This window comes from Roseburia sp. AF12-17LB (assembly GCF_003479605.1).
Lineage (GTDB): Bacteria > Bacillota > Clostridia > Lachnospirales > Lachnospiraceae > Roseburia_C > Roseburia_C amylophila.
Genome location: NZ_QUHR01000004.1, coordinates 115,343 through 210,247, shown reverse-complemented (window position 1 = coordinate 210,247; position 94,905 = coordinate 115,343). Strand labels below are relative to the sequence as shown.

The following is a 94,905-nucleotide window of genomic DNA, read 5'->3' as shown; positions in this document are numbered from 1 at the left end:
TCTTCATGAAGCATATTTTGGAGTAAATCCTGCTGATCCTTTTTCATCACTTACTGATGAAGGCAGGGAAAAAGCTATGGATTATATTAATCTGCTCCACGCATCCGGAATGTATGAAAAGCAGACTGCTAAGATAATTCCATTCCGAAGCATTGATATTTTTGAAAATGCTGTATCAGCCGGAACCGGTAACTTCCTTGTAGACGGACCGAAAGAGACTGTATGTATAGATGAATCTATCTTACCGGAAGATACTACTTTCGGTGTCCGTATTAGTGGTGACAGTATGGAACCTGAATTCCACGATGGTCAGATTGCATGGGTATTACAGCAGGAATCTGTTGCTAATGGAGAAATCGGCATCTTCGCTCTAAACGGAGAAGCCTATATTAAAAAATTGCAAAACGATATAGACGGAATCTTCCTTATCTCGCTTAATGAAAAGTATGCACCTATCAAGGTTAGTGAAAATGACCGCTTAGACATATTTGGAAAAGTTCTTGGAAAATCTGATGCTTCTGCTATTACAGGACATTACCGATAAAATTGCAAGTCCTTTTTATCGGACACATCATTTTGCATAATTGACAATAAGAAAATTCTATAGAACTGAAAGAAGGGATTTTTATGGCGGTTACCAATAATATCCGAGAAATCCGAGAACAGCGTGGCATTTACCAGGATGACCTTGCCGCTGCTATCGGATTCAGCACCAAAACTGTCGGCAGGATAGAACGTGGGGACAGCACCCCATCTGCCGAGTTTATGCTACGGATTTCTAAATACTTTAATTTATTGGTGGAAGATGTCTTCCATGTAGAAGATTGAGCTGGGTAGATGCCACCCAGCTCTTTTTATGTTTGAATCGTCAACCTTCAATTCGATTATGTTTTCATCTCCAAACACATTTTTTCATCCAATGCAATGTTATATTAAATGAAAAAATCATTTGATATCATAACAAAAGTTATATTATTCTCTTCTTATATGTGCATATAATCCCAACTATAATGATAGTTATGTAATAAAGAATAGTACGAGCATTTTTAATTTTATCAGCTATCATAATTCTGTATGCCTCCTTCTTCCATGAGATTACAGCAAACGTAGTAGTAATGTCTATCAAAAGGCTTTTACATATTAGATAAAAGCATGTAAAATTTCTTTTACATAGCTTAATTGCGGTCTATTTAGCTTGTTTCTTGACTACTCAGGAAAAATATTTCTACCCTCGCCCCACCTGTATTTTCAGAATTTGAAAGTTTAATCCCTCCGCCATATTTTTCAGCCACAGTTTTTGCAAAAAATAGCCCCATCCCATAATGGGCTTCGCCATTTCTACTTGTGTCATCCATAAAAAACTGCTCTGTGCCATGCAATAATGCTTCTTTTGTAAATCCTGATCCGCTATCCTCCACAATGAATGTCAGCCGGCCATCCTGCTCCTTTGCGTCAATATAAATGATTCCATTTTCTTTTGTATGCTCCACTGCATTCTGAATCACATTCATTACGGCTCGGAACATTGGATCATAAACAATCGTTACCTTTTTATCACTTTGTTCCGCCTTCCAATCTATCTTCTGGTGATAGATTTCTACCAGTCCGAGTGCCTGTTCCTTTATATCTGTGAAAAAATCTTCTAACCTCACCGTTGTATAGGTAACATCACTGCAATTCCATGATTTTGTGACATCTATCAACTGTTTTACATAACTTTGTATCTGTGTTGTGCCGTTCAAAACATAAGTGATATTATTCTTCTGTTCTGTGGTCAGTTCAGTCTCTGAAAGTAGTTCTGCATTTCCCCGTACAATCGTAAGAGGTGTTTTAATATCATGCGCCAAAGCAGACATCTGCTGTTTCTTTTCCTGCTCTGTTTTCCACTGCTTTTCTAAAGATTCTCGCAATGCATCTCGCATATCATCGATTGCCGATAAACAGTCATCAAACTCTTTGATACCGGAACAGGATGTCTCATATTCCAGATTTTGATCCTTTATTTGTCCGATTGCGTCTAATACAGGCTGCATCTGCTTTTTGATTCTTTTTCCAAAACGTATGGACGGAATGATGATAATCGCTACCGCTCCAATCACAGACATAATACTCATCACATTCTGTGGTCCTATAAAATGCTCCCTCAAAAAAGCTGAATGATATTGAGGTGTCAGGCGATATTGCAATACAACATATTCATTTTCCCTTACAATTACTTTATAAAAATATTTCCCGGATGCGTTTCCGTACTTTGCAACATTCCATGCTATCTGTTCGTATTGTTCTGACAGATCTCCACCTATTTTCTCTCCATTCTCTGAAAAGATTACATAATCACAAAGTGCGGGAATCATCTCAGCAGTTACTTTATCCGCATGTAAAATCGTATCATATGCTTCATTAATCTTTTGCTCTGCATAATTCGCCGGATAGATACAGCCCACACTAATCAAAAGGTACAGCAGCAGCCAAGCAACAATCACCAAACCTACTAATGATCCAAGCATGACTAGTACATATCTCATAAAAATCCAGCTGAGTGCATTGCTTCTCTTTACTCTTCCCATTTATATCCAATCCCCCAGACTGTTTTTATCGGTGTATAATCATAATCCGCAAATTTTGCTCTTATATTTTTGATATGCGTGATAATGGTACTGTCATTACTCTCACTGTCAAAACCAAAGACCTCTTCTAAAATCTGTTCTTTCGAGAAAACCTGTCCCCTGTTTTTAGCCAGGAATTCACAAATTTCGTACTCCGCTTTCGTAAGAGGAAGTTCCTTATCATCAACCAATAGTTTCTTTTGAGACATCTGAATGCAGACTCTCCCTAAAACCATCCGGACAGAATGTTCCCTGTGCTCTCTTCTAAGATGTGCATGAATCCTTGCCCGAAGTTCCATCACTCCAAATGGCTTTGAAATATAATCATCTGCTCCTAAAGAAAGTCCGTTTACCAGACTGTTTTCCTCCGTTTTTGCCGTAAGAAACAAAATCGGACAATCCACAAGTGCCCTGATTCTTTTGCATAATTCGAAGCCATCAATTCCAGGCATCATAATGTCCAGTAAAATCAGGTCATAACGATGTAATTCTTCCATATTAATTTTTAGTGGATCACTTACTTTGGTAACCAGATGTCCATCCTTATTCAAAATGCTTTCTATCATTTCCAGAATTGCCGGTTCATCATCAACTGCCAGTATTTTTGCCATAGTTTCCCTCGATTCTATTCCGATATTCTGTTTCCTTCCCAGTGGTTTACCCACCAAAAATAGTATACCATACTAATCCCTGTAAATATTAAGCAACCTGGTATGAATGACAACCATTCACCTACACTAGTTTCTCCCAATACAGATTGCAGATAAGTATATGGTACTCTACCCGTCCAGCAGACAAATACATATTTCCACACATAATCTCCAAGTCCGGTAAGCATCAATGCACTAATTAGTCCTGATATAATCCCTGCTCCAATGGATACCCCTTTTCCAAACTGAAAAGCCAGAATCAGCTGCCACAGATAAAGTGGAACACTGCTTCCCCACAGCAGCAATGCTGCAAATATACATCCTTTCATGATTTCGATATCGCTTGATGCGATTCTTCCAAATCCAATTCCGAATATGATTGCTGTCAATAGGATAGAGCACAGACACAAAACCAGTAGCATCAACAGTTTCGATAAAAATGCTGCAGGTTTATCCGGTAAAGACAACAGATTTTGAAAATCACCTGCATTTTGTTCCTGTTCCATCACACTTGCTGTAAAAATTCCAATAAGTACCGGAAGTCCTGCTCCTATTGCCTGATAAAATGCAATCACTTTCATATTTTCATTCCATGGTGAAAAAAAGTAATATATTAAAAATATAACGCTGGTTATAATCGGAATCAGTAAGTGTGCCAGAATCACAGATGTTCCTTTCATCTTTCGCAAGTCTGCATTAAGAGATCTTCCAATCATCTTATTTCACCTCTCTTCTCTCAAACCATTTCAAAAACAGAACCGTTACAAAAACAAACCAGATGATTGAGAGACACATTCCCGGAACAATGACTCCCGTATCCAAAAGAGGATTCCCTGCTTCTGCGGCAAGTCCATTTGGTAAAACATGAAGCAACGGGCACATCATTCGCATAGGGATTGCAGAAACAAGTACATACCAGATTCTGGTTTGTGATATTACCACACCGCTGACGGTAATAAATAGGCAGACGAACAGGTTTACAATCATTCCAAATCGTTCACTTAAAAATAAAGCTACCGGAATCTCCCATAACTCAGAAAACGTCAGAAACAATACTGCAATCAACGCTCCTTTCACCGGAACATGTGTCGTTAGAAGAAAGCCTCCAAGCGTTGCTCCTGCAAACACAATCACATTGGAAAACAGAATCATGCACCCAATATAAATAATTTTCCCCAGCAACAATTTTCTTCTGTCTGTTGGAATAGTCGTTAAATGATAGTATTTTATCTTTTTCTCCTGCGCCACAGAAAGATAACAAAATAGGGCAATCATCCCCGGCAGCAAAAGTGTATACCACCAGTTCCAAACACTTTCTGCATAAGCATTTGTCATCCCAAGAGTAAATATAAATGCCATGACAAATGTAAGAAGAGGAAATCCCCAGATAAACTTTTTTCGCATGGTTCTTTTGGCTTTTTGATGTTCTGCTTTTATAATATTAACCATGGATTTCACCTGCTTTCTGGTTTTTTCTTACCACATTCATAAACAAATCTTCAAGATTATCTCCCTGCTTTAATGCTCCTTCGTATCCTAAGATTCCACCTGAAATAATCCCAACTTTATCTGCAAGTAACTGTACCTCCGAGAGAATATGACTGGAGAGAATTACAGTGATTCCCTGTTCCGGAAAAGACCGAATCAGCTCTCGTAATTCCTCGATTCCTATTGGATCTAATCCATTCGTAGGTTCATCCAATATCAAAAGTTCCGGTTCTCCAAGCAATGCCATTGCAATGCCTAGTCTTTGCTTCATTCCCAAAGAAAACTGTCCTGCTTTCTTCTTTCCGGTGTTTGTAAGTGATACAATCTGCAAAACCTCATCAATTCTGTTTTCATCTGTACCAAGCAATAATTGTCTTACCTTCAAATTCTCTCTGGCGGAAAGATTTTCATAAATAGGCGGATTCTCAATTAACGCTCCTATTTTTGATAAATCTTTCCTATCCCAAAGTTTTCCATCAAAGTAAATCTTTCCTGCAGTAGGTTTCATCATACCGGTCAACATTTTCAACGTGGTAGATTTACCAGCGCCATTCGGTCCAAGCAGTCCATAAATCTGTCCTTTTTCTATATTGAGTGAAACATTATTTACCGCTTTCTGCTTTTTAAAATATTTACATAGATTTTGTGTCTGCAACATCATTTCCATCTTTTCTATCCTTCCTTCTATATTTTATTTCTTACTGAAATATAATCTATCAGGGAAAAATAAAGATTTGATGAAGTTTGCTACATTTTAGAAAATCTGTCCCAGAAGTTTTTTCTTATTTTACACTCGTGCTGCATTCTGTATCACCTCGAAATTCCGATTTGTTTACTTTTTGTTCCACTAATAAAACCCTTTCATGAATTACAAATAAGGCTTTAAAGACTTAAAAACATTCAAATATCCATTTGCATACATATGTACACCATCAATGGCATACTCCGATTTCTGTTCACCATGTTCATCAACAAGTGCTTCATTACAATCAAGGTAACGACAACCGTATTTTTCTGCTATTTCTTTTAATCGATGATTACATAATATAAGATTTTCAGGAGTACGGAGTTTCATCCATTGGATTGATTGTTCTGTCTGCCATGGCAGGTGAAGATTTGCAGGATAAAACGCCATGATAAAAATTTCCACATCTGGAATACGGAATTTGATAATTTCCATGATTCTACAGATATTATCCATTAAATGTAACATCCACTGATCTCCAAATCGTTCTTTTGTAATATCATTAGTAACCTCATTGCGAAACACCTCCAAGATTTAATTAATTGGAAATGTATTCAAGGATATTGTGATACTCAAATAGTCCCATATCTCTCAATCTGATAACCAAGGCTGTATAAGATACTCCGATATAAGCTGCCATTCTACGAATAATTGCTTTTTCCTTTGAAGCAATGGTATTATCACCATAAACTTTTATCGGATTTGACTGATTATATTTCGCCAAGGCATTTTCAATAATCCTTCTCGGCATAAGAAGCGAAGCTCCCATTGTATCTGCCTGCCACTCAACAGACGCAAACATCTGAGCCAGTTCCTCTTTGGAATAACTACGCTCACTGTCATACTCTGCATGAAAGCGTCCTTCACTCGGCATTGCATACATCTTACTCAAGATATGATGTGACGCTTCGTGTGCCATTGTAAACCTGCGACGTCCTTGCTCCTTTTCGGCAAGAAGAAATTTATCAAGTATGATGGTATCTTTCGGGAAAACAAAGGGAATAATTTTTCCGTCCTGATGTATCAGCAGTGGTGTTGCTCCATCTGCCAGAAAACCAATCCTGCCTGCATCATCTTCTGCGAAAGAAGCGTATTCAATTCGTAACATAAGAAATTCTGTAATGAAATGTTCTATGTCGATGGATTGAATCACTCGATTGCTAAACTTATTAGCATAAGCTGTTATCAAGCCTTCGCTGATTTCTTCCAACTCGGCTCTTGACATATAAATACTCAAGTTGTGTCCACCTCCGACTCCACCTTGTCCGGCGGTGCAACTCCTCCGGCAAAGTTCTGTTGTATTTCCGCACTATCCAAATTGATTAGATAGCGAATTCCTTCAAGTGTTCTCATTCGTCTGTCCTCTGTTATAGTTCTTTGATGATGTGACAAGCCACACCCTGAATGCAGCACTCATCTACAATGATGTCTTTCATCTTCTTATTTTCCGGATGGAGAATGATTTTCTTATTCTCATCATCTCGGAAGTACCGTTTCAATGTATTCTGATTATCCACAAGGGCAACTACTATATCGCCCTCTTTGGCTTCTACCTGCTTTTTAACAACCACAAGGTCGCCGTCATCAATCCCTGCTTCAATCATAGACTGACCGCTTGCTCTTAATATGAAGAAATCTCCTTTGCCGAAAATAGCAGTAGGAAGTGATACATATTCTTCAATATTTTCTTCCTCATACTGAGGACTGCCACAAGGAATAGAACCTACAATCGGTGTCTGTGTTTGTTCGCCACTGTACTTACGGGTCACATTGGTGCGAATCTCCTGTCCGTCGTACTCAATCATATTCTTCTCAGCCATCTCTACTAAGTATTTATATGCTGTACCTCTGGCAATGCCAACAGCTTCAGCAATTTTTGTAGTCGATGGGGATTGTCTGTTTTGCAGGTAATAATCCTCGATATACTTTTTTATTTCACTCATAAGTTCAGGACTCTTGCTTCTCATACCTGCACCTCACTTTCTTTTCTATCAGAAGCAGTTTGCTTTCGATAGTTTTATTATACCTGATACGAAAAATTTTTCAAGTAGGTTTTTCGTAAAAGAAAAGAGGTGTCGCAATTTGCTAACACCTCAAAATTCCTTTGCTTGCACTGAAATCATTAACTCCAATGGCTTACTATTTTTCTCTATTTTCATCTTTTCTTATACAATACAAGTTCCGGATTCTTACCGAGAAGTTTCTTCTTCATTTTCATTCCTCCAAAATAATTCTATCCGCTATTTTCTTTCTCCGACAAAAGCGCCGTATTGCTACGACGCTTTTGTTTTGCTCGGAAGCTGGAGCAAGGGAACGCTATTCAATTATTTGTTGTACTTTTTCTTTCTGCTGACAACCGTTGTACCAATGGCAGCACCGCTGCTGACAAACAGCAGGGCAATCCACAAAGCAAGGTTGCTTGTATCGCCGGTCTGCGGAGATTTGGAATCGTCCTTCAGCTTCGCCGTTACGGTGTCGGCTTTTTTGATTTCCTTTGTACCGTCCTTGTCGCTGTAATATTTACCGCAGCCTTCGCAGTACCAGTACTCGATATTGCCCTCGGTGGTCTTGGTCGCCGCAGTTGCCGGGAAGTGCTTTAAGTCGGTGTGGTTCTTCGCATCAAGCTCACCGTATTCCGCACCGCAGACTTCGCACTTTGCCTTGTCCTTGCAGGTCGCTTTCCCGCCGGTGTGCTCAATCAGCTTCTTGCCGCAATAATCACACTTGTGGTCTTTGTTATCGTCTGCACACTCGCTGATTATATAATCGCAGATATCACATTTGTGGTCTTTGTTTGCATCGATGCAATTCTCGGTTTCCGTATGGCTGGTGTCACGCTTACAGATTCGGGTGTGTGTCTTTTCATCGCTGTTCTGCGTCCAAGCGCCCCAGTTGTGGTCCAGCGCATTGCCGGAGAAGAAGGTCGCCTCATCCGCCGTGCCCTCGGAGCTCAGACCGCAGACTGCGCAGGACTTGTAGTAGACCGCCTTTTCCGTGCAGGTGGCGGCGGATTTCAGGTACTTTGCATCCACGGTCTCCGCCGTGAAGTCGTGGGGCAGCTTTTCGCCATACTCAGCCTTGCAAAACTCACAGACGGCATTTTGGGTGCAGGTTGCCGTGCCACCGGAGCAGTTTTGTGTTTCCACGACATTGCAGGTGCAGCGGCGGCTGTGGGTGCCGTTGTCGTTCGATGTCCAGTTCCCATTGTGGGTATGTTCATCGCCCTGTCCCTTGAACACGGGCAGGGTTATTTTTGCCGCAGCCACATACTGGCAGCTGTCCCATGGAGAATTGTCGCGGTCAGCCTTGAGCAGCGCCAGCACCGTGTCGTTGGCGAAGTTTGCGGCGGTTTTGGACTCTGTTTTTGTAATGTTGCCATTACTATTGTTTTGGCCAACTGCGTTCAGGTTCGTACCGGCAAGATAGTAGCAGTTTTCTACAGTGCCATGATTACGGCCAACGATTTCGCCAACAGCATCACTATTATAGGGTGTTTTAATCGTTCCAACATTGTAGCAATTGGAGATCGTGCCCATGTTAAGCCACGTAACACCGCCAGTTCCATTAATTGTGCCGGTAATTGTGCCAACATTATAGCAGTCGATGATTCTCGCATTGTCAATATTACTGCCAGCAATACCGCCAATATAATCGCCACTGCCGCCAGTAACGCTGCAATTGTTGCTGCAATTTTCAATCGTCGCAGCATCCAAAGCGCCGCCCACAATGCCGCCGACGTGACAGGCTAGACCCGTCAAATTATAATTATGGGATACGTTACCTGCCACTGTCAGGTTTTTAATCGTGCCGCCTTTTACAGCACCGAACAGACTGGCATACCTGAAGTTGTCCGTAACGTTCAGGCCGGAAATGGTGTGGCCGCCGCCGTCAAATGTGCCCTCGTAGTAAATCTTATTTCCTTCGGTATAGTTTCCGATTGGCGTCCACGGTTCGTTATTCAAATCAATGGCTGCTGTCAGCACGGCGCAGATTTTGGTTTCTTCTTCGGTTTTTGCATCGTTCACCTTATCCCGGAACCATTTCAGCCCCGCGGCGGTGCTGATTTGATAGGGATCTGTCTCCGTGCCGCTGCCGGTGATGTGATCGGGGGTGCCGTTAAATGTGCCGCCGTTGATGATACCGCTGCCGGAAACTGTGCTGTTAAAAACGCCGCCGGTGATGGTTCCGTTGTTGATGACCTCGCCGTTGAATTTACCGTTTTCGATGGTGCTGCCGGGGGTAACGGTCACTTTGCCCTTGAACACAGTCTCGCCGGAGCCTGTAATGGTACAGGGACCCTCTGTTGTATCTCCCAGCACGACGTCGCCGTTAACCGAGCCGCCGTTGGCGAAAAGTTTCCCATTGCCAGGTGTCGTAGAGCCGGTGATGTATAGTCCGCTTCCGTTTGCCGCAGTACAGCCGACAATGCACGCATTGTCCGCCAAGGTGATCTCCCTCACATAAAAGGCGCGCACACCGCCGCCATAGGCTTCGCCGGAGTTGACGGAATTCGTTGCCGTGCAATTTTGAATCACGGCGTTGCCCGACAGGGTGAGCGACGTACCGTTTGCGAGAAAGACACCCCCGCCGTTGGAAGATTTGGAAGAGTTGGAGATTGCCTTACAGTCTTCGATTTTTGCCTCACCAGACATCACAAAGCTGCTGCTGCTGCTGACATATACGCCTCCGCCGTTGGAAGAATGGGAAGAGTTGGAGATTGCCTGACAGCCTTTGATTTTTGCCTCACCAGACATTTCAAAGCTGCTGCTGCCGTTGACATATACGCCTCCGCCGAAAACAAATTGGGTCGCGCTTTCGGCGGTGCAGCTGCGAATGACCGCCTGACCTGACATTTTGAACGTGCCGGAAGCACGAACACCGCCGCCGATGATGGAGGCGACGCATCCGGCGATGCTGCCGCCGGACATAGAGAACTGACCCGATTCACCATCAATATGTACACCGCCGCCGTACGTCGCGGAGCAGCCGATAATATTGCCGCCGGTCATGGTCAACTGCCCGCCGGATGCGATATACACACCGCCGCCATAATAGTAGTAGGAGCCATATAGCAGAATCGGATAGCCCGTGCCGCCGGTGATGACGCCGCCGGTGACGGTCTCTGTGCCGCTTGCCTCGTCCAGCACCCACAGTTTGCCATTCGGATTGAATCTGTGCGAGAGATTACTCGTATTGCTGTCCTCGATCGTCAGCTGCCCGCCGCCCTCGACCACAATCACGCTGCCCTTGTTTGCGCTCTCGTATTTGAGCACATGACCGTTCAGGTCCAGCGTCACGGTGCGGTTGACGGTCAGGGAGTTGCTGATGCTAATGTCCCCTGTCAGCTTGACGGTGCTGACAGCAGAATTTGCAATCGCCGCAGTCAAGGCAGACTCGTTGCCGACTTCTGTTACCGCTCCGCTCGCGGCGGGCGTCTCGCCCGCGCCGCTCAACGCTGTCAAGGCCGTCTCCGGCTGTTCTTCGTTCTCTTCGCCTTCCGGCTCTGCGTTCTCAATGGGCTCGCTGCATTCGCAGTTTTCCGGCAAAGCGCCCTCTGCGCCGCAGATGGGACAATCTGCGTTCATTGCTTCTGCTGTGCAGGCCGTTTCGCAGGTGCATACAGGCGATTCTTCCGTCTCGCTCTCGGCAAATGCCGTGGTCGACACAAGGCAGAGCACCATGCACAGAGCAAGCAGGATACTGAATAATCGTTTCTTCATCTTGTTTCCTCCATTTCGCCGTTCTTTGACAGCTTAAAATCGTATTTCATTTCCAACATGGCAAACAGTTTATACATAACCTCTGTGGCAATTGCTTTAATATCTAATGATTGAATAAAAGCAAGCACCTTTGCCTGCTCTGCCTCCGGTACACGATACACCCGCATCGCCGCCGTCAGAAAACGGCTGAGCTTGCGTTCCAACGGAAAATGAATATCACATTTTCTCGCCATATAGCTGCGCATCAGTCCCGCCGTGCCGATTTCCATCTCGTAAAAGTCGCTCTCGGTATCATCGGGGAAATTTTCACCAAAAATCTGCTTCAGCTCTGCCGTGGTATGCAGGTAGATATACTCCGATGTTTCGGGCAGGGAATAGGCTTCAATGTAGATTTCCCGCAGGTTCTCGTTCAGCTCGGTCAGTGTCAGTTGGATCGCCGTTTCCACCGCATAGGCGTAAACCGGCGGCAGCTTGCTGTCTGCAATGCTTCTTGCCACGCCGAACTGTCCGCCGAACATCGTTTCGGTCAAGTCCAGCAAAATTTTATCCTTGGTGGGAAACAGATTCAAATAGCTTCCTCTTGCAACACCTGCTTCGTCCACAATCTGACTGACAGTGGTGTTTTTATACCCCTGTTCCAGAAAGAGACGGACGCACACAGTCAGTATTTTCCTCTTTGTTTCACTGCTGTCTCTCCGCAAATATATCACCTCTCTTCAAATATTTTAGTATATATACTAATAATATCATCTCGAGAGTGAAAAAGCAACTGGCATTTGATATTTTTCCGCTTAACTCAATTTATTTCTTTTTAACTCAACCAATGTTAAAAGTAAAGTTTTTGTTTTCATTGAAAATTACAGCCTATAAAGGCTTTTTTGTTCAATGAACTTTTATCCTGCAATTTGTGCAGACGGTCTGCACAAATTACTTTTTCATATCAATTCTACTTCTAATATCTTCTACGGCAGGTAATGCATTTTTCAAATCTAACGGTAAATCCGTGCATAAGTGATATTCACTGACACCAATCGGTTTTGACATATCTCTCAATGCATACTCTGCAATTGTTCTATTTTCATCTCTGCACAAAATAAGTCCCACTGATGGATTATCCTCTGGAGCTTTCACTAAATCGTCTAAAGCAGATAAATAAAAATTCATCTTTCCTGCCTGTTCTGGCTTAAACTCGCCAGTTTTAAGGTCTATTGCTACATAACATCTAAGCTTTGTGTTATAGAACAGAAGGTCTATATAGAAATCTTTTCCTCCAACTTCAAGATGATACTGCTGTCCCATAAAAGCAAAACCAGTGCCTAATTCCATCAGTAGAGAAGTAACATTTTTTACAAGTTCATTTTCTATATCTGTTTCCAACATTTCTTGCCTGCCATTCATGACCGCAAGCACCTCTCCACCATACTTTTTTATTTGAACCGAAAGTAATGTCATCAGGCGTAAGCGTTAAATTCTTTTCCGACCACTCCGAAACAAGCTCCGGGTGTACTTCTGCTAAACTGTTATTCATAGCCAAACCTCAACCTCCTTGTGCTTAGAGTATATGAAGTTTTGGCTTTATCTTGTAGTTTGCGAATATCCGTATAAATAGAAAAAGCCCTATGGGAAAGGGATTTCTCCTCTCTCAAAGGGCAAGTTGGCAAACTGGAAGTTATAGTGCAATCTTTTTCCATTTTCTAATCTTGGTTCTAAAGGTTCCGAACGGAGCAACTGTATTAACATGTATGAATTTGTATACTTCCCAGACAGCTGTTTTAGTTGCTTCGTCAGCCCATTTTCTCATATGTGGTTTAAATAATTCTTCCTCACTCAGAGAATCAATCATTACATAAATAGAGTTGATATTCTCATTCAATCTGTCTTTCAATTCTTGCAGTGACAGCTGAGCATATGTATCTGCGAACCATTGATATAATTCGCCAAGCTGATTCCACTTAAAATTATCCGAAGGAGTTTTGACAGGAATACCCTTTCTTTCGTCTGATTCCCATTTAATAACAAGAGTTGTCCAGCCAACCTGATAAGCAAGATTTTCTGCCGGAGTTCGATCGACCTCATCAATTCTCTTATCTTTTAAATGCTCCGGAATATCATTAAATTCTGAAATATACTTTGCAAAGCTTTTATTTATCTCGTTTTTAAGCTCGTCTTTATTCTCATATGTTCTCAATAGTCTATCTCCTCAGCTTCCGATTTTCCAGTTTCAAAAAAAGGATTTTTCAAATTAGTCTTTGCAAATAACCTTTGAACCTTCACCATCAATTACAATTCCCTGATGGTTGTTAATAGGGCATAGATTCAAATCCGAAAATTCAGTCATTATTTTCTCGGTAACTTTCTTAAATGGTGCTGTAAGATAATGCGGAAGAACATAGAAATCAATCAAATCAATCCCTGCATCATCTTCTTGTGAGTAGTCCTCCGGCTTTTCATCCATTTGCTCGATATATTGGATGCTTGGAGCGCATATAATCGCACCTGCCGATTCACCAATCATCAGTTTTCCCTTTGCCAATTCTTTTTTCAACAGCTCATCCGTTCCCGTTTTACGGAGCTGGTCTATAAGGAAAAAAGAATTTCCGCCGGTAAAATATATCACATCCGCATCTTCAAAAACAGACTGTATCGTTGAATAAGCCTCCGTTGAAATATCAATTTCAGTTATGATCGCTCCCAACTTTTTGAATAATTTTCGAGCCGAGCCGACATAACCGGTGTAGCCTTCACGCAGTGAAGCTGTTGGAATAAATGCGACTTTCTTATTTTCAATTTCTTCCTTTATCAGACTTCCTACACTTGAAAAGTGCGAACATAAAAACAGTTTCATCAATATTCTCCTTTATATATAAATTCTAATTTTCCAATTTAACAAACTTGAATTTGTAAATATCATTTTACATTTTTATATGAAATCACAATATGACTTGGTGCAAATAATACTGATGCAATAATCAATAGCACTGACCTACTCATAATCCCACTAAATAAGAACAACATTGAAGGAATAGTAGAAAGTGCTAATGCTCTGAAAACGCTGTTTTTCTTAAAACATATAATCCAAATAGCACAATAAAGCATTACCAATATGGTATCTACAATCAGATATAGTGCAAATGCTTCGTCAGACCACCACCCGAACCAAGTTCCCGGAATATTGATTATCATGAATCCGAAACAACCCAATCTCCCTACTTGTTCTGTGACCTCAACATATTTATTGTTCCACTTATTATCAAATCCATCTTTACACTTAATCGCAAATACAACATTGGGTATCATAATGACTGCAATAAAAATCAGCCCAAAAACATTAAACCATTCCATATTATCTACCATCACAAACTCTGATTTGTATTTCTGTTTGTTTTAAAAATGGGCAACTCCGATTGGAATTGCCCACTCATTGCACTAATTATGCGATTTTTTCTTGCTTGCACCGATTTCTACATCAATTGATGTAAGTTTGATGTAAATCGCTGTTTTTTTAGTTTTTTATCAAATGAAGTACGTCCCGTCTATTTGGTAAAACGGTACATCTTTACATCACGTCGACTGGCGTCTCCGTGCGTTTTTCGCCTTATGTCGGTGTTCGCAAGCGCACACCGCCGCAAGGCTCAGTTTCTCATCTTAATAGAGCTTTGCACCTGCCGGAATGTGGTCATCTACCATCAGAAGATGAAGCTTTTCTTCGCCTTCTTCTTCATGAATAGCACTGAGGAGCATACCGCAAGAGTCAATGCCCATCATCGCTCTCGGTGGAAGATTTGTGATAGCGATAAGAGTCTTTCCAACCAGTTCCTCCGGCTCATAAAAGCTATGAATACCGCTTAAAATGGTTCTGTCTGTGCCTGTTCCGTCATCAAGAGTAAACTGTAACAGTTTCTTTGACTTCGGTACTGCAACACACTCTTTAACCTTTACTGCACGGAAATCTGACTTGCTGAATGTATCAAAGTCTACCATTTCCTCAAACAAAGGCTCAATCTTTACTTTAGAAAAATCAATCTTTTCAGACTCAGTTTTTACATTTTTTTCAGGTGCTTCAGAAGCTATATTATTTACATCATTTTTCTTATTTACACCATCTAAGGACTTCATCGTCGGGAGAACATTTGTTTGCACTTTATATTTCTCCAAACTGATTTGCATCCATTTATAATTCATTTTTTAATAAGTTCATTTTTGTTCGGATTTATGCAACTTTTTACGTCTTTTTGTTGTCAGATTGTTGTCATCCATCCTATTTTGTTGTCCTACCTGAAAGTCCCATTTAATATGGACTCTCTTCTAAAAAACATCTAAATTTTTTGCCAGATTTTCAATAGATTCTCTGGTACTTTCTGCATTTACTTCTGCGTAGATATTCATGGTTGTCGATACATCTGCGTGTCCCATTAACTGCTGAATAATTTTTACATTCGTTTCATTCTCACATATTCTTGAAGCAAAAGTATGTCTAAATATATGACACGAAAATCTTGGTAACATAATAGGCTTACGCTTTTCCTTCTTTGCTTCTACTTCCTCTTCAGCATTATGAGCATCCACGATTCTCTTAATAGCTCTATTGATTGATGCCGGATTATGTGGATTACCAAATCGGTTAGTAAAGATGAAGTTTGTCATGCCATCAACTACTGTATCGCAGAAGCCTTCTTCTTGCTGTCTTTCGTATTCCGATTTTAAAACATTATATATAGGTTCCATCATCGGAATGACTCTTTTTCCTGCCTCGGTTTTGGGCAATGATACTCGAAACTCACATACATAAGTTTTTTCTCGCCTTGGATAATATGTCAAACTATGATTAATATCAATCATTCGATTCTCAAGATTTACATCATCCCATCTCAAGCCAATTGCTTCTCCAATTCGACATCCAGTTCCTAATAGAAATGCAAATAACGGATACCATGTGTAAAAGATAGGACTATCAGCAACATAATTCATAAATGACCTCTGCTGCTCTACGCTTAAAGCGTGCCTTGTTTTTTTAGTTCCGCCATTTCGCTTCTTTATTTCAGCATACGCTCCATCGGTAGGATTTTTTCTTATTATATCATCCCTAACAGCCAACTGAAACGTAGGATGTAACACCGTATTTATACTTTCTATCGAACTAATCTGCAATTTCTTCTCAGTTATAAGATAGTTGTAGAAATACAAAACATCTGAATATTTTATATCTCCAATTTTCTTCTTACCGAATCCATCTCTAATGAAATGATTCCATGTGTAAAGATAGTTTGAACGAGTAGTGCTTCTCAGCTCAGATTTAGTTGAAATATAGCGGTCAAATACAAAATTCAAATCTGCACTTCCTGCTACATATACATCTAATCCATCCAGCTGATCCCTTACTAACTGTTCTTCACGTTCTCTTAATTTTGCAAGATTATTTGAGTATATGAATTTTCGATTTCCAAACACATCGTTATATGAATAGGAATATCTCCCATCACTTTTTCGATAGTGTTCGCCTTTTCTCAAGGCTCTTCCTTTTCCATCCTTTCTTGTTGCCAATGTACTCCTCCTTTCTAATACGAAGGAGTCCTTTGCACCTAACACCTATTCAGGATTTTCTCCTGAATACATGACTTAACAGCTTGCGTTACTGTAATATCATGATTCTGCGCATACTCGACTAAAATAGTAAATTCCTCTTCGTTAAGCCTTATAGTAACTCTTTTATCTAACGGCTTTTCACTCTTAGGTCTTCCCATCTTTGCCATCCTATGCACCTCCTCATATAGATATTATACTTTTTGTCTGCCAATAAGTCAAGTGTATTCGTGCAAGTTTCTCCATATATCTTTGAATTTACTTATAGAAATCTTCATCTGTTATACGGAATGTCTCCAGATAAGCGTCCAAAATGTCTAAATTCACCAGTACCAACTGATTGACCTTATAACAGGCTTTCGCATCCTTAGCTAATTCCTGAAATTTTGTCTTTCCCATTGAATACATCTCAGCACCTTCTGAATAACGGACAAATCTTTTATTATTAGTTTTCCTCGTTTTCGCATCCATTTTCTACTTCCTCCATAATCATTTTTCTTGCTGCAGATAAAAGATCCAACTGTAATATCAAACTTCTGTCTATATCATCACGCACCGGTGAATTCTTCGGAATATAACCTGTTTTTCCTCTGATCTTCCCTTTAGAAACAGTCTGCATGTCTTCTGGTATAAAATCCGACTTCGCTTTCAGTTTATATCCCTTTACATCTTCTGGATTAAGTTTCACATGCACAGGATTGTCTTTGAGTTTCGTGCTTAATGGGACAATGCATACCTGTGGTGCATACTCATGGTTACTTCTATCACACGAAACTATTACTCCCGGTCTGATACCGCTTTGAACTCCATGCGGATTATTTCCAAAATCGACATATACAACATCATATTTTCTATATTTCTCATATCTTCTTTTCATCAGAACGCCTCCTTAATATTCAGTCCAAGTCTACCCTCATCCACTGTGACGATTATGCCTCCAGCCTCTACAACTTCACAAACCTTCACATACGCATCCAGAAGATTGACTGATACTGCTGCCATATTGGCAATTACTACACCATCAACCTTTTTTCTTCGGATTTTATCCACAATATCGCTCCATTGCCTGTCAACATCTCTTTGAGAAAATCCATGTCTTCTCATTGTTCCAACAATGCAATACTCCTTGTTTTTCACATACTCATGGATATATTTGCTCTGCTTATCTTCCAGATAATCTACTTTCCTAAGTGGTGCTTCGACTGATAAATACTCTATGCATTCTATTGTCTTACGAATTACTTTGTTTTTATTTGCCATACATTCATCTCCTAAACTATCGCTTCCGCATTTTCCAGCATAAAGAGAAAGGAAGCTGTAAAATACGCTCGCTTCTCTTTTTCCATTTTGGCAAGCCTTGTATCGATGGATTTACAATCCTCCCGTTTATTTATCCCAAGAATTGTATTTGCATCAACTTTATAAAGTTCCATTAACACATAAAGACTTTTCATACTGAGATTTCTTCCACCCTGTTCCATCTGAATCAATGTGGAAACGCTTAATCCTGTTACTTCTGATAACCGTGTCAAGGAATACCCTCTATCTTCACGCAGCTTACGGAGTATCGGTCCAACTACATAACCATCATATTTCATCGCTATATCCTCCATCGACCTTTGCCATTTCTCTTAACATCTCTACAGCTGCATCTTCTGTCTCATACTGACCAAGCCACTTCCCACTTGAATCATGTACAACTGTTCCGAATGCAGTCTGTGTAAATCTGCAATCCTTCACAGCCGGGACTTGTTTGTCCCGACCGGAATGATTTTCTGTTGTCGCTCTACCAAAGAACTCCGTTAGCATCCAAAGTCCTCTGCATGAGATACAATAATTGGCACCGGACCGACTTCAAGAGAATAGAGCCATATGCCCATATCTGTGATGGTCTTAACAAATTCTTCCAAATCATAAATGTCATCGGTGATCTCATTCAGGCTTCTGACTACTACAACCTCAAAATCTTCCTCTTTAAGTGTTGCAAAGAAAGCATTCAGTGCTTCTCTGTCATAGTCTCTTGTTATCGAGCGGTCACAATATGCATCGTTAATTATTACTCCGTTAGGCATTGCCTGATCACGCATATTCTCGACCATCTGGACTACATTGAGTTCTGCTCTGCGGGACTTTATAAATGCAATTCCCTTAGCAAGCTCCTGATTATCTGTACCTTCGTTTCCCACTACGTTAAAATCTCTTTTATTCATTTTGTTATCTCCTTTACGATTTCGTATTGGAGAGTTTTGGCGCCTCCACTCTCGTGGTGTGCTGTTCCTTAGCACATGTTTATGGTACTCTATTAAGAAAACCTATGCGCCCACTCTAAAGACTATCTTTTCTGATTTGTAGTCTTTAAAAGACTATTTTTAATTTCTCCCTCTATTCTTCCAGTCACCATTTTTAAATTGTTTACTAATTCCACCATCTCCGGCGAATAATTCATGTGTTCTTCTCCAAACAACAAAAAATCAGCAGAGCAATCCAAGATTTGTGCAATACAATACAATTGTGGTATTGTACAATTTGCTTTTCCACTTTCAATTCGAGACATTTGGTTCTTACCAATACCAAGATAGCTTGCCAACTCTATAGCTTTCATATGTCTTGATTCTCGTATATCTTGAATTCGTATACCAATTTTCGAACAAGTATCAGAATCATATTCTTTTATCTCTTGGATCACTCTGCTCACCTCCCTTACAAAAAAATAAGGAGCCTCTATCATTCAAATATTGAACGATATCGGCTCCCTTTTGCCCTTATCAACTGCCAATTCAGCTGATGTATTATTTAACTTGTATTTTATCTGCCCGCTGTTTTTTTACGGAATAAACCACAAAATTTCCATCTTTATCTCTGCGCACTTCTGCATCATGACCATTTTTAGTTGCTGCCTGTATCTGACGAAATAATAAAACTGTTTTATCTTCTTCCATAAGCACCTCCTATAGACTAATCCATAAATTGATTACGACCATTTATATCTTCAAACAAATCGTCTGTATAATCATCGCATTCTTCATTCATAGAAATTTTCATATTACTATCACGAACACTTCCATCAGGCGATAAAAAAGTGAATTCTTCTATAAATTGTGCTTGCTCCATATCAAATAGCATAATTGTAATCCATGGTTTTACACAAATCCCCTCCAAGGTATCTTTAAGTAATTTATAGAATTTTCTATTAAAAACCACAAACGATAATTTATCTGCTTTGACTTCATCCATATAATATAGTCCTAAAACCATCAATAATTTCTGTCTTAGTTTTATTGTCTGTTTACGAATGGCTTGCTGTTCCGTACCGAGCATTGTCCAAAACTCAAATAGCCATTGTCCCATAGTGTTATCAGAAGTAACGGCATCAGTAGCAATTTCCCAATCAGGTCTATAATGATAATTTAAAGCATTGTAAACCTGAGGTGTCATTGGGACCTGAACTTTATACCCCCTCTTCATAATCTCCGACAGTACTAAGTCAGCTGCATTTTTTTCAAATGCTCTGTATTCTTCTGTATCCACTTTTCCATTTAAATTACGCTTTTTCATGCCATGAGCAGACATAAGCATTTCAAAGGTAACTCCACTATTTGGATCTGCATTCTCCGCAATATTAAATATTAAAGCATCTGAATTTTTGCCCGTTGTTTTTTTGTTTACAATTCTTGAAAGCGTAGACGGATTAACCTCACACTTTTTTGCGAACTGTGACATACTAAGCTCTGGACCTTTTGCTCTCACAACTAATTCTGCCAATCTATCCTTATCCGGAGTACTTATTCTTACATATTCTGATAGAATTGATAAATCTCTTTTCATTAATTTGCTTCCTCCTTTCACAAAGGATACCATAGATTTTGCGTGTAGTCAAATCTTTGCACAACATTTGCATATCAAAGCAAAAACTTTCTATTTTTTGCATGAAAAGATATTTATGCAAAGTACTGTTTATTTATCAAATGCCCTCAACATTTTATCAATTGCCTCTCTCTGGGCAAATGTTATCTTATTTTCCTGTCTGCCCCTTTTGCCCGATATGATATAATCCATACTGTGCTCAAATATCTGTGACATTATATATAACTGCTGTATAGTGCAATTTGCTCTACCATTTTCAATCCGTGACATTTGGTTCCTTGTTATTCCCAATTCCGTTGCCAACTCAATGCTTTTCATATTTTTGTCTAGTCGCATTTCCTGTATTCTCTGCCCTATTTCAAATTGTACATTCTTATCATATTCTCTTATTTCCTTGTTCATATTGTCCATCCTTTAAAACTTGTTACCGTTAACTCGTTTGAGGACGGACAATAACTCCCTAGATATGTAATTTTCAGCAAATAAAAAAGGACACATGAAAAACAGTCCCAGTCCTCAAACTGGTTTCTAATTTTTCATGCGTCCTTAGGATGGCACCTTTGCGTATCATCAGCTTACGCTTATTGCAAGTGTCTCCCATATCATGATGACCACTAATTTAATTGTCTTGTCCTGTTGCGACCAAATATCTGCCGCACCATCTGATGTCTGACTGTATGTATCAGATATAATACTTATCCTGCTCTACTTTATCTAACAGTTCACCTTCCTTGAAATTCTTCAAGGTCATTACTCTGCCACAATGGTGACATTTCATCATTACTCTCGGCAGTACCGGATAATTTCTGTTACCTGTAACCATGTATGAAACTTTCATACTCTTTTTGCACTTCTTACAATAAAAATCTATAACTTTTAACTCTTTGTTCAATTCAGTTCGCTCCTTATTCATACAAAATCATCAATCTACAATTCTGTACTCGTAAAGGAAAGGGAAATCACCTTTGCAAGCCTGTTGCCGGGAGTTCCGATGAATGTCTGCACATTCCCCGGCTTTGCTGATCTAAAGCCAACTGATATGAATTGTGCTGTCAGCACACAATCACATCAGGCTCCGGCTCTTTCCATAAACCACATATTGTTATCTTCATAGAAAAGGAATATTTCCTTTCCATCTACCACACAGGTATAACGCTCTCCAACGCCGCCAGCCCTTGTACTGGCTGCTCTGCGCTTGTCTTTTACTCGTGTAATCTCATACTTTCTGCCATCTTCCCATGTTATCTCTTTGGGAATGAGCAGTCCGTCCTTTGAAAACTCTGCAAGTACATCAACATATACCTTATTGCTCAATGTAATCACCTTCCTTACAAGATTGCTATTGCTCTGGAAGCATCCATCTTCCTTGCTATATAGCCTTTTTCTTCTAATATTTTCAGATGTGCATAAACACTTGAAGTCGATGCCACCCCTACCATCTTGCATATCTCCCTGATAGTAGGAGCATAACCATTCACACGCTGATATTGCATAATGCTTTCATACACATTCTGCTGCTTCTCCGTCAATGGTGCTCTGTCTACCAGATCAATTCTTGCTGCTTCGCTCATGTTCCGCCTCCCTCTTTATCCAAAATACCCATGTGGATGTACTGTGTGTTCTTCTTTTGCATTGACTGCCGACAGAATCCTGTCCCGGTACATGAGTCCCCTCTGGATACTGTAAAATCCAAATCTTCTGCGTATCTCATCCACCGCTGAATCCATCTTCATCTGCTTTTCACGCTTCTCCACACTTGAGAACAAATCAATCTGTTCCCAATAATTATCTGTTACTAAGTCTGCACCTCGGACACCAACACTGCGGATCGGCTTGCTCCAGTTATAGTTTTCCTTAAATATCTGATAAGCATATGCAGCTATCTCTCCGGTGATATTCGTTGCATGGTCAATCTTTTTCTGACGAATAAAAGAGAATAACTCATTATCCCTGACACTTATCTCAACCACTCTGCACCGGAATCCATTCTCACGAAGTCTTGCTGCAACACTCTCAGCCAGAATATAAAGAACAATCTTTACATCCTCATCACATACTAAATCCTTTGGAGTCGTTGTGCTGTTTCCCACCGATTTGATTGGAGCGTGGGTATTCTCTAGCTTGACAGGTGAATCATCATAGCCATTCGCAAATGACCATAAGATACTGCCCATCTTTCCAAGGTGACTGTTAAGCACATCTTCATCTGCTCTTGCAAGATCACCTATGGTTTTAATACCAAATAATGCAAGCTTTCTGTTCGTACTTTTGCCAACGTATAGAAGATCTGCCACCGGAAGTGACCATGCCTTCTGCTTAAACTCACTCTTATACATAGTTGTGATTGCATCAGGTTTCTTATAGTCTGAACCAAGCTTTGCAAATATCTTATTGAAAGAAACACCAACACTTACTGTGATGCCAAGCTCTGACTTCATTCTCCTGCTGATTTCCTGTGCAATGAGCAATCCATCCCCTTTAAGGGAGCTGCTCCCTGTCACATCAAGCCAGCACTCATCAATTCCATATGGCTCCTGCCTGTCCGTATATTCTGCATATATCTCATGTGCCATTCTTGAGAATCGAAGATATAAGTCCATTCTTGGTGAAACAAACGTTATGTCAGGACAGACCTGCTTTGCCTGCCAGAGTGCCATTCCTGTTTTCACACCGTACTTCTTGGCAATATAGTCGGCTGTTAAGACAATCCCATGTCTTGCCTCCGGGTCACCGCCTACTGCCAGTGGCTTTCCTGCAAGCTCCGGATGATGCAGATGCTCAATCGAAGCATAGCAACAGTTGATATCTGAATGAAGTATTACCCTGTCTCCCATCTGCATAACCTCCTGCTGCATTTAATCTGTCACTACCATAACCTTTAGTCCAAGTATATGAGTAATGTTCCTTACAGGGCATAGTATAACCCCAAGAATAATCGACTGTCAACGGACACATGTGTCCTTTTTCTCATTATATTGGATTTTTAACTTGAATAATTGGCACTATTGCTATATACTATGGAGTGAAAAGAGACATTTGAAATCAACAAAATGAAAGAAAAGAGGCGTATGTATGTACTCAATCGGAGAAATCATTTCAACATATAGAAAAAAGAAAGGCTTGCTCCAACAGGATCTCGCTGATGAACTGGCAAAGGAAGGCATTACCATTTCCTATAAAGCCATATCCAACTGGGAGAGAAATCTTGCTGAACCAAGCGTTACCATATTTTACAAAGTGTGTAGAATCCTTGGTATTACTAACATGTATGAGGCATATTTTGGAGTAAATCCTGCCGATCCTTTCTCATCACTAACTGATGAAGGCAGGGAAAAAGCTATGGATTATATCAATCTGCTCCACGCATCCGGAATGTATGAAAAGCAGACTGCTAAGATAATTCCATTCCGAAGCATTGATATTTTTGAAAATGCTGTATCAGCCGGAACCGGTAACTTCCTTGTAGATGGACCGAAAGAGACTGTACGCATAGATGAATCTATCCTGCCAGAAGATACTACTTTCGGTGTCCGTATTAGTGGTGACAGTATGGAACCAGAATTCCACGATGGTCAGATTGCATGGATATTACAGCAGGAATCTGTTGCTAATGGAGAAATCGGCATCTTCGCTCTAAACGGAGAAGCCTATATTAAGAAATTACAAAACGATAAAGAAGGAATTTTCCTTATCTCACTCAATGAAAAGTATGCACCTATCAAGGTTAGTGAAAATGACCGCTTAGACATATTTGGAAAAGTTCTTGGAAAATCTGATGCTTGTGCTATTACAGGACATTGCCGATAAAATTGCAAGTCATTTTTATCGGACACATTATTTTGCATAATTGACAATAAGAAAATATCTATAGAACTGAAAGAAGGGATTTTTATGGCGGTTACCAATAATATAAGAGAAATACGTGAACAGCGAGGCATTTACCAGGATGACCTTGCCGCTGCTATTGGATACAGCACCAAAACTGTCGGCAGGATAGAGCGTGGGGACAGCACCCCATCTGCCGAATTTATGCTGCGGATATCAAAGTACTTTAATATGCTGGTGGAAGATGTATTCCATGTGGAAGATTGAGTCGGAGCAGCAATCCGGTTCACCTTCTATTTTGGACAGCTTTTCATGTCCTTATCAACAACTATAGTTTTTTTGATAAATGCTTGACTGTAAACCTTGTTTATAGCTTATTATTAAGTAAAATAGAGTTGCTCGAAAGGAGGGCATAATATGACTATAAAAGACGTAGAAGAGCGAACAGGTTTATCCCGTTCTAATATCCGTTTTTATGAAAAGGAAAAACTTATTGAGCCTTCGAGAAATGAAAGTAATGGTTATAGAGATTATTCTAAAAATGATGTGGAAAATATAAAGAAGATTGCATATCTACGTACATTGGGAATTTCTATTGAAGATATACGAAATATTATATCCGAAAAAGTAACATTGCAGGAAATGCTTGAGAAGCAAAAGGAAGTATTAAAAAATCAGATTACTGATTTGAATAAGGCGAAACTCATGTGCGAAAAAATGCTGGATGAAGGAAGTATTAGTTATGAAAAATTACAGGTAGAACAGTATGTAACAGATTTTCATGACTATTGGAAAGATAATCGAACTGTTTTCAAACTGGATTCAGTCAGCTTTTTGTATATATGGGGAAGTATGCTTACCTGGACTATGATTACCGCACTATGCTTGATTATTGGGGCTTTGTCTTATTCTAAGTTGCCGACAGAAATTCCAGTACAATGGAGTAAAGGAGTGGCAACATCCCTAGTTAATAAAAACTGGATTTTTATTTGTCCTGTTATATGTATCATAATCCGTTATTTATTAAAACCTTTTATCTATGCGAAATTGCAGATGAACAATTATTATGGAGAAATTATAACAGAGTATTTGACAAATTATATGTGTCTATATGAATAAAAAAGCCCCGCCGCAGCGGGGTTTTTTTATAGGAATTTATCAAGTTCAGTCTCGACACGCTTATTTATTTTAACTTTAGGATTTTCCATAATCGTTCCTCTTGCGACAACCATTTTTACATGTCGTAATGCTCTGAGGTCATCGAGTGGGTTTTCCTCGGTTACAATCATATCTGCACATTTATCTTTTTCGAGCGTACCGGTAATATCACCGATTCCCGCCATTTCGGCAGCTCTTGCGGTTGCCGTATACAGTGCAAACGCATTGGAAACGCCCGTATATTTGTGGAAATAATACAATTCTCTCCAGAAATCATACTGTGTAATCCACGGACATCCGACATCATTGCCAAGAACGACAGGTATATCATTTTCAAGTGCCGCTTTCGCACATGCAATTATTCCCTCAAACACAACATTTCCGTTAAACTGTTCAACTTCAGTTGCGTTGGTAATCGAACGATCAAACAATGCATACGGAAGTGCAGGCGAAATTGTTGTGCAAAGAAATGCTTTTCTTTCCTTGAATAACTTAATTGTATCATCATCAATTTTTGCACCGTGTTCAATTGAGTCAACACCATTTTCAAGAGCAACACGCACCCCCTGCGGAGATTCGACATGTGCAGCAACTAAATAGCCATTTTCATGTGCCTTGTCACAGACTACCTTTACCATTTCCGGAGACATTTTCAGTTCACCCGGAACACCTTTTTCTTTTGCGTCCATTACGCCGCCAGTAATCATAAGCTTTATCAAATCAACCTTTTCTTTTTCCGATTGCTCCAGATGTTTTAAGGCTGTATCTATACTGTCCGCCGCAACAGCAACAGAGCCAGCCATATGTCCGCCAGGCACGGAAATCCCTTCATTAGCGGCAAGTATTCTAGGTCCCATCTTTGTTCCTGCATTAATCTCATCTCTTAATTTTGTATCAAAACTTCCAAGTCCGCCAACCGTTCTTATTGTTGTCACACCGCTCATAAGCTCTGTTTTTGCAAATCCGGCAACCATACCGTATGCAATTGAACGCATAAGTGCATTTCCCATAAGTATTTTTACAAGTTTCTCATTATCACGCTGTTTTTTCTGCGGCTTGCCATTACCTGCAAGGTGAACATGCATATTTATAAGACCGGGCATAATATATCTGCGTTTTAAATCAACTTTTTCATATCCATTCAAATCCGTGCCTGCCTTGACAATATCCTCAATTTTATCATTGTCCGTAAGTATGACGAAGCCCTCTTTTACCTGCATATCTTTGGTTCCGTCAAGTATTTTTCCGTTAATATAAGCATATTTCATATTTTTATACCCCGTGTTTTTGAAATGTTTATTTAATACCAATTAATCAAAATCTTACGCACTGATTGACTTTCCTGTGTAAAGCTGATAGTATCTGCCTTTTTCTTCCATAAGCTGGTCATGTGTACCACGCTCAATAATTCTTCCCTGTTCCATAACCATAATACAGTCTGCATTCCGTACCGTAGAAAGACGATGAGCGATAACAAATGAAGTTCTTCCTGTCATAAGTGCATCCATACCACGCTGTACAAGTTTTTCTGTACGTGTATCAATAGAAGAAGTCGCCTCATCAAGAATAAGAACAGGAGGATCTGCAACTGCCGCCCTCGCTATTGCAAGAAGCTGACGCTGTCCCTGACTAAGGTTCGCACCACCGCCGGTAAGCACTGTGTTATAACCATCAGGAAGTCTTTTTATAAATCCATCAGCATTAGCAAGCTTTGCGGCAGCTATACATTCTTCATCAGCTGCATTGAGTCTTCCATATCTGATATTGTCCATAATCGTGCCTGTAAAAAGGTTGGTATCCTGTAAAACAATGCCCAGGCTTCGGCGTAAATCGTCTTTTTTAATATGATTAATATTAATTCCATCATAACGGATTTTACCATCCTGTATATCATAAAACCTGTTAATAAGGTTGGTAATTGTTGTCTTTCCGGCACCGGTAGAACCTACAAACGCAAGCTTCTGACCAGGTTTTGCGAACATTTTTATATCGTGAAGCACGATTTTGTCAGGATTATATCCAAAATCAACTCCATCAAATGTAACATCACCCTGAAGTCTTGTATACATTTCATCTTTGTTTGCAGCATTTGGTTTTTTCCATGCCCACATCTCTGTCAGTTCTTCAGTTTCATGGATTTCACCATTTGAATCATAACATATATTTACAAGTTCAACATCACCTTCATCTGTCTCTGGTACTTCATCACAAAGGTCAAATACCCTGCCGGCACCTGCCATAGCCATTACAATACTGCTTACCTGCTGGCTTATCTGTGTTACAGGCTGTGTGAAACTCTTGTTTAATGAAAGAAATGCTACAAGTGTACCAATTGTAAGTCCTGAAAAGCCGCTTAATGCAAGCACACCACCTACAAGTGCACACAAAACATAACTTATATTTCCTATATTTTCATTGATAGGCATTGTAATATTTGCAATTTTATTAGCATTGTTGGCACTTTCTCTTAACTTGTTATTAATCTGCTTAAACTGTTCAAGACTTTCCTGCTCATGACAGAATACCTTAACAACCTTCTGCCCTTCCATCATTTCCTCAATATAAGCATTTACTTTACCGATATCTTTCTGCTGTTCAATGAAATATCTGCCAGATGCAGCGGAAAGCTTTGATGTCACAAAAAGCATAATTGCAACCATAATAACAGATACAATTGTAAGTGGTATATCAAGAACTATCATACTTACAAATGTTGATACAAGTGTTATAAGTGAATTAAGAACCTGTGGAATACTCTGGCTTATAAGCTGTCTTAATGTATCAATATCATTTGTATATACCGACATTATATCTCCATGTGCATGTGTATCAAAATATCTGATTGGAAGTGATTCCATGTTAGTAAACATCTCTGTACGGAGCTTTTTCATAGTACCCTGACCAACATTTACCATAATTCTGTTATATCCGTAGGAACATAAAACACCCACTGCAAATATTGCTACAAGTTTTAAAAGAGCCTGTGCAAGCGGTGAATAATCAGGAACTGCCATCTGGGTAAGAGGCACAATGTAATTATCAATAAGTTTCTGTATAAATAAAGTTCCACATAATGTCGTAAGTGCCGAAACCAATATGCAAACGACCACCATGAAACATGCCAATTTATAATTTTTTACTATATAAGAAAGAAGTCTTTTTAATAATAAAAGCGGATTCTTCTCTTTGTTCTCATTTTTATTTTTCATGTCTTCCTCCTATTCTCACTATTCTGCCGATTCGTCGAAATCGCCGCCGCCCTGCATCTGAACTTCACAGATTTCGCGGTAAACTTTGTTATTTTCCATAAGATTCTCATGTGTATCAAAGCCACTGACTTTTCCATCTTCAAGAACAATAATTCTGTCGGCATCCTGAATACTTGAAATTCTCTGCGAAACTATAAGCTTTGTTGTTCCCGGAATTTTCTGGGCAAATGCCTGTTTGATTTTTGCGTCTGTTGCAGTATCTACAGCACTTGTCGAATCATCAAGAATAAGAACCTTTGGTTTTTTAAGCAATGCTCTCGCAATACAGAGTCTCTGTCTCTGACCACCTGAAACATTAGTACCGCCCTGTTCTATCCATGTATCATACTTCTTAGGCATTCTCTCGATAAATTCATCAGCACATGCCTGTTTACATGCCTCAACACAATCTTCATATGAAGCATTGTCATCACCCCATCTGAGATTGTCAAGTATTGTTCCTGAAAACAGGACATTTTTCTGTAATACTACAGCCACCTGATTACGGAGTGCATCCATATCATAAGTTCTTACATCTTTTCCGCCAACACATACAGAACCTTCAGTAACATCATAAAGACGGCTTATAAGGCTCACAAAACTTGATTTTCCGCATCCTGTACCACCAATAATACCAATTGTCTCACCTGCATTAATATGAATATCAATATCATGTAAAGTATCCTCTGTACTGTTTTTTCTGTATGAAAAATTAACATGATTAAAATCGATTCTTCCGTCTTCCACTTCTTCATAAGGTTTTTCCGGATTGGCAAGGTCCGCTTTTTCATTAAGAACTTCTGAAATACGCCTTGCACTTGCCGCACTCATTGAAACCATTACAAATATCATTGAAAGTATCATAAGTGCCATAAGCATGCTCATTACGTAACTGAACATTGATGTAAGATTACCAGTTGTAATTGAACCCGACACAATAAAATGTGAAGCAAACCATGACAATGCAACAATACATCCATATACAACAAGCATCATAGTCGGATTGTTAAATGCAAGAAATGACTCGGCTTTAACAAATGTTTTATAAAGATTATCTGCCGCTTTATTAAACTTTTTATTTTCATGCTCCTCACGTACAAATGCCTTAACAACACGGATTCCTGAAATATTCTCCTGAACGCTCGCATTGAGTTCATCATATTTTTCAAAACCTGATGTAAAAACCGGTGTTACTTTATATATAATAAAGAAAAGTACAAATCCTAAAAATATAAGTGCAACAAGAAATATAATACTTAATCTCGGACTTATTATTACACACATTGTAATACTGCAAATCATCATGAGAGGTGCTCTCACAACACTCCTTATTATCATCTGATAAGCATTCTGTACATTAGTTACATCAGTTGTCATACGTGTTACAAGACCTGCTGTACTGAATTTATCAATATTAGAAAATGAAAATGTCTGTATATTTTCATACATTTTCTCTCTCAGATTACACGCAAATCCTGTTGATGCTGCCGCCCCATACTTTCCTGCCTGTATACCACAAAAAAGGCTCAAAAATGCTATAATAAGCATTATTCCACCATAAATACCAACCTTTCTCATATCTCCGGCCTGTATTCCTTTATCAATTATTGAGGCTGTTATAAATGGAATAAGAATTTCCAAAAAAACTTCAACTGCAGTAAATATTGGCGTTATAATTGATTCTTTTTTATATTTGCCAATACATTTTGCTAATGTTTTTATCATATTTTTATCATTCTCCCTTCGATTAAATTCACCTTATAAGTCTACAGTCAGCATGACTTGATACTGTCATATACTTTCTGCAAAAGATTTCTAAGCTGTCCTTTTTCATCATCATTAAGTGCCTTTAAAAGTTCCCTCTCATTTTCATCCATTGAAGCTCTTGCCGTCTTGCATATCTCCTCACCTTTTGCCGTGAGCTTTACATGTTTGATTCTTTTATCATTTGAATCATAAAACCCCTCTATCATCCCATTTTTTTCCAGACGTGCAGCAATTCCTGCCATCGTTGCCTGTTTAACTTCAAAATGCTTTTCAAGTTCTTTTAGCGTTATCGTCTCATCGGCTGCCTCGCTGATAGTTGCGAGGACCTTAATCTGCGAAAGGGTGACATCATTGCACATCAACGTATTATTAGCCTTTCTTCCAAGTGCATCGTTAAGTCTCTTTATAAGTTCACCGCAATGCAATGTTTCTCCAAACATATGCTCATTCCTTTTCATAAAATTTGATAAATAGTTTCTTCTAGATGCTCTAATATATTACAAAAATAATCGGCTCTGCGTCTTAAGCGTCTGGCTCTTTGATGACAGTTATCTTCAAGTTGTCAACTTTAATCAATCTTTCTTGTCTGCATTTTGGACAATAAAGGGGATAATTCTCCAAAACAGTGTCCTTCCTAATTTTATTACGGGTTTTGCTCCCACAAACAGGACACAATATCCATTCGCATTTCATCATAATTAGTCTCTAATCCTTTCAAATCTCATTTTATATGACTTTTGCAAGCTGTTAAGCTAACTTGTGGAACATATGCCGAACCTTATCTATACGGCTATTCGGGCGGCGGGGTTGGCAAATAAATTTACCAATAGCTGGCTGGTATCCTTTTAACTCTGTCAAGCAGACTCCCTGCCCATTTGTGAAATAAGTTAAATCGTTCCTGTATTCTTGAATACATCTAGCAGGGATTTCTCCTTTCAGAATGACCTCGTCATTCTTTATCTGAGTACTTACAATATCTGCACAATACCTTGGAGCATCATGATACGCCCGTGAGAGATATTCCTGCGGTGCATAAATTTCAAAGTGGAGATATGGCTCTAATAGTTCTGTCCCTGCTTTTTTTAAAGCCTGCTCCAATACGATAGGGGAAAGCAGCCGAAAGTCTGCGGGGGTACTTACAGGACTATAATACAATCCATATTCAAAACAGATTTTACAGTCTGTCACTTTCCATCCATACAGCCCCTGCTCGCAGCCATAAAGAACCCCCTCCATAACCGCATTTTGGAACGATTGATTTAAATATCCAAGTGAAACTCTGCTTTCATACTGCACTCCGCTTCCAATAGGGAGCGGCTCTATGGACAACCCGACAGAAGCCCAGAAAGGATTTGGCGGGACTTCTATGTGGATGGTATATTCTGCTTTTCTAAGCGGTCTTTCCATATATATAACAGTAGGCTCTTTTATTTCTGCCTCCACATGATATTTTTCCTCAAGGATGGCACAAATGACTTCCATCTGCACATTCCCCAAAAAAGAAAGTATAATCTCATGCGTTGTAGTATCCACATAATATTTTAAAAGAGGGTCGCCATCTGAAATTTCTGTAAGTGCCCCAAGCAATATTTCCCGCTGTTCAGGTTTCTTTACTGCAATCGTTGTTTGGAGCATAGGGAGAGGATTTTCAATAAATTTTCTCTGCGGCAACAGCATTTCGTTCCCCAAAATACTGTTTAGCTGCAAAACATCATTTGGTAAAATTACAATATCACCAGAGCAGGCTGTATCGGATGGATATAATTCACCGTTTGTCGGAACACACATCTCTGTGATTTTTATTTTCTCTTTTTCAGATATTCTAATAACATCCCTCAAATGCAATGTTCCGCTATATATACGCACATAAACAAAACGCCGCCTTTTCTCTGAATATTCAATCTTAAAAACCTGCCCGCATAATTCAGATTGACCTTCAGGCGTTGATGAATAAAATTTACTGGCAATCACTTCTATAAGCTGCCGAATCCCCAGATTGTTTTTAGCGCTTCCGTGATAAACGGGAAATAACGTTCCGTTTTGGAATCTCCTGTTTTCTTCCTGTTCCAGTTCTGACATTTTAAACGGTTTCCCTGACATATATTTCTCTAATAGTTCATCGTTTCCCATAATTACCGCATCCCACTGTTCCATATCGTCATTGTCCGTTACATTTATATGGGGATGCTGCCCAACCTTTTGCTTCACTATAATTTCCGAAGAAAGCTTTGCTTTCATTTCCCGATATACCATTGGCAAATCAATCCCCTCTTGGTCAATTTTATTGATGAAAAAGATTGTCGGAATCTTCATTGTCTGTAGTGCATGAAACAGTATACGGGTCTGTGCCTGTATGCCATCCTTTGCAGAAACTAATAATACTGCTCCGTCTAAAACGGATAAAGAACGGTATACTTCCGCCAAAAAATCCATATGGCCTGGCGTATCTATAATGTTGACTTTTACATCCTCCCACTGAAAAGATGTCACTGCTGTCTGGATAGTGATTCCCCTTTGACGCTCCAAATTCATTGTATCTGTCCTTGTTGTGCCTTCATCTACGCTCCCTAGTTCTGCAATTGCACCACTGGTATATAATAAACTTTCCGTTAATGTTGTCTTTCCTGCGTCAACGTGAGCCAGAATGCCTAAGTTAATTATTTTCATGTGATTTTCCTCCTATCAACACCCAAAAAAGGGCATAAAAATACCCAGTGATAAATACTCCTATCACTGGGTAAATAACTCCAATAGCCCCAAAACACTTATATGTTTTCGGGCATATAAAATTACATGATAAAAGTATTCTTAAACTGGGTACAAAAAACTAAGCCCCATATTAAAAGTGAAACGGGACTGCTACTTTTTGTTCCCACTATCAAATTGACAGTTTATTTAAGAATACCTTGCCGCATATTTATTAACTCCTTGTATAAAACTGAATCTAATTATATTCCTTAACCCTTTATTTGTCAAGCCCTTTTTAGCATTATTGACAAGAGTATCTTCCTGCATTTCTTTGATCTGGTTCTGCATATTGGTGAGTTCTTCCGTCATGGAATCAATCTTTTTCTCCAGTCCATCCACATAGCTGCATATCTCAAATACATCGTTTGCCTGCTCTTTCATGGCATTTTTCTTTAATAAGTCGAGAAGTTCTCTTATGACCTCCTCATTGGTAAGTGTTTTTCCTGCTTCCATATCCATTCTGTTTCCTCCATTCTGTAAATGGGGCAGCCTTGGCCGCCCCTGTACTCTGATTACTGATTATCGAAAGGGCGGCGCCTCTTTGTCCTTCTCTTTATCGGGATTGCCATGATGTTTCTCTGCACTCTCTCTTGCATTTTCGTTGCTCTTATCCTTTGCTTTCTCATATTCAGAGATAATCTCATTATAGAGTTTTTCCCTGAAATCCTTTGTGACCGGATAGCAGACATCCTGGTAGATTGGCTTGCCCTGCTCGTCCACCTGCTTTGTCTTATAAGAAGGCATTGATACAAAGATTTTCTCTTTGCCCTGCACGATATTGATGTTATTTACGATGAAACTGTTTTCAAAATAAATGCGTGCAAGTCCCTTGATGTTACTACCTTCCCTCTCATAAGGTGTTACAGTTACGGAAAACTCCGGCATTTCCTGTGTACGCTCCTGCTTCTGTGTCTCCTCTTTCTCCGGTTCCTTAATTCTTGCATAGGCATCAAGGATATTGGTATAGAGTTCCTCTCGAAACTCTGCTGTGATAGGATTGCACACATCCTTATAGATCACACCGTTGCTTTCATCACGCTCATTGGAGCGGTATCTTGGCATTGATACAAAAAGCTCTCCCTTATCCTTATTCTCAAGGATTGCAATATTGGTAATCTTAAATGAATCACCAAATACTACTGTTGCAAATCCTTTGATGTTGCTGCCCTCTTTTGCTCTTACTTCGTTTACTTTAATTGAATACTTCATATGCTATTCCTCGCTTTCTTTTTGTTCTTTGTTTTGCTCCGGTATGATAAGCTCACACCAAAGCTGTTCTATCTGTTCACAAGACAATCTGCCATTAAGCCAGTTGCCAAGTGTAACGACCATTCCATCCTGCTCGTAATAGAGCCACTCCTGTGTTTCAATGTTCCCCTCATACACGATAGTCACATCAAAATCAGGCATAAATAATCCTTCCTCTGCATCCCATACACAGGCTATTCCCTGTCTGAGTGTCAGATTCAGGCTTTCGACATACACAGACCAGCCGCTTACGACTATCTGAAAGTCATCATCAATCTCAGCAATATCATCCTCGATGTCAATTAGCTCTTCCATTTCTGCTACTGCCTCTTCTATCTCACCTAATCGGTATCTCTTATTCATCCATCACCGCCTCCTTATAAATGCACCTGACCACAAAACGCATGGTTCCTTTCTGGGAACAGGTAAAAAGAGTTAATTCTTTTTCTGTACCCTGTGTCTTGATGCTGTTATCATACGGATTTACTACCTCTGTCTCTATTACCTCATAGATATGCTTCAGCCCATTTTTGTCGGTTATCATTACTTCATCACCTATGGATATCTGACTTAGTGGTGTAAAAAATGTGCCATATCTGCTGCCATTATGACCGCACAATACACAGTTGCCACTTTCTCCGATTCCTGCAGTCTCTTCTATATGACCAATCCCTGCATTAAGCACTTTACTTGTGGTTCCTTCCATTACCGGATACCTGATATCTAAGCCCGGTATCTCAATGATGCCGATAACACCGCCTTCTTTAAGAATGGCTTCATCCTCTTTACTAATGGAGGTTTGCTCTTCCTCCACATCTGTTTCTTCATCGTAATCATCCTCCAATGTCTGCTCAAATTCACTTATGAGCTGTTCTGTCTGTTTTTCTCCGGTTGTCCGCCAGAAAAAAGGGACTGCCATAATGGCAATCCCTGCTGCAATCAGTAGTCCTGCGACCACTTTTCTTATGCTCATATTATTCACTCTCCTATCGTGTTCTGCCCTCTCTGTCGGCTGGATAAGCACCTTTATCCTCTGCTACAATTGCTGCAGATTCCATTCTGTCATCAGCTTCTCTTTCTTCCTCCGGTCCGCTCAGGTCTGCATCCACAGCCTTTGCGTTCTCAAGGTCAAGCTGGGCATTCAGTTTACACTGCCTAGCCAGCTTTTCTTCCAGTTCCTTGCTGTACGCAAATGGCTTGTCATACTCTGCCTTTGATGCTTCAAGGTCATTCTGGTACTGCTCAATCTTCTTTTCAAAGAAATCAATGTTCTCATGGAGTCCATTGAACAGGTTTTCCAGCTTCACCATGCTGCCGACAGGACTTGTGGAAAGCTCTGCTTTATACTCTGTCTTTCCACGAAGCACCATATAATTGATGCCAAGGAAGTTCTTTTCCACAAGCAGCTCAAATCCGTGGAATTTACCGATTACAGTTGTCTCTCCGGTCTTACATTTACTGATTGCTTCAAGCATCATCGTTCCGCCATCCACACGCTCTGTGTAAGTTACTTTGCCTATGGTAATGGCAAATTCCGGATTATCAATCAGCTCTTTATCCCTTGCCTTTACATCCTCTCTTACATTGGCAAGCTTTTCTGTTGCTGTCTTAATCAGCTTCGGATACTTAATCATAAAGTTATCCTGCAAGCCATATCTCTGATTGTCATAGGATGCCTTTAAGAGCTTTAATCTCTGGACATCATTGTCAATCTCCATCTTTTCCTTGATTAAAGGATTGCCTGTGGCAACCGCTTTAATCTCTGCATAGGAAAGTGTTGCCTCGTCGATATCCTCACAGCTTCGGCTTACAGCCTTGCTTGTCATGACCTGACTGATGAATCGCTGCTTATTTTCAACAAGCGACCAGTTGTATGCATCAAATGTCCCTTTGGTGACATATCTGTAGATTGCCACCTCTTCATTTTCATTACCCTGTCGTATGCCTCGTCCTTCCCTCTGTTCAATAGAAGAAGGCTTCCAAGGGCAATCCACATGATGCATTGCAACAAGGTGTGTCTGCACATTGACACCTGTTCCACACTTGTCCGTTGAACCGATAAGAACCTTCTTTTTACCTGTCCTCATCTCCTTAAAAAGTGCGTCCCTTTGTGCATCCGTCTTGGCATCATGAATAAAAGCTATCTCATCTGCCGGAATACCATACTGGATCAGTGTTTCTTTCAGATAATCGTAGATGGTAAAGTCCTTATCTGGTCCCGGTGTGCCGATGTCCGAAAAAATAAGCTGGCAGCCTATATGACCATCAGCATTTCCTTTCTCATATTCTTTCCATACATTCTCCGCTACCTTATTGAGTTTTCCATCCGGATTGTTCGGCGCATCCTTATCAATCAGTCTGGCATCCGTTCCAAGAAGTCTTGCCTCATGGGTAATCTTTAGAAAGTTATCCACGCTTGGATCAACTCCACCGCCTCTGATACGCTCTGCCCTCACAACAAAGTCTTCCATGACCTGCTTCACATACCAGTCAGGCTCCGACTCCACTATAATAGGCTTGCCGCCACGGAGAGCTGGCACATCAAGGTCAAGCATGTCTGCGGTCTGCACATCTGCTACCTCACGGAAGATATTCATAAGCTCCGGCAGATTCGTAAACTTATTAAATCTGCTCTTAAAACGAAATCCGCTTCCCTCTACAGTAAGCTCAAGTGCTGTTGTCACTTCACCAAAGTTTGCTGCCCAAGAATCAAAGTGATAAATCCCCATCTCTTCAAGTGCCGCTTTCTGTAAGTAAAGCTGCATGACATACATCTCACACATGGTATTGGATATTGGTGTACCTGTTGCAAACACAATACCCCTGCCATCATTTATCTCAGACAAATACTGGCATTTAAGCTGCATATCCGTTGACTTCTTAGCTCCGCTACTGCTGATACCTGACACATTATTCATCTTGGAAAAAATCGCAAGGTTCTTAAAATTATGTGCTTCGTCTACCATAATAGAATCTACACCCAGTTCCTCAAAGGTAATAAGGTCATCCTTCCTGCTCTCATCTGACAAGGATTTCAGCTGTTCCTCCAGTTTTTTCTTCTGGCTTTCCATCTGCTTTACAGTCCATCGCTCTCCGTTACGCTCCTTCATCTCATCAATCGCATAGCTGATTTCATCAATCTGCTCGTTAAGCATTCGCTCCTTTCTCTCTGCGGAGATTGGGATTTTCTCAAACTGTGAGTGTGACATGATGATACAGTCATAGTCACCAGTTGCAATCCTTGATACGAACTGCTTTCTGCGGCTTTTTTCAAAATCACGCTCCGTGGCAACTAAGATATTTGCTGACGGATAAAGCCTTAAAAACTCTGATGCCGTCTGACCGATAAGCGGCTTTGGTACAACCATGATTGTCTTATTGGCAAGTCCAAGTCTCTTCTGCTCCATGCAGGCAGCCATCATCTCAAATGACTTTCCGGCACCGACACAGTGTGCCAGCAGAGTATTTCCCCCAAGAAGAATTCTTGCCACCGCATTTTTCTGGTGTGGCTTTAACTCAATCGCCGGATTCATTCCCGGAAACTGTAAGTGACTTCCGTCATACTCACGCAGGCGGATGTTATTAAATGTCTCGTTGTAATACTCCACATATTTCTGTCTTCGCTCCGGCTCTGCAAACAGCCACTCCTTGAACTTCTCCTTGATCATGTTCTGCTTTTCCCTTGCAAGCATTGTCTCATTCTTATTGACTTCGTAATGATACCTGCCATCACCGTCATCAATCCTGTCCCTGACTGTTACTGTCTTTAGATTCAGCGTATCCTCAAAAATAGAATAAGCATCCATGCGGCTTGTACCATAGGTCTTAGTAGCCGCCACTGAATGCTTATCCATGCTTTTATTCTCGATGAACCATTCCATGCTCATCTTATTTAAGTGTACCTGAATGCCTGTATTGTAAAACTGGCTTCTGACTGCCCTTGCCCGTCTTGGTGTATTGAGAAGCTCATAGATAAACTGCTCATAATCAAGCGGCTCAATCCATGTCGTGCCAATCTTTACATCAATATCCGAGGCTTCAATCCACTCCGGCTGTACCTTTTCAAGTGCTGCCACATTGCCTGCAAATTTTTCTGCCTGCGGATTGCCTGTATCCGCTGCCATAGCCTTTGCTACACGAAGCTTGTCTCTCACATTGCCGGAAAGATACTCGTCTGCCGTCTCCCAGCCGATGTCGGGATTGTTCTCGTTGTAGCGGTCGGGATTTAGGAAAATCAATCCATCCAGCTCTTCCACAAGAACTGCCCTTCTAAGCTCTGCCAAAGCATCATCACTAAATGTTATCTCATCAGCTGTCTGCCCGGACTTTTCTGCAAGTTCTTCCTTTACATTAGTAATATCCGGCTCATAGATAGAGAGCATATAGGCAAGATTTACATATCCAAATTCATTGACGGATACATTCAATGCTTCCACAGCAGTCTCAACCCTGTCTATGACAGTCTTTGCCTTAATCGTCTGCTTATAAAACATATCCGCTTTTTTCACCTCCCCGTCTTCATTTACTTCTTCAAGACTGCAAAGAAGTGGGTAATCGCTGTCATCTCTGAAAGCTATTCTGTTTGCTTTTGAAGTAATGGCTCCATACTGCTTTACGAAGGCATCATATTTTACATTAAGAAGTCTCTGCTTATCAGAAAGCTCCTCCTCGCTGCAGCCATCCATCTGGATATCAATCAGATCTCTTGTTATCTGTCTGATTTCATCAAGGCTTCTGATTCGCTCCTCGGCAGTCTGTGATACTTCTTTTCTTACCATCTCGGAATTTTCCCTGTAATAGAGTTTTCCTTCAAAAAATGTGTAAGTGTAGTTTCTCACATCCGGATCAGCCGGGATAACTTCCTCCGTCTGCTCCGCCTCATCTGCCACTCTCTCAAAATCTGTCATCTGGGCTTTGATATTACCGATAGCTTTGTTTAATGCTTCATAAATATTGAAGTTCTCATCATCATTCACGCAGACTGTGTATCTGCTGTCCTGTCCGTAAATCCTTGTGTCATATTCCATAGATCCAAGCATCATTTCCGGATGCTCTGCAAAATAAGAGTTGACTGCAATGCCATTCTCAGTTACACCAAGGTGTACCCAGTCCGGCTCAATATCAATCTTTCTCTCCCTTTTCTGCAAAAACAGGATATCTGCTGTCACTTCGGTTCCTGCATTATCTTTAAATGCAGTATTCGGAAGTCTTATCGCTCCCACAAGCTCTGCTCTTTCAGCCAGATACTTTCGGATAGTAGGATTTGCCTTATCAAGTGTTCCCTTTGTGGTAATCACCGCAACCATGCCTCCCGGTCTTACCTGATCAAGTGCTTTTGCCAGAAAATAATCGTGGATACGGAAGTTATACTTGTTGTACTTCGGATCAAAAACCTTATAATCACCAAATGGCACATTTCCGACAACTACATCAAAGAAGTTATCCGGATATGTGGTATTCTCAAATCCTGTGATACTGATATTGGCATTCTGATAAAGCTGCTTTGCAATTCTTCCCGAAATGCTGTCAAGCTCCACCCCATACAGCTTACTTCTCTGCATAGGTGCCGGCATACTCCCAAAGAAGTTACCGATACCCATAGATGGTTCTAATACATTGCCGCCTCTGAAACCAAACTGGACAAGTGCCGAGTTCATGCACATGGCAATCTCCGGTGAAGTATAAAAGGCATTGTTTACTGTTGCCCTAGCTGCAGCATACTCTTCATCCGATAACATCTCTTTGAGTTCTTTGTACTCTTTGCTCCAGCCTGCGTTTTCCTCGTCAAATGCCTGTGACAGTCCGCCCCATCCGACAAACTTCGACAAGGTTTTCTGTTCCTCCGGTGTTGCAAGCCTGTTTTCTGATTCAATCTGCTTTAAAGTACGAATTGCATCCATATTCCACTGATATCTGGTCTTGGCACCGCCTTTTTCCATTTCCCAGAGATTGTAATGGAAGTTGTGCTTCGTCTGCCCGGCAACATTCTTCTCATTTTCAAGACTTTCTACTTGCTGTACTGGTTCCTGCTTTGGTGTAAAATCTACAGTTTCCTGTGATTCTGTATCAGCCTGAATATCATCCACAGATACTGATACCACATCATCTGAAACTACATGTCCATTCTCATCAATCTTGGTTTCCCATCCATTCGCTATTGCTCTTTCCCTGGTTTCAAGACGATTAGCTTTTACACTATCCTCGATGTCAAAGAATCTCTTATAGACCGGATTCATCTTATCCCTGTCAGCCTTCTGCTTTATCTCTTGATAATACTTTTTCTGGTCTTCTCCGCAGTAAAATGGCTGTTTTACCATATAGGATAAAATCTCATATAACTCACGCCAGTCGAGAGCACCTTCCTTACGCACACCATTCCTGTTCTTATAGCTGATCTTCACATATCCACTTCTGATTGAGTACTCCACAAGACCATACTTATTGTTGGAATATGCCTTTCTTTCTGCATTATCTGTCCCTAATGCAATATCCCTGATAAGGTCAAGTTTATTGGGCATAAATGCAAAATCAGACTGCACCACATCCATAAGGAATGCCCTAAACGGAGTGTAGCAGCTGCAATCTGTTACAAGAATCTCCGCCGCATCACGCAGGTCTTCATCAAGCTCTGCAATACGCTTGGCATAATCAATCGGTGTAATATACTGAAGCTCTGATGGATCTTTTTCAGTTGTTTCAGCTTCTATCTCTGCACCATATTCTGCCTGTGTTACCATGCGGTCTTCATCGGCAGTTTCCTGTGGTGTCATGCCTTTTGCACTTACATAATCTCTGTTAGAAGCATAGCTCTCCGGCTCATCCGGTATTGCATAATCATCAATCTCTGATTCTGCCTCCTCCGGTTCCACTTCCCGGTATTCGGCATCAATGACCTCATCATCCTCACGGAGTCCGTCCATCGCAAGCTCATCAATACGAGGTGTCTCAGGCTGGTATTCCCCTGTAAGAATAAGGACACCAAGCTCTTTTTCGATATCTTTCCACGAAACATATCCTTCAACCTCTCCATCCTCATCTCGCCACTGAAAACGCAGTCCATTCCCATGAAATGTGTCATATCCGTGCAGTCCCAGTCCGTCAACCGGCCAGCCTGCACCTCCCTGACCATATTCTGCTTTGATACGCTTTGCCCTGGTTCCTGCATCAATCTCAGTTTCAAAAATCTTGCATACCCTGCCCTTGCCACCGATAAAACCTGTACCTCTCATAAGCACCTGTTTGATATACTCACTTGGTACTGTTGCAGACTTTTTGGGATTCAGGTAATTGTATTTACCTGCTAATGCAGCTTTTCTGTCCTGCTCGAACTGACGCATAAACTGATTATTGTTTTCGTCCTCAGTATGAATAGTGCCAATGCTTGCCTGCCCATTCTGGTCGAAAAAAAAGGAAGCCTGTGTATATTCGGCTTCCTTACTAACACCCAATGAATTGATTTCATCAAGTTCCCTATTCAGTTCTGTATCATCTGATTCTAGTGGAATCGCATCACTATCTGATTCAGTACCACTTCCTCTGCCTGCATCTTCGCCTGCTCTCTTATCTTCCACATCTCCATTGTCGATGACGGATTCTGTGGCTTGTGCTTCGCCAGATACTGCATCTCCAGCTGGTCGTACAGCTGGTTCGCTTCCTCCTCTACCGCTGACATCTTCTCGTACATCTTCCCGAATCTCATCAGCGTCTTGTATCTTGCCGGCTCGTTCTCCTTTAGATAGTTCATCGCCATCCTTCCGTATTTGCCCAGCTTCGTGAGATCCTCCGTCTCGTCCGGCATCTCTATCTGCGGATAAAGCAGTCCGTCCACTTCCTTGTAAGTCATTTCTTCTAACATATCCAATTCTCCTTTCGCTCTCGATTGCCTTTAAGTTACGACTAAATTCTCTAAGAACACTACAGGAGACATCGCATACAATGGAACCAAGACGGTAAATGATCTCTTCGTCTTTGATATTTACGATCTGACTAAAATCCTGTTCTTGCACAGATAAGTCAAATCCGCATCTCGTCCCTACAGCATACATGACACTTGCATATACAAGCTGCTCCATGTCCATTTCCTGCTGTAAGCCATTGCGTTTCTTACTTTCTTCCTTTATCACACTACCTGATAGCTGCATAAGTTCGGTCATTCGGTCTCCGAACTCTTCTTTTATTATAAGCCAAACATCTGTTCCTGTAAACTGTTTTAATATATTTTTTAGAGACTCCCTGTCGCTGTTATCGTACTGCTCAATCTGACCTTCTGACACAAGAAAATCCACATAATCCTTAAGATTTTCTCCCTCAAGGTCCCATGTCAGCTTAACATTCTTCCCTCCGGTATCACTGATATCAAAGATATATCTCATACGGGGATTCAGTGCCCTTGACGGGAAAATGGCACAGCCTTTCGCACCACGCTTTACATATCTTCCCACCTTTTTCCAGGTATCATAATCTGCCATAAGTGTGCTTCTCTCCGGAGATCTCTGAGCTGTTACCATAACGATATTGTCAAATTCATAGCGGTACAACTGACCTGCAACCTTTAAAACATCTTTCCAGTTCTTATCTGTTCTGGTGATGTTACCAATTTCAGAATCGTATATCGCTTTGACCTTCATATCAACGCCCATACCTTTGTCCTCCTCTACTTAAACATCTCTGCAAACAATCCCTTAAAGAGCTTTAACTCATCCTTATCCAGCTCGATTGCAAATTCATTGTCGATTGCCTGTTTTTCGCATTTATCCTTTTCCTTTGCAATCTTACGCACCACACGAAGAAGCACATAGCACTCCTTGGACTTTGCAATGCTCTGTTTAAAGGTCAGCTCATCCTCATCGACTGACTTCTGTGTCTGATAGATAATCTCTTTTAACTTATCATTGATACCATCTACTTCCTCAAGGGAAATAATAACGGATGCCTTAGAAGCACCCGATCTGTCCCACTCCTTATGAAGTTCCTTTACTAAAAACTCCATGTTCTTAATTACTGTTGTTGAATCACTTTTCATCTTGCTCTTCCTCCGTTTTCTTTTAATGAAGAAGGGAGCTGACTTTCGCTGATAGGTGCAAAATCAACTCCCTTCATGTCCTCTGCTCCAAGGACTATCTGCTCTGCATAATACATATCCATTGCCTTATTGATGGCATCGTCAAGCGACTCTGCCTTTACTTTCTGTACTCGTGAAAGCACTTCTTTTATCTCAACATCAAATTCCTGTTCCATATGATATCGCCTCCTGTAAAAATCTCATCACCGGCTCTTTTCTTCCTTTACCTGTCTTTCCTTAAAGCCTTCATCGTACTTTCCATCTTCCAGCCTGTCGTAAAAACAGTCCTCTTCAATCGTTCCAAAATCCTCATACATCTGGTGAAGGAAGTCATTCTGCAGCTTCTTTGGTACATCATCATCCTTTGACATATCCTGATAAAAATAGAACTTCTGCTTTAGCTTTGCCCTGTAATCATAGATATCCTCTATCTTTTCCGGTGTGCCATACTCCCTCTTGTATGCCTTGAAATTTGTAGTTGAAAGTGTGGAACCTAGATAAATGCCATGCTCCCACGATACCCCGATTGTGGTATTGTCCTTTGTAGGCTTCTCATCCTTCGGATAACGCTTATACTCTGTCGCACCAAGGGCGATTGTAAGGGAACCTGACTTCATATCCATCACCACAAGATTCCTTGGTGATAATGCTTCAAGCACCATGTAATCATGGTCATTGAAGTTATGAAATGTCTGTCCCCTTTCAAATGAGCGGTTCTCCATTTCATAATGCAGGTTAAAATCATCCACCCAGCCCTTATCGGTCATTCCAATCTCCTTAAGCTTTGCAACACATTCAGAAGAACTGGCTTCTTTATCAAACCGGAATTCTTTGGAATCGTTATAAAATCCCTGAAGAAAATGTCCGAGCTGAATATCATCCAGACAGAATCTCGCAGATACAGTTACATTTGCTGCCCTGTAATACTCTGTGAAGTTATCTGCTTCACCAAGTGTCCTTCCAAGCTGCAACAAATTTTCTGCAAGCTCTGACATATCATCAATTGCTATAAAACTCTTATAATCATCCAGAGTCATCAGCATATTTGTCTCTGTTCCCCTGTCGTTTTCTGTTACCAGTATCATATCTTTTAAATCCATTCTTACCTCCAGTCTCAGAGAGGGACTATGCCCTCTCTGCAAATTTCCTGTTATGGTCTTCCTATCACAACAATCTTTCCTGTGCTTGCCACATCCCTGTAGACCACACCAAGACTTTCATTAAGTGCCTCTACCACCTTGCCATTTCCGACATATACTGCCACATGGCTGATGTTCTTATATCTTCCATTGCTTGTAAAACTGTAAAAGATAAGGTCTCCCGGCTGTAACTCATCAAAGGAGACAGTCTTTCCGGCTTCATCAAGTCCCTGTGCCTCCGCTGCCGCTGTGGTTGCACCGCCATAACTAATATCCACGCCTGCATCTTTCCATGAATAATAGGCTAAGGAACTGCAGTCATAATAGTTACCGCTGTCTCTTAAATCCTGACTATAAGGAAAACCAACTCTGTGTAGTGCATAGGAGCAGACTGTTTTCTGCCTGCTGTCTGTAATTTCGTTTAGGATGGCATTGATTTCATCCTCAGTCATGGAGCTTACTCCCGGACTGCCGCCTCCACCTCCACTTCCGCTTCCGGCATATCCAAGCTGTCCCATAAACTCAGGACTCATGATCTGCTCAAGCATTTCCACCTGATCAGAATTAAATCCATAGACCGAAATCATATCCCTGTACGATTTTAGTGTGACATTCACATACAGAACCGACTTCGTGACAGTAGTTACATTACCGTCTGCATCTGTTTCTTCCACATCTTTTGTTCCTGTGCTTGTGGTGTATGAACACATATCATTTACAACTGCCTGCAGCCAGCCTTTTGAAGTATCATTCATGACTGTTGCAGTATCTCCGACACCATGCTTGACCATATAGACAGCCATGATGTCATAGTAATTGCTTGGGTTTTCTTCCATACCTTCATAGTCCACATATACAAGCTCTCCAAGGTCATATCCGGTATGCTCATTCACTTTCGTATTCACATCCCGGTTAAATTCCTGCACATAAGCACTCGTTACTGTCTGCACGGTATCTCCTGATTCAAGTGGTGGCAGAAATAAAGCAAATGGAGAATTGTAAAGGATTGCTATCGCCGCAATAACCGGAACCGCAATCATGGCAACTACAAGAACAAGTAATAAAAGCACCAGTCCGACAATCGGTGCCGCTGCCTTTACCCAGGTAATCGCTTTTCGCACAATCAGATCCTTTACCAGCTTTGCCACGCTGTCTGTCTGATTCTCCTGTGCTTTCATCTTATCCAGAAAGAATTTTATCTTCCTGCTCCGGTTGGTCATCTTTTCATCCTTGACCTCTATGGACACACCTGCTGCATATCCAGCTGCTATGCCAATTGCAGTACCAACTCCCGGTGCAACCGCTGTTCCTGCCGCTGTAGCAGCTGTCTTTGAAGCAGTTTTCGCTGCAACCTTGGCAGTAGTCTTGGCTGTTTCTTTTGCCGTCTCTTTAGCTACGGTTTTGGCAGTATCTTTGGCAGCTTTCTTTGCTGTCTTTTTTGCCAGCTTCTTTCCTGCATCTACCTTCTTGATTCGCTTCTTTGCCTCGGCTGCCGCCTTTTTCCTGAAAAGTGCTGCACCCTTGGAAGCAGTTCCGGTAACAGGTCGGCTTGCTTCATATGCAAGATATGCTGCCTGCGATACCTCCTGACCACCTTCCACATGCTCCGTTACTGCCCCGGCTGCAAGTGCACCTGTTCTTCCTGCAATGTGAAGATTCGTGTTCTTGGTCTTGATGGAAGTGTTAGATTCTCTATAGTTTCGCTTAAATCTTGATAATCCTTTATTCTTCGACTCTGACTGATGAATGGTACTCTTGCGATATGACTTCTTTCTATCCGTATTAGTTACCTTTGCACCAGCTGTCTTAGGACCTCTCTCTACTGTATAGATGTTACTCCCCTTAATCTTGGCTCCCTTCGGTTCGTGGGCATGAATCTTGGCTTTCTCCTTGGTGTGAATGACCATCGGTTTGTCATCAACCTTTCTAATTTTCAATTTTCTCACCTCCTACTTTGAAAAATAAAATAAGCCGCTAGGGAGCAAAAATTACTCCTTAACGGCTATGTAAAATCATTCAATATTCAATTATTAAAAGCAACATGAAACTGAAATTTCGGGTACATCTACAAATTATAACTCTTTGATTTCTCCATTTTCAAAATAGTAAATATTCTCTCTTTTATATCCATATTTTGAACCTTGAACACTTATATGTGGCTCAAAAGTAAAATAATGAACCTCGCCAAGGCAAATTTGATTGCCCTTTTCTATATAGATTCTATCATTTTTCTGCCGAACAATTGAATGCCCCAAGTTTCCCATGAAATCAAGATTTATATACCCTTTTTCTTCTATGATACCATTTATATGATAATATAGCTCCTCGAAGGTAGTTTCCGGTGCAACAAATTTGCACATCTCCTCATGCAAATATTCTTCCATCAACAATCCTTTTTTCCATTCATCATTAGTCACATTATCAGTTTCGACAACCTTTCCATTTTCAATAATAATGGTTCTTGCATAATCGCCCCATGTATCCTCATTTTGTGGACTCAAGTCGATTGTAATAATGTCATTTTCTGCAATAACTCTTTCACTTGTAGTATATTCTTTCCCTGAAACGGATAATGTGGTTTCATCCCCAGCAAAAACAAAAGCCCCCACATCCCAATACCAAAAAGAATCAGCTCCCAATTCCATCATTTTTGTTTCACACAAATGTCTTACCTCAAGCAATGTCATGCCGGGCTGTATATTATCTTTAATGAACTCGATTGTCTTTTTCGCTATATTCTGTACCTCGGTATATTGCATAACACCCTCCACAAAATTCAAATTTTCTTTTCCCTAATAATTACAAATATTCCTTGGAAATTGCTTCCACACCATACATTTCCATAAATGCATCCAGGTCCGCTGCATCCCCAATCAACATATTCTCGTCAAAGTGTACGATAAGCATATCTTAAAATCCAGCCACATGTTCTCCGGTACAAATGATACATTTTAGAACTGCTTCCTTATTTATTTTTCATATCGAATCTTATATGCTTTCTTCTTAAAAATAGGGAATATCTAATTTATTATCATCAAGGTCGGACATTCATCCGACCTCTTGATTATACTATAGATTCTATAAAAATTCATCTGTTATCACTGCAGCATTGCTTCTTTTTTCTTCTGTTCCGCAATCTTCTCATGAATGTTGGTATTATACAGCCTGTACAAATCCGTATCCTTGCTGATCTGATTATCAAAGGGAATTACTACCGAACCACACTTAATAAGTCCCATTCCAGAGGCGGTATTAGTTACGAACCGAAGCTGTGCCTCTGATACCCCGATAACCTCCGCCATCTTTGAACTATCTGTATTTGCCTGCTTCAAGAGTGCCACAAACTCAGAGTTTGCAAGCATTGTGGTTGCTGTGTAATTCTGCAACAGATCGACAACATTCTGCGTGATACCGGTACAAAGACCTCCCTGCTTTCTTACCTTCTTCCAGAGCTGCTGCAAGTATTTTGCAGAATACTCGGAATTAAGCAGAACATGGAACTCATCAATATAGAGCCATGTTGCCTTGCCTCTCTTGCCATTCTCAACAATCCTGTTCTGAATGGATTCCATCATAACAAGCATTGTGATAGGACTAAGTTCTGTACCCAAGTCCCTGATGCCATATACTGTAAATCTGTTATCCACATCCACATTTGTCTGGTGATTGAAGATGTTAAGCGAACCATTTACGAAAAGCTCTAGTGACAGTGCAATGTCCTTTGCTTCCTCCTCCGGCTGCGCCATAAGGATATCGTAAAAATCACTCATCACCGGGATATACTTCTCTTTGCTTCTTGCAATGTCGATATACAGCTTTCTCACGCAGCGGTCAATGATTGACTTCTGTCTTGAATTTAAGCTGTCTCCGATACACTGCTCACAAAGACCAAGCATAAACTCGCCTTTTTCTCTTACCATTCCCTTGGAATCATTCGGATCAAGGCTCCATACATCCATCTCCAGCGGATTCACATAGTTATCCGTGTAAGTGGACATATTTACCACTGTTCCACCATAAGTCTCAGCAATATCAAAGTATTCGTTCATTGGATCTATGACGATTATCTCATCATCTCCCGACAAGAATACGCTGCCCATTTCCATCTTACAGAAGAAGGATTTACCGGAACCCGGCACTCCGAAAACGAAGCCATTTCCGTTTATCAGCTTCTTTCTGTTACCGATATTCACATTCTTGCTGATCTGATTGATACCATAATAGTTCCCTGTGCTGTCATTTAATTCCTGCACATTGAATGGCATAAGCACCGCAAGTGACTGGGTAAGAAGGGTACGCATTGTCTCCACCTGTCTTACACCAATCGGAAGCGCTGTGTTGAGTGCCTCCCTCTGCTTTAAGTAGTGTGTATCAATCGTACAGCTGTTACGCTTTCCGATAGTCTCCACTGTCTCACAGACGCTATCAAGCTCTTTTTTGCTCTCTGCCATAAGAATAATAGTAACTCCCACGAAGAAAAGGCACTGGTCATTCTCACGAACATCATCCATGATTTCCTCAATCTCCTTTTTCTCCGTTCTCTTGGCATATGAAATTTCCGTAGAAAAGTCGTTATTCTTATTACGGACTCTCTGCTGCTTAATGATATCCGACTCAATACCAAGGTATTTCTTCTGAAGCACCTTTGTAGTCAAATCCTTAGGAACAGGCACCACATCAATGCTCGTGATGGAATGAACCGGAAGGGAAGTAATCTCATTGATAAATCTGTCTGACAAACTGCTCGGATACTTTTTGATAAAAAGTGCCTTGCAGAATTTACTCTCATCCTCAAAATGGTCCGGGAAATATTTCACCATCCCATTGCACAGATCATTTCTAAAATCTGCTCCGACCTTCTTTGCCTTTTTGATATCAAAATCAAAGCTGCCCTCATCTCCAAGATGATAATAATCATAGAGCACTTTCAGTCTCTCATTGCCATTAAGCGGAACAATCTCTGCCCCAAGCTCAATGAAAGCCTTGTGTATCGTTGCCTCAAGGGTAGCAAACTGTGCCTTTGCCTCCTCGAAGTTCTTTCTCTCAATCGTGATTGTCAGGTATCTCTCCTGCTCAATCCCCTGTCTGCCCTCAATAATCTTCTCCTCAATGATGTCATTGTAGATTCTTCTATAATTATTGAAGCCATCGTTTTTCTCAGCAATCAGAACCTTGTCACGGAGTTCATCCATGTTTTTGTTCTTATTGTTGATCGTAATCTTATAATTACAGTCCAGCGAATTTAGGAACTTGCAATACCTCTCGAAAATACCGATCTGCTCATCCTCCGTTGCTGTCGTGTAATTGATGTCCTGAAAGCGGTAGCATTTGGAATACTTATTTTTGCTCACTTCAAAAATGCCGTTTTCAGCCACCGCCATAATCTCTATGGTTTCCTGAATGGATTTAGGTGTCTTATACAAAGGCTCACTCGCCTTCTTTAATAACTTAAATCCGTCTGTAAATAAACCCATGTCTCTAACCTCGCTTTCTTATAATGAAAGCCCGCCGGGAACTTCACCCTGCGGGCTGTGTTCCCGACCTTGCGGTCAGATACTTTTTATCTAATGCATCGCCTTATATGCTGCAATACCAGCTGTTATCGCAACAATGACTGCGACAAGTCCAAGCAGCATGTTTCTCGTCTTTTTCTTCATCGCTTCAAACTCCTCCTGCTTCTTTACAACCGAATCAGCTGTTACAGTCTCCGGTTCAGCCTTTCTGCCTTTCTTCTTTATCTGTTCATTCTGCTCTGCTTCTAACTGCTTTATTGCAGGCTCTCCCTCTGTTGATACATAGGTAAATGCCCTGTTTCCAAACATAAAATGCAGTTTCTTTCCCATATACTCGTAGAAATTCATCCCATTAAAGGAATAGAAACCACCAAGTGCAATCGGTGCCACACAGGGAATTGCCACATAAGCAGAACCCGTAAGACCGATATACTTGTAAAGAAGAAGGACGATACCGCCACCGACCACTACGCTTGCAATGGAAAATATAAGCTGCCTTGCAGTAAGTCCCATCGCAACCGATTCCTGATAGCGGTCTATATCCTTGTTTACTTCGATTACCATTGTCGCTGCCTCCTATCTTGATAAATCCTTTGTTTCCGGCTTTCTTGTCATTCCAATATTCGCCTCATACTTATCCATTCCATCCGGACACAGTTCCCTAAGCTTATCTACATTGAACAGATAAAGTGGATATTCGCAGAAACCGCTCCTCTGCGTGAATCCTGTAAACTCTCCAATGTCATTGTCTGTAATAAACTTTTCAATATCCGGCATGTCATTCACATTCAGATATCCGCAGTAATTTGGTGCTGCAACAGATAAATTCACTGTCACATCCCCAAAAGGCTCCTCATATCCATCTTCATTACACATAAGACCAATAAACATTGCCCTGTTATTCATATACTGCTGGATATCAAATGTCACCTGCGTTTCTCCGGTTATACTTGAATTATAAGTAACCTGTTTCTTTTCATTATCCATTTCTGCCTCCTTCTATAATCCAAATGCCTTGCTTGTAAGTGTCTGTGCACCCTTCACGCTTCCAACAGTCATTGCTATCGTAAATGTCATTTCACACAGATATATAAGTGTCTGTGCCCAGTCAGCATAACTTCCTGTAAATGCCGGAAGTCCTGCATTGATAAATGCATTACATACCACAATCGCAAGTGCCATCGTTACTGCCTCAAACACACATGACAAGAAATATTTACAGTAGGTAGCCATTGTATGACTGACCATTCTGTTTCCTGCCATCGTGGAGCAGGCAATCGCACCAAGCGGCACAATAATCAGAATCTTTAAGAACCTGAAATACACTGTGTAGATGATAAAAAATCCACAGATAATAATGATGATTGCAAGCAAAGCTGTAAGTATCAGCATTACCAGACTTTCACCAAATCCGAGTCCCTTAATGATGTCTGCCTGTGTACTGTCAATGGCAAGCTGCATCGTTGTCCCGGCAGATATAAGTCCCACCAGATTTCCTATGGAAGTAAAAAATGCTTTCATAATCGTGACATTATTTGCAACAAACCATTCTGCAAGTCCCAGTCGGATAAGCATACGCAGGATTGATTCAAACCTCATCTCATCTTTTACGTCTATGCTTTCCGAGCAGAAACCGATAACAAAGAACAGCACAACAAGGGAAGAGCCGACCGCTACAAAGACCGGCTCAATACCCTCAATGACTGCCCAGGGACCTCCGCCCTTGAAACTGACCGGTGACTGTCCAAGCATTGCAAAGACCAGGGATATCTGATTGTTCCAAAACCCAAACACCGCCTCAAGAAGTGCAAGGATCTTGTCTCCAAGCTTAAAAATATCCATACTTGTTATTCACCTCTTTCCTTTTACTAAAAGGGGAAATACATTTCCCCAATCTTAGAAGCCTAAGAATGTCAGAACTGTTGAAATACCAGCCATCATGACACCTGCCACAATCCCTTTCAGAGCGGAGTTCATGGTAGATGAATCCTGCTGCTGATATGCTTGTGCGAACTCCATGACATTCTTTGCAAGAATAATGACACCAACAGCACCAATGACTGCAATAATAAGTGTCTTTAAGTTCTCAAGTGGCTGTGTTACTGCGGAAGTACCTGTACCTGCTGCAAAACAAGTAGTGCTCATAAGCATTACTCCCATAAGTGCTCCGGATACTGCCGGAACGAATCTCTTTTTTAAGTGAATGAATCTACTCTTCATGCCTTTCTCCTCCATCTGATTGTTGTTTGTTGTTGAAATAACCTGTTCTTTTCTCATGTTGTTTAATCTCCTTTTTTGAAGTGACAGAAGCGGAAAAAGCCAGAAAGGAATACACATATTCCAATCCGGCTAGCTTTCCGAACGGAATATATGCATTCCTTTCTGTCCTGTTGATAGTTACTCTATGATAATCAGGCAATGCCTGTTGTACTGGTTAATCGGGCTTTCCCCGATGCGTTTTTGCTGTGACCATCTCCTTTCAAGGTATGAAAAAAAGCACCTTAACCATATGGCTAAAGTGCTAATTTACTCTCAAATTTGCTTTATTCTAAAAGCATTCCATCAATTATTGCAAACTTTGTCTTAAATATAGATCTATTCTGGCAATATCGTAATATGACATCCTGTACATAAGGTCTTGTACAATAACTGTCTACCACAATCTGTTTATCTTCCTCTTTCTCTATCCTCTTAAATATGCCTTTTTCATTCCAATCCGTCTTTACAGCATCTACTAAATCATTACTCATCTCAAGATGTGATAAAATCGTGGAATTCAACTCGGTTTCTTTAATTTCAGATATTTGTCCATAGTCATTAAGTTGCTTCAATTCTCTCTTAATTGCCTCCGTGTAACTTGTCATATTATTATCTCCTATCAATAAGTATTCAGGTGTTACATCTAGTGCCTTTGCTAGTTGTAAAAGATTATACGCACTTGGCTCTTCATTGAGTCTACCTTGTTCATAACGTCGTATACTCTGAACAGATATATTTGTTATCTTACCCAGCTCTTCCTGTGTATAGTTTCGTATATTACGCAACTCTTTTAATCTATCTGCAAAAGTCTTTTCCGTATTCATCCTGTACCTCCAATATAAAATAATTTCTGTCTTTTGTAACTGCTCACATGTTAGTAGTCCAATAAGCTGAAGCATACCATGTGAGCAAATTATATCATATACTCTGTAATATATCTAAAAACATTACTGCTTCTTTCGATATGAACTCATCTTCTCCACAGTAACCTCCGGATAAAAGTAAGTAAGAATCGTTGCCTTCGGAACTCCTGCCGCAAGTGCCTTCTTCACTTCCTCTTTCTGCTCCGGTGTATATGACCAGTGCAGCATTCGGTTTGTGATTGTATCCTCCCACTTAGGCTTTTCCCTCTCAGGATTCCTTACAGGCTTAGTACCAGCACTTCCATTAGAAGAGTTAGCACATTCTGTAGTATCAGACTTCTGTGACTCATCGACATACTCAAGCTCATTTGCCTGCTCCCTGTCAATCTTTGCTTTCTGCTCTGCCTCATCCTGCATGGAGAATCTTCTGCTTAACTCCGCATCACCAAGCATCATAAACTGCTCATAGGTAAGAGAATCTATATACACATTCTCGCCCTTATCCCTCAGCTTTTCATAATACTTAACTGCCTTGTCTGAAAGAATCTCAAATGGCGGACCGATAAGATTATCTGCTCCTCTTATCTGATGAACATAAGGCTCTCCCTTGCCATCTGCTGTCTGGTTAAACATCGAATGATTGAACGGTATGAACTTATTGTCCATGATAGGATCAAAACCACGGATAAAGATAATACATTTCTTATTATCCAGCTTTCTGACTTCATCGGGTGTAAACAATTCTCTGCCTAATACATCATAGTTTCTTGAAGAGCTTCCCTGTCTGCCCTTTGTTTCTCCACTTGACTTCTTATCAATCGTACCTTTTCCAAGCAGCTCTGACACATACTTATGCGTACTCTGCTCGTTTCCACCGAGATAGATGAACGTATCGCAGTTGCCGGGAATTGTCTCCCAGGTATCTTTAAAAAGTGCTTTTAACTGGGCAAAGTTCTGAATAATGATAATACTTGAAATCTCACGGCTTCGCATTGTCGATAACAGTGAACAGAAGTCATCTGGCAATGCGACATTCGCAAATTCATCTAACATAAATGTCACATGGATTGGCAGCCTTCCACCACAATTAAAGTCTGCCTGATAGTACAATTCCTGAAATATCTGCGTGTATAACATACCGATAATAAAGTTATAGGATTTGTCACTATCCGGGATTACACAAAAGAGTGCTGTCTTTGTCTCCCCATCTCCGTTTACACCAATACCGATATCGGACAGATTAAGCTCATCTTTGGAGAGTAATCGTAAAACCTGCTTATTTTCAAGAAATGCAAGTCTTGAGTTGGCACTGATGATAATGGAACGGACGGTATCTCCTGCACCTCTCATACATTTGTTGTACTGCTTGACTGCCGGATGATTGGCTCCGAGTGGGGAACTTTCCTCTAAAAACTTCATACGCACATCCAGCTTTGATGCCTTCCCCTGCTCTGTAACCTCTGCCTCTCCAAGAAGTTTAAGTACTGTCTCAAAGTTTCTCTTTGCCGGCTGTACCTCCAGCCACACATAATAAAAGATAGCCTGTAAGAACAATCCTTCCGCTTTTTCCCAGAACGGATCACTTGGTGTCGCTCCCTTTGGTGTCGTATTGCTGATAAGGTTTGTAATCAGCTTGACCACATCTGTTTCCTCTCTGATATAGGAAAATGGATTGTAACAGTCTGATTTATCCATCTCTAACAGATTAATGACTTTCAGGTTATATCCGTTATTTTTTAACATCTGCCCGCAGCTTCTAAGGATTTCTCCCTTTGGATCGGTACAGATAAAGGAACAGTTATGCGGCATCTGCATCAGATTCGGCTTTACTTCATAAAATGTTTTTCCTGCTCCGGAACCACCACAGATAAGGATATTTCCATTGAGCTTGAGTCTCCTGAAATCCAGCGACATCTTCACATTCTGGCTGAGTATCCGGTTGAAATTTTCATCCTTATCTGCAAGTATCTTGTTGACCTGCTTCGGATTTTCAAATCTTGCCGTACCAAATTCTTTGCCAGGCATATAGTTTCTCTGACTGGTGTAATACATGACAATAGCCATCGCATAGATACCTAATGCAATGGCTACTGCTTTTACTGTATTGGAATTGTAATAATTGGCAAAAGGAACAGCACATACCTCATTGAATCTGTCCATAAATTCATTAAAGGCAATCCCTTCCGTCCACGCACCATTTATCAGATAACCAAGATACCCTGCTAACACTGCACCCACAAGGATGAATATCAGTGACGGCATTTTCTTTGTTGTCTGCATAGGCTGCTACCTCGCTTTCTTTGTGGTAACAGTTTTCTTCTGTGTGGTCTTTTTCTGCTGCTTCTGCACTTTCTCGTAACGCTCCCTGACAGATGACTCCACCTTGTCGTAGTGAGTATAAAGCTCGGTTCCTTTCTGGGTTGTCACCACACGATTCTGCTCATCGTAGAGCTTATAATCCTTGGTTGAATCAAGGAAGGTAAGCATTGTCTTTCCACCATGAATCTCCATGATGTTTTCCTTACGGAGCCATACATATCTTGCCTCTTCTCCCCATGTGCCGGGAACTCTGGTCTTAACAGCATGGTCATTTTCTTCGATAATCAGCTTCTTGCTGATTGTCACATCTGACAGGTTCGCATTTTTTGATGCTGCAACTGCCCTCATTCTCTCAGCAAGGTCCTGATAGCCTCTGACACGGTTGATAAATGCATCCTTGTCCATCATGACTGTATGGGTGCCATCCTCATTCTTGCTGCCAAGCACACCGATTGTCTCAAGCTGTTTGATAACACTTTCAGCCTGCTCACCATTGATACTGAAATTCTCCTTGACCTGATCCACACTGATAGCTTTCTTTTCCATTGCAAACATTCCGACCTTTTCGATCAGTCCGTCAATAGCGGTATTAACCCTATCCCCTTCTATCGTGTGGCTTTTCTCGTTTCCCTGCTGTTTCTTCAAAAAATCCATCAGCTTGCCAAGGGATTTTTCATCTCCATTCTTCAGATAATCGTCAAATGTGGCAATCTTACCAAACTTGAGCTTCTGTATCATCATATTCACACGGGGAACTGCCTCAGTATGGAAGATAACCTCACTCAGTCCATCTTTCCTGTTACAGTCTGGAAGTACCGAATACAGGATTCCATACTTCTTTGCCATCTTTTCAACCTTTTTCATATCTTCGGTATTAAACTGCAACACCTGTAAATCGCCACCTTTTAAGATCAGCTTTCTCATGGATGTCTTGCCAAGTGACTTTTCATAATCAAGCATCCCTTTTAAGAAATCTATTGCCTTCTGCATGGCAGCAATGCCGCCGCTTCCTACCTTCATGGCAATCTCAATGCCATCATAAGCTACACGGATGATCTGCACCGCTTCCTGAATCTCTTCTGCCATTATCGCACCTCCACTTTCTCTCTGACTGTTGTTTTAAGTGTTTCTGTCTCTGTAGTACGGATTTCCTCGGCTGATACATCAATACCATAAGCAGTCAAAATATCTGCCAGATGATTGATTGCTTTCTCCTCCTCGATACGATACATTTCAAGTGCCACAAGCAGGTTTTCCACCTGTTCCACCCATGCAGGCTTCATATCATATTTAGACCTGTATGTGACCATAATCTCGTCCGACTCAGCCTTATCCGCTGAATGTGCCAAAGCTTCAATAAGAGAAATCGTGTCTTCCTTGCTGCCACTTCTGAATGCGAACTGGACAACAAAGTTTTTCTCTTCCTCTGTAAACTGATGCTCCACACCATTCATTTCTGTTACTGCTTCATTTACTACTGCTAAATTCATAAGTTCCTCCTAATCTGCCATGCTGTTTTCAAGCACAGCAATCTCAATGATCTCCTTCATCTTTTCCGCTGAAATGTTGTTGTTTATAAGCTCTACAAGCTGTGACTCAGTAAGTCCCTTTTCTATTGCACTCTTAATCTGCACAAGCTGCGCCGGAACAAGGTCTCCCGATGCAACCAGCTTTACAATGTCTGCTCTTGACTTTTTCTTAAATGACAGTCTTGCAAAAAGACTTGCCACTCCGCTGTTGCTGCTCTTTCTCACACTTCGCTCAATCGGAAGTCTCTGCACCACATTTCCAGTACCATCAACTACCGGAATCTGATAATAGACCGGAATCCCGTTTGCCACAGCCTGCATATTCTGAGGAACTGCAACTGTATCAACCATCTTTTTATCTGCCTGTGATACGGACTGGCTTTCCTGCGGCTCTGCCTTACTTTCTGCCTCTTTCTTATTCTCTGTGGCAACACTTATGATCTTATCTTCCAATGACTCTATTCTGTCTCCCATACGCTTCATCTCCTTATCCTTTTTCTCAATATCATCCCTGAGTCTTGCAATCGTACTGCTTGCCTTATTCAGTTCATTCTGCTGACTGTTGATAAGAGCGTCCTTATCCTGGTTCTCCTTGACCAGACGCTCCCTGACTTCCTCGTCATCTTTGGAAGTTTCTATTTCAGAAAGCTTCTTATTCAGGGCATCATACCTTTCATTCTGATGATTGATCTTTGCAACCACTTCATCCATCTGAGCTACAAGACTTTTCACATACTCTAAATCCTGTGGCATCTGCTCTTTGGCTTTATTAAGCTTTTCTAATACCACATCAAACATCCTGCGCATGTTTACTGCTGTATCATCTTTTTGGACTACCTCTCTGATTGCATCAATCGGCACACCTTTTTCATAGTAATCCAATACTGTCTGCATCTTAGGTGCTGCCATCCTGCTATCTTTCAGCAGCGTTAACAACTCTTCTGATACACCCTTATGCAGGCATTTTGATAACACCTTCATCTGTTCAATGTCATAACTTTTGTTAAGATACAGACCGATTTCATCATCAGTCAGTCCATATTCATAATCGCTTTTGACAAGAGCAATGACCTCACTGTCCATATGCTTATTACGAAGAATCTGTATCTTTCTCTCAATCGCCATTTCACTTAATGGCGCTCTTTTTTCTTCCATATATGCCTCCTAACCACTAAAAAAACAGCCTAACGTACCGGCTGTTCTTTTCTGTCTCTTATTGTTTCTTTGTCATACTGCTTCTCTTCTGCCGAAGCTGATACAGTAAGTTCCTTCCATATTGATCTTCCAAGGCTAAGTTCCTTTGATACCGCCCGTTCTGCCTTACAGTCCTGTGCATACTTGCTCTCATATTTCTTTCTAAGACTCTCGACCTCTTCCACACTGTATCCCTGTGCTAAAAGTTCAGTGTTAAGCCTTTCCCATGCATTGTGCTCATCTTCAAAGAAGGTATCCCCACTCTGATAACACGATTCCGCATCATCAAGCTCCCGAATCTGTTCAGCCTTGTCAAAAATATCTTTAAATCTTTCCTTTGCCTTATAGGTCTTACTCTTTTCCTTTGATGCTTCTTTTTTCTTATCCGTCAGATTATCAAGTACCGATACAAGTTCTTCCGCACTCTCAATCTTATGCCTTACCAGAAATAGATACTGCTCCTGCAGCTTATGCATCTTTCGGATATCATCCCTATACTTCCATACCTGACTATATGGCTTCTTTTTCAGCTTCCCAATCCGGTAAAGCTTTGCATAATATCTTTTCTGCAAGCCTGACATCTTCGCCCTGCGGTATCTTTTGACATAGCACTTTACTATCGCTGCCTGTTTTTCCTCATTCTGTGACTGGTAAAAAGATAAATCTTCCTTAGCAATACGCTCCACAATAGCTTCCTGTGAATAATTCTCGCCAAGAGTCTTACATCTTCTGAATCTTGTCATCCCCTGTGGTCTGACTGCCAGATACTTTCCCTGCTTGACCTCATATCCTTTTTCCGACAGCAGTTCCAGAAATCCTCTGAAATCATTTGCCTGTAAAATGCAGGCATCCAAATCTCTTTTTATCATATCTGCCCACACAAAGCTGCCTTCACGATATTCGCTCCAATCCTTATAATTCTCGTGCTGTTTCTCTTTGCTGCCATCCTCCACATCTATAATGGAAAGACCATACTCCTGACACAGCTTATTGGTAATCGGCTGGATATACTTTGCCCAGTCACCTTTCTCGTAGCGATACTTTTTCCCATCCACAAAGCTTACACTGTTAAATACAATGTGTGAATGAACATGGTCTGTATTATCATGAACCACAAATACCGCTTCATAGGCATCGCCAAGATATTCTGCTACAAACTTCTGTGTTATCTCAAAAGCCCTGTCCGGTTCCACCTCATCCTCTTTGAAGGAAAGAATGATGTGATACCCCTGTCGCTTGTCTGTTTTTCCAAACTGCTTCTTTGTATCCATCATCTGTTCAAAAGCCATATCTGCCTGACAGTTAACAGCTCCCACAAGTCTTCCTCTCTGCGTTTTCTCAGGATTCATCACATAATCCAGTGCCCGTTTCAAATGCCTTGCATGAAAAGAATTCCCGCTGTCCTTCATGTGAAGTATCTTACTGATTGCCAATCTTTACCACCGCCTCGCTGACAGACTGATTCAGCTTTTTCATATATGCCACAAGCTGTTCCTTATCTTTCTTGGAATACAGCTGTGCATTGCTGTTAAATACAATCTGATTGATGTTAATGCCGATTCGGTTTATCTCATTGATAAGCTCTTTAAAAAGTTTCCTTACTTCCGGATAATCATTTGGTTTCTGACTGATTAGAAGCCTGATATATTCGGCTTCATTCATTCCATTTGCCTTTGCCTTATCAGAAAGTACCTTCGCTTCCTGTGGCATAAGTCTTAGTGTTTTCCTTATACAATGAACTTTATCCGCCATAGAATCACCTTCCTCTCTTACCCGTACTGTATTCTCTTACTCCTTCTGCTACTGTTACAGCAACTTTTTCCAGTTCTTTATTACCCAGCTGGGCAATAACCCTGTCTGCAAGCTCTGTGGCAACTTCTATAAGTTCCTTACCATAACAGGTTTTATCAAACAATCTGTCCAGTCTCTTTTCATCTGCTTTCAGACTTTCATACTTGCTCTGATACTCGTTATAGTCGTTAAAATCCTTTGGATCACTCCTGTGTGCTTCCGCATCAAGTATCAGTTCATAGTTCCATTCACAGACAATATCTATAACATCATCTATCGGGTATGGTTCAATTTCACCATTCTCCTCAGCTACATCCTGCCTGTACATCTTCCCATCTGAATCTATGCCAATGGCATAATCATGTCCTTCCATATAGTTAAGCAGAATTGCAGCATCTTCTATCGAAGGGTTTAGTAAGATATCAAATGTGTCTGCCCAGGCAATAAGTTCCTCTGGTTCTGCGATTATTGTAAGTTCTTTATCCATTGCTTTCCTGCACCTCCCTTATCCGTGTTTTGTATATCTCTTCCACCCACACGCCTGTCTGAATCTCTTAGGTTTACGGCTAGATACGCATTAGAGACATCTCTGTCCTAATGCCATCTAGTTAGGGAGAAAATCTCCCTAAAACCCTCTGTTTATGAAAGTGGGGGCGCTTTTTGCCCCCACTTTGCTACTTTGGGGGCGCTTTCTGCCCCCATTTTGTTATTTTGGGGGCGCTTTCTGCCCCCACTTTTATTTTTACTTCAGTCCGGATTTTGTCGTGTCCAAATTGTGGGGGCACTTTTTGCCCCCACTTTGACATTTTGGGGGCGCTTTCTGCCCCCACTTTGCTGTTTTGGGGGCACTTTCTGCCCCCACACATCAAAATCCGGTTTCTCATGCCCTGACTGGTTCATCTGCTCGCTTATTCATCCTGTTCAGATTAAGCTTTGCCGCTACAAGCCACTCGTTGTAATCCTTATATCCGGCTGGAGGCGGGCAGTCTTCTACCTCATATCCAAGCTCATAATACTTTCTCATAAGTTCAGCTGCCGCCTTCCGTCCCGGCTCATCTCCATCAAGGCAGAACCGGATGGAAGTAATCTGCGGATGTTCCCGAAGAAATGTCTCAAGCGGGGCATCTGCAAGCATTCCAAGTGCCAGCTTATTTGATTCATAATCCGTGAAGATATCAACATAACTCATAAGGTCGATTGCTGCCTCAAATACTACAAGCTCTGTACTGTTAACATTTACTACATTAAATCCATAGTTTTTATCATTGCCTGTGACATCACACTTGAATGGCTTGCCCTGCTTATCAAACACGCCCCTCATACTTGCAAATCTTGTCACTCCATTTTTATCATTTCCCTTGAAAACAACATTGTGGTAATGCCTGCTCTCATAAATCAGTCCGTCTTTTAAAAAAAGATCTATGACTGCTCTGCTGATTCCTCTCTCCTGATTCAGATATGAAATAAGATAGGAATTATCTCCTGCCGGTTCCGGTAGGACAAACGGCTTTCTCTCCTCTGCCTGCTTCTGTGATACCTGATGAACAAGTGGTTGCTTTACAGGATTCTCGATTCTTCTGTATCCTGCAAAGTCCAGAAGCCAGAACACAGCCTCTTTTACACTCATTCCACAAAATACCCGTAAGAAATCTATCTGTGAGCCGCCATTGTTGCCTTTGTCAAACTGCCTTGACCATCTGTACCAATGGCTTCTGTTATAGATACGGATGGAATCCATCTCCTTTAAAGTGTGGTATTTGCCAATCCTCTTTACTGTATACCCAAGGCTTTCTGCAACTGCACACAGGTCAACACTCTTTGCTATGACAAGCTCTTCATCCGTAAATCTTCCATCCATGCTTTCACCTTGCCTTTCCCTGCTCTGCTACAAGCGGTGACTTGATATCAAGTGTCCGGTAATCTGTGCTCAAGGTAATCTTAGGATTATCAATCATGCCTTTTTCCCTGAAACTGAAAAATTCACGATTGTCTCCACCGACTATGATATGATCAATGAGCGGTATTCCCATCAGTTCACACAGCTTGTTCATGCGGTCTGTCATCATCGTGTCTGCCTTGCTTGGGAATACATTTCCGGATGGATGACAATGGATTAACATCATGCTTGCAGCATTGCTTAAGATACTTGATTTAAACAGCTCTCTCGGATGTGCCATTGCCTCATTTAAAGAACCAACACTTGCAAAATGCACATTGATAGGTTTTAAATCTGACCTTAGATTGACCACACACACTACTTCCCTGTCAAACTGGCACATACAGTCTCCCATGACAGCAGCTATATCCGCCGGATTATTAAAGGTGTGCTCCGAATAAATCGGAGCATCCTTTACAAGTCTTACCGAAACCACATCAAGCTTGAAGTCATTCTTCTTTGGCATCAGACACCGCCTCCTCTCCAAACTCGACACGGATAACAAAGTCACCTTTCTGGCTGTTTATGAGAGCAATGAGTTCTTCCATTGTAAGTTCCTGCTCCATAACTGCCTCCTATTTGGACTTTTCCTTAGAGTCATATACAAGCGGTGGTTCTGCCACAATGCCATCGAGTCTCTTATTCGGAGTGTCTGTAGCAAGTGTGAGCTTTCTTAAATCCTTATCATAGTGATATACCTGATTGGAAAGTCTCTCATCGAGGTCTACAGCTTCCATGTTGACCTGTACAACCATTTCTGCAAGTTCCTCCGGGCTTCCCATTTCTGAGGATACGGCAAGCACCTCATGCACACTTGAAGGTAAGATATAAAGATCACTGCCAAGGTTTTCTGCCAAATCATGCAGTTCATTCTCATAGAGCATATTTACCGCACCATTAATACCTTTACTGTTGGAAATCACCCACAATGTCTGCTCCGGTGGAATCTCTCCAATCATCATCTCTGCAATCTCTTCCGGCATGCCATCCTTTAAAAACATATCCTTCATCACATCATTCATGCTTCTTACCGTAGGCGGGAAAAGTCTTCTGGTATTCTCCGCAGCACACTTAAACAGCTGTTCCTCATTCATTCCGAGTCTGCCAGCAAGTTCATCGGTAACTTTTGTACTCTGAATACCATTCTTATCTTCATTAATCACTACTCTGTACACAATAGAGAGATCCTGGAACTCCCTGTGCGGAACCTTCTCCAAAAACGACTTATTCTGCTGTGTATTGATAATCTGAAACACAACCCTTTCACTGGCATCTTTTAAGATGCTATCCACACTAACCGGTGGAATCTCTTCAAATGCTTTCACCATAACATCACAGGCTCCCATAATTGTCTGTTCCAAGTCCTCACAGTTCTGATATCTCTTATACATATCGTTGATATAAATGGTAGGTGAGATATGCTTGCCCTCTTCTCTGAGGCTTAACCCATCAAGAGTCATATTTACCTTTTCAACAGGTGCAGTCACAACCTCCATCCCTTTGTACTTCTCCGGCATATAATCCAGAAACTTTTCCTTTACTACTTCCTTAAAAATCTCATAATTCATCATATTACGGTTCCTCCTTAATCTAAATTGTCGTATAAAATCCCTTCATCATCGGGATCTGCATGTTTCCTGTAGCTGTAGTCTTCATCTATCCCCTCATCCGGAATTAAATGACCTCTTTTCTTTCTGTAATAATTCTTCAAAAACATACATTTTCTGCAATCTTCACAGAACAATTCTTCCGGTTCTACTCCCAGAGCTGCAGCAATTCTTTTCAGTGTTCCTGTCTTAGGGGTTCTCGAACCATTCTCGTACTGGGCAATCCTTACATCCCCACGATTCATAAAGCCACATTTTTCTCCTAATTCCCTGAGCGTCAGCTTCTGCTGTTTTCTGTAATATCTGATTCTTTCTCCAACCACTTTCGTTTCCTCCGTAAAACTAAAATGACAGGGAACATAAGTCTTAGGCTTACATTCCCTGCCGGGTTAATAGTTCTTTAATTGTTACTGATTCTTCTTTTTCTTTCTTCCACGAAGTCCTACTCCAACACCTGTAATAAGTGCAAGTGCACCGATTCCAAGGTAAAGAAGTGGATTTGCATTGTCGCCTGTCTGTGGAAGCTTAGGCTCTGTCGGTACATTGGCAAGCTTAAGAGTTGCTACAACAACATCCGGTGCATTGTCATCATATCGAAGAGTTACATCGTGAGCTGTTTCATCAAGGATATATCCGTCAGCTGTTTTTGTCTCAACTACTGTATAATGGATATCTTCCTTAAATGAACCATCCTCATTGTAAGTACAGATAGGAAGCTCCTTGCTCTCTGCATGACCATTCTTGTCAGTAGTGAGTGTATCAAGCACCTTTCCGTCCTTATCCCTTACTTCAAATACAACACCCTCGATCGGCTTTCCGGTTACTTTGTCAGTTTTCTCAATGACAATCTTACCGACTGCCTGCTCATCCTTCATGGATACCTTCTGGATTTCTGCTGTCTCCTTTACTTCAAAGGTTACATCACTTGCCACCTTATATCCATATGGTGCAGATTCCTCTCTGAGTGTGTACTTTCCGACAGGAAGTCTCTCAATCATATGAGTCTTTCCTGCCTCTGATGTCCAGCTCTCAATAAGCTTTCCATCAGCATCAATAACTGAAAGCTTTGCTCCAGGCAATTCTTTCTTGCCTGTGATATCAGTCTTTGAAATTTCTACCTTGATCGGTGCATTTTCAAATGCTGCCTCAAACTCGATAACCTTTACCTTATCTCCCTGATATGAAGCATCCACATCAAAAATCTTATCAGACTTCACATAGCCCTTTGGTGCCTCAATCTCCTTGACATAATACTGTCCAAGTGGAAGGTCAGAGGTAAATGCAGCCTTTCCATCCTTGCCTGTTACTGTTCTCTCAATCTGCGTATCAGCTTTTACGATTACCGTGCCATCTTTGTTTACGATATCTTCTTTCGCAAATAAACCAAATACTGCTCCTTCAAGTGCTTTCTTAGTCTCTGAATCCGTCTTGGTTACAGTAATCTGCACTTTCTGACGCTCATTTGTCACATCCATTCCTGCGAAAACAACCTTTGTATTCTGGTCGATATAGGAAAGGTCTGCCTCAATCGGTGTATCATCTAATACAAATCCATCAATGGTCTTTGTCTCAACAAGATAATACTTGCCAATCGGAAGGTCATCAATTCTTGCGATACCCTTATCATTTGTCACGATGGTTGCCACCTTGTCTCCTGCCTTATGATATACAGTGTCAAGTCCGTCAGCACTTACGATATTCTCTTTTGCATATACATCAAAAGTTACTCCTGCAAGGCTGTCCTTGAAGAAATTGAAGATAAAGTCGTACCAGTAACCCTTCATAAGAGTAGTATCTGTTACAAATTCGCCGTCCTTATTGATAACGATGGAACCTGTAGGAACTTCATCCTTCATCTCTACATGCTGCACTTTGCCAGTGTCCTCTACTGTAAACTGAATATCTGTTGCTTTAAGATATCCGTAAGGAGCAAATTCTTCACGAAGTGTATAAGTCTCGCCTACGACAAGTCTCTTGATCACATGTGCTTCCTTAGCATCAGATGTCCATGTGTCTACCACATTTCCATCCTTATCAAGTACAGTAAGTGTTGCACCTGTAAGCTCTGCACCGCTTGTGATATCTGTCTTTGTAAACTCAAAGGTTGTAGGTGTGTTTTTATACTCGCTGTTATATACAGCAGTCTTAACATCCTGTCCCTGATATTTTGTATCAAAGTTTACTGCTTCCTCATTTGTCACATATCCGGCAGGCTTTACAAGCTCCCTTGCAACATATTTTGCAAATGGATAATCCTTAACAAAAGCAATCTTTCCATTCTCATCAGATGTTGCCTTCTCAAGAAGAGTACCTTTATCGATAATAACCTTGCCATCAGCATTCTTGATATCCTCATCTGCATAAAGACCAAATACTGCACCTGCAATCGGTGTCTTATCTTCTGCATCAAGCTTAGTCACTGACATATCAAGCTTCTGTCTGTCATCTGAGAAAGTAAGACTTTCCTTGATAACAGGTGTCTTATCATCCACATATGTGAATGTCACTTTCTGCTCATTCGGATTTAATACATATCCGTATGGAGCTTCCACTTCCACAACTCTGTACTGTCCAAGAGGAAGCTTCTTAGCTGTTGCCTTTCCATCCTTGCCAGTTGTAAGAGTTGTCACAAGGTCTCCCTTGCTGTAATACTTAATGCGGTTTCCGTCTGCATCCTTCTGGTTGTCTGCTGTGTAAATATCCTCGGCAGCATAAACTTTGAATTTTGCTCCGGCAAGTGAGCCTTCCTTATAGACAAACTCTTTCTCATATGAGCTTGCAAGGAGTCCACCCTTAAATCCGTCAAGTACCTCGCCCTTCTTTTCTACAGTCATCTCTCCGACTGCAGGGGCATCGGAATATTCCACAGTAATGATTGCATCATTTGTATCACCATCTGTCTCAAATGCTGTGTCAGTATCAACAGAGATGTTGACATACTTATCATTTACAACATATCCGTATGGTGCAGATACTTCCTCAATACGGTAGTTACCGATTTTAAGTGCTTCAGGTAAGATTAAATCTCCATCATCGTCAGTAAAGAATGAAGTATGCTCGACCTTTGACGGATAAGTTGTGTACTGCTTCACATATTCGTTCTTATCAATATTGAAGATCTTAAACTCTGCGTTTGGTACAAGTACTGTCTGCTTTGTATCGGAATCCTTCTTGATTACACGAAGCTTTGCAGTAAACTCCCTGTCAAGAAATACTCTCCATGTCTGAGGCTTGTCAGGATGATTCTCGCTGATTTTTACCTCAAATGGCTTGATTGTCTTCATGTTATGCGGAGTCTTTGACTCAACTACCACATAGGTTCCATAAGGAATTGCAATGGAAACTGCATGTCCCTTGTCATCTGATGTGATTGTTGTTGCTCCGTTTTCCCCGATTACTACCGGAGTAGCCTTATTATAGTCATAACTTCCATCTGCCTTTACGGATAAAGAAGATTTTAAGTATGCTGTGAACTCTGCACCTGCCAACAAGCCTGCTTCAGTATCATCGCCATTGTCAGATACCTTGATAAGCTGGAATGGCTGCTTGATGACCTGCTCTGCTGATGTTGTACTTCTTGATACCTCTGCTACAAGGTCTCCCTCATAGTCGCATACTACATCATGCTCCTCTTTGTCTAAGAGATACCCCTCTGATGGAGTGATTTCTTTCACATAATAGTTTCCAAGGTAAAGGTTATTGACCTCTGCTTCGCCATTCTTATCTGTTGTAAGTGTTGCTACAAGGTCTCCTGCCTTGAATACGACTCCTGTTGCTCCGTCCGGATGCACGATATCGTTTCTTGCATAAAGACCATAAACTGCACCTTCAAGGCTTGCATCTCCCTGGGCTGCTGCCTTACCTGATTCCTTGTCTACCTTGTAGATATGAATCTTTGCTGTAGTTCTGTCATTTACAAATGTGTGACTGAATGATGCCTTTGCCTGTGTTTCAGGTAATACATTGAAATTGAAGCTGTAAACATCTTTACTGTTTCTGATATACGCATATGGTGCCTGTGTCTCTTGGATATAATATCCGTTAGAGATTGGCAGATCCACGCTGTAGCTTGCCTTTCCGTCCTCACCTGTAGTTACTGTCTCAAGAGCTGTACCCTTTGTCACAATAACCTGTCCGGCATAGTTTTTGATGTCATTTCCGGCATAAAGTGTGTACTTGCCGCCATCAAGAGGGTTCTCTGTGTCAGAGTCCTTCTTTACGACAAATACATCCGCTTTCTGTCTTGTATTCTCAATCGTAGTTGATTCATACTGTACTGTCACAGTCTGGTCCTTATACTCAACTGCTACTGTCTGAGGTGTGGTATTGATTGTATACCCGTCAATGCTCTTAATCTCAGTTACCACATAAGTTCCAAGATGAAGGTCAGATAATACCACCTGTCCGTCAGTTCCTGTTGTAAGGCTTTCCGCCACTACATCGCCAGCATTGTAAACCTTAGTACCATCTGCCTTGTAGATATCTGCTCCGGCAGTTACCTTGAATGCTGCTCCGGAAAGCTTCTTTTTCTCATAAGTGAAATTGCTTCCATTCCATGAACTAAGCACCTCACCCTCTTTATAGATTGTGATTGCTCCAAGCTGCTCTTTATCTGTTGCAGAGATTCCCGTTGTCTGTCCTGCTTTTACAGTAAGTGTATGAACCTTACCGGAAAGGACATATCCCTTTGGTGCGGTAATCTCTTTTACATAATAAGTGCCTGCAACAAGTGCAGCTGACTTTGCATATCCGTTTCCATCTGTTGTCATGGTCTGTACTCTGTTTGTACATCCGCTGTCAGAATAGATTCCATAGACTGCACCGGAAAGCTTCACTCCGCTTGACTCGTCTGTCTTTGTAAGCTCACCATATCCGATGTTCTCTGTCTTGACCTTGATATAGGCTTTGATAGGATCTGCTGTCGGTCTTTCAGAAATAAACTCCTGATATCCGCTCTTTCCTGTAAGCCAGAATACACAGCTTGATGTTGTCTCAACCTTGCCAGCATTGGATGTGAATGTTCCTGTTGTAGCTGTAGTATTCACGTTCGTTGAAGAGATTGTAATACTGTTGCCATTCTTATCAACAGAATATCCGCTGATGCCAAAATCAAAATCCGATAAAACACCATTGCTGTCAGATAATGTTGTTTCAAATCTCTGACTTCCCTCATTCCACTTTAATTCATAAGTTGGTGCCTCACTGGTTCTACGTGATGCAAAACTTGGAAGCGTTGCATTGTAGGAACTGTTGATATTGTCCCTAAGTCTCTCATAATAGCTGTATGAAGAATCAGGACTTGGTGCTGTGTTACAGAGCTTTCTTGCTGCCGAATCACCACTTCCGGTTCCAAAGATATCTGCTACAATAACCCATACCATTGCCTGAGTTGCGATATACTCATTGCACTGACTATTGCTTGGTGCCGCCTTTTGTGTACTGTTAAACCCATAATAAAGGCAGTAACTTAAAAGCTTTCTCTGCTGTGCTGACATTGATGTGCTCGCATCATCGTAGCTGTTCATAAGCTGACCGCCATCTGCTCTTAATCCGAAATTCATACAATATGCAGAATTTCCGTCAAGAATTGAATACAGAATCTTGCCATGATTATATCCGGGCTTCAGTTCACTTACTTCTCCGGAATTTTTGACTGACGCATTCCAGAACGCAATATTTGCCTGCGGACTGGCTGCAAATGCTGTTGTTCCATTCGTAAAGAGTGTTCCAACCAGTGTGAGCATAGCCATAAATCCTGCCATAAAACGCTTTAGTTTCTGTTTCATGTGCTCTTTCCTCCTTAATTTACGCATAAAAAAAGAAAGACATAAGTTTATGGCTTACATCTTTCTTCCTTATGCTTCTATTCGTTTTTATTTATCTGTGACATCGAAACTCGTAATAGTCTGTACCGCCTGTCGTGTAAACTCCATCATAACTGATGTAGAATACCGGATCTGTTTCCAAAAGTAACATACTTGCAATATATCCTGCGATTGCATCCTCAGATGATAACCGCTGTCCATCAATGGTACTTGCTTTGTTGAGGTCTGTCTCTACAAACACACTATAATAAGAGCCTTCCATACCATCGTAAGGATAATACTCATTGTACTCTTCCTGCGTGATACTGCCGTCATTCAAATGATTCTGTAAATTCTGCTGTGTGGTAATCATCCCTCCTGCCTGACACTTTGCTGTTGCAAGTGACACAACATTCTGTGGACTGTATGCCACGGATGCAGGCTGTGGATTGCTCACATTGTCTTTCGGACTGTCTGTAGTCTGACCACCATTACCTGCATTACTCTGATTTCCGCCAGCTTCCTCATTATCATTTACTGAAGCTTTCTGTTCCGGCTCGTCATTCTGCTTTGGCTTTTCTTCCTGCCTTGAAGCAGTTTCATTATCAGCGGACCGGTTATCTTCCTTATCATTCTTCTCTTCTGATTCTTTAACCTCGGCAATATCTTTCTCTGTCTCTTCACTTCCAGCTTCGGTTGTGACCTCTGTGACAGCTTCCGTTGCCATCTCTGCTTCTTCAGTTGGCTTTATGCTTTCCGTCTGTTTCTCTGTCTGATTATCAGCCTTTTCCTTACCACCATTACAGGCAGCCATTGAAAAGACCAGTACTGCGGATAATAAGATAATACTTATCTTCTTCATAGTAATCACCCATCCCTTCTCCGCAAGAGGGACGGGCTTTGTGTTCCGTGCCATCCACCCTTGCGGTGAACTATTTATCTGTAATGCACGGGACACATAGGACTGTCCCGTATTCTGTGCATCTTAAACTCCTTTCATTATACCAGCTCTCTTATTTTAAAGAAATACTGCATAAGTCGTCTGTTTTTCTTATAATTCAAGAATAAACCCTTTGCCTGCATATATGCTCACCTCCTCTCAAAATGTGCCCATTCTTACGAATGAAAGAAATACCCTTGCCACCATAGCGAATAGAAGAAGAATTATTTTGGCAAGTCCTAAGACCAGCTTCAAAGCTCCAAGAATTATCCTTAATATCCACTTGAGTATCTCTAAAATTACTGTTCCTACGGCTCCCATAACTCTTCTCATAATAATCAGTCTCCTTTCGACATCCATCCCATTGCAAGTCCTGCAACATCTGCATCGTCCATAACATCTTCTGTAGGTTCTTGTGCTTCACTATTGGCTGCCTGCATTATTACCGGCTGACCAACATTCATCCCGGATATCACTCCGCCTAACAGCCTTATGACCTCTTTCCTAGCCTCATTGGTTGCTGCTTCAATGACTTCTTCCTTAATGTCATCAATATCTTCTGACCGGATATATTCAGCCCTCTCTTTTTCCTTCTTCTTGATAACAAAAGTTTCTTTTCCATAATTATCAATGTAGAACTGAATCGCATCTATAATGAACTGGTTCTTAGATTTGAAAATCTTCGGATCAAGGTTCTGAATCACATCATTGATTTTCACATGCTGAGGATTGCTCATGTTGAGGCGGACAGAAGTTTTTACTTCATATTCAAGTCTTCTTCCCATCATCTGCCTCCTTATGATAATCGCTTAGTGCTTTTAAGCCCCATCGTGGCAAGCTGCTCATATCCTCTTGCATTTGCCTTTACATCAAGGTTATAGGAAATGTTCTTGGCATCATGGCTACCAAAATTCTTCATCACAACTGCCCCGCCACCGACAAATACAATCGGTGTAGTCTTTAAGTTATACCCAAACTCACGAATTGAGTTATATACCTTATCAACAAAATCCTCTATCTCTGCCTTGATAATGGCAAAGTATTCATCATCAATATCTGACCTGCCATATCGCATGATGTTCTGTATCTCTGACTCGTCTACCTCTCCGTTAAGTTGTCTTACACACTGTTCATTGATAGAACGCATACAGGTAATAAGACCTTTTGGTATCGTCACACACTTTGATTCATCCGGTGACTTGTTGATTACCGGCATAATGTCGATTGTCCAGCTACCGATATCTACTATCAGCGTTTTCTTTGCCATTGTAGGAATCTTGTCCACTACTGCTGCATAACACTGAGGGAATACTGCCACATCATCCATTTCAATATAATACGGCTCATTCTCATATTTGAAGCTTACACGCTTATTCTTTGTCAGGTACTTGATAAAATCATTCTTCTCTGCACCAAACCTTGTAAGTGGAAGTCCTACTGCAAGGAATACCTTTGCCTCTGCAAGACCTCTTCTTTTAAGTTCCTTAGCAACTGCTGCAAGAGTGAGAAGATAAAAACTGTCATCTTCGACCTTTGTATCCTTTACTTCCTGCCTCACAGTTCCAACCTTATAGAACTTTCCTTCATACTCAAGTACATCGCCGAAAAGTGCCGGAGTTGTTGTAATCTCCTTAACTCCTGTGACAAATACCTGAGAAATTGTTTTCATCATTGACCAACCATGATCAATGCCGATTACTTCTAACTTGTTATTCATATGTTTTGCACATCCTTTCTCCTTAAACAGCCACTTGAACATCTTAACCACCTACTTTCCTATCAGCTTTCGCATACAAGGAAAACAATAACCATTCCCTTGATAATATGGACATCCGACACATTCCGTCGGAAGTTTCTGTTCTTTTTTCTTAGATGGTTTACAACATGTTCCATTGGCACATCTGTTGTTATGTCCCCAGAAGAATCTACAATGCATACAATCTTTTAATTCTCTTTCAAGCTTTTCTTCTGGAGATACAAACCTGCGTTTCTTATGCTTATCTCTTTTTTCAACTGTTCCCACCAGAGCTCTCCTCCCTTCCAAGGAGTGATTGCTCTCTTATATTTTCCAATATCCTGTCCGACTCACCTGCTGTCCTTGCTAATGAATACAATACGATAAGAACAATAATTATAAATGCTATGCTAAATCCCATCATCACTTTATCCTCCTTCAAATTAGTTGCCATATAGACAAAATTTGAATTTGGAAGTGATATAGTCTACATGGCTATGCTTAATGCTAAGCATGTAGGTACACGATTTCTTATTACGACCTACTGCCCCGTGTACAAGAAGATGTTATCATCTTCGGGAACAGGCACATGACGCATTTCAATGTTTGAAACACTATCTCCTCCTTTAGCCAGTTTTGAGGATAAGGACAGTCGCTCTGTCCTCTATGGGTTATTATCATACGCAACATATTTATCATTCCACTCTCGCTGAATCCGCTTCAACTTCTCGTCCTTCATTTCTCAATCCATCAGACTACTAATGTGATAGCTGTAAGTTGGTTCATCATGGTATATGCCCCGTATTCTCCTTATCAAAGTCATACTGTCTTTGATAGCCTGTTGTCCTATTCACTTTTTTCGAGGTCTCCCTCGGATGAACATATACTATCACAGAACTAAAAAATCACCGATAGACAACACTGGTGTATTTTATTTTTTTTGCACCGAAATATGGTGTCTCTTTTTACCATTCCATATATGTGCAGGTAAAGGTCTTGATGGTTCCCTGAACTTTTCTAAATAACTCTCAAATATTTCCGTGTTAATCAAAGCTGAATTACCGACTTTATATACTGCTCCTGCCTCCTTTGCCAAAGCCATAATTCTTGTTTTTCCAAGCCCATATATAGCCGCACCTTCTACTGCATTTACATATTTCTTCATGATATCTTTCGTATCTGAATAACACTTATATGAATAACTCATTCTTCTGTCTCCTTTCCGTTAAATAATGGATGTTTCATCATCACCGGCATTTCTCGAAACTGTTCCATATACTCATCGAAAATATCCAAATTCACAAGAACAGTTCCAGAAGCACCATCACCCAATTTGTAAACTGCACCCGCAGCCCTAGCCATTTCAATCATACGATGTCTTCCAATACTATATATGACAGACGCTTCACCTAGTCTTACATATTTTTTCTCTATTACTTTCCCTGATATCGGGATCTTATATAAATGTTTCATAAAAGTCTCCATTCTTTCTCTATGTATCAGACTCGTCCTCGGAAGCCTGTATAAAGCCCCTGCTGCAGTCGCATAGGCAATAACCTCATTAGATGACAATTCAAATTCATCTGCTGCTTCAGCTTCTCTCAAATACCGCTTCGATATATTTCCGGCATGATAGCCTCTAATATCATGTTTTAATTGAACCGCCACTGACTTATTCCTCCACCTTAAACTGCTCTAAATACGAATCAAGGATTTCCGTATTCACTAAAACCATCTGATTTATTTTATAAATAGCTCCTGCCTCTTTGGCAATTTCCTGAAACTTGGACATTCCCATTGCATACAATTTGCATCCTTCCTTATATCTCACAAATTTCTGCGCCTTTAATCTGCTATCTTCGTAATCATATTTTTTTCTTTCTGCCATTTCTTACTCTCTCCTTTTCCGTAACGCAAAAAGGACACCTTTCTAAAATTTCTTTTAGAAAAGTGTCCTAAATTAGTGCATTATCAAATTTAACTTTCAAGCAGTAATATCTGAACTTATTCGCAAGTATTCATATCCGACTAACCATTTGTTGTCATTTTGTTGTCCTTTTGACACAGACACCTAAATTACAACTCTAGAAAGCCTTGATAAATTGCGGTTTTACGGCATTTCTACTTGTCGATGCTCTTCATCGTCGGGAACAGCAATACGTCACGGATTGCCGGTGAATCTGTCAACAGCATAACCAGACGGTCAATTCCATATCCGATTCCACCGGTAGGCGGCATTCCGATTTCCAGTGCATTCAAGAAATCTTCGTCGGTATGGTTTGCTTCCTCATCACCAGCTTCGAATGCGGCATCCTGTGCTGCGAAACGCTCACGCTGGTCAATCGGGTCATTTAACTCGGAATATGCATTACACATTTCCCATGTATTGATAAATAATTCAAAACGTTCTACCTTGGTTGGGTCAGACGGTTTCTTCTTGGTAAGCGGAGAAATTGCTACCGGATGATCCATGATAAAGGTCGGCTGAATCAGTTCTTTCTCACAGAATTCTTCGAAGAAGAGGTTGATGATATCACCCTTGGTATGACGCTCTTCGAATTCAATGTGATGTTCTCTTGCCAGCGCCTTTGCAGCTTCATCATCTGCTACGGTATCAAAATCGATGCCGGCATATTTTTTGATGGCATCGTTCATGGTCAGACGCTCAAAAGGCTTTCCAAGGTCGATTTCAATGCCATTGTAAGTAATCTTTGTAGTGCCGCATACTTTTTCTGCAAGATAACGGAACATGCTCTCGGTAAGTTCCATCATGCCTTCATAATCAGTGTATGCCTGGTATAACTCCATCAATGTAAATTCCGGATTGTGGCGGGTATCAACACCTTCGTTACGGAATACCCGTCCGATTTCGTAAACACGCTCCAAGCCGCCAACAATCAGTCTCTTTAAGTATAACTCAAGAGAAATACGAAGCTTTACATCTTCATTTAATGCATTGTAATGTGTCTCAAATGGTCTCGCTGCAGCTCCTCCGGCATTGGATACAAGCATCGGAGTCTCTACTTCCATGAAGTCACGTCCAGCTAAGAAATTACGGATTTCCTTGATAATCTGGGAACGTTTGATGAAAGTCTGCTTGGAATCCTGATTCATGATAAGGTCTACATAACGCTGACGGTATCTGGTATCGGTATCAGTAAGTCCGTGGAACTTCTCCGGTAAAATCTGTAAGCTCTTGGATAATAAAGTTACCTCAGATGCATGGATAGAGATTTCTCCGGTCTTGGTCTTAAATACCTTTCCTTTGATTCCTAAAATATCTCCGATATCATATTTCTTGAAATCTTTATAAGAATCTTCTCCGATTTCATCTCTTGCGACATATGCCTGAATGCTTCCCTTTAAATCCTGTACATTACAGAAAGAAGCTTTTCCCATCACACGCTTGAACATCATACGGCCTGCGATAGATACCTCTTTTCCCTCAAAAGCATCAAAGTCGTCTTTGATATCTGTGCTGTGGTTTGTTACATCATATTTAGTTATCTGGAACGGATCTTTTCCATTTTCCTGAAGTTCTTTTAACTTATCACGGCGCACCTTGATTAACTGGTTAATATCCTGTTCCTGTACGTTCTTCTGTTCCGCCATCTTTGTTCTCCTAATCTGTTAGTTTGATCTTTGGATTCCTAATACTTTATATTTTAAGTTACCCATCTGGGTCTCAACTTCTACTACGTCACCAACGCCGGCACCGATTAATGCTTTACCAACCGGAGACTCGTTGGAAATCTTTCCCTTTAAGCTGTTTGCCTCTGTAGAACCAACAATTTTATATTCCAGTTCCTCATCGAATTCCATATCAAGGATTTTTACCTGACATCCGATGTTAATCTTGTCTAAATCAACTTCTTCTTCTACTACGACTTCTGCATTCTTTAAGATTTTCTCGATCTGTTCGATTCTTGCTTCGATATCACGCTGCTCATCTTTTGCTGCATCATACTCAGCGTTCTCAGATAAGTCTCCCTGCTCTCTTGCTTCTTTAATCTTCTGTGCAACTTCTTTTCTTCTGACCACTTTCAGATTCTGTAACTCGTCTTCCAGTTTCTGTAAACCCTGATAGGTCAAAATGTTTTTCTTATCCATGCTTATTAGCCCTTCCTTTTATAGATTTTCTATTCTGCATAAAATTCTCGCTCTAATCGATCTGAAACCGCTTCACAGCCTGTAAAACCGGTTCCCTTAACAATCATAATATTATACCCAATAGGTACCTCAATGTCAAGATTTGCCCGCTGATACCAGTTCCTTTTATAAATGGAAATATAGATACTTTTTTCCGATAGAAATTCTTCCCGGATTCTTCCGTCAGCTTCAAAATCCAGTATCAGTCTGCCCTCTTCCGGACCGGTTCCCTTTTGAATTGCATTTTCCTCTTTTCCAATCACTTCTACAATCAGTCCCAGTTCCTCATAGAGATACTCTATTTCCCCTTGGTGATGTTCTGACTGACCGGTGCAAAGCGTATATACATTAAGTCCCGGATAAAGCTGCCGGAGCATATACTGTTCTTCCTCCTGCTGAAGATATTCCCCCGCTTCCACATCAATGACAAACAGCCGCATGTCCCGGTAGGAAATGCCTTTCTGCTCTAATACTGCTTCGATTATTTTCCGAAAAAATGCATTGCAGGGAAAATAAATTTCTTTTTCAATAAAGTTATTCTGTTCCTGACGGCTGTTCCTGTTTTCTGATTGCAGATTGCTTTTATTCCTGCGTAAAAGACTTTTTAATTTTTTCCACCATTTCATGCTTCATTATATGATGCAAAGGTTTCTAATAATTCCTCCAGCTGTTCGTAAGTCTCCACTTCATTGAGCAGGCTTCGAAGCCTGGATGCATGCTTGTAGCCGCCGGTGTACCAGGCTGCGTGCTTACGCATTTCCCGCATTCCGGTAAATTCGCCCTTAAAGGCAATCTGCATCTTTGCATGACGCAGCACCATATCCACCATTTCTTTGGCGGATGGCTTCGGCAGTTCTTCACCTGTTTCTAAGAAATGGTTAATCTGTGCAAATATCCACGGATTTCCCTGTGCTCCCCTTGCTATCATCAGCCCGTCACAGCCGGTTTCCTGCTGCATCCGGTACGCATCCTGTGGGGTAAAAATATCACCATTTCCAATGACCGGAACCTTTACTGCTTCTTTCACTTTCCGGATAATCTCCCAGTCCGCTTTGCCGGAGTAATACTGTTCCCTGGTCCGTCCATGCACCGCAATGGCAGCTGCCCCGGACTCTTCCGCAATATGTGCCATTTCTACCGCATTGACATGGGCATCGTCAAAGCCCTTTCTGATTTTTACCGTCAGAGGCTTCTTTATGGCTTTTGCTGTTTTTTCGATGATTTCACCTGCCAGAATCGGATTTTTCATCAGTGCAGAGCCGTCACCATTATTGACTACCTTTGGCACCGGACATCCCATATTGATGTCAAGAATATCAAACGGTCGATGCTCGATACGCTTTGCCATCTCGCTCATAATTTCCGGGTCGGAGCCAAAAAGCTGCAGGGAAACCGGATGCTCCCGCTCATCAATGGCAAGCAGGCTCTCGGTATTCTTATTATTATAATAAATGCCTTTAGCACTGACCATTTCCATGCAGATAAGTCCTGCTCCCTGTTCTTTGCAAAGTACACGAAATGGCAGGTCTGTTACCCCTGCCATTGGTGCTAATATCAAATTATTATCAAGTGTTACATTTCCTATTGTCAGTTTCATCGTTTCTGTTTTGCGTAAATAAGACGCATTCCTTCTAATGTCAGTGTCGGATTGTAGTACTGAATATATTTTGTCTCATTTGCAATGATTTTACCCAGTCCGCCGGTTGCAACTACTTTTACATCCTTAAGTCCGGATTCTTTTATCATATTTTTTACGATATATTCTGTCTGTCCAATCTGTCCGAATATCAGTCCTGCCTGCATACTGCTGATAGTTTCTCTTGCAAGGATGGTAGACGGTTTCTTAATCTCGATTTCCGGAAGCTTTGCGGCATCTTCCCAGAGTGCCTTTGCAGAAATGCGAATTCCCGGGGAAGTTACTCCTGCGAAGAAATCTCCATTTCCATTGACGAAGTCATAGGTGGTTGCTGTACCATAGTCGATTACTACAACCGGTCCGCCATAAAGCTCATATGCACCTACAGCGTCTACGATTCTATCCGCGCCAATCTGCGCCGGATTCTCGGATGTGATACGGATTCCTGTCTTCACGCCCGGCTCCACCACCATTGGCTGAATCTCAAAATATTTAATCATTCCACTGCAGAGGGAATGCATGACATTTGGTACTACCGATGAAATGATGGCATCCTTGATTTCATTATGGGAAATCTCGTTATGCTCTAATAAATCAATGATTGTAATACCGTATTCATCAGAAGTTCTCTGCATTTTTGTTGTCATACGAAATGTTGTGATTAATTTTTCCTTATCAAACACTCCAATGGTAATGTTGGTATTTCCTACGTCAATTGCCAGTAACATATTAGTCCTCCTTATCTTCTGTGAATTCTTCTCCCAGGAAAAATACACGGTAATACATTTCAAGCGATTCAAAGAGCTCTGTCTTTTCCCGCTGCATCTGTTTGATTTTTAACACACTGCCGATTTCATCATAGAAGAAATCTCCATCCTCACATTCCGTCCGGAAATTAAGATTTCCCTCTTTGTCAAATATAAGCTGCAGTGTTCCTCCGATATCCTCTGTATACAGTACACAAAGAATATTCAAGTCCTCTTTGATTCCCTCCGGAAGTCCGTTAAACAACGGATTCAGATAGAATTTCTTGGTATAAGCGCTGGAACCGCATAAAACGATTTCTTCCTGCTCCATATATTCATACTCCTTTTTCTTATTTATGCCTTTTTTATATCTGGTAAATGTGGTTTTTCCTGTCTATCCTATAAACATCTATCTCTATGCATATCTATACATATCCATAAATCCCGCGGACAGATACTTCCCCGGAAGACACCAGTTTTCTTGCTTCCCAGGTATCCACGATTAATTCGCCCCGGTCGGTAATGCCCTGTGCCACTCCCTCAAATGGCTCTTTCGGGTCTAACACTCTTACCTTCTGCCCTTTATTGGCAAGACTTGCATCGTATTCCTTCCGCAGATCCCGTAAATCCTGATATGCCATAAACCGGTCATAATAATGCTCGAATTCTTCCCAGACAGCTTCTATTAATGCTGCGCGGTTTACCCGTTTTCCACTTTGTAACAGAAGTGAGGTGGCATTCTGCGCAATTTCTTCCGGAAAACTTTCATTATTTACATTGATGCCTATGCCAACCACAATATGGTTTACATAATCCATCTGTGCACTCATTTCCGTCAGAATTCCTACTACTTTCTTACCGTTGATGACAATATCATTTGGCCACTTTATCTTTGCTTCCATACCGGTGCAGCGGGTAATGCCCTTTGCCACTGCCATGGCTGCCACCAGTGTCAGCATGGATGCATTGGAAGGATTCAGCTCCGGTTTTAAAATCAGTGTCATAAAGATTCCGGTTCCCGGCAGGGAACTCCAGCCTCTTCCCCGTCTGCCTTTTCCGGCATCCTGCTGGTCTGCCACCACAAGGGTTCCATGCTCTGCACCCTCTTCTGCAAGACGGCTGGCTCTTACATTAGTAGAATCTGTTTCATCATAATAATAGATTTTCTTTCCAATCCAGTCTGTTTTACGGATGCTGCTCAATTCATTTTCGCTTAAGATATCCGGTGCGCCTACAATCCGGTAGCCCCGGTTCTGCACCGCTTCAATTTCATAGCCATCCTTTTTCAACTGATTGATTGCCTTCCACACTGCGGTTCTTGATACACCAAAGCGTTCACAAAGCTCCTGTCCGGAAACATAACCTTCCGCCTCCCGCAGTGCTGCAAGTATTTTTGCTTTCATAGGTTCTTATTCTCCTAAAGTTGCAAGCATAACTGCCTTAATCGTATGCATACGATTCTCTGCTTCATCAAATACGATGGATTTCTCACTTTCGAATACTTCATCGGTTACTTCCAGCTCGGAGTATCCGAATTTCTCATAGACATCCTGTCCAATCTTAGTCTTAAGGTCATGGAATGCCGGGAGACAATGCATAAACAACGCCTGCTCTCCTGCATTATCCATCAGCTTCTTATTTACCTGATATGGCATCAGGTCTGTAATACGCTCTTTCCAGGCCTCTTCCGGCTCACCCATGGATACCCACACATCAGTATAGACAATGTCTGCACCCCTGGTTCCTTCCATGGCATCTTCTGTCAGAGTAATGGTTCCGCCTGTGCGGGATGCCACATCTTCACAATATGTAACCAGCTTTGGATCCGGGAAATATTTTTTATTGGTACATGCCACAAAATGCATTCCCAGTTTTGCACAGGTTACCATCAGGGAATTTCCCATATTATAACGGGCATCTCCCATATATGCCAACTTTACGCCCTTTAATCTGCCAAGATGCTCGCGGATGGTCAGCATATCTGCTAACATCTGGGTCGGATGAAATTCATTGGTCAGTCCGTTCCATACCGGAACGCCTGCATATTTTGCCAGTTCTTCTACGATATCCTGCCCATAGCCACGATATTCGATTCCATCAAACATACGTCCCAAAACTCTTGCGGTATCCGGAATGCTCTCTTTCTTTCCAATCTGGGAGCCTGACGGGTCAAGGTAAGTTACGTGCATGCCAAGGTCATGGGCTGCCACTTCAAATGAGCAGCGGGTTCTGGTACTGGTTTTTTCAAAAATCAGGGCAATGTTTTTCCCAATCAGGCTGTCATGCAGAATACCCTGTTTCTTCTTTGCTTTCAGGTCTGCTGCCAGATCTATCATATAGAGGATTTCTTCTGGTTCAAAATCCATCAATTTTAAGAAATTACGTCCTTTTAAATTCATTGCTTTTTCCTCTTTTCTTCTTACTCTTTGATACAAAACGGGCTGTCCTACATAGATGTGGCAGCCCGATTTCATTTTAGGTTTATGGTTTCCTTTTTAATTATTTATCTTCGGCAACCTCTGTAATTGATTTTACCAGCCCTGCAACACCCTGTATCTCAGATGGTATGATAATCTTTGTTGCCTTTCCATCTGCAGCCTTTGCAAAAGCTTCCAGGCTCTTAAGCTGTAATACAGCATCGTCCGGTGCTGCTTCTTTTAAGAAACGAAGTCCGTCTGCATTTGCCTGCTGAATCTTTAAGATTGCTTCTGCCTGACCTTCTGCTTCTTTTACGGTTGCTTCCTTCTGTGCCTCTGCACGTAAAATTGCGGCAGTCTTCTCTGCCTCTGCATCTAAGATTGCTGATTCTTTCTTACCTTCTGCTACAAGAATCGTAGATTTCTTCTCACCTTCTGCACGAAGAATTGCTTCACGTCTTTCACGCTCTGCCTTCATCTGTTTCTCCATGGCATCCTGAATTGCCTTTGGTGGGATGATATTCTTTAACTCTACACGGTTTACCTTGATTCCCCATGGGTCTGTTGCCACATCCAGGGAAGCTCTCATCTTGGTATTGATGGTCTCTCTTGAAGTAAGGGTCTCATCTAATTCCAAATCACCGATGATATTACGAAGTGTGGTTGCTGTCAGATTTTCGATTGCCATAATCGGATTTTCAACACCGTAAGCAAATAACTTCGGGTCTGTAATCTGGAAATATACAACGGTGTCAATCTGCATGGTTACATTATCTTTGGTAATTACCGGCTGTGGTGGGAAATCAACCACCTGCTCTTTTAAAAGAACTCTCTTCGCGATACGGTCAATAAACGGTGCTTTAAAATGAAGACCTACGCCCCAGGTTGCAAGATATCCGCCCAGACGCTCTACAACAACTGCATTTGCCTGCGGTACAATCTTGATACAGGATACAATAATTACCAGTACTAGTATTACTAAAATGATAAGTGCTATTAATCCTTCCATTTTTACCCTCCAAAACTTATATTTTGAATAACTATTCACATATTACTATACTTTTTCCAAGATTACAACAGGGTGCCAAAAACTTCTTTTGACACCCTGACTTTATACTCTCTTATATTTTCTTACATTTTCCTAGAAAAATACATGGTTTCCGATGACTACTCCTGCCTGACCGGAACTTGCACGGCGGAAGCTTAATGCCCCACCGGTATTATCTACACCGGATAATGCTTCCTGTGCTGCCTGTAAACAGCTTCCGCTGACACCGCTTGAAATAACAGATGCAACTTTTCCGTTTCCTGCTGGTGTAAACTGACCGCTCTGGTAAATTACATCATAAAGGCTGGATGGATATGCACCACTTCTCAGACGGTTCATAACAACTGCTCCGACTGCCAGCTGGCCTTCATAACACTCACTGCCTGCTTCGCACTGGATTAATGCAGCAAGAAGTGTTACTTCATCACAGTTTGCTGCTACAGATGCATTCTGTGTTACCATGGTTGTTGTAGTCTGTGCAGCTTTCTTTGCTGCCTCTTCTGCAGCCTTCTCTTCCAATGCAGCTCTTTCTTCTTCCATGGAAACTGCTGATGCTACATTTAAGGATACGGTTACATAATCTGCAGATACAAATGCAGTGGAATTCTTTAAGCTGACTGCAACCCATCCTTCCGGAGATTCTGTCTGTGTATCAACTACAAGCTTATCTCCTTCTGATGCTGCCTTGATAACAGATGCATCCGGATTTGCTTCACTGCGGACACGAAGACCACCGGTGGTTACGGTTGCTACGGTGTCACATACGGTCTGTGCATAAGCATATGCTTCCTGACCTGCCACACAATATTCGCTCTTTACATATCCGTCTACAGAACCGGATGTAATATGATACCAGCCATCTAATGTCTCTACGATATCAGCTGCTGCACCTTTATATAATTTTCCAATTACTTCAGACTCTCCATCTGCGGAGCTTCTTATATATAAGAAATCATCCACATTTGCCATAAGCTTACTGTTCCATGCCTGCTGCTCCTCACTAAGCTGAGGCTCCTCTTCCTGTGCTTCTGCAACAACCACTACATCTGCACGTTCAATGGATGCCTGCTCGGTTGCCGCGTCTCCCAATGATGCCAATTCTTCTATAATGCCGGCGGAGCCATCTGCCTGTACATCTGCCACAGCTTTTGTTTCCTGCTGCGGTTCTGGTACATTTTCTACTGGTGCTGTCTGCATAACTGCTGTGACTGCGGTTACAACGGTAAGCATCACTGCTATAATTGTGCTCTCAATCACTCTTTTTCTTAAATTCATTTTGACCTCCATAACATATATCCTGTTTATCTTTTTTAAGGATTATTAACAAGTATATGTCATTTTATTCATTTTTATTACATTTATTACAAATTTGTTACATCACGGATTATAACAAAGTAATTTTTATTTGTCAAGTTTCTGTACTTTTTATCCAATTCATGATATAATTTCCTAATAATAATTACGCAAAATCACAAGAAAAGATTTCGTCTTTTTCGTAATGGTTATCAAGGAGGATGTATTTTTATGAAGGAACGTAAGCAAAAAGATTCTGCTTTGAAGCAGAATCCAGTAAAGGCTCCAAAGCCTGTGAAAGCGCAGAAAGTGCCGAAAGCACCAAAGGCGCCAAAAGTGCCTAAGGAGAAGAAGGAGAAAAAGGCCGGACTTCACTCCATGCGTTTTAATGTTGTACAGTTAGTTCTGCTGAGTATTATCATCAGTGTTGCTTCTCTTCTGATTATGATTATACCGGTTGCGGATAATGCAATTTCCACTTTGGCAGAAAGTTATATGCGTGATGTCTGTGATACCTGCGGTTTAAATGTTGATGCTGCCCTGAACCGGAGCGGTAACGTTATTTTAAATCAGGCATATCTAGAAACTCTGATCGGTGATGTCTGCATCAATGATCTGGATTCCAGTTACGCCTATGTGGTTGGTTCAGATGGAACCATGATTTACCATCCGGATGAAAGTAAAATCGGACAACCTGTAGAAAATGCCGCAATTAAACAGGTGGTAGCTGATTTAGAAGCAGGTAAAGAACAGCAGAAGGGTCTGGTAATCTATGAATTCAAAGGTGCTGAAAAATATGCGGCTTACTATGTCACTTCCAATAAAGCAGCTATTTTGGTCATTACTGCTGACCGTGGAGATATTTTAAGTGCTAAGGATGCAATTTATGCCCGCGCCGGTGGTGCCGCAATTGTTATCTTTATTGTACTGGGAATCATTTCTTTCCTTATTGCAAGTAAAATGACCCGTCCGATTGTAGAGATTACCAATGTTATCAAACGTTTCTCTTCCCTGAACTTTGCAGAAAGCCCGACTACTATCCGCATCAGCAAACGTAAGGATGAAACCGGGCAGATGGCAAGAGCTATCGGAGATTTACGTGAGAAGTTAGTTACAATTGTTTCACAGATTAAGTCCCAGAGTGAACTGCTTTACAATGCATCTACTGAACTGGATACCAATGCATCCCACACAACATCAACCGTGGGAAATGTAGAAACCGCAGTAAATGAAATTGCTACCGGAGCAACCAATCAGGCTTCCGAAACCCAGAAAGCTACCGATGATATCGTTAATATGGGTAACATGATTGAACATACCAACAGTCAGGTTGAAAGTCTTACAAGCACTGCTAACCTGATGCGTGAATCCAGCGAGGAAGCTGCTGCCACCCTGAAAGAGCTGGACAACATCAACCAGCAGGCAATTGCTTCTATTGATGTTATTTATGAACAGACCAATATAACTAATATCTCTGCCCTGAAAATTAAAGAAGCTACAACTTTGATTTCTTCCATCGCAGAAGAAACAAACCTGCTTTCCTTAAATGCTTCTATCGAAGCAGCCCGTGCTGGTGAGGCAGGACGTGGATTTGCCGTTGTTGCATCGCAGATTCAGAAACTGGCTGACCAGTCCAATGAATCTGCAAACCAGATTGACCAGATTATCCATGCTTTAATTGAAGATTCTGAAAAAGCAGTTAAGACCATGGATGAGGTTAAAACTATTATGAACCTGCAGAGCGAAAACGTGCATAAGACCGGTCAGGTATTCGAACAGGTTCGTGATGGAATCAGTTCTTCTATCAGTGGCGTAGGCGAGATTGCTACCAAAACAACACAGCTTGATAAAGCCCGTGGAGATGTTGTGGATGTCGTACAGAATCTTACCGCAATTGCCCAGCAGAATGCAGCAAGTACCGAAGAAACTTCCGCTTCCGTTATGGAAGTCAGCAATGTTATGCAGGAAATCATGGAAAATGCAAATCGTCTGAAAGAGATTGCTTCCATCCTGGAAGAAAATATGAATTCATTTACTTTATAATATGCATAAGAATGTGCCTTGGCACATTCTCGCGCCTGCGGCGGTCGCTTGCGACATCTACCTTATACGCCGCAGTGCGCATCCTCGCAGAGCGTTTTTTGCTTTAATGGAAAGCAATTTTCTGTAAAGCAAAGAAAGAACTCCATCCGGCTGGATATCCAATCGGATGGAGTTCTTTTTTTGCTGTAATGCAAGGACTGATTCAAATTTAAATGATTCCATCTTACCCTGCTTCAGCAGTTTTTATAAACGTTTCATTAATGCTTCTCTTGCTTCTTCATAACCTGGTTTTCCAAGTAATGCGAACATGTTCTTCTTGTAGCTTTCTACACCTGGCTGATTAAATGGATTTACTCCAAGCAGGTATCCGCTGACACCACATGCAAACTCGAAGAAGTAGAATAATTCTCCTAAATAGAATTCGTTCTGCTCTGGAATCTTTACCATGAAGTTTGGAACCTGACCATCGGTATGTGCAAGAATGGTTCCGTTCATTGCGCTCTTATTTACAAAGTCCATATCTTTTCCAGCAAGATAATTTAATCCGTCTAAGTCAACCGGTTCTTCCTGAATTGTGATATTGTGCTTCGGAGTCTCAACGTTCATAACAGTCTCAAACATAATTCTGGAACCATCCTGAATGAACTGTCCCATAGAATGTAAGTCTGTTGTTAAATCTACAGATGCCGGGAAGATACCCTTCTGGTCTTTTCCTTCACTCTCTCCGAATAACTGTTTCCACCATTCAGATACATAATGAAGACTTGGCTCGTAGTTGCAAAGAATTTCTACTGCTTTGCCTTTTCTTAATAAAATGTTACGAACTGCTGCATACTGTAATGCATCATTCTCTGTGAAATCCTGCTCTAAAGCAAGTTTTCTTCCTTCTGCAGCTCCATCCATTAATTTCTGGATATCTGCACCACTTACTGCGATTGGAAGAAGTCCTACAGCGGTAAGTACGGAGAAACGTCCTCCGACATCATCCGGTACTACAAATGTCTCATATCCTTCTTCATCTGCAAGATGTTTTAATGCTCCCTTTGCTTTATCTGTGGTTGCATAAATTCTCTTTGCAGCTTCTTCTTTACCATATTTCTTCTCTAACTTTTCTTTGAAGATACGGAAAGCGATTGCAGGCTCAGTTGTTGTTCCTGATTTTGAAATAATATTTACGGAGAAATCACGGTCTCCTACTACATCAAGCAGTCCCTGTAAGTAGCTTCCGCTGATGCTGTTTCCTGCATAATAAATCTCAGGAGTCTTACGAACTTCCTTAGAAACATTATTATAAAATCCATGTCTTAAGAATTCGATTGCGGCTCTTGCACCAAGGTAAGAACCACCGATTCCGATTACTACTAACACTTCAGAATCAGACTGAATCTTAGCTGCTGCTTTCTGAATTCTTGCGAACTCTTCCTTATCATAATCTACCGGAAGATCCAGCCAGCCCAAGAAATCATTTCCGGCTCCGGTTTTATCCAATAACTCTTTTTTTGCATTGTCTACAAGTTTGCTCATATAGCCAACTTCTTCTTCACTGATGAAGGAAGCTGCCTTTGAGTAATCAAATGTTACTTTACTCATTTCAAATTCACTCCTTTGTTTTTTCTATACACAATTCCCTAATTATGAATAAAATTTCATTAGAGTTTATTTTATCAAACCTATATGCATTTATCAAGGAAAAATTTCCTTCAAAACAGCATTAAATACCGCTTCTTCCTGCTGTTTTCTCTTCTTTTCAATAGAATCCCGCATCAGTTCTTCCTGTCTCGATACCAATGGTTCTTCTTTTCCACTGTCTTCAGTTAATATGACATTCAGATAATCTTCTACTTTTCCCTGTATCATTTGTAATCTGCGGTCTGTCCGGTTCACTTTAACCAGAACCTGCAGAATTATTATCATTTGTAAGAGCATTCCTGCCAGAATTATGTAATTTGCATATTCATACACCAAATTCATGAAAGCTCCCATTCTTATAACCTCTTTTCCTTTTTCTTTCTATTATAAAAAGGAACATTCCATTTGAAAAGAGGACAACGCCGTGTTTTCGCCGCATCTTTTTCCATTTTTCCCTTTGTTTCTGCGGTCTTCTACAAAAGCTGCTGATATTCTTCCCCATCCAACATATAGCCGGAAAGGCAGTAGCCATATTCTTCATTTACGCTGATAATCCGGTTATAGGACCCAGCCAGCAGAATATCTTTTAGTATCTTCGTATCCATTCGCTCATTGATATTTCCAACCCAATAACGGATACCTTCTCCTTCAAATTTCCACGGAAATTCCGGATTCCATTTTGACACATCGTCATTGCCGGGAATCGATACAATCCGTACCGTCTTTCCATAGCCCCGATAACGTTTTAAAATCTCTTCCATATTTTTGTGCATATCAATATTTCCCAAAAACAGTACGCCCATTCGAAGGGTTCTGCTCTCCCTGGTAAACTGGTTCCGGAGCATTCCATAATCATTTCGCTGGATACATTTTAACATGCATACCGTTCTGCCGGCATCCAGATACGGAGAACAATGATTTTCTCTGCCAAAAGACTGTTCATACATGGCACCATTGATTTTACTTCCGCTTTCTTTTACCTGACCCGGACCTGCATACATAATAACTGCTGCAAATGCTTCCAAACCGTAAGTCTTCTTATATGCCTCTAATAACCGTTGCATTCCCGCCTGATACTGTGTATTTTCCGGATGACGAAGTGCCCTGTCATAGCCTTCTTTCGTATAATATCTTCTGGTAAACTGATATAGTTCCATTACATTCATTCCATATGCAGAAAAATAAAATACCCACTTATTTTTAATGATGCATCCGGCCTTGACCACCGGAATGTATTCCCGTTCCATAATCTTTATCGTTTCTAAATCCTCTGCATCTGCCAGTTCGAAATAATTTCCTTTTCTGGCATTCTGCACTGCGTCCAGGGAACAGGGCGGACAATTTCCATATAATAAATAGACATTTTCCACCCCCATATTCTTTAATGCATGGTAAGGATGCCGGATGAGGCAGGAAAATTCTAATAGTTTTTCCGGTGACATTTCCGGCCCCAATATCCATTGTTCCGGTAATGCCTTCTCTTCCATATCCTGTTCCTCCGATATCCACTGCTCCACCAGCATCCGGTGAATCGGTGCTACATAAGGCATAATCACCGTCTGAATCGTCGTATTTTGCAATAGTGCATACAATATGCCAAGACAGTTCCTCGTATATTCTCCTACTACCACAAGATCTATCGGTGCACCGGCCAGTCTTCTGATGGTTCTTTTGTCCAAGATACCGATGCCTGTTATATCATTTGTTCTACTGCTGTCTTTACTGCTTACACCGTCGTTTATGTTACTGTTCGTAGGATTTCCGGATAAGTATACATAATTCACACTGCAGTCATTCTCCTCGTTATAGATACTGCCTGCCTGAATCATTCCATTTTCCACATTTTCAAATAAGTACCGATAATACAATGCTTTCATTTTCACATACCCCCCGCTTTATTTTCTGGTATTTTTACGATTGTATAAGGTTTTAAATAGAGTTGACTTTTTTTACCAAGAGTATAATATATTATTCAGCAAATCATTTTACATTATAAGTAATCTGATATTAAAGAAAGGATTCTTTTCATGAAAAAAATCGTTTTAACAGGCGGTGGTACCGCCGGTCATGTAACTCCAAACATTGCTCTTTTTCCTGCTTTAAAAGAGGCTGGTTATGAAATCTCTTATATCGGTTCCTATGCCGGCATGGAAAAACAGTTAATTGAAGAACAGAACATTCCTTATTATGGAATTTCCTCAGGAAAACTCCGTCGTTATAAGGATCTCCGTAATCTCACAGATCCGTTCCGTGTGATCAAAGGCTACGCACAGTCTGTATCTCTTTTAAGAAAAATCAAACCGGATGTTGTCTTTTCAAAAGGTGGATTCGTTTCCGTTCCTGTCGTTCTCGCAGCGAAACGCCTCCGGATTCCTGCTATTATTCATGAATCTGATATGACACCTGGTCTTGCTAATAAAATTGCAATTCCGGCAGCCTGCAAGGTCTGCTGTAATTTCCCGGAAACTGTAGAATATCTTCCAAAGGATAAGGCAGTTCTTACCGGTTCTCCAATCCGCCAGGAACTTTTAAGCGGCGACAAAGAACAGGCTGCCAGACTTTGTGGTTTTACCATGGATAAACCGGTTATCTTAGTAGTCGGTGGAAGCAGCGGTTCCAAATTTATTAATGATGCGGTACGTGGTCTCTTAGATGACCTGCTTGCCAACTATCAGATTATCCATCTCTGTGGGAAAGGAAATATAGATAAATTATATAACAACCGTTCCGGCTATGTCCAGTTTGAATATGCTGGGAAAGAACTTCGGGATATGTTTGCTTTAAGTTCTCTTGTCATTTCCCGTGCCGGTGCAAATGCAATCTGTGAATTGCTTGCTCTTCACAAGCCAAATATTCTGATTCCGCTGTCTGCTGCTGCAAGCCGTGGTGACCAGATTTTAAATGCCCGCTCTTTTGAAAAACAAGGGTATAGCTATGTGATTGAAGAAGAGAATCTGACCAAAGAAACCTTAGATGCTGCCATTAAGAAAGTCATGACAGAAAAGGAGACTTATATTTCTAATATGAAGTCCAGCCAGCAGTTAGATTCTATTCATACCATTCTTAAGCTCATTGAAGAAGCCAGTGAGAAAAAGAAGAAGAAAGCATAAAGTCAAAAGGTGTAAAGTCCTGATTTTATATAAGACTTTACACCTTTATTTTTCTTACTATTTTACTTTTATCTTATCCAAGATTTCTTTCATTTCATCATCAGAAAGCTCTAATGGAGTATATTTTAAAATATCATCATTCTTGTCTCCCTTGTATCTTGGAATCAGATGCATATGGAAATGAAATACTGTCTGTCCTGCAGTCTCTTCATTGTTCTGAAGTAAATTAAATCCATCACAGTTTAATTTTTCTTTCATATGAACTGCCATTTTCTTAGCAAGCTTCATTGCTTTTGCTGCTACTTCCTCATCCATTTCATAAAGATTTGCAAAATGGTCTTTGGGAATAATTAAGGAATGTCCCCTTGTTGCAGGACTGGCATCCATAATGACACGGAATGTATCATCCTCATATACGGTATTTGTCGGGATATCGCCTGCTGCCAGTTTACAAAAAATACAATTATCGTCTTTCATGGTTACTCCTTCTTTCTATTCAAAAATAAAAATCTGATCTAAGGTACGCAGTGTCTTAAAGTTTCCTTTTGCAGTCATCTCACCGGTCATAAATGCTCTCTGAAAAGTCATTCTGCCCGCCAAGATATTATTCATGACTTCTCCGGTAAGTTTCGCATATACATCTACATTTTCCTGTTGTCCATAATAGCAGTTTAACTCCTCTCCTGCTACTTCCACTACCAATGGTTTCTTTTTCTCTTCAATCATAAAGAGATAGTTCGCCGTGAAATCCCCCTGTGGCACAAAATGGCTTTCTAATTCTGTAATATATTCTGTCTGCGTGTCATTCTGCTGTACACTTAATTTATCCTTAAACATGGATGCTAATTCTTCAATATCTTCTTTCTGTTTCTTTACGTAAGAATCATCTGCCACATACTGTGATAACTGCTCACTCTCCTGTGGTGTTAAATCCATCTGCTGTGTCCGCAGGATGGTTCTGGTTACCGCCTGATTAGAAGTCGGCAGACTCTTCTGTTTCTGAGAAATTGTACGATAAAGATTTTCTGCTTTTTTCTCAATAATCAGGGAATAGTCATGATTCATTTCAAAGCTTACCAGATCATCTACATAGCCACACATTCCACTGCACGGCAGACCGCCTAAAATTTCCCATGCATTGGACAATGTCAGTTCCCCTTCACGTTCTCCATACGTGGTTGACATAACGATTGGCTGCATATAGGTTGTCTTAATCTTTTCCTTGTCTCCGTAAAGCCAGCAGGAATCCAAAAACTGCTGCATATAACCACCGATTCCAAGCCACTCTACTGTCGTTGCCAGAATGATTCCATCTGCATCCTTTAAGGTCTGCGGCAACGTAGAGATGCTATTCTTGTGCTCGTATATATTATATCGTTCCACACTGACACGAAGCTCTTTTAAAACTTCTTCCATTTTCCCGATTACATATAAAGTAGGATCATCCAGAAGTCCTCTACCACCGTAATATATATTTACTTTCATTTCTGCCTCCGTATCTTAAGTTTTTCATCTTACTTCATTCAATCATATATCAACAGTATATAAATTTTCCGGAATAAAATCAATCCTTTCTGCGATATAGAAGCAGTGACAGAAAAAATCCGCTAATCAGTCCGCCTACATGACACCAGTTGTCCACTCCGGTACTGGTAAATCCATAATATAGGCTCAATGCAATCATAATTACAATTCCTCTGATATTCAGTTCCTCTACCCTTCCTCTGTTGGCAATTATTACCCAGAGTAAAGCTCCAAATACACCAAAAATGGCACCTGAGGCACCTGCTGACACCGTCAGGGTTCCTTTGCCCTGTGTTACCAGAAGTGAAAGCAGATTACCGCACAATCCTGCGCCAAAATAAATGATAAGATAGCGCCACTTTCCTATCAGACGTTCCAGTCTGTCTCCAGTCCAGAATAATACAATCATATTATTTGCAAGATGTGCCAGTCCAAAATGTAAAAACATGGCCGTAAACAGTCTCCACCATTCTCCCTGTCCAAATACATCCGGCAGAAATACTGCTCCATGTTGTTCCATAAAAGCTGCAGATTCCGTATCGCCAAGTACGCTCAATAACAGAAATACTATGATATTTATCAAAACAATGCCGGCGTTACACCAGGACGGATACTGTTTTATCCTCTGCCACAAAGTAAGACCTCGCTTCTCTTCTGTTCTACGGTAATTATCCGTCTGTGCATACCCCTGTGAAGCATAACCTCTTTGCCTCCCACCACCGGATATCTGTTCCTGTAATGCATCTCTTAATCCATAGAAATCTCCCGGCTGGTTTTCAAAAATCATAAGCTGCCCTGTCTGCCCATTAATAAGCCAGACATTCCGACAGCTGCCACCGAGCATACGTGCCTGTCCTATATCATCTGCAACCAGTAACGTCAGTAACTCCACCTGATAGATTGCCATATTCTGTTCACAGCCCGGAATCCTTCCTTCCGGATGAAGAAACAGCTCCTGCAGTTTTTTCTGAATTGCCTGCAATTTTTCTGTTTCCAGTACAAATCCCGGATGCATAAAGATTCCAGCAACCACCTGTGCCCTTCCTTCTGTAAATCTATAGTATACCCCAACCTCTTCCGGCGACACTTTGATAAAGGAATATCCCCGCTCTTTTAAACATGCATCTATTTTCTGAATCAATATAACTTATCCTTCTTCTAGTCTTTTATGAATCTGACAATAACACTTTCAAAAGGCACTGTCAACGAAGGAAATATAACCTTTTTCTTAAAGAAATGTAAACCTCTCACGTCCCAGCTGAATCACATCATTCATGCATAACTGCTCCTTCTCCCGATATGCCAGCATTTTCCCATTGAGCCATGTTCCGTTCATGGAATTTAAATCTTCCACATAATAATTCTCTTTTTCTCTGGTAATGCGGGCATGCATGCGGCTGACTCCCTGTATACATACATTTCCGTCCGCCTGCTCACTGCTACCTATGATAAAAGGGAAATACTCCATCCGGATATTCGAAATATCCTCTTTTCCATCATAACGCAGAACTCCTTCCGGAGCCCGCTCCGTTCCAAGATAAACGGTCGGATTTTCCTCCTGCATTTCTTTGTAATCCATAGGTGTACACACGATTGGTTCCTCCTCCTTCTCATGATTTATCTTTCCTGTTAAGAATGCCGGAATCCGGCTGATTGCAGCAATGCATTCCTGCAATTTTTCTTCCATTGCCATATTCCAGCCACGGCTTTGAGCATCCTTCTTATAATATTCATCATCCTTTTCAATTGTATCTATCTCATATTTTTTCCAATACCCCTTCTTTTTCTTTGCAGTTGGCTTTTCCTCCACAGCTGCATCTTTCTTTTCCTGCTCCCATGGCATAATGCCCTTCTGCAATGCCTCTACCTTTTTAGATGAAACAGATTTCTGCCGGACCGGTACATAATCCTCTACATCCTGCTGCCGGTACTGATATAATATCCTTAGGATTTCACCCAAAGAAAATCCTTCTTCTGTTGATTTCTGATATGCCTCATAAGATGCAAGAACCATCTGTTCATCTTCATGATTAATCTTTGCCAGAAGATATTCCATCAGCTTTCGGAATCCTTCTGTAACAGGTTCCTGTCTGCCGGGGCAATAGGTGAAATAGAACTTCTTGGTTCCATTCTCAAGATAAATACTCTCCGGGTCTAATAGAATTCCCTCTTCCTCCAAAAGATATGGCCGGATTTCCTGACAGATTCCCAATAAAGTTTCTAACATTTTTGCAAACATATCTATGGCAAAATCACTGCTCTCCAAAACATGATCCAAAGAACGTTTTCCGGTAATTTCATATCGAAACTGTGTCTCCCCTTCTGAAACTACCGGTTCAAACTGCAATAAATTATGAATATGATTCTGTCGGCACATATGAATCTGATATCCGGAATATGCGGGATCTGATGTAATAAACATATAACTCTGATTCAGATTTCTCTTATAACATATCTCCAATATAAATTTCCTCCATACATTCTATTTTGTTCTTGCTGCTTTCTTCCGCCGCCAGCTTTACCCTGTCATGCAGTTCGTAGCTGACTACAATCAGGGTACAGAATAGTGCCAATATCATTGGCACTATAACTGCCGCCTCTATGGTATAAGAAGCCGGCAGATAACATTTCTTTTTCCATTGTCTTATAAAATCAACAGAATGAGATATGCCGCCAGCAGAAACGGAATAAAAGGAATGGTGTCTTTTCGTCTTTTTCTGTGCATGAACAGCAATACCAGTGCATACAAAGAGGACAGGAAAAGTCCTGTCAGAAGTAGACGCATGGTATTGATTCCTCCAATGTAAATTCCCGCTACACAAAGTACCAGTCCATCGCCAATTCCAATAATTCCACCAGACACCAATGACAGAATAATAACTGCTGCCCCGACGGCAATCCCTCCTAACATGCTGTATAATGACTGGTTTCTCTGCCAGAGATGCAGCAAAATCCCACCAATGCCAAAACACA

The 94,905-nt window shown here is 41.0% G+C and carries 98 protein-coding genes and 3 pseudogenes (1 of these 101 running past the window's edge); 7 read left to right on the top strand and 94 right to left on the bottom strand.

Features of this window, described 5'->3' with window-relative positions:
* Together DWV68_RS07215 and DWV68_RS07210 are read left to right on the top strand one after the other, a co-directional pair.
* Positions 1-544 (top strand): S24 family peptidase (locus tag DWV68_RS07215; protein ID WP_243089475.1); only part of this gene is annotated, 544 nt, incomplete at its 5' end.
* Between the two features lie 83 nt (positions 545-627).
* Positions 628-828, top strand: coding sequence for a helix-turn-helix transcriptional regulator (locus DWV68_RS07210; RefSeq protein ID WP_004853407.1), 201 nt, complete (start codon positions 628-630; stop codon positions 826-828).
* Between the two features lie 362 nt (positions 829-1,190).
* Here DWV68_RS07210 and DWV68_RS07205 read toward each other — a convergent pair whose 3' ends face one another.
* The 32 genes and pseudogenes from DWV68_RS07205 to dinB all read right to left on the bottom strand — a co-directional run bounded on the left by DWV68_RS07205 (position 1,191) and on the right by dinB (position 23,487).
* On the bottom strand, positions 1,191-2,567 hold the full coding sequence (locus tag DWV68_RS07205; protein ID WP_118057626.1) for a sensor histidine kinase: 1,377 nt from the start codon (positions 2,565-2,567) through the stop codon (positions 1,191-1,193).
* Positions 2,555-3,217, bottom strand: a complete 663-nt coding sequence (locus DWV68_RS07200) for a response regulator transcription factor (protein ID WP_118665366.1) — start codon at positions 3,215-3,217, stop codon at positions 2,555-2,557. Before DWV68_RS07200 ends, DWV68_RS07205 begins: the two co-directional genes overlap by 13 nt.
* Positions 3,218-3,231: 14 nt before the next feature.
* On the bottom strand, positions 3,232-3,972 hold the full coding sequence (locus tag DWV68_RS07195) for a lantibiotic immunity ABC transporter MutG family permease subunit (RefSeq protein ID WP_005330844.1): 741 nt from the start codon (positions 3,970-3,972) through the stop codon (positions 3,232-3,234).
* A gap of 1 nt (position 3,973) precedes the next feature.
* The gene (locus DWV68_RS07190; protein ID WP_118665364.1) at positions 3,974-4,705 is read right to left on the bottom strand and encodes a lantibiotic immunity ABC transporter MutE/EpiE family permease subunit; all 732 of its coding nucleotides are present in this window, start codon (positions 4,703-4,705) and stop codon (positions 3,974-3,976) included.
* Positions 4,698-5,411, bottom strand: a complete 714-nt coding sequence (locus tag DWV68_RS07185; RefSeq protein ID WP_118665362.1) for a lantibiotic protection ABC transporter ATP-binding protein — start codon at positions 5,409-5,411, stop codon at positions 4,698-4,700. The genes DWV68_RS07190 and DWV68_RS07185 overlap by 8 nt, the downstream gene beginning before the upstream one ends.
* 201 nt (positions 5,412-5,612) lie before the next feature.
* Positions 5,613-5,957, bottom strand: coding sequence for a hypothetical protein (locus DWV68_RS07180; protein ID WP_118665360.1), 345 nt, complete (start codon positions 5,955-5,957; stop codon positions 5,613-5,615).
* A gap of 70 nt (positions 5,958-6,027) precedes the next feature.
* Positions 6,028-6,726 carry an ImmA/IrrE family metallo-endopeptidase gene (locus tag DWV68_RS07175; RefSeq protein WP_118665358.1) on the bottom strand — a complete coding sequence of 233 codons (699 nt, stop codon included), beginning with the start codon at positions 6,724-6,726 and terminating at the stop codon, positions 6,028-6,030.
* 130 nt (positions 6,727-6,856) lie between these two features.
* Entirely contained in the window at positions 6,857-7,432 is a 576-nt protein-coding gene (gene lexA / locus DWV68_RS07170) for a transcriptional repressor LexA (protein ID WP_227572943.1), read from the bottom strand.
* Positions 7,433-7,813: 381 nt separating this feature from the next.
* Positions 7,814-11,209, bottom strand: a complete 3,396-nt coding sequence (locus tag DWV68_RS14705; protein ID WP_243089473.1) for a hypothetical protein — start codon at positions 11,207-11,209, stop codon at positions 7,814-7,816.
* Complete coding sequence (locus DWV68_RS07160) at positions 11,206-11,919, bottom strand: TetR/AcrR family transcriptional regulator (protein WP_242986271.1); 714 nt, start codon at positions 11,917-11,919, stop codon at positions 11,206-11,208. The genes DWV68_RS14705 and DWV68_RS07160 overlap by 4 nt, the downstream gene beginning before the upstream one ends.
* Positions 11,920-12,136: 217 nt before the next feature.
* Positions 12,137-12,589 carry a DUF1016 domain-containing protein gene (locus tag DWV68_RS07155; RefSeq protein ID WP_330408426.1) on the bottom strand — a complete coding sequence of 151 codons (453 nt, stop codon included), beginning with the start codon at positions 12,587-12,589 and terminating at the stop codon, positions 12,137-12,139.
* Positions 12,564-12,737 carry a zinc-ribbon domain-containing protein gene (locus DWV68_RS07150; protein ID WP_117947885.1) on the bottom strand — a complete coding sequence of 58 codons (174 nt, stop codon included), beginning with the start codon at positions 12,735-12,737 and terminating at the stop codon, positions 12,564-12,566. The genes DWV68_RS07155 and DWV68_RS07150 overlap by 26 nt, the downstream gene beginning before the upstream one ends.
* A 141-nt stretch (positions 12,738-12,878) precedes the next feature.
* Positions 12,879-13,397 carry a ClbS/DfsB family four-helix bundle protein gene (locus DWV68_RS07145; protein WP_117699394.1) on the bottom strand — a complete coding sequence of 173 codons (519 nt, stop codon included), beginning with the start codon at positions 13,395-13,397 and terminating at the stop codon, positions 12,879-12,881.
* A 54-nt stretch (positions 13,398-13,451) separates the two neighbouring features.
* Positions 13,452-14,054 carry a Type 1 glutamine amidotransferase-like domain-containing protein gene (locus tag DWV68_RS07140; protein ID WP_118665356.1) on the bottom strand — a complete coding sequence of 201 codons (603 nt, stop codon included), beginning with the start codon at positions 14,052-14,054 and terminating at the stop codon, positions 13,452-13,454.
* A 62-nt stretch (positions 14,055-14,116) separates the two neighbouring features.
* On the bottom strand, positions 14,117-14,563 hold the full coding sequence (locus DWV68_RS07135; protein ID WP_118542166.1) for a hypothetical protein: 447 nt from the start codon (positions 14,561-14,563) through the stop codon (positions 14,117-14,119).
* Positions 14,564-14,854: 291 nt separating this feature from the next.
* A pseudogene (locus DWV68_RS07130) lies at positions 14,855-15,337 on the bottom strand (lysine--tRNA ligase); the annotation flags it as partial.
* A gap of 177 nt (positions 15,338-15,514) precedes the next feature.
* Positions 15,515-16,750: a tyrosine-type recombinase/integrase gene (locus DWV68_RS07125; RefSeq protein WP_117813441.1), complete on the bottom strand. Its 1,236-nt coding sequence runs from the start codon at positions 16,748-16,750 to the stop codon at positions 15,515-15,517.
* A 38-nt stretch (positions 16,751-16,788) separates the two neighbouring features.
* A complete protein-coding gene (locus DWV68_RS07120) occupies positions 16,789-16,959 on the bottom strand; it encodes a DUF6290 family protein (RefSeq protein WP_117788085.1) in 171 nt (56 codons plus the stop codon).
* Between the two features lie 88 nt (positions 16,960-17,047).
* A complete protein-coding gene (locus DWV68_RS07115; RefSeq protein WP_117813341.1) occupies positions 17,048-17,260 on the bottom strand; it encodes a DUF6462 family protein in 213 nt (70 codons plus the stop codon).
* The gene (locus tag DWV68_RS07110) at positions 17,235-17,666 is read right to left on the bottom strand and encodes a type II toxin-antitoxin system PemK/MazF family toxin (RefSeq protein ID WP_117813342.1); all 432 of its coding nucleotides are present in this window, start codon (positions 17,664-17,666) and stop codon (positions 17,235-17,237) included. Before DWV68_RS07110 ends, DWV68_RS07115 begins: the two co-directional genes overlap by 26 nt.
* Complete coding sequence (locus DWV68_RS07105; RefSeq protein ID WP_117788090.1) at positions 17,666-18,049, bottom strand: resolvase; 384 nt, start codon at positions 18,047-18,049, stop codon at positions 17,666-17,668. The genes DWV68_RS07110 and DWV68_RS07105 overlap by 1 nt, the downstream gene beginning before the upstream one ends.
* 11 nt (positions 18,050-18,060) lie before the next feature.
* Positions 18,061-18,387, bottom strand: coding sequence for a helix-turn-helix domain-containing protein (locus DWV68_RS07100; RefSeq protein ID WP_117813344.1), 327 nt, complete (start codon positions 18,385-18,387; stop codon positions 18,061-18,063).
* Positions 18,377-18,529 carry a hypothetical protein gene (locus DWV68_RS07095; protein WP_243089470.1) on the bottom strand — a complete coding sequence of 51 codons (153 nt, stop codon included), beginning with the start codon at positions 18,527-18,529 and terminating at the stop codon, positions 18,377-18,379. Before DWV68_RS07095 ends, DWV68_RS07100 begins: the two co-directional genes overlap by 11 nt.
* Positions 18,530-18,591: 62 nt before the next feature.
* Positions 18,592-18,999: a recombinase family protein gene (locus DWV68_RS07090; RefSeq protein ID WP_117761249.1), complete on the bottom strand. Its 408-nt coding sequence runs from the start codon at positions 18,997-18,999 to the stop codon at positions 18,592-18,594.
* Positions 19,000-19,121: 122 nt separating this feature from the next.
* The gene (locus tag DWV68_RS07085) at positions 19,122-19,475 is read right to left on the bottom strand and encodes a helix-turn-helix domain-containing protein (protein WP_118589283.1); all 354 of its coding nucleotides are present in this window, start codon (positions 19,473-19,475) and stop codon (positions 19,122-19,124) included.
* Between the two features lie 103 nt (positions 19,476-19,578).
* Positions 19,579-19,728, bottom strand: coding sequence for a hypothetical protein (locus DWV68_RS14395; protein WP_156454676.1), 150 nt, complete (start codon positions 19,726-19,728; stop codon positions 19,579-19,581).
* Between the two features lie 16 nt (positions 19,729-19,744).
* Positions 19,745-20,614: a hypothetical protein gene (locus tag DWV68_RS07080; RefSeq protein ID WP_117529004.1), complete on the bottom strand. Its 870-nt coding sequence runs from the start codon at positions 20,612-20,614 to the stop codon at positions 19,745-19,747.
* Positions 20,615-20,743: 129 nt separating this feature from the next.
* Positions 20,744-21,055, bottom strand: a complete 312-nt coding sequence (locus tag DWV68_RS07075) for a helix-turn-helix domain-containing protein (protein ID WP_158565043.1) — start codon at positions 21,053-21,055, stop codon at positions 20,744-20,746.
* Positions 21,056-21,335: 280 nt separating this feature from the next.
* A complete protein-coding gene (locus DWV68_RS14390) occupies positions 21,336-21,491 on the bottom strand; it encodes a hypothetical protein (protein ID WP_156454675.1) in 156 nt (51 codons plus the stop codon).
* 230 nt (positions 21,492-21,721) lie between these two features.
* Positions 21,722-21,976, bottom strand: a complete 255-nt coding sequence (locus tag DWV68_RS07065; RefSeq protein WP_004611568.1) for a hypothetical protein — start codon at positions 21,974-21,976, stop codon at positions 21,722-21,724.
* Positions 21,977-21,981: 5 nt separating this feature from the next.
* The gene (locus tag DWV68_RS07060) at positions 21,982-22,224 is read right to left on the bottom strand and encodes a LexA family protein (RefSeq protein WP_004611567.1); all 243 of its coding nucleotides are present in this window, start codon (positions 22,222-22,224) and stop codon (positions 21,982-21,984) included.
* A gap of 15 nt (positions 22,225-22,239) precedes the next feature.
* Entirely contained in the window at positions 22,240-23,487 is a 1,248-nt protein-coding gene (dinB, locus tag DWV68_RS07055; RefSeq protein WP_117529002.1) for a DNA polymerase IV, read from the bottom strand.
* A 238-nt stretch (positions 23,488-23,725) separates the two neighbouring features.
* Between dinB and DWV68_RS07050 the strand changes: the two genes are divergently transcribed.
* From DWV68_RS07050 to DWV68_RS07040, 3 genes are all read left to right on the top strand, one after another.
* Entirely contained in the window at positions 23,726-24,460 is a 735-nt protein-coding gene (locus tag DWV68_RS07050) for a helix-turn-helix domain-containing protein (RefSeq protein WP_117482444.1), read from the top strand.
* 84 nt (positions 24,461-24,544) lie between these two features.
* Complete coding sequence (locus DWV68_RS07045) at positions 24,545-24,745, top strand: helix-turn-helix transcriptional regulator (RefSeq protein WP_004611564.1); 201 nt, start codon at positions 24,545-24,547, stop codon at positions 24,743-24,745.
* 150 nt (positions 24,746-24,895) lie between these two features.
* Positions 24,896-25,597, top strand: a complete 702-nt coding sequence (locus DWV68_RS07040) for a MerR family transcriptional regulator (RefSeq protein ID WP_243034904.1) — start codon at positions 24,896-24,898, stop codon at positions 25,595-25,597.
* A 26-nt stretch (positions 25,598-25,623) separates the two neighbouring features.
* Here the strand turns inward: DWV68_RS07040 and DWV68_RS07035 are convergent, their stop codons facing one another.
* The 53 genes and pseudogenes from DWV68_RS07035 to DWV68_RS06770 all read right to left on the bottom strand — a co-directional run bounded on the left by DWV68_RS07035 (position 25,624) and on the right by DWV68_RS06770 (position 83,608).
* A complete protein-coding gene (locus DWV68_RS07035) occupies positions 25,624-26,904 on the bottom strand; it encodes an amidohydrolase family protein (RefSeq protein ID WP_117529001.1) in 1,281 nt (426 codons plus the stop codon).
* Positions 26,905-26,958: 54 nt separating this feature from the next.
* Complete coding sequence (locus DWV68_RS07030) at positions 26,959-28,845, bottom strand: ABC transporter ATP-binding protein (protein WP_117529000.1); 1,887 nt, start codon at positions 28,843-28,845, stop codon at positions 26,959-26,961.
* Positions 28,846-28,863: 18 nt separating this feature from the next.
* A complete protein-coding gene (locus DWV68_RS07025) occupies positions 28,864-30,609 on the bottom strand; it encodes an ABC transporter ATP-binding protein (RefSeq protein WP_117650382.1) in 1,746 nt (581 codons plus the stop codon).
* A 47-nt stretch (positions 30,610-30,656) separates the two neighbouring features.
* Positions 30,657-31,091 (bottom strand): MarR family winged helix-turn-helix transcriptional regulator, encoded by a 435-nt coding sequence (locus DWV68_RS07020; RefSeq protein ID WP_158550875.1) that lies wholly within the window; start codon positions 31,089-31,091, stop codon positions 30,657-30,659.
* Positions 31,092-31,173: 82 nt separating this feature from the next.
* Positions 31,174-31,344 carry a cysteine-rich KTR domain-containing protein gene (locus DWV68_RS07015; RefSeq protein WP_004614788.1) on the bottom strand — a complete coding sequence of 57 codons (171 nt, stop codon included), beginning with the start codon at positions 31,342-31,344 and terminating at the stop codon, positions 31,174-31,176.
* 54 nt (positions 31,345-31,398) lie between these two features.
* Positions 31,399-33,318 carry a tetracycline resistance ribosomal protection protein Tet(O) gene (tet(O), locus tag DWV68_RS07010; protein ID WP_117477955.1) on the bottom strand — a complete coding sequence of 640 codons (1,920 nt, stop codon included), beginning with the start codon at positions 33,316-33,318 and terminating at the stop codon, positions 31,399-31,401.
* A 303-nt stretch (positions 33,319-33,621) separates the two neighbouring features.
* Positions 33,622-33,858, bottom strand: a pseudogene (locus DWV68_RS07005) (DUF6674 family protein); the annotation flags it as partial.
* Between the two features lie 60 nt (positions 33,859-33,918).
* Entirely contained in the window at positions 33,919-34,608 is a 690-nt protein-coding gene (locus tag DWV68_RS07000) for a SpoVG family protein (RefSeq protein ID WP_118665354.1), read from the bottom strand.
* A 3-nt stretch (positions 34,609-34,611) separates the two neighbouring features.
* Positions 34,612-35,010 carry a hypothetical protein gene (locus DWV68_RS06995; protein WP_117477953.1) on the bottom strand — a complete coding sequence of 133 codons (399 nt, stop codon included), beginning with the start codon at positions 35,008-35,010 and terminating at the stop codon, positions 34,612-34,614.
* Positions 35,003-35,620 (bottom strand): class D sortase, encoded by a 618-nt coding sequence (locus DWV68_RS06990; RefSeq protein WP_117477952.1) that lies wholly within the window; start codon positions 35,618-35,620, stop codon positions 35,003-35,005. The genes DWV68_RS06995 and DWV68_RS06990 overlap by 8 nt, the downstream gene beginning before the upstream one ends.
* A gap of 13 nt (positions 35,621-35,633) precedes the next feature.
* Positions 35,634-43,286: a helicase-related protein gene (locus DWV68_RS15165; protein WP_117606314.1), complete on the bottom strand. Its 7,653-nt coding sequence runs from the start codon at positions 43,284-43,286 to the stop codon at positions 35,634-35,636.
* 14 nt (positions 43,287-43,300) lie between these two features.
* Positions 43,301-43,669: a hypothetical protein gene (locus DWV68_RS06980; RefSeq protein WP_106492169.1), complete on the bottom strand. Its 369-nt coding sequence runs from the start codon at positions 43,667-43,669 to the stop codon at positions 43,301-43,303.
* Complete coding sequence (locus DWV68_RS06975; RefSeq protein WP_015567852.1) at positions 43,666-43,884, bottom strand: DpnD/PcfM family protein; 219 nt, start codon at positions 43,882-43,884, stop codon at positions 43,666-43,668. The genes DWV68_RS06980 and DWV68_RS06975 overlap by 4 nt, the downstream gene beginning before the upstream one ends.
* Positions 43,885-43,911: 27 nt before the next feature.
* Entirely contained in the window at positions 43,912-44,808 is an 897-nt protein-coding gene (locus DWV68_RS06970; RefSeq protein ID WP_117568848.1) for a hypothetical protein, read from the bottom strand.
* Positions 44,809-44,858: 50 nt separating this feature from the next.
* A complete protein-coding gene (locus tag DWV68_RS06965; protein WP_117528223.1) occupies positions 44,859-46,754 on the bottom strand; it encodes a C40 family peptidase in 1,896 nt (631 codons plus the stop codon).
* A 165-nt stretch (positions 46,755-46,919) separates the two neighbouring features.
* Complete coding sequence (locus DWV68_RS06960; RefSeq protein ID WP_055062581.1) at positions 46,920-47,606, bottom strand: M24 family metallopeptidase; 687 nt, start codon at positions 47,604-47,606, stop codon at positions 46,920-46,922.
* A gap of 339 nt (positions 47,607-47,945) precedes the next feature.
* On the bottom strand, positions 47,946-50,321 hold the full coding sequence (locus DWV68_RS06955; RefSeq protein ID WP_077326136.1) for a VirB4-like conjugal transfer ATPase, CD1110 family: 2,376 nt from the start codon (positions 50,319-50,321) through the stop codon (positions 47,946-47,948).
* 90 nt (positions 50,322-50,411) lie between these two features.
* Positions 50,412-50,924, bottom strand: coding sequence for a PrgI family protein (locus tag DWV68_RS06950; protein ID WP_117874780.1), 513 nt, complete (start codon positions 50,922-50,924; stop codon positions 50,412-50,414).
* A 12-nt stretch (positions 50,925-50,936) separates the two neighbouring features.
* Positions 50,937-51,347 (bottom strand): DUF4313 domain-containing protein, encoded by a 411-nt coding sequence (locus tag DWV68_RS06945; RefSeq protein WP_004611541.1) that lies wholly within the window; start codon positions 51,345-51,347, stop codon positions 50,937-50,939.
* A gap of 12 nt (positions 51,348-51,359) precedes the next feature.
* Complete coding sequence (locus DWV68_RS06940) at positions 51,360-52,202, bottom strand: hypothetical protein (RefSeq protein ID WP_117606312.1); 843 nt, start codon at positions 52,200-52,202, stop codon at positions 51,360-51,362.
* A gap of 54 nt (positions 52,203-52,256) precedes the next feature.
* Positions 52,257-52,637 carry an electron transporter RnfA gene (locus DWV68_RS06935; protein WP_117606311.1) on the bottom strand — a complete coding sequence of 127 codons (381 nt, stop codon included), beginning with the start codon at positions 52,635-52,637 and terminating at the stop codon, positions 52,257-52,259.
* A 266-nt stretch (positions 52,638-52,903) separates the two neighbouring features.
* Positions 52,904-53,443, bottom strand: coding sequence for a helix-turn-helix domain-containing protein (locus tag DWV68_RS06930; RefSeq protein WP_242998380.1), 540 nt, complete (start codon positions 53,441-53,443; stop codon positions 52,904-52,906).
* 123 nt (positions 53,444-53,566) lie between these two features.
* Positions 53,567-55,762, bottom strand: a complete 2,196-nt coding sequence (locus tag DWV68_RS06925; RefSeq protein WP_117606309.1) for a VirD4-like conjugal transfer protein, CD1115 family — start codon at positions 55,760-55,762, stop codon at positions 53,567-53,569.
* Positions 55,763-55,768: 6 nt separating this feature from the next.
* Positions 55,769-56,887, bottom strand: a complete 1,119-nt coding sequence (locus DWV68_RS06920; RefSeq protein WP_117606308.1) for a PcfB family protein — start codon at positions 56,885-56,887, stop codon at positions 55,769-55,771.
* Positions 56,887-57,291 (bottom strand): hypothetical protein, encoded by a 405-nt coding sequence (locus DWV68_RS06915; RefSeq protein ID WP_006858865.1) that lies wholly within the window; start codon positions 57,289-57,291, stop codon positions 56,887-56,889. The genes DWV68_RS06920 and DWV68_RS06915 overlap by 1 nt, the downstream gene beginning before the upstream one ends.
* Positions 57,292-57,300: 9 nt before the next feature.
* On the bottom strand, positions 57,301-58,485 hold the full coding sequence (locus DWV68_RS06910) for a hypothetical protein (RefSeq protein WP_117613572.1): 1,185 nt from the start codon (positions 58,483-58,485) through the stop codon (positions 57,301-57,303).
* Positions 58,486-58,514: 29 nt separating this feature from the next.
* The gene (locus DWV68_RS06905) at positions 58,515-59,957 is read right to left on the bottom strand and encodes a relaxase/mobilization nuclease domain-containing protein (protein ID WP_270779775.1); all 1,443 of its coding nucleotides are present in this window, start codon (positions 59,955-59,957) and stop codon (positions 58,515-58,517) included.
* Positions 59,944-60,276: a plasmid mobilization protein gene (locus DWV68_RS06900; RefSeq protein ID WP_117606306.1), complete on the bottom strand. Its 333-nt coding sequence runs from the start codon at positions 60,274-60,276 to the stop codon at positions 59,944-59,946. The genes DWV68_RS06905 and DWV68_RS06900 overlap by 14 nt, the downstream gene beginning before the upstream one ends.
* A 4-nt stretch (positions 60,277-60,280) precedes the next feature.
* On the bottom strand, positions 60,281-60,802 hold the full coding sequence (locus DWV68_RS06895; protein ID WP_117477939.1) for a multidrug transporter: 522 nt from the start codon (positions 60,800-60,802) through the stop codon (positions 60,281-60,283).
* A 393-nt stretch (positions 60,803-61,195) separates the two neighbouring features.
* Entirely contained in the window at positions 61,196-62,173 is a 978-nt protein-coding gene (locus tag DWV68_RS06885; protein WP_117606304.1) for a DUF3991 and TOPRIM domain-containing protein, read from the bottom strand.
* A 4-nt stretch (positions 62,174-62,177) separates the two neighbouring features.
* Complete coding sequence (locus DWV68_RS06880) at positions 62,178-62,717, bottom strand: JAB domain-containing protein (protein ID WP_004611525.1); 540 nt, start codon at positions 62,715-62,717, stop codon at positions 62,178-62,180.
* 109 nt (positions 62,718-62,826) lie between these two features.
* On the bottom strand, positions 62,827-63,822 hold the full coding sequence (locus tag DWV68_RS06875) for a DUF5688 family protein (RefSeq protein ID WP_118665352.1): 996 nt from the start codon (positions 63,820-63,822) through the stop codon (positions 62,827-62,829).
* A gap of 14 nt (positions 63,823-63,836) precedes the next feature.
* The gene (locus tag DWV68_RS06870; protein ID WP_117606302.1) at positions 63,837-64,181 is read right to left on the bottom strand and encodes a helix-turn-helix domain-containing protein; all 345 of its coding nucleotides are present in this window, start codon (positions 64,179-64,181) and stop codon (positions 63,837-63,839) included.
* A gap of 84 nt (positions 64,182-64,265) precedes the next feature.
* The gene (locus tag DWV68_RS06865; protein WP_181977793.1) at positions 64,266-69,644 is read right to left on the bottom strand and encodes a SpaA isopeptide-forming pilin-related protein; all 5,379 of its coding nucleotides are present in this window, start codon (positions 69,642-69,644) and stop codon (positions 64,266-64,268) included.
* Between the two features lie 91 nt (positions 69,645-69,735).
* On the bottom strand, positions 69,736-70,578 hold the full coding sequence (locus tag DWV68_RS06860) for a hypothetical protein (RefSeq protein WP_117606300.1): 843 nt from the start codon (positions 70,576-70,578) through the stop codon (positions 69,736-69,738).
* Positions 70,579-70,761: 183 nt separating this feature from the next.
* Positions 70,762-70,935, bottom strand: a complete 174-nt coding sequence (locus DWV68_RS06855) for a hypothetical protein (RefSeq protein ID WP_181975168.1) — start codon at positions 70,933-70,935, stop codon at positions 70,762-70,764.
* 5 nt (positions 70,936-70,940) lie between these two features.
* A complete protein-coding gene (locus DWV68_RS06850) occupies positions 70,941-71,387 on the bottom strand; it encodes a hypothetical protein (RefSeq protein WP_005340579.1) in 447 nt (148 codons plus the stop codon).
* An 11-nt stretch (positions 71,388-71,398) separates the two neighbouring features.
* A complete protein-coding gene (locus DWV68_RS06845) occupies positions 71,399-72,319 on the bottom strand; it encodes a ParM/StbA family protein (protein WP_050755693.1) in 921 nt (306 codons plus the stop codon).
* Between the two features lie 51 nt (positions 72,320-72,370).
* On the bottom strand, positions 72,371-72,625 hold the full coding sequence (locus DWV68_RS06840; RefSeq protein ID WP_004611518.1) for a hypothetical protein: 255 nt from the start codon (positions 72,623-72,625) through the stop codon (positions 72,371-72,373).
* Positions 72,612-72,761 (bottom strand): hypothetical protein, encoded by a 150-nt coding sequence (locus DWV68_RS06835; protein WP_015567903.1) that lies wholly within the window; start codon positions 72,759-72,761, stop codon positions 72,612-72,614. The genes DWV68_RS06840 and DWV68_RS06835 overlap by 14 nt, the downstream gene beginning before the upstream one ends.
* Before the next feature lie 507 nt (positions 72,762-73,268).
* Positions 73,269-73,544: a DUF6462 family protein gene (locus tag DWV68_RS06830; RefSeq protein WP_166460012.1), complete on the bottom strand. Its 276-nt coding sequence runs from the start codon at positions 73,542-73,544 to the stop codon at positions 73,269-73,271.
* Positions 73,541-74,005 carry a DUF6462 family protein gene (locus DWV68_RS06825; protein ID WP_117606298.1) on the bottom strand — a complete coding sequence of 155 codons (465 nt, stop codon included), beginning with the start codon at positions 74,003-74,005 and terminating at the stop codon, positions 73,541-73,543. The genes DWV68_RS06830 and DWV68_RS06825 overlap by 4 nt, the downstream gene beginning before the upstream one ends.
* Before the next feature lie 4 nt (positions 74,006-74,009).
* Positions 74,010-74,225, bottom strand: a complete 216-nt coding sequence (locus DWV68_RS06820) for a DUF6462 family protein (RefSeq protein ID WP_117606297.1) — start codon at positions 74,223-74,225, stop codon at positions 74,010-74,012.
* A gap of 239 nt (positions 74,226-74,464) precedes the next feature.
* A pseudogene (gene lysS / locus DWV68_RS06815) lies at positions 74,465-75,949 on the bottom strand (lysine--tRNA ligase); the annotation flags it as partial.
* A gap of 18 nt (positions 75,950-75,967) precedes the next feature.
* Positions 75,968-76,447 (bottom strand): transcription elongation factor GreA, encoded by a 480-nt coding sequence (gene greA / locus DWV68_RS06810; RefSeq protein WP_117841898.1) that lies wholly within the window; start codon positions 76,445-76,447, stop codon positions 75,968-75,970.
* A 29-nt stretch (positions 76,448-76,476) separates the two neighbouring features.
* Positions 76,477-77,112, bottom strand: a complete 636-nt coding sequence (locus DWV68_RS06805) for a hypothetical protein (protein ID WP_118665348.1) — start codon at positions 77,110-77,112, stop codon at positions 76,477-76,479.
* Positions 77,109-78,083, bottom strand: a complete 975-nt coding sequence (gene dusB / locus DWV68_RS06800) for a tRNA dihydrouridine synthase DusB (protein WP_118665346.1) — start codon at positions 78,081-78,083, stop codon at positions 77,109-77,111. The genes DWV68_RS06805 and dusB overlap by 4 nt, the downstream gene beginning before the upstream one ends.
* Positions 78,080-78,850: a type III pantothenate kinase gene (locus DWV68_RS06795; protein WP_118057615.1), complete on the bottom strand. Its 771-nt coding sequence runs from the start codon at positions 78,848-78,850 to the stop codon at positions 78,080-78,082. The genes dusB and DWV68_RS06795 overlap by 4 nt, the downstream gene beginning before the upstream one ends.
* Before the next feature lies 1 nt (position 78,851).
* Entirely contained in the window at positions 78,852-79,199 is a 348-nt protein-coding gene (locus DWV68_RS06790) for a DUF6145 family protein (protein WP_022242890.1), read from the bottom strand.
* A gap of 94 nt (positions 79,200-79,293) precedes the next feature.
* Positions 79,294-80,271 (bottom strand): biotin--[acetyl-CoA-carboxylase] ligase, encoded by a 978-nt coding sequence (locus DWV68_RS06785; protein ID WP_022242889.1) that lies wholly within the window; start codon positions 80,269-80,271, stop codon positions 79,294-79,296.
* 6 nt (positions 80,272-80,277) lie between these two features.
* The gene (gene argF / locus DWV68_RS06780) at positions 80,278-81,267 is read right to left on the bottom strand and encodes an ornithine carbamoyltransferase (protein ID WP_118057614.1); all 990 of its coding nucleotides are present in this window, start codon (positions 81,265-81,267) and stop codon (positions 80,278-80,280) included.
* 100 nt (positions 81,268-81,367) lie between these two features.
* Positions 81,368-82,294, bottom strand: a complete 927-nt coding sequence (locus DWV68_RS06775; protein ID WP_118665344.1) for an SPFH domain-containing protein — start codon at positions 82,292-82,294, stop codon at positions 81,368-81,370.
* Between the two features lie 132 nt (positions 82,295-82,426).
* The gene (locus DWV68_RS06770) at positions 82,427-83,608 is read right to left on the bottom strand and encodes a cell wall hydrolase (RefSeq protein ID WP_118665342.1); all 1,182 of its coding nucleotides are present in this window, start codon (positions 83,606-83,608) and stop codon (positions 82,427-82,429) included.
* 249 nt (positions 83,609-83,857) lie between these two features.
* Between DWV68_RS06770 and DWV68_RS06765 the strand changes: the two genes are divergently transcribed.
* The gene (locus DWV68_RS06765; RefSeq protein ID WP_118057612.1) at positions 83,858-85,669 is read left to right on the top strand and encodes a methyl-accepting chemotaxis protein; all 1,812 of its coding nucleotides are present in this window, start codon (positions 83,858-83,860) and stop codon (positions 85,667-85,669) included.
* 243 nt (positions 85,670-85,912) lie between these two features.
* Here the strand turns inward: DWV68_RS06765 and DWV68_RS06760 are convergent, their stop codons facing one another.
* From DWV68_RS06760 to DWV68_RS06750, 3 genes are all read right to left on the bottom strand, one after another.
* Positions 85,913-87,259 (bottom strand): glucose-6-phosphate isomerase, encoded by a 1,347-nt coding sequence (locus DWV68_RS06760; protein ID WP_117947310.1) that lies wholly within the window; start codon positions 87,257-87,259, stop codon positions 85,913-85,915.
* Between the two features lie 93 nt (positions 87,260-87,352).
* Entirely contained in the window at positions 87,353-87,652 is a 300-nt protein-coding gene (locus DWV68_RS06755; RefSeq protein WP_022242883.1) for a hypothetical protein, read from the bottom strand.
* A 119-nt stretch (positions 87,653-87,771) separates the two neighbouring features.
* Positions 87,772-89,175, bottom strand: a complete 1,404-nt coding sequence (locus DWV68_RS06750; protein WP_118057611.1) for a hypothetical protein — start codon at positions 89,173-89,175, stop codon at positions 87,772-87,774.
* A gap of 150 nt (positions 89,176-89,325) precedes the next feature.
* Here DWV68_RS06750 and DWV68_RS06745 point away from each other — a divergent pair, with 150 nt between their 5' ends.
* Positions 89,326-90,408: an undecaprenyldiphospho-muramoylpentapeptide beta-N-acetylglucosaminyltransferase gene (locus tag DWV68_RS06745; RefSeq protein ID WP_118057610.1), complete on the top strand. Its 1,083-nt coding sequence runs from the start codon at positions 89,326-89,328 to the stop codon at positions 90,406-90,408.
* 57 nt (positions 90,409-90,465) lie between these two features.
* Here DWV68_RS06745 and DWV68_RS06740 read toward each other — a convergent pair whose 3' ends face one another.
* The 6 genes from DWV68_RS06740 to DWV68_RS06720 all read right to left on the bottom strand — a co-directional run.
* Positions 90,466-90,885: an HIT family protein gene (locus DWV68_RS06740; protein WP_118057609.1), complete on the bottom strand. Its 420-nt coding sequence runs from the start codon at positions 90,883-90,885 to the stop codon at positions 90,466-90,468.
* A gap of 15 nt (positions 90,886-90,900) precedes the next feature.
* Positions 90,901-91,893: an SCP2 sterol-binding domain-containing protein gene (locus DWV68_RS06735; RefSeq protein WP_117698112.1), complete on the bottom strand. Its 993-nt coding sequence runs from the start codon at positions 91,891-91,893 to the stop codon at positions 90,901-90,903.
* A 79-nt stretch (positions 91,894-91,972) separates the two neighbouring features.
* A complete protein-coding gene (locus DWV68_RS06730) occupies positions 91,973-93,073 on the bottom strand; it encodes a rhomboid family intramembrane serine protease (protein WP_242988796.1) in 1,101 nt (366 codons plus the stop codon).
* Positions 93,074-93,160: 87 nt separating this feature from the next.
* Complete coding sequence (locus DWV68_RS06725) at positions 93,161-94,393, bottom strand: DUF6382 domain-containing protein (RefSeq protein WP_118057608.1); 1,233 nt, start codon at positions 94,391-94,393, stop codon at positions 93,161-93,163.
* Complete coding sequence (locus DWV68_RS14385) at positions 94,377-94,517, bottom strand: hypothetical protein (protein ID WP_156454674.1); 141 nt, start codon at positions 94,515-94,517, stop codon at positions 94,377-94,379. The genes DWV68_RS06725 and DWV68_RS14385 overlap by 17 nt, the downstream gene beginning before the upstream one ends.
* Before the next feature lie 59 nt (positions 94,518-94,576).
* Positions 94,577-94,905 carry the 3' portion of a prepilin peptidase gene (locus tag DWV68_RS06720; protein WP_118057607.1) on the bottom strand. Its footprint extends 88 nt past the window's final position, so only the last 329 of its 417 coding nucleotides appear in the window; its start codon lies off the right edge, out of view — the gene reads right to left on this strand; its stop codon occupies positions 94,577-94,579.

Bases quoted from the DNA above. Each gene is read 5' to 3' on its own strand.
- DWV68_RS06770 (WP_118665342.1), bottom strand. From the start codon at position 83,608: ATGAATTTAAGAAAAAGAGTGATTGAGAGCACAATTATAGCAGTGATG.
- DWV68_RS06975 (WP_015567852.1), bottom strand. From the start codon at position 43,884: ATGGAACAGGAATTTGATGTTGAGATAAAAGAAGTGCTTTCACGAGTA.
- DWV68_RS07140 (WP_118665356.1), bottom strand. From the start codon at position 14,054: ATGAAACTGTTTTTATGTTCGCACTTTTCAAGTGTAGGAAGTCTGATA.
- DWV68_RS07045 (WP_004611564.1), top strand. From the start codon at position 24,545: ATGGCGGTTACCAATAATATAAGAGAAATACGTGAACAGCGAGGCATT.
- DWV68_RS06835 (WP_015567903.1), bottom strand. From the start codon at position 72,761: ATGATGGGATTTAGCATAGCATTTATAATTATTGTTCTTATCGTATTG.
- DWV68_RS06750 (WP_118057611.1), bottom strand. From the start codon at position 89,175: ATGAAAGCATTGTATTATCGGTACTTATTTGAAAATGTGGAAAATGGA.
- DWV68_RS06735 (WP_117698112.1), bottom strand. From the start codon at position 91,893: ATGAAAGTAAATATATATTACGGTGGTAGAGGACTTCTGGATGATCCT.
- DWV68_RS06765 (WP_118057612.1), top strand. From the start codon at position 83,858: ATGAAGGAACGTAAGCAAAAAGATTCTGCTTTGAAGCAGAATCCAGTA.
- DWV68_RS07050 (WP_117482444.1), top strand. From the start codon at position 23,726: ATGTACTCAATCGGAGAAATCATTTCAACATATAGAAAAAAGAAAGGC.
- DWV68_RS06960 (WP_055062581.1), bottom strand. From the start codon at position 47,606: ATGCAATATACCGAGGTACAGAATATAGCGAAAAAGACAATCGAGTTC.
- DWV68_RS06935 (WP_117606311.1), bottom strand. From the start codon at position 52,637: ATGAGAAAAGAACAGGTTATTTCAACAACAAACAACAATCAGATGGAG.
- DWV68_RS06980 (WP_106492169.1), bottom strand. From the start codon at position 43,669: ATGAAAAGTGATTCAACAACAGTAATTAAGAACATGGAGTTTTTAGTA.
- DWV68_RS06880 (WP_004611525.1), bottom strand. From the start codon at position 62,717: ATGCCAAAGAAGAATGACTTCAAGCTTGATGTGGTTTCGGTAAGACTT.
- DWV68_RS07150 (WP_117947885.1), bottom strand. From the start codon at position 12,737: ATGAATAACAGTTTAGCAGAAGTACACCCGGAGCTTGTTTCGGAGTGG.
- DWV68_RS07030 (WP_117529000.1), bottom strand. From the start codon at position 28,845: ATGAAAAATAAAAATGAGAACAAAGAGAAGAATCCGCTTTTATTATTA.
- DWV68_RS15165 (WP_117606314.1), bottom strand. From the start codon at position 43,286: ATGGGCGTTGATATGAAGGTCAAAGCGATATACGATTCTGAAATTGGT.
- DWV68_RS06850 (WP_005340579.1), bottom strand. From the start codon at position 71,387: ATGGGAAGAAGACTTGAATATGAAGTAAAAACTTCTGTCCGCCTCAAC.
- DWV68_RS14705 (WP_243089473.1), bottom strand. From the start codon at position 11,209: ATGAAGAAACGATTATTCAGTATCCTGCTTGCTCTGTGCATGGTGCTC.
- DWV68_RS07120 (WP_117788085.1), bottom strand. From the start codon at position 16,959: ATGGCAAAGATGGGAAGACCTAAGAGTGAAAAGCCGTTAGATAAAAGA.
- dusB (WP_118665346.1), bottom strand. From the start codon at position 78,083: ATGAAACTGACAATAGGAAATGTAACACTTGATAATAATTTGATATTA.
- argF (WP_118057614.1), bottom strand. From the start codon at position 81,267: ATGAATTTAAAAGGACGTAATTTCTTAAAATTGATGGATTTTGAACCA.
- DWV68_RS07210 (WP_004853407.1), top strand. From the start codon at position 628: ATGGCGGTTACCAATAATATCCGAGAAATCCGAGAACAGCGTGGCATT.
- DWV68_RS06920 (WP_117606308.1), bottom strand. From the start codon at position 56,887: ATGGCAGAAGAGATTCAGGAAGCGGTGCAGATCATCCGTGTAGCTTAT.
- DWV68_RS07190 (WP_118665364.1), bottom strand. From the start codon at position 4,705: ATGGTTAATATTATAAAAGCAGAACATCAAAAAGCCAAAAGAACCATG.
- DWV68_RS06915 (WP_006858865.1), bottom strand. From the start codon at position 57,291: ATGAATTTAGCAGTAGTAAATGAAGCAGTAACAGAAATGAATGGTGTG.
- DWV68_RS06860 (WP_117606300.1), bottom strand. From the start codon at position 70,578: ATGGCACGGAACACAAAGCCCGTCCCTCTTGCGGAGAAGGGATGGGTG.
- DWV68_RS07000 (WP_118665354.1), bottom strand. From the start codon at position 34,608: ATGAAGTATTCAATTAAAGTAAACGAAGTAAGAGCAAAAGAGGGCAGC.
- DWV68_RS06900 (WP_117606306.1), bottom strand. From the start codon at position 60,276: ATGGCGGATAAAGTTCATTGTATAAGGAAAACACTAAGACTTATGCCA.
- DWV68_RS06845 (WP_050755693.1), bottom strand. From the start codon at position 72,319: ATGAATAACAAGTTAGAAGTAATCGGCATTGATCATGGTTGGTCAATG.
- DWV68_RS06950 (WP_117874780.1), bottom strand. From the start codon at position 50,924: ATGGTAATCGAAGTAAACAAGGATATAGACCGCTATCAGGAATCGGTT.
- DWV68_RS14390 (WP_156454675.1), bottom strand. From the start codon at position 21,491: ATGAAAGTTTCATACATGGTTACAGGTAACAGAAATTATCCGGTACTG.
- DWV68_RS06990 (WP_117477952.1), bottom strand. From the start codon at position 35,620: ATGAGCATAAGAAAAGTGGTCGCAGGACTACTGATTGCAGCAGGGATT.
- DWV68_RS06795 (WP_118057615.1), bottom strand. From the start codon at position 78,850: ATGTTACTGGCAATTGACGTAGGAAATACCAACATTACCATTGGAGTG.
- DWV68_RS06775 (WP_118665344.1), bottom strand. From the start codon at position 82,294: ATGGAAGGATTAATAGCACTTATCATTTTAGTAATACTAGTACTGGTA.
- DWV68_RS07020 (WP_158550875.1), bottom strand. From the start codon at position 31,091: ATGTTTGGAGAAACATTGCATTGCGGTGAACTTATAAAGAGACTTAAC.
- DWV68_RS06945 (WP_004611541.1), bottom strand. From the start codon at position 51,347: ATGGATAATGAAAAGAAACAGGTTACTTATAATTCAAGTATAACCGGA.
- DWV68_RS07110 (WP_117813342.1), bottom strand. From the start codon at position 17,666: ATGAAAAGAAGATATGAGAAATATAGAAAATATGATGTTGTATATGTC.
- DWV68_RS06790 (WP_022242890.1), bottom strand. From the start codon at position 79,199: ATGGAGCAGGAAGAAATCGTTTTATGCGGTTCCAGCGCTTATACCAAG.
- DWV68_RS06745 (WP_118057610.1), top strand. From the start codon at position 89,326: ATGAAAAAAATCGTTTTAACAGGCGGTGGTACCGCCGGTCATGTAACT.
- DWV68_RS06965 (WP_117528223.1), bottom strand. From the start codon at position 46,754: ATGGTCATTCACACCAAGGAGAAAGCCAAGATTCATGCCCACGAACCG.
- DWV68_RS06805 (WP_118665348.1), bottom strand. From the start codon at position 77,112: ATGAAATGGTGGAAAAAATTAAAAAGTCTTTTACGCAGGAATAAAAGC.
- DWV68_RS06875 (WP_118665352.1), bottom strand. From the start codon at position 63,822: ATGATGAATTATGAGATTTTTAAGGAAGTAGTAAAGGAAAAGTTTCTG.
- DWV68_RS07205 (WP_118057626.1), bottom strand. From the start codon at position 2,567: ATGGGAAGAGTAAAGAGAAGCAATGCACTCAGCTGGATTTTTATGAGA.
- DWV68_RS06855 (WP_181975168.1), bottom strand. From the start codon at position 70,935: ATGAGAAGAGTTATGGGAGCCGTAGGAACAGTAATTTTAGAGATACTC.
- DWV68_RS07180 (WP_118665360.1), bottom strand. From the start codon at position 5,957: ATGTTACATTTAATGGATAATATCTGTAGAATCATGGAAATTATCAAA.
- DWV68_RS06755 (WP_022242883.1), bottom strand. From the start codon at position 87,652: ATGGGAGCTTTCATGAATTTGGTGTATGAATATGCAAATTACATAATT.
- DWV68_RS07195 (WP_005330844.1), bottom strand. From the start codon at position 3,972: ATGATTGGAAGATCTCTTAATGCAGACTTGCGAAAGATGAAAGGAACA.
- DWV68_RS06925 (WP_117606309.1), bottom strand. From the start codon at position 55,762: ATGCAGACAACAAAGAAAATGCCGTCACTGATATTCATCCTTGTGGGT.
- DWV68_RS07200 (WP_118665366.1), bottom strand. From the start codon at position 3,217: ATGGCAAAAATACTGGCAGTTGATGATGAACCGGCAATTCTGGAAATG.
- DWV68_RS07075 (WP_158565043.1), bottom strand. From the start codon at position 21,055: ATGAACAAGGAAATAAGAGAATATGATAAGAATGTACAATTTGAAATA.
- DWV68_RS07060 (WP_004611567.1), bottom strand. From the start codon at position 22,224: ATGAGCGAAGCAGCAAGAATTGATCTGGTAGACAGAGCACCATTGACG.
- DWV68_RS07090 (WP_117761249.1), bottom strand. From the start codon at position 18,999: ATGAATAAAAGAGATTTTAACGTAGTGGGAAACGAAGGTACAGATAAT.
- DWV68_RS07025 (WP_117650382.1), bottom strand. From the start codon at position 30,609: ATGATAAAAACATTAGCAAAATGTATTGGCAAATATAAAAAAGAATCA.
- DWV68_RS07015 (WP_004614788.1), bottom strand. From the start codon at position 31,344: ATGAAATGCGAATGGATATTGTGTCCTGTTTGTGGGAGCAAAACCCGT.
- DWV68_RS06970 (WP_117568848.1), bottom strand. From the start codon at position 44,808: ATGGATTTAAAAGATATGATACTGGTAACAGAAAACGACAGGGGAACA.
- DWV68_RS07155 (WP_330408426.1), bottom strand. From the start codon at position 12,589: ATGTTGGAAACAGATATAGAAAATGAACTTGTAAAAAATGTTACTTCT.
- DWV68_RS06830 (WP_166460012.1), bottom strand. From the start codon at position 73,544: ATGAGTTATTCATATAAGTGTTATTCAGATACGAAAGATATCATGAAG.
- DWV68_RS07040 (WP_243034904.1), top strand. From the start codon at position 24,896: ATGACTATAAAAGACGTAGAAGAGCGAACAGGTTTATCCCGTTCTAAT.
- DWV68_RS14395 (WP_156454676.1), bottom strand. From the start codon at position 19,728: ATGGAAGAAGATAAAACAGTTTTATTATTTCGTCAGATACAGGCAGCA.
- DWV68_RS06820 (WP_117606297.1), bottom strand. From the start codon at position 74,225: ATGGCAGAAAGAAAAAAATATGATTACGAAGATAGCAGATTAAAGGCG.
- DWV68_RS06955 (WP_077326136.1), bottom strand. From the start codon at position 50,321: ATGGGTTTATTTACAGACGGATTTAAGTTATTAAAGAAGGCGAGTGAG.
- greA (WP_117841898.1), bottom strand. From the start codon at position 76,447: ATGGATAAGAAAAACATTTTGACCTATCAGGGTTTACAGAAACTGGAA.
- DWV68_RS07105 (WP_117788090.1), bottom strand. From the start codon at position 18,049: ATGGCAAATAAAAACAAAGTAATTCGTAAGACAATAGAATGCATAGAG.
- DWV68_RS06760 (WP_117947310.1), bottom strand. From the start codon at position 87,259: ATGAGTAAAGTAACATTTGATTACTCAAAGGCAGCTTCCTTCATCAGT.
- DWV68_RS06865 (WP_181977793.1), bottom strand. From the start codon at position 69,644: ATGAAACAGAAACTAAAGCGTTTTATGGCAGGATTTATGGCTATGCTC.
- DWV68_RS06895 (WP_117477939.1), bottom strand. From the start codon at position 60,802: ATGGATAAAGAACTTACAATAATCGCAGAACCAGAGGAACTTATTGCC.
- DWV68_RS07115 (WP_117813341.1), bottom strand. From the start codon at position 17,260: ATGGATGCGAAAACGAGGAAAACTAATAATAAAAGATTTGTCCGTTAT.
- DWV68_RS06785 (WP_022242889.1), bottom strand. From the start codon at position 80,271: ATGAAAGCAAAAATACTTGCAGCACTGCGGGAGGCGGAAGGTTATGTT.
- DWV68_RS07135 (WP_118542166.1), bottom strand. From the start codon at position 14,563: ATGGTAGATAATATGGAATGGTTTAATGTTTTTGGGCTGATTTTTATT.
- lexA (WP_227572943.1), bottom strand. From the start codon at position 7,432: ATGAGTGAAATAAAAAAGTATATCGAGGATTATTACCTGCAAAACAGA.
- DWV68_RS06910 (WP_117613572.1), bottom strand. From the start codon at position 58,485: ATGGAAGAAAAAAGAGCGCCATTAAGTGAAATGGCGATTGAGAGAAAG.
- DWV68_RS07035 (WP_117529001.1), bottom strand. From the start codon at position 26,904: ATGAAATATGCTTATATTAACGGAAAAATACTTGACGGAACCAAAGAT.
- dinB (WP_117529002.1), bottom strand. From the start codon at position 23,487: ATGGGAGACAGGGTAATACTTCATTCAGATATCAACTGTTGCTATGCT.
- DWV68_RS07185 (WP_118665362.1), bottom strand. From the start codon at position 5,411: ATGGAAATGATGTTGCAGACACAAAATCTATGTAAATATTTTAAAAAG.
- DWV68_RS07100 (WP_117813344.1), bottom strand. From the start codon at position 18,387: ATGAAATATGATGGTTATGTAGTTGGACCGATACTCCGTAAGCTGCGT.
- DWV68_RS06940 (WP_117606312.1), bottom strand. From the start codon at position 52,202: ATGGATATTTTTAAGCTTGGAGACAAGATCCTTGCACTTCTTGAGGCG.
- DWV68_RS06930 (WP_242998380.1), bottom strand. From the start codon at position 53,443: ATGAATACGGAAAAGACTTTTGCAGATAGATTAAAAGAGTTGCGTAAT.
- DWV68_RS07080 (WP_117529004.1), bottom strand. From the start codon at position 20,614: ATGAAAAGAGATTTATCAATTCTATCAGAATATGTAAGAATAAGTACT.
- DWV68_RS06740 (WP_118057609.1), bottom strand. From the start codon at position 90,885: ATGAAAGACGATAATTGTATTTTTTGTAAACTGGCAGCAGGCGATATC.
- DWV68_RS06995 (WP_117477953.1), bottom strand. From the start codon at position 35,010: ATGAATAAGAGATACCGATTAGGTGAGATAGAAGAGGCAGTAGCAGAA.
- DWV68_RS06885 (WP_117606304.1), bottom strand. From the start codon at position 62,173: ATGGATGGAAGATTTACGGATGAAGAGCTTGTCATAGCAAAGAGTGTT.